Origin of the sequence: Pseudomonas shirazensis, from assembly GCF_050496565.1 — a bacterium.
Lineage (GTDB): Bacteria > Pseudomonadota > Gammaproteobacteria > Pseudomonadales > Pseudomonadaceae > Aquipseudomonas > Aquipseudomonas shirazensis_A.
The window spans coordinates 224,241-305,891 of sequence record NZ_JBNWAE010000007.1 but is presented as its reverse complement, the minus strand read 5'-3'; the positions used below and the strand labels follow the sequence as shown (position 1 = coordinate 305,891).

52 protein-coding genes and 1 tRNA gene (1 of these 53 cut by a window edge) are annotated in these 81,651 nt (G+C 61.8%); 27 read left to right on the top strand and 26 right to left on the bottom strand.

The genetic code is table 11. The features are described from left to right. Positions 1-140 precede the first annotated feature (140 nt). The 9 genes from ACQZ2L_RS13115 (at position 141) to ACQZ2L_RS13075 (ending at position 15,858) form a co-directional block, all read left to right on the top strand. Positions 141-2,462, top strand: a complete 2,322-nt coding sequence (locus tag ACQZ2L_RS13115; protein WP_430326445.1) for a TonB-dependent siderophore receptor — start codon at positions 141-143, stop codon at positions 2,460-2,462. Between the two features lie 12 nt (positions 2,463-2,474). Next, positions 2,475-3,308, top strand: a complete 834-nt coding sequence (locus ACQZ2L_RS13110; RefSeq protein ID WP_430326443.1) for an alpha/beta hydrolase — start codon at positions 2,475-2,477, stop codon at positions 3,306-3,308. 500 nt (positions 3,309-3,808) lie between these two features. After that, positions 3,809-5,368 carry a glycogen synthase GlgA gene (gene glgA / locus ACQZ2L_RS13105; protein WP_430326441.1) on the top strand — a complete coding sequence of 520 codons (1,560 nt, stop codon included), beginning with the start codon at positions 3,809-3,811 and terminating at the stop codon, positions 5,366-5,368. Between the two features lie 14 nt (positions 5,369-5,382). Continuing rightward, positions 5,383-7,125 (top strand): malto-oligosyltrehalose trehalohydrolase, encoded by a 1,743-nt coding sequence (treZ, locus tag ACQZ2L_RS13100; protein WP_430326439.1) that lies wholly within the window; start codon positions 5,383-5,385, stop codon positions 7,123-7,125. Then, the gene (gene malQ / locus ACQZ2L_RS13095) at positions 7,122-9,191 is read left to right on the top strand and encodes a 4-alpha-glucanotransferase (protein ID WP_430326437.1); all 2,070 of its coding nucleotides are present in this window, start codon (positions 7,122-7,124) and stop codon (positions 9,189-9,191) included. The genes treZ and malQ overlap by 4 nt, the downstream gene beginning before the upstream one ends. Continuing rightward, positions 9,188-11,956, top strand: coding sequence for a malto-oligosyltrehalose synthase (locus ACQZ2L_RS13090; protein ID WP_430326435.1), 2,769 nt, complete (start codon positions 9,188-9,190; stop codon positions 11,954-11,956). Before malQ ends, ACQZ2L_RS13090 begins: the two co-directional genes overlap by 4 nt. Before the next feature lie 14 nt (positions 11,957-11,970). Further along, positions 11,971-12,291, top strand: a complete 321-nt coding sequence (locus ACQZ2L_RS13085; RefSeq protein WP_430326433.1) for a DUF2934 domain-containing protein — start codon at positions 11,971-11,973, stop codon at positions 12,289-12,291. Between the two features lie 151 nt (positions 12,292-12,442). Next, the gene (glgX, locus tag ACQZ2L_RS13080) at positions 12,443-14,596 is read left to right on the top strand and encodes a glycogen debranching protein GlgX (RefSeq protein ID WP_430326431.1); all 2,154 of its coding nucleotides are present in this window, start codon (positions 12,443-12,445) and stop codon (positions 14,594-14,596) included. A 404-nt stretch (positions 14,597-15,000) separates the two neighbouring features. Continuing rightward, entirely contained in the window at positions 15,001-15,858 is an 858-nt protein-coding gene (locus ACQZ2L_RS13075; protein WP_430326429.1) for an autotransporter domain-containing protein, read from the top strand. A 48-nt stretch (positions 15,859-15,906) separates the two neighbouring features. On the opposite strand, the gene glgB is transcribed toward ACQZ2L_RS13075, so the two are convergent. From glgB to ACQZ2L_RS13060, 3 genes are read right to left on the bottom strand one after another with little or no spacing between them, the layout of a single operon-like run. Continuing rightward, positions 15,907-18,120: a 1,4-alpha-glucan branching protein GlgB gene (gene glgB, locus ACQZ2L_RS13070; RefSeq protein WP_430326427.1), complete on the bottom strand. Its 2,214-nt coding sequence runs from the start codon at positions 18,118-18,120 to the stop codon at positions 15,907-15,909. Then, on the bottom strand, positions 18,121-21,432 hold the full coding sequence (gene treS / locus ACQZ2L_RS13065; RefSeq protein ID WP_430326425.1) for a maltose alpha-D-glucosyltransferase: 3,312 nt from the start codon (positions 21,430-21,432) through the stop codon (positions 18,121-18,123). Positions 21,433-21,457: 25 nt separating this feature from the next. After that, positions 21,458-23,476, bottom strand: a complete 2,019-nt coding sequence (locus ACQZ2L_RS13060; RefSeq protein ID WP_430326423.1) for an alpha-1,4-glucan--maltose-1-phosphate maltosyltransferase — start codon at positions 23,474-23,476, stop codon at positions 21,458-21,460. Between the two features lie 139 nt (positions 23,477-23,615). Between ACQZ2L_RS13060 and ACQZ2L_RS13055 the strand changes: the two genes are divergently transcribed. Next, positions 23,616-23,777, top strand: a complete 162-nt coding sequence (locus ACQZ2L_RS13055; protein ID WP_181003808.1) for a hypothetical protein — start codon at positions 23,616-23,618, stop codon at positions 23,775-23,777. Positions 23,778-24,072: 295 nt separating this feature from the next. Here the strand turns inward: ACQZ2L_RS13055 and ACQZ2L_RS13050 are convergent, their stop codons facing one another. From ACQZ2L_RS13050 to ACQZ2L_RS13040, 3 genes are all read right to left on the bottom strand, one after another. Then, on the bottom strand, positions 24,073-24,291 hold the full coding sequence (locus ACQZ2L_RS13050; RefSeq protein WP_430326421.1) for a hypothetical protein: 219 nt from the start codon (positions 24,289-24,291) through the stop codon (positions 24,073-24,075). A gap of 131 nt (positions 24,292-24,422) precedes the next feature. Further along, on the bottom strand, positions 24,423-28,619 hold the full coding sequence (locus tag ACQZ2L_RS13045; protein ID WP_430326417.1) for an RHS repeat domain-containing protein: 4,197 nt from the start codon (positions 28,617-28,619) through the stop codon (positions 24,423-24,425). Continuing rightward, a complete protein-coding gene (locus ACQZ2L_RS13040) occupies positions 28,510-33,081 on the bottom strand; it encodes a hypothetical protein (protein ID WP_430326415.1) in 4,572 nt (1,523 codons plus the stop codon). Before ACQZ2L_RS13040 ends, ACQZ2L_RS13045 begins: the two co-directional genes overlap by 110 nt. Positions 33,082-33,477: 396 nt before the next feature. Between ACQZ2L_RS13040 and ACQZ2L_RS13035 the strand changes: the two genes are divergently transcribed. Both ACQZ2L_RS13035 and ACQZ2L_RS13030 read left to right on the top strand, forming a co-directional pair. Further along, positions 33,478-41,784: a neuraminidase-like domain-containing protein gene (locus tag ACQZ2L_RS13035; protein WP_430326413.1), complete on the top strand. Its 8,307-nt coding sequence runs from the start codon at positions 33,478-33,480 to the stop codon at positions 41,782-41,784. Positions 41,785-41,884: 100 nt separating this feature from the next. Further along, positions 41,885-42,088, top strand: coding sequence for a hypothetical protein (locus ACQZ2L_RS13030; protein WP_430326411.1), 204 nt, complete (start codon positions 41,885-41,887; stop codon positions 42,086-42,088). A 296-nt stretch (positions 42,089-42,384) separates the two neighbouring features. Here the strand turns inward: ACQZ2L_RS13030 and ACQZ2L_RS13025 are convergent, their stop codons facing one another. Next, the gene (locus ACQZ2L_RS13025; RefSeq protein ID WP_430326409.1) at positions 42,385-42,618 is read right to left on the bottom strand and encodes a hypothetical protein; all 234 of its coding nucleotides are present in this window, start codon (positions 42,616-42,618) and stop codon (positions 42,385-42,387) included. Between the two features lie 390 nt (positions 42,619-43,008). On the opposite strand from ACQZ2L_RS13025, the gene ACQZ2L_RS13020 reads away from it, so the two are divergent. Genes ACQZ2L_RS13020 through ACQZ2L_RS13005 form a run of 4 tightly spaced genes read left to right on the top strand, consistent with a single transcriptional unit; the run spans position 43,009 to position 48,561 of the window. Beyond that, positions 43,009-44,172, top strand: a complete 1,164-nt coding sequence (locus ACQZ2L_RS13020) for an isovaleryl-CoA dehydrogenase (protein ID WP_430326407.1) — start codon at positions 43,009-43,011, stop codon at positions 44,170-44,172. A gap of 18 nt (positions 44,173-44,190) precedes the next feature. Further along, positions 44,191-45,798, top strand: coding sequence for a carboxyl transferase domain-containing protein (locus tag ACQZ2L_RS13015; RefSeq protein WP_430326405.1), 1,608 nt, complete (start codon positions 44,191-44,193; stop codon positions 45,796-45,798). Between the two features lie 4 nt (positions 45,799-45,802). Further along, on the top strand, positions 45,803-46,615 hold the full coding sequence (locus ACQZ2L_RS13010; RefSeq protein ID WP_430326403.1) for a gamma-carboxygeranoyl-CoA hydratase: 813 nt from the start codon (positions 45,803-45,805) through the stop codon (positions 46,613-46,615). Beyond that, the gene (locus tag ACQZ2L_RS13005; RefSeq protein ID WP_430326401.1) at positions 46,612-48,561 is read left to right on the top strand and encodes an acetyl-CoA carboxylase biotin carboxylase subunit; all 1,950 of its coding nucleotides are present in this window, start codon (positions 46,612-46,614) and stop codon (positions 48,559-48,561) included. Before ACQZ2L_RS13010 ends, ACQZ2L_RS13005 begins: the two co-directional genes overlap by 4 nt. 226 nt (positions 48,562-48,787) lie before the next feature. Here ACQZ2L_RS13005 and ACQZ2L_RS13000 read toward each other — a convergent pair whose 3' ends face one another. Beyond that, complete coding sequence (locus tag ACQZ2L_RS13000; protein ID WP_430326399.1) at positions 48,788-49,495, bottom strand: S24 family peptidase; 708 nt, start codon at positions 49,493-49,495, stop codon at positions 48,788-48,790. 97 nt (positions 49,496-49,592) lie between these two features. Between ACQZ2L_RS13000 and ACQZ2L_RS12995 the strand changes: the two genes are divergently transcribed. From ACQZ2L_RS12995 to ACQZ2L_RS12985, 3 genes are all read left to right on the top strand, one after another. Then, positions 49,593-49,898 carry a DUF6124 family protein gene (locus ACQZ2L_RS12995; protein ID WP_101320948.1) on the top strand — a complete coding sequence of 102 codons (306 nt, stop codon included), beginning with the start codon at positions 49,593-49,595 and terminating at the stop codon, positions 49,896-49,898. Positions 49,899-50,329: 431 nt separating this feature from the next. Then, positions 50,330-50,836, top strand: a complete 507-nt coding sequence (locus tag ACQZ2L_RS12990; RefSeq protein ID WP_430326397.1) for a sigma factor-like helix-turn-helix DNA-binding protein — start codon at positions 50,330-50,332, stop codon at positions 50,834-50,836. Between the two features lie 161 nt (positions 50,837-50,997). Further along, the gene (locus tag ACQZ2L_RS12985; protein WP_430326395.1) at positions 50,998-52,146 is read left to right on the top strand and encodes a M14 family metallopeptidase; all 1,149 of its coding nucleotides are present in this window, start codon (positions 50,998-51,000) and stop codon (positions 52,144-52,146) included. Here ACQZ2L_RS12985 and ACQZ2L_RS12980 read toward each other — a convergent pair whose 3' ends face one another. The 7 genes from ACQZ2L_RS12980 to ACQZ2L_RS12950 all read right to left on the bottom strand — a co-directional run bounded on the left by ACQZ2L_RS12980 (position 52,147) and on the right by ACQZ2L_RS12950 (position 58,449). Beyond that, positions 52,147-53,115 carry a Csu type fimbrial protein gene (locus ACQZ2L_RS12980; protein WP_430326393.1) on the bottom strand — a complete coding sequence of 323 codons (969 nt, stop codon included), beginning with the start codon at positions 53,113-53,115 and terminating at the stop codon, positions 52,147-52,149. It abuts the gene before it with no gap. Then, entirely contained in the window at positions 53,112-55,433 is a 2,322-nt protein-coding gene (locus ACQZ2L_RS12975; RefSeq protein ID WP_430326469.1) for a fimbria/pilus outer membrane usher protein, read from the bottom strand. The genes ACQZ2L_RS12980 and ACQZ2L_RS12975 overlap by 4 nt, the downstream gene beginning before the upstream one ends. 77 nt (positions 55,434-55,510) lie before the next feature. Continuing rightward, entirely contained in the window at positions 55,511-56,287 is a 777-nt protein-coding gene (locus ACQZ2L_RS12970; RefSeq protein WP_430326391.1) for a fimbrial biogenesis chaperone, read from the bottom strand. Between the two features lie 36 nt (positions 56,288-56,323). Further along, the gene (locus tag ACQZ2L_RS12965) at positions 56,324-56,827 is read right to left on the bottom strand and encodes a Csu type fimbrial protein (RefSeq protein ID WP_430326389.1); all 504 of its coding nucleotides are present in this window, start codon (positions 56,825-56,827) and stop codon (positions 56,324-56,326) included. A 3-nt stretch (positions 56,828-56,830) separates the two neighbouring features. Next, the gene (locus tag ACQZ2L_RS12960) at positions 56,831-57,364 is read right to left on the bottom strand and encodes a Csu type fimbrial protein (RefSeq protein ID WP_430326387.1); all 534 of its coding nucleotides are present in this window, start codon (positions 57,362-57,364) and stop codon (positions 56,831-56,833) included. Between the two features lie 17 nt (positions 57,365-57,381). After that, on the bottom strand, positions 57,382-57,912 hold the full coding sequence (locus ACQZ2L_RS12955) for a Csu type fimbrial protein (RefSeq protein WP_430326385.1): 531 nt from the start codon (positions 57,910-57,912) through the stop codon (positions 57,382-57,384). Positions 57,913-57,942: 30 nt separating this feature from the next. Next, the gene (locus tag ACQZ2L_RS12950; protein WP_430326467.1) at positions 57,943-58,449 is read right to left on the bottom strand and encodes a Csu type fimbrial protein; all 507 of its coding nucleotides are present in this window, start codon (positions 58,447-58,449) and stop codon (positions 57,943-57,945) included. Positions 58,450-59,014: 565 nt separating this feature from the next. On the opposite strand from ACQZ2L_RS12950, the gene ACQZ2L_RS12945 reads away from it, so the two are divergent. Genes ACQZ2L_RS12945 through ACQZ2L_RS12935 form a run of 3 tightly spaced genes read left to right on the top strand, consistent with a single transcriptional unit; the run spans position 59,015 to position 64,140 of the window. Next, positions 59,015-61,267, top strand: coding sequence for an ATP-binding protein (locus tag ACQZ2L_RS12945; protein WP_430326383.1), 2,253 nt, complete (start codon positions 59,015-59,017; stop codon positions 61,265-61,267). Between the two features lie 15 nt (positions 61,268-61,282). Continuing rightward, positions 61,283-61,744 carry a response regulator gene (locus ACQZ2L_RS12940; protein ID WP_430326381.1) on the top strand — a complete coding sequence of 154 codons (462 nt, stop codon included), beginning with the start codon at positions 61,283-61,285 and terminating at the stop codon, positions 61,742-61,744. Positions 61,745-61,755: 11 nt separating this feature from the next. Continuing rightward, positions 61,756-64,140: a response regulator gene (locus ACQZ2L_RS12935; protein ID WP_430326379.1), complete on the top strand. Its 2,385-nt coding sequence runs from the start codon at positions 61,756-61,758 to the stop codon at positions 64,138-64,140. A 96-nt stretch (positions 64,141-64,236) separates the two neighbouring features. Here the strand turns inward: ACQZ2L_RS12935 and ACQZ2L_RS12930 are convergent. Continuing rightward, positions 64,237-64,311, bottom strand: a tRNA-Gln gene (locus ACQZ2L_RS12930). 267 nt (positions 64,312-64,578) lie between these two features. Here ACQZ2L_RS12930 and ACQZ2L_RS12925 point away from each other — a divergent pair. Together ACQZ2L_RS12925 and zapE are read left to right on the top strand one after the other, a co-directional pair. After that, complete coding sequence (locus ACQZ2L_RS12925; RefSeq protein ID WP_430326377.1) at positions 64,579-64,821, top strand: hypothetical protein; 243 nt, start codon at positions 64,579-64,581, stop codon at positions 64,819-64,821. A gap of 177 nt (positions 64,822-64,998) precedes the next feature. Then, positions 64,999-66,078 (top strand): cell division protein ZapE, encoded by a 1,080-nt coding sequence (zapE, locus tag ACQZ2L_RS12920; RefSeq protein ID WP_430326375.1) that lies wholly within the window; start codon positions 64,999-65,001, stop codon positions 66,076-66,078. Here the strand turns inward: zapE and ACQZ2L_RS12915 are convergent. Further along, on the bottom strand, positions 66,075-67,964 hold the full coding sequence (locus ACQZ2L_RS12915) for a propionyl-CoA synthetase (protein ID WP_430326373.1): 1,890 nt from the start codon (positions 67,962-67,964) through the stop codon (positions 66,075-66,077). The genes zapE and ACQZ2L_RS12915 overlap by 4 nt on opposite strands. 200 nt (positions 67,965-68,164) lie before the next feature. Here ACQZ2L_RS12915 and ACQZ2L_RS12910 point away from each other — a divergent pair, with 200 nt between their 5' ends. Continuing rightward, positions 68,165-69,031 (top strand): LysR family transcriptional regulator, encoded by an 867-nt coding sequence (locus tag ACQZ2L_RS12910; protein ID WP_430326371.1) that lies wholly within the window; start codon positions 68,165-68,167, stop codon positions 69,029-69,031. Here the strand turns inward: ACQZ2L_RS12910 and ACQZ2L_RS12905 are convergent. The 5 genes from ACQZ2L_RS12905 to ACQZ2L_RS12885 form a co-directional block, all read right to left on the bottom strand. Beyond that, a complete protein-coding gene (locus ACQZ2L_RS12905; RefSeq protein WP_430326369.1) occupies positions 69,005-70,162 on the bottom strand; it encodes an HPP family protein in 1,158 nt (385 codons plus the stop codon). The genes ACQZ2L_RS12910 and ACQZ2L_RS12905 overlap by 27 nt on opposite strands. 127 nt (positions 70,163-70,289) lie before the next feature. Beyond that, the gene (locus ACQZ2L_RS12900; protein ID WP_430326367.1) at positions 70,290-71,609 is read right to left on the bottom strand and encodes a sensor histidine kinase; all 1,320 of its coding nucleotides are present in this window, start codon (positions 71,607-71,609) and stop codon (positions 70,290-70,292) included. After that, positions 71,606-72,274, bottom strand: coding sequence for a response regulator transcription factor (locus ACQZ2L_RS12895; RefSeq protein WP_430326365.1), 669 nt, complete (start codon positions 72,272-72,274; stop codon positions 71,606-71,608). Before ACQZ2L_RS12895 ends, ACQZ2L_RS12900 begins: the two co-directional genes overlap by 4 nt. After that, positions 72,275-72,589, bottom strand: a complete 315-nt coding sequence (locus ACQZ2L_RS12890; protein WP_430326363.1) for a PepSY domain-containing protein — start codon at positions 72,587-72,589, stop codon at positions 72,275-72,277. Then, the gene (locus ACQZ2L_RS12885) at positions 72,589-72,894 is read right to left on the bottom strand and encodes a PepSY domain-containing protein (protein ID WP_430326361.1); all 306 of its coding nucleotides are present in this window, start codon (positions 72,892-72,894) and stop codon (positions 72,589-72,591) included. The genes ACQZ2L_RS12890 and ACQZ2L_RS12885 overlap by 1 nt, the downstream gene beginning before the upstream one ends. Positions 72,895-73,119: 225 nt before the next feature. On the opposite strand from ACQZ2L_RS12885, the gene queD reads away from it, so the two are divergent. After that, the gene (gene queD, locus ACQZ2L_RS12880) at positions 73,120-73,476 is read left to right on the top strand and encodes a 6-carboxytetrahydropterin synthase QueD (RefSeq protein WP_430326359.1); all 357 of its coding nucleotides are present in this window, start codon (positions 73,120-73,122) and stop codon (positions 73,474-73,476) included. A 6-nt stretch (positions 73,477-73,482) separates the two neighbouring features. Here queD and ACQZ2L_RS12875 read toward each other — a convergent pair whose 3' ends face one another. Together ACQZ2L_RS12875 and ACQZ2L_RS12870 are read right to left on the bottom strand one after the other, a co-directional pair. Then, entirely contained in the window at positions 73,483-74,250 is a 768-nt protein-coding gene (locus ACQZ2L_RS12875) for a hypothetical protein (RefSeq protein ID WP_430326357.1), read from the bottom strand. 71 nt (positions 74,251-74,321) lie between these two features. Further along, complete coding sequence (locus ACQZ2L_RS12870) at positions 74,322-74,786, bottom strand: DUF1289 domain-containing protein (protein ID WP_430326355.1); 465 nt, start codon at positions 74,784-74,786, stop codon at positions 74,322-74,324. 408 nt (positions 74,787-75,194) lie between these two features. Here ACQZ2L_RS12870 and acnB point away from each other — a divergent pair, with 408 nt between their 5' ends. Beyond that, positions 75,195-77,804 carry a bifunctional aconitate hydratase 2/2-methylisocitrate dehydratase gene (gene acnB, locus ACQZ2L_RS12865; RefSeq protein WP_430326465.1) on the top strand — a complete coding sequence of 870 codons (2,610 nt, stop codon included), beginning with the start codon at positions 75,195-75,197 and terminating at the stop codon, positions 77,802-77,804. Between the two features lie 119 nt (positions 77,805-77,923). On the opposite strand, the gene prpF is transcribed toward acnB, so the two are convergent. Together prpF and acnD are read right to left on the bottom strand one after the other, a co-directional pair. After that, entirely contained in the window at positions 77,924-79,111 is a 1,188-nt protein-coding gene (gene prpF / locus ACQZ2L_RS12860; protein ID WP_430326353.1) for a 2-methylaconitate cis-trans isomerase PrpF, read from the bottom strand. A 136-nt stretch (positions 79,112-79,247) separates the two neighbouring features. Next, a protein-coding gene (gene acnD / locus ACQZ2L_RS12855) for a Fe/S-dependent 2-methylisocitrate dehydratase AcnD (RefSeq protein WP_430326351.1) crosses the window boundary here: on the bottom strand, positions 79,248-81,651 show its 3' portion. The gene runs 185 nt beyond the window's last position; 2,404 of the gene's 2,589 nt are visible here — the last part of the coding sequence; the start codon falls outside the window, past its right edge; its stop codon occupies positions 79,248-79,250.

Here is an 81,651-nt window from a genome sequence, read left to right as displayed (position 1 = left end):
AGAACAGCCACCACAGAAAACGGATAAGCCCACAGAAACAGAAGACAAACCACAAATATCCGAAACCACCAGAAAAAACCTGTCGGACTTCCCCACCTCATCCGGTTAGCAATGATATCCCCTTGAACGGACCCGCCCCAATGCCACCCCACAGCAGCAACCTCCCCACCGCCATAGCCCTGGCCCTGACCCTCCTCGCCAGCAGCGCCAGCGCCGCCGAAAAAACCGCGCCAGCCATCCCCCCAGGCCCGCTGGCCCAAGCCCTGAGCACCTTCGCCGAACGCTCGGGCATCACCCTCTCCTTCTCCCCACAAACCGTTCAAAACCTCACCACCCAAGGCACCCAGCCCGGCGGCACGCTCGACGCAGCCCTGGCCCGCCTGCTCCAGGGCACCAACCTGAGCCCGCACAAAACCCAGTCCGGCTACGTCATCCTGCCCACCGCAAGCGACACCAGCCTGCAACTCGACCCCACCAACATCGACGCCAACGCCAGCCAAAGCGCCTTCGCCCCGGTCAGCGGCTACTACGCCAGCAACGCCAGCAGCGCCACCAAGACCGACCGCCCGATCCTCGAAACCGCGCAAAGCGTCAGTGTCGTCACCGCCGCGCAAATCGCCGACCGCAAGGTCGACCGCGTCGAGGACGCCGTCGCCTACACTGCCGGCGTGCGCGTGGGCAGCTCAGGCCTGGACCCGCGCTTTGACATGATCAGCGTGCGCGGTTTCGAAACCACCATCGCCGCTGACTTTCTCGACGGCCTGCGCCAACCCGGCAGCGGCTGGCTGTCGCTGTACCAGACCGAAGCCTACAACCTCGAGCGCATCGAAGTGGTCAAAGGCCCTGCCTCGGTGCTCTACGGCCAGATAAGCCCCGGCGGCATGGTCAACCGGGTCAGCAAACGCCCGAGCCTGGACGCACGCAACGAAGTGCAGATCCAGTCCGGCAACTACAACCACCAACAAGGCCAGTTCGACCTCGGCGGGCGCCTGGACGAGCAAGGCGATGTGCTGTTTCGCGTGGTCGGCGTCTATCGCGATGCAGAAAACTACATCGAACAGCTGAACAACGACGTGCGCCTGATCGCGCCATCGCTGAGCTGGCAGATCGACCCCGACACCCGCCTCACCCTGCTTGCCCAATACCAGGAGCGTGAAACCGCCGGCTCACCCATGCTCTACCAGCAAGGCGAACACCTGAGCAACTTCTGGCAGGGCGATGAATACTTCGACAAACTCGAACAGCGCCAGTGGACACTGGGCTACGAGTTCGAGCATATCCTCAACGACACCTTCACCTTCCAGCAGAACCTGCGCTACGGCCAGGTCGACACCACCAACCAATACATGCAACCCTTCCAGGAGCGTGGCTCGGTGCTCGACCGCTCCGCCGTCGGCGTGTACGAAAACATGACCTCGCTGTCCACCGACACCCGCCTGGTCAGCCGCTTCGACACCGGCAACCTGCGTCACACTTTGGTCAGCGGCTGGGACTATGCGTTGCTTGAAACCGACCTGCTGTACGCCATGGGCCCAGGGCCCTCGATCGATCGCTACGCACCGGACTACCATCAGCCGGTTGCGCGCCCGAACACCGCCTGGGCCGACGAGGACGGCCTGGAGCACCGCAGCGGCCTGTACCTGCAAGACCAGATCGAGATCGATCGCTGGCGCCTGTCGGCCGGGCTGCGCCGGGACACCGTAGATGTACGCCGCAGCAATCACCTCGCCGGCAGCAAGCGCAAGGACGACGACGCGGCCACCACCGGTTCGATCGGTGCCTTGTACCTGTTCGACAACGGTGTCGCGCCCTACGTCAGCTACGCCACCTCGTTTTTGCCACAGAGCAGCAGCCAGCCCGATGGCAGCCCCTACAAGGCCACCGAGGGTGAGCAATATGAGCTGGGCGTGAAGTACCAACCGCCGGGCAGCTCGACCCTGCTCACCGCCTCGCTGTACCACCTGACCCAGCAAAACGTGCTGACCCGCGACCTGGCCGACCCGACCCGCAGCATCGCCACCGGTGAGCAGACCTCCAAGGGGCTGGAGCTGGAAGCGGTATCCGACCTGAGCGAGCGCCTCAAGCTGACCGCCAGCTACAGCTATAACGATGCCGAGGTAACCAAGAGCAACGACGGCAACCAGGGCAAGCAACCGCTCAACGTGCCGCGCCATCTGGCCTCGATGTGGCTCGACTACCGCTTGCCGTTCGGCCTCGGCCTGGGCGCGGGTGCGCGCTACACCGGGAGCAACTTCGGCGACGCCGCCAACACCCAGAAGAACGAGGGCTACACCCTGGTCGACGCTGGCGTGCACTACGACTTTGCCGGCGATCTGGACGGCGTGCGCCTGGGCTTCAACGCACGCAACCTGCTCGACAAGCGCTACATCAATTGCCAGCAGGGTTACTGCTATCGCGGCGAGGCGCGCAGCCTGGTCACCAGCCTCAGCTATCGCTGGTAAGGAGAGAAACTCATGATGCGCAGACTCTGCATCTACCTGAGCACCCTGTTGTTCGCAGGCCTGACACAAGCCGCGCCGGTGACACTCGACGGCACCGAACAATGGACGATGAAAAGCGCCGAAGGCCGCGAATACCGGATCATGGTCAGCCTGCCGGAAGGCGATGTGCCGTGGACCGGCGGCTACCCGGTGATCTACCTGCTCGACGGCAACGCCTACTTCCCGGCCTTCCATGCCGCCAAGCGCGCTCAGGAACGTTTGCGCGGCTCGATTCTGGTGGCGATCGGTTACCCCAGTGACACCCCGCTGGACTTTGAGCGCCGCGCCTTCGACCTGTCTCCGCCGCAACCGGCCGAACGCAATGTGCCGCCCCAGGGCGGCCAGGACCTGTTTCTGGATTTCATCGAAAAACGCCTGATGCCAGAGGTCAACAGCCGCTTCAAGGTCGATCAGGACCAGCGCAGCCTGGTCGGGCACTCGTTCGGTGGCATGTTCGCGGTGTATACCCTGTTCACCCGCCCGGCGTTGTTCCAGCATGCCGTGGCGATCAGCCCCAGCCTCTGGTGGCGAGACCGCTACCTGCTGGAGCACGAGCGCACGTTCACCCAGCGTGCCCATGCCGGGCAGATCGACCTCACCCACAGCAGCCTGAGCCTGCTGATTGGTGATCGCGAGATGCCCCAGGAGATCCAGGATGCCCGTTCGCTGCAGTTGCGTCTGGAGCAGCTGTCGCAGTATGGCCTGCGCAGTGATTACCAGATCGAGCCAGGCGAAGACCATATGTCGGCGCCCTTTCGTGTCGCCCCACGCGTACTCGACGAACTGATGAGCACACGTCGCTACTAACCGGCCGACACCACCCCAAAGTGGCGCACCAACACGGTGCGCCAGATCCAAGGCGCACCCCGCTGGCGCATTGCATCCATGACATAAAATTGTCGCAAATGGTCGACATCGTCGCACTTTACACCCTGTTACAGACGCCAACGTTTGCGTCTGGCCCGCCTCATAACGAAAGTGACCGGCGGGTCACCTTTTTATCACCTACTCTCCTACACTCAAATTCCGGCCCGCCATTTGCTCTGTCTTGAAGTGACGCAAATAAGTCGAACTTTTCAAAACGGCGGTGGGTCAGCAAGTAAGTAGGCCAGGCGAAGGTAAAAACCCAGCCCTGGCCAAGCCATCCCAGACCGATCGACCGCCTTTGGCAAGTATGCCGATTGCGCAGTGCCCGCGCGCACGTTCAGGAGCATGGATAGCACTACACCGTTTAGACAAGAGAGAACCCAACACGAAGCAATGCGACGGGTGCCAGCCACCCGACCAGATTAGGGACGGAGAGAAGAATGATCAGTGCCGCTGTCGAGCCACACGCAAGTAGTTTCAACCCCAACAACCGCGAATCGCTGCAGATGGAGCGCGGGACGGCAGGCAAGGCACCTGGCGCCGAGCGCCAGAACAACCCGAACAAGCGCAAGGTTCTCTTTGTTACCTCCGAGTTTGCCGACCTGGTCAAGACCGGCGGCCTGGGCGACGTTTCGGCCGCACTGCCGCGCGCCATGGCGCACCTGCACGATGTCCGGGTGCTGATCCCGGGCTACCCGCAGGTGGTCGACAGCGACTACCCGATCCATATCGTTGGCGAACTCGGCGGCCACGCTGCTCTGCCGCCGTGCAAGATCGGCCGTATGGACCTGCCCGATGGCCTGGTCATCTATGTGCTGATCTGCCCGGAGCTGTACGAGCGTGAAGGCTCGCCCTACGGCGCCAATAATGGGCGCGACTGGCCGGACAACCATATTCGTTTCGCCCGCCTGGGCCTGGCTGCAGCAGAAATCGCGGCCGGCGAGGGCTTGGCGCACTGGACCCCGGAACTGGTCCACGCTCACGACTGGCCTGCCGGCCTGGCACCAGCCTACATGCACTGGCGCGGCCTGAAGACACCGACTCTGTTCACCATCCATAACCTGGCCTATCAGGGCGTGTACAACCGCGGCTGCAGCCCGGAGCTGGCGATCCCTGATCACGCCATGCAGCAGGAAGGTATGGAGTTCTACGGCAAGCTGTCGTTCCTCAAAGCCGGCTTGGCCTACTCCAGTCACATCACCACGGTCAGCGCCACCTACGCCAAGGAAATCACCACCCCCGAGTTCGGCTGTGGTCTGGATGGCTTCCTCGCCAGCAAAGCGCAGCAAGGCTTGCTGGGTGGCATTCCCAATGGCATCGACGAAAGCTGGGACTCGGCGACCGACAAGCACTTGGTGCACAACTTCAGCATCAACGACTGGGACGGCAAGGCGCGCAACGCCGCGCAGGTCCGTGAGCTGTTTGAGCTGGAGCCATCCGAGGGCCCGCTGTTCGCGGTGGTCTCGCGCCTGGTGTTCCAGAAAGGTCTCGACCTGACCTTGGCCGTTGCCGACTTCATCGTCGAGCAAGGCGGCCAGATCGCAATCATTGGCCGCGGCGAGCCTGAAGAAGAACAGGCCATGCGCGAGCTGGCGCTGCGTCATCCGGGCCGGATCGGCGTGCGCATTGGCTTCAACGAAACCGACGCCCGGCGCATGTTCGCCGGCAGTGACTTCCTGCTGATGCCATCGCGGTACGAGCCATGCGGCCTGAGCCAGATGTATGCCCAGCGCTTCGGTTCGCTGCCGGTCGCGCGCAATACCGGCGGCCTGGCTGACACCATCGAAAATGGCGTCACCGGCTTCCTGTTCAACGAATCCACCGTCGACAGCTACCGCGAGGCGCTGAGCCGCGCCTTCTATATCTATGGCAAGAAAGACCTGCTGCATGCCATGCGCTGCCTGTCGATGACCCAACCGTTCAACTGGTGCCAAGCAGTCGAACCCTATGCACACCTCTATGAAGATCTGGTCAAACAGGTACAACTGAGCAATTACTGATCGGAGTGTCGAAGATGCACAGACATGGCGCACACATGTTGGACGCCACGTCCGCGCGCTTCGCCCTCTGGGCGCCAGATGCGCGTGGCGTGAGACTGCAACTGCAAGACCAACCTGAAGTCGAAATGCAGCGTGACAGCGAGGGCTGGTTCAGCATCGATGTCGCCTGCCCGCCCGGCAGCCGTTATCGCTATCGGGTCAACGCTGATCTGGAAGTGGCCGACCCGGCCTCGCGCTATCAGCCCGAGGGCGTCCATGGCCCAAGCCAACTGGTCGATCTTGCTGCCTACCCCTGGCTACACCCGTGGCAAGGCCGGCCCTGGCATGAAGCGGTGATTCAGGAGGTGCACGTCGGCCTGCTGGATGGCTATGCCGGCGTCGCCGGGCAACTGCCGCGGCTGGCCGAGCTGGGCGTAACTGCCATCGAATTGATGCCCTTGGGGCAATTCCCAGGCGAGCGTAACTGGGGCTACGACGGCGTGCTGCCATTCGCGCCCCAGCACACGTACGGCAGCCCGCAGCAGTTGTGTGCACTGGTTGATCAGGCACATGGCCACGGTTTGATGGTGATGGTCGATGTGGTCTACAACCACTTCGGCCCGGACGGCAATTACCTGCACGCCTACGCTGACCCGTTCTTCCGCGAAGACCGGCAGACGCCATGGGGCGCGGCGATTGATTTTCGCAAGCCCGAGGTGCGCGAGTACTTTATCCAGAATGCTCTGATGTGGCTGTGTGACTACCGCGTTGACGGCCTGCGGCTGGATGCGGTGCATGCTATCGACCAACCGGATTTCCTGGTCGAACTGGCCGCCCGGGTGCGGGCTGCCGTAGAACCGGGCCGAAAGGTCTGGCTGGTGCTGGAAAACGAGCACAATCAGGCCGACCTGCTCGAGCAGGGCTTCGACGCGCAGTGGAACGACGACGGCCACAACGCCTTGCACGTGCTGCTGACCGACGAAGTGGAAGGGTATTACGAAGACTACAAGGACCGTCCAGTTGAAAAGCTCGCTCGCTGCCTGAGTGAGGGTTTCGTGTTCCAGGGGCAGAACACTCGCCACGGCACACCGCGTGGTGAGCCCAGCGGGCATCTGCCGCCGACCTCGTTCGTGCTGTTTTTGCAGAACCACGACCAGATCGGCAACCGCGCTATGGGCGAGCGCCTGACCCGCCTCTGTCCGCCGCAGGCGCTGCGGGCCGCAACCGGGCTGTTGCTGCTGTCGCCGATGATCCCGTTGCTGTTCATGGGTGATGAAGAAGGCAGCTGTCAGCCATTCGTGTTCTTCACCGACTTCCATGACGAACTGGCCGATGCAGTGCGTGAGGGGCGCCGCGGCGAGTTTGCCCACTTCGCCGCATTTGCCAACCCCGATACCCGCGCCAAGATCCCCGACCCCAACGCTGCCGCGACCTTCAATGCCTCACGGCTCGATGGCCAGCAAGTACTCGCCGGCTGGCACGGCTTGTACCAGCAACTGCTGCAACTGCGCGCACGGCATATCGTCCCGCACTTGCCCGGCACCCGCGCGCTGGGCTGCGAAGTGCTTGGCGACAAGGCCGTCAGCGCACGCTGGCAGTTGGGTAACGGCAGCGAGCTGCGCATTGACCTGAACCTGGGCGGCACTGCCGTCAACGCCAACCTGCCCGCCGCCCGCTGGCGCCTGTTCGATACCGGCGCCGATGCCCACCCTGACACTGCCCTGACCGCGCACAGCTGCGTGGTCAGCCTCATCCCTTCTGGCCTGGAACCTTCATGAGCGACTCGCCCCTGCACCAATTGGCCGCTCGGGCCGGACTGGCCCGAGACTGGATAGACGCCAACAACCGCCCGCAACAGGTCAGTGACGAGGTCCTGCGCCAGGTCCTGGCCGGCCTCGGCCACCCTGCTGACAATGACGCCGCAATCACTGCCAGCCTGCGTGACCTGGAACAGGCCGAGGATGGCGAGCATTTGCCACCCCTGTTGACCTGCGAGGTCGACCAGGCCCTATCGCTGGTGCGTTACTTCCCGGCGGGCAGCGCTGTGCAGTGCGTGCTGGAAAACGGCGACCCACTCGAACTGCAACTGGACGAGCAGGCGCGCCTGCCGGGCACCCTGCCGCTTGGTTACCATCAACTGCTGATCGATCAGCGCGAGTTCACCGTGGCGGTCTGCCCGCCGCGCTGTTACAGCCTTGAACAAGCGGTTGAGGAACCGCCTGCGCGGCTGTGGGGCCTGGCTGCTCAGTTGTACAGCCTGCGCCGGGAGGGTGGCGGCGGTTACGGCGATTGCATGGCCTTGGAGCAACTCGCCCGCAGCGCTGCCGAGCGCGGTGCCGACGCCATCGCGATCAGCCCCATTCATGCCCTGAGCCTGGCCGATCAGCAGCACTTCAGCCCGTACTCGCCTTCCAGCCGTTTACAGCTCAACAGCCTCTACGCCAGCCCCGCCACCGTGCTCGGTGAGCGCGCGGTGCGTCTCGCTGTGGAAGCCTGCCTGTTGCAGCCTACCCTCGATGCACTGGAGCAGGAGCCGCTGGTCAACTGGCCCGTCGCCGCCGAAGCGCAACAGCGCGTGCTGGAGGCGCTATACAAGGATTTCAACCAAGGCAATCATCCGCTACGCGAGGACTTCGACAGCTTCTGCGCAGCGGGAGGCGAGCCGCTGACGCTGCACTGCCGCTTTGAGCTACTGCAGGCCGAAGCCGTCGCTCAGGGCCTGAGCAGCGACTGGCGCAACTGGCCGCCGGCCTGGCAAGACCCGCACCACCCTGAGGTCGAAGCGCTGGCCGCTGCGCATCCATCGCGGGTCGAGTTTCATGCCTTCTGCCAGTGGCTGACCGAGCGCAGCCTGCAACGCGCACAACAAGCGGCAGTCGCCGGCGGCATGGCCATCGGCCTGATCGCCGACCTCGCCGTCGGTGCCGACGGTGCCGGCAGCCAGGCCTGGAGCCGGCAGGATGAACTGCTGGCCAGCCTGACCGTCGGCGCGCCACCGGATATCCTCAATCGTTCCGGGCAAGACTGGGGCATCAGTGCGTTCTCCCCAGAGGGCCTCAAGCGCAACGGCTACCGCGCCTTCATCGAGATGCTGCGGGCCAACCTGGCGCATGCCGGCGGCCTGCGCATCGATCACGTCATGGGCCTGCGCCGGCTGTGGCTGATTCCCAAAGGCGCCAAACCCAGCGAGGGCGCCTACCTCAACTTCCCGCTCGACGACCTGCTGCGCCTGCTGGCGTTGGAGTCGGTCAAGCATGAGGCGGTGATCCTTGGTGAAGACCTTGGCACCGTGCCCGACGGCCTGCGCGAAACCCTGGCGAGCAAGGCCCTGCTGGGCATGCGCGTACTGCCTTTCGAGCAGCACTCCACCGGCCACTTCAAGGCGGTACTGGACTGGCCGGACGACGCCATGGCCACCACCGGCACCCATGACCTGGCGCCCCTGGCCGGCTGGCTGCAAAGCCGTGATATCGACTGGAGCCATCGCCTGCAACTGCTCGATGCCGCTGCCGAATTGCACTGGCGTCACGACCGGCAAAAAGAGTGCGACGGCCTGCGCCGCCTGCTTGGAAGCAACTATGGCCCGCTGCACAGTGATGATGAGTTGATTGACGCGGCTATCCGCTTTGTCGGCCATACCCGCGCGCCGCTGGTACTGATCCCGCTGGAAGACCTGCTTGGCAGCGATGAGCAGCCCAATCTGCCCGGCACTACTGAAGGCCACCCCAACTGGCGGCGGCGTTTTGCCAAGCCTGTGACTGAATTACTGGATGACGAAGACGCTGCACGGCGTTTGGAACTGCTGGCGCAAGCCCGCGAGCAAGCTTGGGAGCGTGACCGATGAAAGCCTTGACCGCCACTGTGCGCCTGCAATTGCACAGCGACTTCACCCTTGACGATGCAGTGCCGCTGATACCGTATTTTGCCCGCCTGGGCATCAGCCATGTGTACGCCTCGCCGATCCTCAAGGCCCGCGCCGGGTCTCGTCATGGTTATGACGTGGTCGACCCTACCCAGATCAACCCGGAGCTGGGTGGCGAGGCGGCGTTGCTGCGCCTGGTCGCCGCCCTGCGCCAGCACGGCATGGGCTTGATTCTCGACACCGTGTCCAACCACATGGCAGTCGGCGGCGCCGACAACCCCTGGTGGCAGAGCCTGCTGGCCTGGGGTCGACGCAGCCCCTACGCCGAATTCTTCGATATCCAGTGGCACTCCGCCGACCCGCTGCTGGCCGGTCAACTGCTGCTGCCGTTTCTCGGCAGCGATTATGGCCAGGCCCTGCAGAACGGTGAACTGCCGCTTACCTTCGATGCCGCGACCGGCGTGCTCGAAGTCGCCCATTACGATCACCGCTTCCCGATCTGCCCGGCCGACTATGGCCAGATCCTCAGCCACGCCCCGCAACTGCAAGACCTGGCCCAGCACTTCACCGCACTGCGCGGTTCGGCGCAGCCTCTGATCGACGCCCAGGCGCTGCATGCCGAGCTGGCCCGCCGGGTCAACGCCGGCACCTCGCTGGAGCAAGCCCTGGCCGCCTTCGACAGCAGCAGCGAGCAAGGCTTGCAGCGCCTGCACGAGCTGCTCGAACGGCAGAGCTACCGCCTGGCCAGCTGGCGCACCGCTGCCGACGACATCAACTGGCGGCGCTTCTTCGACATCAACGAGCTGGGCGGCCTGCGCGTCGAACGTGCCGTGGTGTTCGAGGCGACTCACGCCAAACTGTTCGAGCTGATCGAACGCGGCCTGGTCGATGGCCTGCGCATCGACCACATCGACGGCCTGGCCGACCCTCGCGGTTACTGCCGCAAACTGCGCCGCCGGGTCGACAGCCTGCTCGCCGCTCGGCCTGTGGAAGCCGCCGTGGAGCACTTCCCGATCTACGTCGAGAAAATCCTCGGCGTCGACGAGCACCTGCATCAGGACTGGATGACCGACGGCACCACCGGCTACGAGTTCATGAATCAAGTGTCGCTGGTGCAACACGACCCAGCCGGTGAAGCGCCGCTGACCGAGCTTTGGCGTGAAGTCAGCGAACGCCCCGAGTTCGAAGAAGAAGTCCGCCAGGCGCGGCGGCTGGTGCTCAACGCGAGCCTGGCCGGCGACTGCGAATCGGTGGCGCAGGCCTTACTGCAAGTGGCCCGCGACAATCTGATGACCCGCGATCTGACCCTGGGCGGCATTCGCCGCGCCTTGCAGGCGCTGGTCGAGCATTACTCGGTGTACCGCACCTACATCAACGCCCTGGGTCGCCCTGCCGAGGACGAAGCGTTCTTCCAGCAAGCCCTGCTTGCTGCACGAGACAGCCTGAGTGAAGCCGACTGGCCGCTGCTGGCCCAGCTTGAGCAGTGGCTGGGTGGCCAGCGCTGGCGCAGCCTGCCCCCGGGCCGCGCGCGCAAGCAATTGCGCCATGCCTGTGTGCGTTTCCAGCAGCTGACCGCACCCAGCGCCGCCAAAGCGGTTGAAGACACCGCCTTCTATCGTTCGGCTCGGTTGTTGTCGCGCAACGACGTTGGCTTTGAAGCCGAGCGCTTCAGCGCCCCGCCCGAGGCGTTCCATGACGAAGCGCAGCGGCGCCTGCGTGAGTTCCCCGACAACCTGCTGGCCACCGCCACCCACGACCACAAACGCGGTGAAGACTGCCGCGCCCGCCTTGCCGTGCTCAGCGAACGTGGGCCGTGGTTGGCAGGCCGTGTCCAGCATTGGCGCGAACTGGCCGAGCCGCTGCGCGAGGCGCTCAATGATGGACCGGCGCCAAGTCCGGGCGACGAGCTGATGCTGTATCAGACCCTGCTCGGCAGCTGGCCGCTGCACCTTGATCTGAACGATCAAAGCGCGTTGGAGCAATACGCCGAGCGCATCCGCCAGTGGCAGCAAAAAGCCCTGCGCGAAGCCAAACTGCGCAGCGCCTGGAGTGCACCGAACGAGGCCTACGAGGCCGCCTCGGCGGCGTTTGTCGATGGCGTGTTGCTGCAGCGTGATCACCAGCAGCTGCGCCATTCGCTGGCCGAAGCTGCACAGGCGTTGGCCTGCCCAGGTGCACTCAACGGCCTGGTCCAGACCCTGCTGCGGATGACCTCTCCGGGCGTGCCAGACCTGTACCAAGGCAACGAGTACTGGGACTTCAGCCTGGTCGACCCGGACAACCGGCGCCCAGTCGACTACGCTCTGAGACGGGCCACGCTGGATGCCAGCACACCGCTGGCCGAGCTGCTTGGGCAATGGCGTGATGGGCGCATCAAGCAAGCGCTGATCGCCGGGGTGCTGGACCTGCGCAGGGCGCACCCGCAGCTGTTCCGCCGTGGTGACTACCTGCCGCTGCAGGTGCAGGGCGAGCACGCCGACAAGGTCCTCGCGTTTGCCCGTGTTGCCGAGGGCGAGCGCGCCATCGTGGTGGTGCCGCGCCTGGCCAGCAGCTTGCTGGGCACTGCCAACACACCGTTGATCCCAGCGCAGAACTGGGGCAACACACAGCTGATTCTGCCGTTTGCCGAGTCCACTGCACATTGGACTGGACTTTTTGCCAGCCGCGCGGTCAGCCCTACTAGAGCGCTGAATTTGCGCGACGTATTGGCGGAATGCCCGGTCAATCTGTTGATACAACAATCTTGAGTATCAGGAGCGTCATGATGAGTGCCAACGAAAAGCGTATTCGCCAGTTTGCCTACGAAATCTGGGAGTCCGAAGGCAAGCCAGAGGGTCACGAGGAACGCCATTGGGAAATGGCCCGCAAGCTCGCCGAAGCCGAAGCCAGCTCGCCCCAGGCCGAACCCCGTAAAAAAGCTGCAGCCAAGCCCAAGGCCGCTGCCGAGCCTAAAGCTGCCGCGCAGCCAAAGCCCAGCGCCGCCCAGAGCAAGGCAGCACAGGCCAAACCTGCTGCCAGTGCAGCAGAAAAGCCAGCTGCCGCGAAGAAACCTCGTACTGCGAAGAAACCCGCTGGCAGCTGAAGCGCAACAATTCTGTAGCGGTTGAGCTCAACGCCTTCACAACTCTGGCGCCGTATTGCAAAGCAAGTTTGCAGCGGCGCCGGGGCTGGCTTGAGCTACCCGCCGTACGAACACCTTTGCCCACCCATTCCCCTTGCCATCGAGGTCTGCCATGAGCCCCCGTGCCCAAAAGAAAACCCGCTCCGTTGCTCCCTCGCGCATTCGCGAGGGCATGCCCTTCCCCCTCGGTGCTACCTGGGACGGCCTGGGCGTCAACTTCGCCTTGTTCTCGGCCAACGCCACCAAGGTCGAACTGTGCATCTTCGATTCCACCGGTGAGCAGGAACTCGAGCGTATCGAGCTGCCTGAGTACACCGATGAGATCTATCACGGTTACTTGCCAGACGCCCACCCGGGGCTGGTGTACGGCTACCGTGTGTACGGCCCGTACGAGCCGCAGAACGGTCATCGTTTCAACCCCAACAAGCTCTTGATCGACCCCTACGCCAAACAGCTGGTCGGCACCCTGAAGTGGTCCGAGGCACTGTTCGGCTACACCATCGGCCATCCCGATGGCGACCTGTCGTTCGACGAGCGCGACAGCGCCCCGTTCGTGCCCAAGTGCAAGGTCATCGACCCGGCCTTCACCTGGGGCCGCGACCACCGCGTGCAGGTGCCGTGGGACCAGACCATCATCTACGAAGCCCACACCCGTGGCATCAGCATGCGCCACCCTTCGGTGCCGGAAGAGCTGCGCGGCACCTTCGCCGGCCTTGCCAACGATGATCTGCTCAAGCACATCAAGGATCTGGGCGTTTCGTCGATCGAGCTGCTGCCAATCCACGCCTTCGTCAACGACCAGCACCTGCTGGAAAAAGACCTGAGCAACTACTGGGGCTACAACAGCATCGCCTTCTTCGCACCGCACCCGGCTTACCTGGCCAGCGGCAAGATCGCCGAGTTCAAGGAGATGGTCGCGCACCTGCACAATGCCGACCTCGAAGTGATCCTCGACGTGGTCTACAACCACACCGCCGAAGGCAACGAGCAAGGCCCGACGCTTTCAATGCGCGGTATCGACAACGCCTCGTACTACCGCCTGATGCCGGATGACAAGCGCTACTACATCAACGATTCCGGCACCGGCAACACCCTCGACCTGAGCCACCCGTGCGTGCTGCAACTGGTCACCGACTCGCTGCGCTACTGGGCCGGCGAGATGCGCGTGGACGGTTTCCGCTTCGACCTGGCGACCATCCTCGGCCGGTATCACGATGGCTACAACGAGCGTCACAGCTTCCTCGTCGCCTGCCGCCAGGATCCGCTGCTGAGCCAGGTCAAGCTGATCGCCGAACCATGGGACTGCGGCCCAGGTGGTTATCAGGTCGGCAATTTCGCACCGGGCTGGGCCGAGTGGAACGACCGCTTCCGCGACACCGTACGCAGCTTCTGGAAAGGCGACGAAGGCCAGCTGGCCGACTTTGCCGCGCGCATGACTGCCTCCGGCGACATGTTCAACAACCGCGGTCGGCGCCCGTATTCGTCGGTCAACTTCATCACCGCCCATGACGGCTTCACCCTGCGCGACCTGGTCTCGTACAACGACAAGCACAACGAAGACAACGACGAGAACAACCAGGACGGCACCAGCAACAACATGTCGTGGAACTGCGGCGTCGAAGGCCCGACCGAAGATCCCGAGATCGCTGCCCTGCGCATGCGCCAGATGCGCAATTTCTTCTCTACCCTGCTGCTTGCCCAGGGCACGCCGATGATCGTTGCCGGTGACGAGTTCAGCCGCACCCAGCACGGCAACAACAACGCCTATTGCCAGGACAGCGAAATCGGCTGGATTAATTGGGACCTGGACGAGGAAGGCAGCGAACTGCTGGCCTTCGTCAAACGCCTCACCCGCCTGCGCTTGAAGTACCCGGTGCTGCGTCGCTCGCGCTTTTTGGTCGGTGATTACAACGAGGCGATCGGCGTCAAGGACGTCACCTGGTTGGCGCCGGATGGCAACGAGATGAGCGTCGAGCAATGGGAAGATCCGCATGGGCGTTGCCTGGGCATGCTCATCGATGGCCGTGCGCAGGTCAGCGGTATCGCCCGCCCAGGTTCGGAAGCCACTGTGCTGCTGATCGTCAACTCGCACCACGACACAGTGCCGTTCCTGCTGCCTTCGGTGCCGCAGGGCGAGCACTGGAATTGCCTGATCGACACCGACCGACCTGAGCTGCGCAAGGCTGAGCGGCTGGAGTTCGACACCACCTTCGAGGTGACTGGCCGTTCGTTCCTGCTGATGGTGTTGGAGCGTGACGACGACTGAGTGCGGGTTGACGGCTGATGCACCTCTGCAGCGCTGTATCGCTGCAGCGGTGCAGGTCACACACCGAAAAGTCACACGCCGCTAGCAATGTTTCGGCATAGCCAATTCAGGGCAAATAGCGATCCTCGCTATGCGCCTTGAATTGTTCAACGATTCCAATCCTTTACCTCCATTCACAGTTCATCGACAGGCTCTTCACAGATTCTTGACGCAAGCGCTGCGGTCTCCTTAGCTGAACTAACCAACTGAAGTAAATATTTCGCGCCGAGCGCTCTGGCGCGCACCTTCGTGCGCGCTGAAGACGCCCTGCGTGCTGGTTTGGGTCGCCCTCTGATGTGTGCCGTACAGCCCGTGACAACAGGCCAGGTCCCTTGGCTGTATCAATGACACAGAGGAGAACCGCCATGAACAAGACAGCGCATCCATCGCCGATGGAGCATGTTTTCTACGCGGTTTCCACGTCGCTGCTTCTGGCAACCCCGGTGGAAACCTTTGCTTTCGATCAGCACGACGCACCCAACCAGCAACTGATTGTCGGTCCTGACCTACTGGTGCGCGAATCCGCAGCCGGCAAGCTGCAAAGAAGCGGCATCATTGTCGAGCAAAACACGCTGCTGAGCGCGTTCAACGGTATACGCCCACTGCTTGGCGACAAGCAGCGCAATGCAGTCAGCCTCAGCGGCGAAAGCCAGGGCGTGTACTGGAGCATGAGCAATGACAAGGGTTGGCACCTGGATGCCGTGGCCATGGGCACGCGCATCGACGTCAGCGGCCGCAGCGAAAGCGGCCAGCGCCTGGACGACAGCGGCCGCGCCATGACCTTCTCGATAGAGGGCGGTTTGCCTATTGGTCTGGGCGGTAGCTGGGTGATCGAGCCGCAGGCGCAGTTGATCAATCAGCAGTTCTTCCCCGGGAGCCAGGCGCAGGGGGCGACATTGCAGGCGTTCGACAGCCAACCGAACTGGAGCGGCCGCGTCGGGGCCAAACTGTCGGCCCGCTATGATGTGCGCGGGACGCCGGTAGAACCCTACCTGCGGACCAACGTCTGGTACGACTTCAGCAACGCCGACGGCGTACACCTGGATCAGGTCGACAAGATTTCCAGCTCGCGCAAGTCGACCACGGTCGAACTTGGCCTGGGGCTGGTAGCGAGGATGACGCCGGATGTGGCGCTGTTCGTCAGCGCCGACTACAGCAGCGACGTCGACGACAATGACCTGAATGGGCTGATTGGCAGCCTGGGTGTGAAGATGCGCTGGTGAACCGATCCGGGCAAGCTGCAGCGCGGCTGCAGCTTGCCCGGCCTGGATTCAGTTGGCTGGCTTAAGCACCAACACGCCCAGTGGCGGCAAGTTCAGCGACAGCGACAGCGGCTGCCCGTGGGCTGGCAGCGCCTCGGTGGCAACGGCACCAAAGTTACCGACGTTGGAGCCGGCATACTCCTGCGCATCGGTGTTGAGCAGTTCTTGCCAGTGCTCAGCAAACGGCACGCCAACCCGGTAGCCCTCACGCGGCACCGGGGTGAAGTTGGCCACCACCAGCAATGGCTCGCCGCTGCTGCTCCAGCGCAACCAGGCAAACACGCTGTTCTGCGCGTCGTCGCCGATAAGCCACTGGAAGCCCTGGGGCTGGCAGTCCTGCTCGTGCAGCGCCGGCAGCTCGCGGTACAGGCGGTTGAGGTCGCCAACCAGCTGCTTGACGCCCTGGTGCTCGGAGTACTGCAGCAGGTACCAGTCCAACTGCTGGTCGTGGTTCCACTCACGCCACTGACCAAACTCGCAGCCCATGAACAGCAGCTTCTTGCCGGGATGCATCCACATGAATGCCAGGTAGGCGCGCAGGTTGGCAAACTTCTGCCAGCGGTCACCGGGCATCTTGTCGATCAGCGAATGCTTGCCATGCACCACTTCATCGTGGGAAATCGGCAGGATGAAATGCTCGGAGTAGGCATAAATCAAGCCGAAGCTCATCTCGTTGTGGTGGTGATTGCGGTGGACCGGGTCGTTCTGGATGTAGTGCAGGGTGTCGTGCATCCAGCCCATGTTCCACTTGTAGTCAAAGCCCAGGCCGCCCTGCTGGGTCGGTTGGCTAACCCCGGGCCATGAAGTGGATTCCTCGGCAATGACCAAGGCCCCAGGCGCCTCATGGGCAACTACGCCGTTGAGGTGACGCAGGAAGTCGATGGCTTCCAGGTTCTCGCGGCCACCATGACGGTTGGGCACCCACTCGCCGGCCTTGCGCGAGTAGTCGCGGTAAAGCATCGAGGCAACTGCATCGACGCGCAGGCCGTCGATATGGAAGTGCTTCAGCCAATGCAGTGCCGAGGCCATCATGAACCCGCGCACCTCGTTGCGGCCGAGGTTGTAGATCAGCGTGTTCCAGTCCTGATGAAAGCCTTCCAGCGGGTTTTCGTACTCATACAACGCGGTGCCATCGAAGCGCGCCAGGCCGTGTTCATCGGTCGGGAAATGCGCCGGCACCCAATCCAGAATCACGCCGATGCCACCCTGGTGGCAGGCGTCGATGAAGGCGGCAAAATCTTCGGCAGTGCCGTAGCGCGACGTCGGTGCGAACATCGACAGCGGCTGGTAACCCCACGAGCCACCGAACGGGTGCTCCATGATCGGCAGCATTTCGATGTGGGTGAAGCCCAGCTCCTGCACATAGGGCACCAGGCGCTCGGCCAGCTCACGCCAGTTGTACAGTCGGGCAACTTCACCGCTGTCATTCAGCTCGCATTGCCATGAGCCGACATGCAGCTCGTAGATCGACAGCGGCGCGTTGTAGGCATGGCGCTGGGCACGTTGCTCCATCCAGTCCTGGTCGCGCCATTCGTGGCCCAGCGGGCCGGCCACCTTCGAGGCAGTGCTGGGCGGCAGTTCAGTGGCGCGCGCCAATGGGTCGGCCTTGAGCGGCAACACCCCATCCTGGCCAAGTACTTCGAACTTGTAGGTTTCGCCAGCGCCCAGGCGCGGCACAAATAACTCCCAGACTCCAGCACCATGGCGCAAGCGCATCGGATGACGGCGGCCGTCCCAGTTGTTGAAATGGCCGACGACCGATACCCGCCTGGCATTCGGCGCCCACACCGAGAACAGCACGCCATCGACGCCATCGACCTGCATTGGCTGGGCGCCAAAACGTCCGGCCAGGTCACGGTGATTGCCTTCGGCAAACAGATGCATGTCGATGTCGCCCAGTTGCGGGCCGAAGCTGTACGGATCTTCGGTGACCTGTTCACCACCGGCCCAGTTGATCGCCAGCTGATAGGCCTGCGGCTGCTCTAGGTGGGCGCTGAACAGGCCGGGCAGGCTCCCCTGCTGCATCTCGGCAAGCACGCTGCCGTCGCTGCGCGAAATGACTTTGGCGCTCAGCGCGGCCGGTAGAAAAGCACGCACGAACTGGCCGCCCGCACCGTCCGGGTGCGGGCCGAGCACGGCAAATGGATCGGCGTGCTCGGCGCGGGCCAGGGCGTCGATGTCCCGTTGCCGAAGGCCGCCGTTGTCACGCTTGGTTGCGTTCATTTATGACTCTCCCCAGGTACTGATCAGTCCATGCAGACCATGCAAAGGCACGGCCAGCCAGCTTGGCCGGTTTTCGGCTTCGTAAGTAATTTCGTAGGCAGCCTTTTCCAGGCAGAACAGCTCCAGCGCCGCGCGCTCGCCATCGGCCTGCTCCCAGGCGTGGGGCATGGCGGCAGTGGCCAGGCCATAGGCTTCGACAAAGGCGTGACGTGACTGGTGCAGGTACTGCCGAGCAACCCGCTGCCGGGCCTGCCGCGCGGCGTCGGACAGGTCTACTGCCGAGTCGCTGCGCAGAATCATCGCAGCAGCATAGTCGAACGAGCGCAGCACGCCGCTGACATCTTTGTACGGGCTGTGCTTGGCGCGGCGCTCCTGCAGCGGCCGGGCCGGCTCGCCCTCGAAGTCGATCAGGTAGGCGTCGCCCTGCACCACCAGCACCTGGCCCAGATGCAGGTCACCATGCACACGCATGAGCAGGCCGCCTTGGGCCTGCTGAGCAAGCTCCTCGACGCGCTTGGCCAGACCGTCGCGCTGCTGCTGCAGGTCATCGACCAAGGCCTGGCTTTCGCAGTCGAGGCTGTCGCGGTGCTGCGCCAGCAGATCAAGCGCGTGGGTCAGTTCAGCGCTGATCTGCTCGCCCCAGCGGGCGCTGTCGTCGGCACTGCTGGCGCGTGGCGCGAAGGCCTCGTCCTCGGTCGGCGTGGCCAGCAGCAGATGCATTTCACCCAGACGCTGACCGAACAGTGCGGCAAAGCCGTTGAGCTCGGTCAGGGCATCGGTGTGCGCTTCGGCGTCGATACGGGTGGGCTCCATTTCATCGCGAATGGCCCGCTCCAGGGTGTTCTGGGTCCAGGCCCAGGCATCGCCCTGGTTGCTCAGGTAACCCTGCGCGATCATCAACAGATTGGGCTCGTTCTGCGCATCCACTCGGCTGACCCACGCCAGCAGCGGTGAGATATTGGCAAAGCCACCAGCGGTCAGGTAGGCGCTCATTTCCAGCTCGGGATGAATGCCCGGATTGACCCGGCGCATCAGCTTGAGCACCACACAATCGCCGATCACCACGGAGCTGTTCGACTGCTCGGCACTCAAGTAACGCACCGGGCTGTCTTCATCCAGCACAAGCGGCGCCAGCAGCTCAGTCGCCTGGAAGCGCAACTCGCCATGCTCGTAAGGCAGCACAGTGCCGTCCTGGCAGTTGCGCAGCACCGCGCGGATGAACGGCTCGAGCACGAAGGCGTCAGTGATCAGGCCTACCTGACTGCCCCGGCGCACGCGCGACAAGGCCAATTGCTGCGGCAGCGCGCTGTGGATCTGGTCTTCGGGCAGCAGGCCAAACGGCAATTGATAATGGGTGGTCACGCCGTTGCTGAGCACTTCCAGCTCGGCCAGCAACACCGGTGTAGTGGCCGTAGCCAGGCGTACGCCGTAGCTCAGCCGAACCTGGTCAATCGGCGCTTCCTTGCCGGCAAACCAACGCCGCTTGGGCAGGTATTGCGGCAGCACCGAGGTTTCCAGGGCGTCTCGTGCGGGGGCATCAAGTAGCTCTTCCATACGTTTACGTAGCACCAAAGTGGTCAGTTCAGGGAGGCTTTCTGCAGGTTCGGCATGCCAGCTGGGCATGCGCTCGCGCGAGGCGAGGACGAACCAGTAGAAGCCGTAAGGCGCCAGGGTCAACAGGAACGGTAGCTGGCCAATCGGCGGGAAGGCACTGCCGCCGAGCATCTCCACCGGCACCCTATCGACGTACTGTGACAGGTCGAGCTCGGCCGCCTGCGCGGCGCGGGACACGTTGGCCACGCAGAGAATGGTTTCGCTGTTGCCGTTGGCGTCGGTGTACTCGCGGATGTAAGCCAGAATGCGCCGATTGCTCGGCGTCAGGGTCTTCATGCTGCCGCGACCAAAGGCCTTCTGTTGCTTGCGCACAGCGAGCATGCGCCGGTTCCAGTTGAGCAGCGAATGCGGGTCGTGGGCCTGGGCTTCGACGTTGACCGTCTGGTAGCCGTAGAGCGGGTCCATCACCGGTGGCAGTACCAGCCGCTGCGGGTCGGCGCGGGAGAAACCGCCGTTGCGGTCCGGTGACCATTGCATCGGCGTACGCACGCCATCGCGGTCGCCCAGGTAGATATTGTCACCCATGCCCAGCTCATCGCCGTAGTACAGGGTCGGCGTGCCGGGCATCGACAGCAACAGGCTGGTCAGCAGTTCGATGCGCCGACGGTCCCGCTGCAGCAGCGGCGCCAGGCGCCGGCGGATGCCTAGATTGATCCGAGCGCGACGGTCTTCGGCGTAGTAATTCCACAGGTAATCGCGCTCACGGTCGGTGACCATCTCCAGGGTCAGCTCATCGTGGTTGCGCAGGAAGATCGCCCATTGGCAGTCCGCCGGGATCTCAGGCGTCTGGCGCAGGATGTCGGTGATCGGGAAGCGGTCTTCCATGGCCAGAGCCATGTACATGCGCGGCATCAGCGGGAAGTGGAACGCCATATGGCATTCGTCACCGGTGCCCTCGCCGAAGTATGGGCGGGTGTCTTCCGGCCATTGATTGGCCTCGGCCAGAAGCATGCGGTCCGGGTAGTTGGCGTCGATCTCGGCGCGAATAGCCTTGAGCACCACGTGGGTTTCGGGCAGGTTCTCGTTATTGGTGCCGTCACGTTCGATCAGGTACGGGATCGCGTCCAGGCGCAGGCCGTCGACGCCGATGTCGAGCCAGTAGCGCATCACATCGATAACGGCCTTGAGCACCTGCGGGTTGTCGAAATTGAGGTCCGGCTGGTGCGAGTAGAAGCGGTGCCAGAAGTACTGCCCGGCAACCGGGTCCCAGGTCCAGTTGGACTTTTCGGTATCGAGGAAGATGATCCGCGTGCCGTCGTACTTCTGGTCGTCATCCGACCACACGTAGAAATCCCGCGCCTTGCTGCCACGCTTGGCATGGCGGGCGCGCTGAAACCACGGGTGCTGGTCGGAGGTGTGGTTGATCACCAGCTCGGTGATTACCCGCAGGCCGCGCTTGTGCGCCTCGGCGATGAAGCGCTTGGCCTCGGCCATGCTGCCGTAGTCCGGGTGCACCGCCTTGTACTCGGCAATGTCATAGCCGTCATCACGCCGTGGCGACGGGTAGAACGGCAGCAGCCAAAGCGTGTTGACGCCCAGCTCGGCGATGTAATCGAGCTTGCTGATCAGCCCGGCAAAATCACCGATGCCGTCATTGTTGGCGTCGAAAAACGACTTGATATGCAGCTGATAGATCACCGCATCCTTGTACCAGAGCGGGTCGTCGATAAACGCTGCCGGGCGGGAACGCTTGGCCATGTGCGACTCCTGTGCGAGATCAAGGCTACTGCGCGGCGCTGATACGCCAGATACCAAACGGCTGATAGCCCGGGTCGATGCGCATCCACTGGGTCTTGCCGTGCCAGGTCCAGCGGTGGCCGTTCATCAAGTCCTCGCCGTAGGTGTCGGCATTGTCATCCAGCCCCAGTTCCCATAGTGGCAGTTCGAAGTTGGCCTCCTGGACGTTGTCCGGGTCCAGGTTGATCGCGATCAGAATGTAGTTTTCGCGATCGGCAGTGCGCTTGGCGAAGTACAGGATGTTGTCGTTCCAGCAGTTGAAGAACGCCACGCCCAGATGGGTTTGCAGGGCCGGGTTCTGCCGGCGGATGCGATTGAGCTGGGCGATCTCGGCAATGATGTTGCCGGGTGCAGTGAAGTCACGTGGGCGGATCTCGTACTTTTCCGAATCGAGGTACTCCTCCTTGCCCGGAATCGCCGCCGCTTCACACAGTTCAAAGCCCGAGTACATGCCCCACAGGCCCGAGCCCATGGTCGCCAGTGCGGCGCGGATCAAGAAGCCGGCACGGCCCGAGCGCTGCAGGAAGAACGGGTTGATGTCCGGCGTATTGACGAAGAAGTTCGGCCGGTAGCACTGGCTCCACGGCGGCTGGTTCAGGGTCTCGAAGTACTCCTGCAGCTCCTGCTTGCTGTTGCGCCAGGTGAAGTAGGTGTAGCTCTGCGCATAGCCGACTTTGCCCAAGCGAGCCATCATTGCCGGCTTGGTGAAGGCCTCGGCAAGGAACAGCACGTCAGGGTACTGGCTGCGCACATTGGCAATCAGCCATTGCCAGAACGGCAGCGGTTTGGTGTGCGGGTTGTCGACGCGGAAGGTCTTGACCCCCTCCTCGACCCAGCCGATGACCACATCGCGCAGCGCCAGCCACAGTGAAGGCACGGCTTCGGCGGCGTAGAAGTCGACGTTGACGATGTCCTGGTATTTCTTCGGTGGGTTTTCCGCATAGCGGATGGTGCCGTCCGGGCGCCAGCTGAACCAGCCTGGGTGCTCCACCAGCCAAGGGTGATCCTGCGAGCACTGGATGGCGAAGTCGAGGGCGATTTCCAGGCCGTGTTCGGCGGCGGCGGCCACCAGCCGGCGGAAGTCTTCGCGGCTGCCCAACTGCGGATGAATGGCGTCATGACCACCGTCGGCACTGCCGATCGCATATGGGCTGCCCGGGTCATCAGGGCCGGCCTGCAACGAGTTGTTCGGGCCTTTGCGGTGGCTGCGGCCGATCGGGTGAATCGGCGGGAAGTACAGCACGTCAAAGCCCATGTCACGGATCATCGGCAGGCGCGCGTGAACGTCGTTGAAGGTGCCGTGGCGCGCCGGATCATCGGTGATCGAGCGCGGGAACAGTTCGTACCAGCTGGCGAACTGCGCCGCCGGGCGGTCGACGTCGAGCGGGAATTCGATACTGCGGGTCAGGTAGCTGCGGTGCTCGGCCTCTGCCATCAGGCGCGCAGCATCAGCGCTCAGCAGTAGTGCAACCTGGGCCTGCTCATCGAGCCCGGCCAGACGCGACTGCAGCGTCAGAATCTGCTCGCGCAAGGCGCCGTCGGTGCGCTCGGCGCCCTTGCCCAACAGCAGGCGGCCCTCCTCCAGCTCAAGCTTGATCTCGACCGCGGCGTTGAATTTCTTTTCCAGGTCGTAGCAGTAGGTGGCGTACGGGTCGATCCAGGCTTCGATGGTGAACAGGTGCAGCCCCAATCCGGTCGGGGTGAATTCCCCACGCCACAGATCATTGCCCGCGTCCTCCATCGCCACGCTGTGCCACTCGCGGCTGCGCGCTTCGCGCCAGTGCAGCACCACCATCAGCCGATCATGGCCGTCGCTGTAGACTTTGCTGCTGACCGACACCGGCTGGCCGCTGATGGCTTTGGCGGCAAAAGTACCGCCGTCGAGTACCGGTGCGGTGTCTTCAATGACCAGACGCGGCGCCAGCAACGCCTGGGCCAGGCTGATCGCCTGATCCGGGTGGTCATTGGCCATGGGCACGCTTTCGAAGGGCTCGTTGCGAGACATCGGACCTTGCTCCCTGTGGGCTTGAGGCGGTAAGGGTTCAGAGCCATCGAACGCATGGGGGGTTCAAAAAAAAATGAGCAAAAGGCGCAGGCACGGTTCAAAGCCTTTGCATCCCTCATTAACCCAGCGAGGTCAGGCCATGAACATTCCAATCCCGGCGGAAACTCCAGACCCGAACATCGACGATCCGAGCTTGCCGCCGCCCGTGCCGCAGGATGATCCGGATGAGTTGCCGATCAAGCCGACCATGCCGCCTACGGTGGGCGACCCGCCGAGTGAGGAACCGCCGGTGAAGGTTTGAGGATAGTCAAGACGTGGGCGAACAGCGCTCGGTGTATTGGCGTAGCTATGTCAGGTTGGTTGAGCGCCGGAATAGGCCCAAGGGAGGTTTCCAAAATTTTGTTACGCGCTGGGTGGTTACCCTGGTAACGAGTGAGGCGCTGCTACCTGATAGCAAAAGTTAAGTGCTCCGGCTGCCGTTATCAACGTATGCAGCACCGTCAAATTGTCAGGCTCCAACCCATACTGGGTTGGTAGACCTGACAGGGGTGACACCGATAATTAACAAACGCTCTTAATAAAACTTAAGTGCAGATTCATGCTTTTATCGGTTTGACGTTGATGGCGAAAAACTCTCCTTCGCGCTCTTCAATTTCAAAATGGATCTTAACGCCATTTTTAAGATCATAGCCCTTGGCACTCTCTAGGTCCAAGATAAGCGGATCGCCGCCTTCCGTCCCTCCCCTAACGAATCCACTCTTCTTACTGGTGTTGTACTGCATAACAGTGGAAGTTTTGACTCCGCTGGTGCTCATATCCATGACTCCTTTGTCACGTTGAGTATTACAGGCGCCTTTAATCTACTTCAGTGTCACGCTTGTCACTACTGGCAGTTTTACCGGGTATCGACCGCCGCCCGACAAGCGGCGGCCGATAATTACGTGGATCAGGCTGCCAGGTGCTTATTGTTGTGTTCAACCCAGCTCCGCACGTTCTGGGCAGCAACAGCGGAGCGTGACCAAAGCGAAACAGAAGACTCGGGATCATTTATTCTGTCGATGGTGGTCTGAATTGAGCCGTAGAGCACATAAAGGTCAATACTTTTCGCCGGAATACTTGCAGCTATTGTCAATGCCGCTGATGAAGCCGCCCCCGTCTGAATTCGGTGCCAGGTTTTCAATACGCCGCCGCTCCAGCCCATCCGGGCATAGCGGGCGCTGCTAAGGTCGCTGACGACGGGCCTACCCAAATAATCGGCGACTCCCCCGAGCCTTGGCGTGATCCATTTGGATGTCTGGGCGTAATTCGCTTTAATAGCGGCGAACATTCCACGCTTCATCGGAGCGACTATCCCCCCCGCCTTGGGCAGCTCACCCAGTACGTCCAGCGGGATGTTCCGCGCTGCCTTGGCGACGCCTCTGAAATTGGCCAACCGACGCCCCAGGCTGAATAAGCGCCTGCTTTTGCCTAGCAGTTTCAAGCCCCCCATGAGGGCGCCCTTTGCAGACTGACCCAGCGACAGTACTCCGTAAACAATTGACGCGACGCCTAAAATATAGGAAAGATTTTTATCAGAATCTTCGGTCAGTTTTGAGGCTACATCCAACGCAAATGACGCAACTGCAAAAGTGGTCATGAGGATGAACCATGGTGCCATCACCGGCCCCGTCAAGGCCGACAGTGCTATCCCCACTACCGTCAGCACCAACCCCACCCCGATATCTCGCCAACGACTACCAACCGGCATAGGCTCAGTATCCCGCAATGCATCTGCGTACAACTTCTCGTCCTGCTTCTGGTGCCAACGACTGAGCATGATTGCGCCGCTGGGATCATGCAGGTTGACCGGGTCCGGGCAATGCGCATAGTCATTGACGCCGCCGTCGCCAAATGGGCTCAGCCAGTCAGGCTGGGCATAACGCCGCAGCTCCGGGTCGTAACTGCGGTAGCCATTACCGGCGTGGTAGTGGCCGGTTACCGGGTCACAGCGCATGCCGTTGTAGCCGCTCACCAGCTTGTCCAGCGCCGCCCCTTCGCCAAAAGGCAGCAACGGTGCCAGCTGCAGTTGCCCTTCAAAGATCTGCCCGACAATCCCGCATTGAGGGTCATCGATAAGCCAGCGCACCTCATCATCGTCATACTGCGCCAGGCCTGGCGAGACGCTGGTGCGACGTATTGGAGTGCCTTTCTCGTCAAAACACACCTCGCCGATCAGCTCCTGGCCGTCGTAGCGTAATTCTCGCGTGGTCTGGTCGTGCGCTGAGTACTGCGCTGCCAAACGCTGCAAACCGTCATACTCATAGCGTGTCAGCAGCTTGCCTTGGGCATCCTTGACGTTGCTGAGCTGGCCGGTTTTGGTGTAGCTCAGCTTGCGCTTCCGACCATCTTCTTGCAGTTGGCCATTACTGTTCCAGTCCAGTGGAACGGGCTGCTCGCCGCTGCCTACAGCGGTCAAACGAGTAGGATCGGTGGAGCTGCCGAAAGTGAAGGTCTCATTTATCACTGGGCCTGAGAACGGCGTACTGATGCAGCCTGTAAGATTGTCCAGCGCATCCCACTCGAAGTGCTGCGCCTTGATCGCTGTGCCATCGGCATTTTTTGGACACATTGCCGCTTGTTTGGCATCACAGGTATAGCTCTGCAGACGATCAAGTTTGTCGTAAGTGAAGCGTTCGGTACGCAGCAACTTGCCATCCTGGTAACTGGCTTTGCTCTGCAGGCGGCCGTCGCCCTGCCAGGTCATTGCCTGGCTGAAGCAAGGCTCGCCGTTGCGCAGGAACGTGCGCGAGGTTTCGCGGTTGAAGCGATCATGCTCACTGAGCACTTGCCATTGCCCCGCGCCCGTCAGTGCGTGCACCTGACGCACTTGCAGATGGCCACGCTCATCATAGCGATAGAGCACATCCTCATGCGCCTGGCAGGTGCGCAACAGCTGCCCTTTGCTGTCGGCGAATATCCGCTGGGTATGACCATCAGCGCGTAGCGAGGCGATACTCTGGCCGCGCAGGGTCTGCCAGTCGAAACCGGGGGTCGCGCCACGCGGGCCTTTTTCACTGCGCTGCAGCCGGCCAGGCACACGCCCGCTGCCCAGGGTGTGCTGCCAGCCAACGGCGGCCATGTCGGCTGGGGTGGCGCTCAGCTGAATTGCGTTTTCTGCGCGGGTCTGGCTGACCTGCGAGATGCCATCAGACTGAAACGCCTCGCCCTGGGCGCTGTGCTGAGTTCTTAGCTGGGTTTTGTCCGGCAGGGTTAGACCGCCGTCCACGAAGCTGTATTCGCGGCTGCCGACCGTGCGGGTTTTAAGCTTGCCGGGCTCTGTGACAGTCTGAGAGGCCACCACCTTGCCGCCCACTTTCAACTGAGTGACATGGTTGCTGAAGCCGTGGTAGCTGCGTTCGACGGTGGTTGCATCGGGGCGGGTCACCTTGGTGACGCGCCCCAACTGATCGCGTTCGAAGCTGTAGACACTGGTCTGCTCGCCCACACCGCGGGTGTGACTGATGACATCCCCGTTGCGGTCGTAGTGTTGTTCGATTCGCAGGTGTTCTTGGTCGGTGTCGTCGGCCCAGCGTACGCTGCGCTGGGTAGTGCCGTCGGTTTTGCTAGTCTGAGTAGTGGTGCGGTTTGCGAGACACTGAGCACCCAGACCGGTTTGCTCTTTGAGCTGTGCATGCACATCGTGGCCGATGATTGACTGGGCTTTGCTGGCAGGAACTATATAGTCAACATGTAGCTGATAATGGGTGAGCGCCTTCTCCACGTGGGATCGATAAACCGTGGCGGCATTGCCTTTGGCCGACTCTCTCGACCAAAGAGCAATAGCGCGATCACGAGAATCCGCGAATTCACGAGCAGTAGCAGCAGCAACAGCGGCCTCGTTAATAACATGAACAGCTAAAGCATCAATAATTCCAACAGGAGTGCATTCAGCAGAAGCTTTAGCAGCTTCAGCAGCTTTAGCAGCAGCTTCAGCAGCAGCCTCAGCAGCTTTAGCAGTCGCAATAAAAACATCAACAATCGGATCTTGCGCACTGATGGCTATCAAATAAAAAACACTCCAGACGCTTACATTAGCCACATCCGGCAAAGGGGCGAGGTCTGTCGAGTGATCCGCAGTGATCTCCGGCACAGGCTCAATAGGCCAAAAGTCATTATCCCAGAGAATCGCATCTTTTATACCCTCTGAATCTTTCAGCCCCGCAAATGCCTGAAACACTTTAAGCAAAGGATACGTATTGCGCCACCCCTTTCCCGCTATACACATCTCAGACATTTCGAGACCGTTGACCAAACATAGATAGGCTTGGCCGATAGCGTTTGCCTGACCAGACCATACCGCCCCATCCCAAAGCACATAACTGAAAGGTGTGTAATTTGCAGCATTATCACCCTTCAGGTGTTCCAAGACATTGAACATTAGCGTAACCAAATGAGGTATGCGAACATCGCCCTCCACTTTGATTTTACGTTTGGCCACGATGGCCTTTACTTCACCAGGTTTATGCTCAGAATTGATTACATTAGACTCCTGCAGCAACCACTGGTGTCTCCCCGCCAGACCAAAACTCGGTGAATCCTTGCGCACCGCCTGCCCGCCTGGCAGGTAATCCCACGCCCAACTCCCGGCTACAGCGTCCTGATCGAGGGCGGCCATACAACGCTGCTCGATCGGCACATACTTGTCCCCAGCCGACCGGCGCCATGATTCGTGCCAGGCGCGTTGCAGCCCATCAAGCTGCGACAAGCTTTGGCTACCATCCTGATAGGTGCGCTCGACCAGCGTACCATCGGCGCTATAAACCGAAACGATGCACTCGTCTGGCGTTTGTTTGGCGGATCTGCCGGTAGCCCCAGCAGCCAGCGCATAGCGTGTCTCTTTTGTCACCCGGCCAAAGGCATCGCGTTCCCAGTGGGTTTCGCTGCCATTCTCGACATGCTGCAAGGTGCGGCGGTTGTAGCGCGAGTGCACGGTCTTGCTGACCTGGGCGTTGCCCGCTGTCGTAGTGGCCGTAAGCGTAACCTTGATGCCTGGTTCATTGGGGTTGGCAACGAATTCCTGCTTGGTGCTCGTGCTGAGAACGCTGCCGGCGTGGTGGGTGGTCTGTTTTCGAGTAATCGACCACTCTTGCACCTTTGCTTTCATTGGTGGCCGTTTTTTTGCTGGAGGGGACGGTAGTGGCAGTGCTGATCTGCTGCCACAGCACTTCCTCCCCCGTCTGTGCCCAGCCCGTGTGCTGGTTGAGTGTGTTCTTGACCAATGTGCCCTTCACCCCCTGCACCACCACAACATCGGCGAGTTCAAGATAGGCGCGTTTGCCGCGGGTGACCTTGCGATAGCCGTAAAGCTTCAGATCCTGGGGGTTGCCAAACTGATCACATCGGTACTCCGCCATCAACGGCGGCTGCGCATAGTCAGGAATGAACGGACATCCAAGGTTGGGCAGTTTGATGAGCTCGTCCGGGCTCGTGAAGGCGGTCTGGTTGGGTGTTGCCTCGGTGTAGTAAAGGTAGTGAATCGACTGCGAGCCCTCGGTAACAATGCGCAAAGGCTTGTCATCGCTATCACTGGTGAGGGTCGTGGCCTCCACTGCCATGCCCAGCTGGTCGCGCTGCGCCTCGGGCACCAGGCTGACAATGCGGTCAATGGCTTGCGCCAGGTGCTTCCTTAGATTGGGGGAATAAGCCCACAACGCCCGCACAAGAGCGTCTTGATGAGGTATGTCCATCGCCTCGGACTTTATCACCATCTCCCCGTCCTCGCCTTCGCCCTCGTCCTTGGGCTTTGGCGTGACCGTGATACGCTCAAATACCTTCGCCAGCTTATCGCCCCAGCCCGTGTAGCGCACACTTGTGCTGTCTACTGCCTTGTCGAGGTCGGCCTGCTCCTTTTTGAGTTCGGCCTGCGTCTTGTCGCGGCCTATAAGCTCCATGTCGGAGCCTACCAGTTCCATCGAGAAGGCGACCTGGTCCTTGACGAGGTCGACCTGAAACCAATGGCCCTGCGCAGAGCCAGAGCCGTGCAGCAGCCGGGCTCGGTTGCCGTCTTTGTCTAGCCCAAAGGCGTGCAGATCATGCCTGATCGAGGCATGTACGCCGGTATAGACTTCAGCAAAGAACAACTGAGAGTTAGTGTTCTGGAAACTGCCGGTATAGTTGTAACGCGCGATGTGGTTCTGTTGCCCAGCGCTCGGCAACAGCGCGTGCAGTACTACCCGCGGCAGGCGCGGCGAGCCCGCCACTGATGCATGTTCCTTGATGTATTGCACACACTCCACCGAGCCATCCAGTTCGGTGAGCCGGCACAGCACACGGTCTAGGGTGGGGTCGTCATCGTAAGCACACTCTACCTGCTGCAGCACTTTGGCCTTTTGCTCACGTTGCAAGGTACGCAGCAGGAAGTGCTCAAGCTTCAATTCGACCTGAAACGCCTCGCTGGTGCCTGGCCACAGCTGCATGCTGACCTGCCCAGCTGTTTTTTCTCTCAGATTCTTGTAGGTAGCGCTGAACAGCTCGGTCTTGCCGCTGTGGATGCTCATGAGCAGAAATTGCCCTTGCTCGCGCTTCCATTGCAAGTCCAGCACTTCGCCGTACTGCGAAATGATACGGGAGGGCAGCAGTTGCACGAATGGGCGCTCGAATGCTTCGATGCGCTTATCCAGGTCCTTGGTGTTGCCGTGCTCTTCCCAAGCGCTCACGGCCTCACCGTAGTCAAGGCGCGTAGTCGCGGCATACAGGGGGGGGAAGACCATCATGATGTAGTGCGTCCAGTTGTCGGACCAGGTCGGATACTGCGGTTTGCTCTTGTCCCTGATGGCCCGCAACGCTTTGAGCACGGTCTGCCGGTAGGTATCGTTGGGTTCGAAATCATCACTGCCAGGCGCAGCGGGTTCACTGAGTATTTCCTGACGACCATCGGCGAATTCGACGGTGAAAACGCTGTATTTCTTATCGCTGCTGACTCTGCAACCATGGCTCTTGACGGCTTCGCCTTTGCCCAGTGCTTCCCACTGCACGTCGTCGAACACTACGGTAATGCCGTTGGCCAGCGTCAGTGTATGGTGCTCGATGGCCTGCGCAGAGCTGCTGACCAATCTGGAAAAGCGCCAGGCCCAGCCATCGCCCAGGCCCGCTTCGTTGCCGCGTAGTGCCGAGTAATGCAGGGTCAGGTCGCAAATAGGGCCCAGGCCAAGCATGCCTTGCAGAGTAGCGATCGGGTAATGCACATGGAACAGCCCAGTGCGCTCGTCCACACCGGTGCGCTCCTTGTTGCCGGCGTCGAATACTTCAGATCGGACAGTGTTGCCGTAATCCTCGCATAGGTAGTTGATTTCCTCGTAGGCTCTCATCGCGGCGGGCGGCGTGAAGCTGACGGCTTGCACCCCGTGCCAGAACTGGGTTGGGTGCAGGGCGCCGATATGGCCTACGGTCAGTTTGTTGCCATCACGGGCGTGTTCCGGGTAGGTCAGGTACAGGTCATAGACCTCCTGCTTGATCGGGCCGCTCCAGACGATAGTGCGATCGCTGACCTCCACGGGCCATTGCGGTTGCTCGCTGGGGCGCGGCACACAGGCGACTACGCGGTACCCTTTGTCAAAGGCGGCCTTGGCCAGTTTGAATTCCAGCTCACCGTTGAGCGACTCCACCGTGATTTGAGTGCTGGCCTCACCCGCTTGCACGGAGAATCGGGCCTCATCTGCGGGCGCCTTGCCGGGCAACTCATCAGTGTCAAGCAGATACGTGGCGTAGTCGTCCTCGCTCCAGAGCTCACCGTCACCAACGTTCTCCAGGCTCAGTTGCAATTCGCTGAAGCGCGCTATGCCGATCGGATCGCCCGCTTTTGCGACCTGTAGCTCTGGCCAGCCCTGCTGCTTGAGCAGATCGGCAAGCGCCTGCAACCAGGTGCTCAGGTCTTTGACATTGGAGTAATCCTGCGGCCTGAACAAGGCCCGATGCACCAGCTTGCGGCTGAACGGGTGGCGCAGGGTCACCAGCACCGCATGTTCCGGATCGTCCTGCCAGGCTGAGCCCAGGCTTGGGCCAGGTACATAATTGCCGGTATCCGTCAGCGAGGTGTAAATACGCAGCGCATCGCCACGCTGCCAGAGCGACAGGTTATCGCTTTCATCGGCCTGCCCAGCATCTGGATTGTGGCTGGCCACCCGCAGATAAGGGGACATTTGCGAGGCATTGAGCTCGGCCGCCCATGCCCGCAGGCATTTACCGGCAGCGCGTTGTGCCTCGCTTGGGGTCCATTGGTGGCTCGCGACCAACCGGTGGGAAAACGCATCATAAGCCCAGGCTTGCAAGGTTTGCCCGTCGCCATGTGCATACTTGGCGTCGAGCGTCTGGCTCTGCCACCAACGTGTCTCTGTCAGGGTAACGGCAAGCTCGGCAGACTGCGGCGCCCAGAATGCATTGCCACGGGTGGCAGGCGTGACCGTGCAACCGTCCAGTGCGCCGGCCCGCAACAAGCGGCTGTCGCGGTTGATCTGTTCGGCCAGGGCCTTGGACCAGCTTTCACCGAGCTGCGCGTCGGTCGGCGTGAAGAAGTGCTGTTCGTAAAGTGCCTGAGAGGTCAGGTCGCGCACTTGCAGGCACAAGGCAGCGCCCGCCAATGGCGCAAATGATTCATCGCACGCCAATGCCTGCACGAGGTTGCCGGCAAATGGCGCAGTCGTGAAGACGCGATAGCGTGCTGGGGTCCATAACCGCAGTGTTTGGCCCTTGCGCGAGAAGCTGTGAACGTCATCCCAATCACCGACCGCCAATGATTTGTCTTGAGCCGCGAGGTGATCGGCAAACGCCTGTGGCCATTTTTCGCTGGTGAGCTTGTCCTTCTGCGCGGTGTAATCGATCTTGCGGATATCGCCATCCACTCGATCGATCATGAAGGCAGTCAGCTTCTCGCCCTGGTTCAGGGAGCGACCAGCCTTGATCATGCAGCTGCTGTTCCAGCCACCCTGGAGGCTGCCGACGCGTTGGAGCGAGAAGTCGGTCATGTCGGGGAGATGACCGTTGGCCTCTGTGGTGATCAGATAGGGCGCGGAAAGTGACTGTACCGGCGCGCTTCGCGCTTTTTTTTCGGTGACCTCCCAGATGGGATTGAGTCGGTAGATCTTGGCTACCGTATTGATGGGTAACTGACCGGTGTCGCGCATGTTCCACAAGCCATAAATGTCGTGATTGCGCCTTAATTTGTAGTGTTCATTCGGCGAGAGTTTATCGGCCATCTTCAAGAAGCCGTCGCTTGCTGTCACATAGGCGTTGACATAAAAGTCTTTTGAATAGCCGTAGCTGTGGGCTTTGCGAAGACAAATCAGCAGGAACCCCGACTCAGGGGTTAGTGTGGGCCATTGCGCCTCTGGTATGAGCGCAGCACCCAAACCTTCTAGTTCGAGCAGAATATCACCGATCCTGGCCTTTTCGGCATCCACTTCAGGGGCCGTTTTTATCTCTGATACCTTGAATGAGCAATCGGATTTGTTGAGAGTAACAATTTCTTTATTGAGGCCGGTATTACCCCCATACAAACCGCTCTTGCCATTCACGGTGAGGGGCTTACCTTGCTGAATGTACGCAATAAATTCATCTTTATCATAGGCCATGGTTGCTGCACCGTAACTTTCGGGTTGAGACTACCCATGCAACACCGCTGAACGGTGCACCACAACTGGCAGAACTGCTAGGCAGGCAAGTCCTGGGTGTTCGTTATGGGTTGACCCACATTCACGTCAGGCCCCTCTGTAGAGCACTACGGCAGGCTGTCTGCAGTGATCAGGACCCGGGATGACTACCCGATCAAACACTTTAGGGGGCAGTTCAGCGCGCCGACTCCCGCTACCCGTATTGCCATTCCTCTCGCCCCATTCAGGCAACCTTACCTAGCAATTCTGTCAGGTGCGGCCCTGCGCAGCCTCAAGTAGTGTCAGGCAAACCGGTGGTCACGGCTCTCGGCTCTGTTGAGGCCTGTCACCCATCAATAATTTGCCAGGGGCCTGACCATGACCAAGAAAACCACGACCACCGCCAACGCCTTGCCCGCCCAGCGCAAGGACGGCGCTACCTATATGAACCTGTTTCCCGATACCCAAGTGCGCTGCGCCAGTGGCGCGCTCGAAGCCAACACCAGCCGTGCCGCGTATCTGGTGTACCTCAAAAAAATGATTGAAGCGTTGGAAACCCGCGCCGATGTCACTGCCCCGATTACCCTGAAGCAACGTCGCCCTGATCTGTTGAAGCTCACGCTCGACACACAGAGCGCAAATAAGGCTCTGCCCAATTTGCACCTGGTGACGGGTCTGCTTGAAAAGCGGGCAAACGAAGCAGTACCGAAAGACCAAACGCTGAAAAACGCCGTTGCCAATACTATGCATAAGGGCAACGTGCCCTTCCAGTATGCCTGGGCATCGATCAAGACCGCGCTGGCACTCAAACAACTGCCGCTGTGGGACGTGCTACGTGCCGCTGACGTCGACCATCCCTCCTTCCTCTTCGACAACCTCACCTGCCCGGCCCAGCGCGCTGCGACGACCTTGAGCAGCGGCTTCACGCTACAACTGCAAGCACTGCTGGGTGGCAAAAAACCTGTCAATTCCGCGTTGCAAGGGCTCACCACCACGCAAGCGGTGAGCAAGGCGCTGGGCTTGACCCGCAAGGAATTGCGCCGGCTGCTGGCAGTGGACGCCGTCGGCGAGAAAGCAAGTACAGTGGTACTGAGCGATCATGTTTCGAAACTGGATTACTACGATGGCGCGAGCCATCTGTACGGCGCGGAGTACATCAACAACTGCGAGAAGCCGTTGTACCTCACTCATTCCGACCCGAGCAACAAAACCGTACAGATTACCGGTGTCACCGACGCCCACCTCGATCGGCTCCAGCGCATCCTGCTTATTCAGCGGGCATTGGAGGTGGGGCCAAGCGAGGCCGACGTGTTGCTCATGGCAGCGCTGTGGAGCGAAGACCTGGAGGGAGGCAAAATCATTACCCCCGCCACCCTGCGCGCCCTCGGCCTGTTCCGACATCTGCATGTCAAGTACGGGGTCAGCGCACACCAATACGCGGCTTTCATTTCCGAGATTTCGGTTTACGGCACTCGCCCGGACAAGTCGTTCTACGATCAGCTATTTGACCCTGCCAGCATTGGTGGGCAAATCGACCGGGATCCGGTGTTGCAGCTTGACGGCGAGGTGTTCGACCCGCAGGCCAGCAGCGGGCCCGACGCCCTAACGCTCAAGCAGCTGTGCCTGGCCTTCAAGGTCGACGAGACTGTGCTGCGTGCCGTATTGGAGTGGGTCGTCGAGGAGCAGGGCCTGACCCACCCCGAGCGATCGCTTGAAGTGGTCTCGGCCTGCTACAGGTTAACCGCTCTGCCGCGTCTGTTCGGCCTCAAGCCGAAAGACGGGATGCTGCTTCTGGCAATGCTGAACCAGTACGAGCCGGCCTACAAGGAGCAATTGGCCGGCAACCCAAGCCTTGGCGATGGTGAGGCTGAGGCGGACATTGTCGATGTGATCGTCGGCGTGATGGATGCCGCGCAGTGGCTCAAATCCCAGGAGTGCGGTGCTGATCAACTTTACTTGATCCTGCAGTCCGAAGTGACCATTACCCGACCTAGCTGGGCGAGCATCTGCCTGGGCGCACCGCTTGCACCGGACGCGGGCAAGGACCAACTGTACAGCGCGCTGCAAGTCGCGCTGCAACTCGACGACGTTGAAAAGGTGGAGCCGCTGCTGCGCTGGTCTGGGCTGGACAACCAGACGTTTGTTGGCAATGTGCGTGACGTGCAGCGTAGGTCTGCTGAAAAGAAGCTGGCGCCACTTGATAGTTTTTCGGAGCAGGACATCGAAGACTGGACACTGCTGGATCAATACACCTCGTTGATCAAACTGTTCGAGCTTAGCGCCAGTACACTGAAACATTTCATGGACACGCCTGAGTGGTTTGACTTGTTGGAAGACTCAGGTGATAAGCGCGACCTTGATCTGTCGACGGTTTACCTACTCAGTCGCTACAAAGCACTGGTTGCAAAACTGCCTACAGACCTGAACGAAAGCGACGTGATGCAGTACCTCGCTAGTGTCAACCCAGCCAAGCCCGGTGCCGAACCTGCGGCCGAGGCGGACAAGGCATGGGCCGCGCTGGAAAAACTGCTGGGCGAACCTCGAGACAGCCTGGCCCAGCTGAGTTCACTTGAGCCGCCTACCACCCTGGGTGAAATCGACCGACTGCTCAGGCTGCTGGACCTGTCACAGCAACATGCCATCTCGATGGAAGCGCTGGTCGACATCAGCAGGTTGCCGGCAGCCACTATCTCGGAGCCCTTCGAGCAGGTCTCTACCAGCCTGCGACAAAGCTGTACGGCCAAGCAACGTAAGGTAATGGACGAGCAGCTGAGGCTGGCCTGGCGCGATGCCCTGGTGGGCTTCCTGCTCGTTCATTGGGCACCTGTCGACCCCGCTCGCAGTGAGATCACCACCCCGCAGACGCTGGCCGACTACCTGTTGATCGACCTGCAGGTTTCCCATGAACCGCGCACCACCCGGGTGATGTCCGCCATTGCCAGTCTGCAGCGTTACCTGCATCAGATTTACTCACGCCAGGAGACCGGCTACCGCAATTCCCTGCTGAGCGAAGCAGAACGAAATGAATGGAGCGACTACGCCAGCCGTTACGAGCAGTGGAAGCTTCGCCAGCAGGTGCGCAACGAACCCCAGAACTTCATCGACCCCACCCGCCGTACGCGCAAGACCAGCGCATTCAAGGACCTTGAAAGCCTGCTCGCTCAGGGCAAATGCCAGCCGCAGGACATTCAAAGTGCCATGGTCGGTTACCTGAGCACGTTCGAAAAGCTCAGCAATATCCAACCAATCTCGGCCTACGCCGATGGCACCTCACCGCTGGAGGATACCTATCATTTCATCGGTAAGACCAATGTCGAACCGGTGGAATATTACTGGCGCACCCTGGATCTGCGTGAGCGTGACCAGGATGGCGCGCCGAGCATGCTGGCGTGGAGCGAGTGGGAGAAGATCACGATAGGGCTGAGCGGGACATTGGCGAAGACGCTATTACCGAAACCAGCGGCCTTGCAACAGGTCCCCAGCAATGGGGAGAGTGGTGCTGAAAAGGCCGCCGATAGCGGGCAAGAGTCGGAGGCTGAGGCAGCGAAAGCAAAAGAAGAAGCTCTGCTAAGGCAAGACGAACGTAAACATATCGAATTGATCCGGCCTGTGATCATCGCCGGCCGTCGTTACGTCGTCTGGGTGGAGTGGGAAGCGACCGCCATCGCCTTGGGCACCGACAACAAGGCCAGCGAGTATTACCCGTTGCGGGTGTGTTTCAGCTTTCAGCAGACTGATGGGGCCTGGAGCCCGGCCAATGAGTTGCTGCGGCTGGATGGGCACAACGACGAAGGTAAATTTGACAGCAAGGCGACGTTGGCCACTCCCGAAGCTGGGTCGACCAAAACCAATGCGTTTTTGAAAACCAAAGCCTATCAGCCAGGTTTGGCGGTGATGGTCAACAACATGGGCGATCGGATCAATGATCCCTGGTTGACAGTGCTGTTATTCGACAGCACTAAAAAGGGTTCGCATACAGCCGACTCAATTTCTAAGATGCAGAAAAAAAACGAGTATTTCATAGTCAGTAGAGACCTGCTGTTGCTGGAAAACAAAACGCTGGATGCCGTGTCCATAGATACAAGAGCTATCGAGAACAGGCTGGTGTTGAATTGGCTACGGTTTTTCCACGACCCGCGTGTTGTACAACACCCTTATGTAGGTGCTTTGACATCACTGGAACCCGTAGGGGAAACCAAAACTGAATGGATGGGACTCACTTCCAGCCAGGCAAACAATTATGAGGCAACCAAAACGCCTAACTTTCGTTTCGAGCAACAGCCTGGCATCACTTCAGAAGAGGCAGTGATCTCGATATCCACTGAACTCAATATACAACACACCAGCACCACTTATATCATAACTCATCCAACGTATGGCGCCCTTTTAAAATGCAGCGCGAGCACTCACACGAACAACACAACCGCAAACTTCGATACCAACAGCTACGACATCAAATTTAAGATAACCGCTCTCAACAAAAATATTCAAATTTTGAATGAAATTGGATATCCAGGAGAACCTAGAATAGCACGAGGAACCCTAGAAGTAGGCAGCATTAAGACTTATAACCTGCGCAGAGCTTTTTCCGTATATAAAGGCTTTGGTGAGCCCACCGACGAACAGGTAGCGCAGCAGCTTAGATCAACGATTGATGCAAAACCTTACTTTATCGAATACTCGAATAGCCCGCAGCAAAAACTCCACTTACCCATGCACCTACACTCCCATATGAGTGACCTACCCGTCTCACTAACCGTTGAAAGTAAAGACGTTGCCAATGCGACGTGGACGTTGTCCGCCTCCGAACAAAAATATTTGGTCGAATTTAAGCTACAATCATTACAATCCTTTGCTAAAGACGCCCCATCAGAATTCAGTGTATTCAAAAAGAATCTTCTCAAAAACCGCCATATATCCGAGTTCGAGCTCAACCCACTACTCAACCTCCCCGCACCCAAGCACTTCGGCGCCTCATGCACGCTCGAACATGCCATCAGCAAAGCCGGCACTCTGAATAATGCCGGTGCGATGAGCGCCCTCATCAAGCGAGAAGTTGAAACCTTGGAAGCAAGTGGTGTCACTCTCCCTGAAGGGCTATCGCTGGAATCGGCCGTTCGTCTACGCCACCTGCACCCCGCCGCCTGCAGAAAGATACTGTTGTATATAGACCCTGCACACACCATGCCGCTTGAAGACACTATATCTGCCAAAGGCGACGGACGTGTGGTGTTCCGTTGCCCATTACCCACAGACCTATCGCATTTCACCTTTAAAGCGAAGGTGCATGACGATCAAGACAACCTGCTCGCTACAGTCTCTCAGGACTTCAAATGGCAAGAGCACCCCGACGACGCAGTCCCCAGCGTGCAAATCAGGCGCAACCTGGACCAAGCCCTCTACCTCGACTTCAGCGAAGCCAATCAGAAGCTGGCAGACACCAGAGTACCGCCCCTGCGTCTTAATACCCTGTTCGGCAAGCAACTGGTCGCACTGGCCACCCAGTCGGTTGAGCGTGCGCTGTCGTGGGAAGCCCAGTGCCTACCCGAACCTGCGCTCGCCTCAGCGAACGAGCGCACCACGGTCGATTTTCGCAGTGCCAATGGACTGTATTTCTGGGAGCTGTTCTTCCACGTGCCCTTCCTTGTCGCGTGGCAATTGCGGCAGAACCGTGAATACCGAGCGGCCTGGCACTGGTGCACGCGCCATCTGTTCGATCCTTACCGCACCTGGGCGCCTGCGGGCAACTACCCGCCCCTGTACTGGATGAGCCAACCGATCAGTGCACCGGCTGCCTACGCCGCCAACGCCGAAGAAAACGACCCCGACCTGCTGGCCTACGCAGCACCCGAGCGCTACCGCAAGGCACTGCATCTGTTTGTAGCCGAAAGCTGGCAACGCCAGGGTGACGACCTATACCGCCAGTTGACCCGCGATACGTTGATAGAAGCCGCCATTTGCTACGACAACGCCCTGCGCCTGATCGGAACGCTGCCCGAACAATTTTCTTCCGCACCGCCCCAGGCGCTGACGCTTGCAAGTGCCCAGCCGACGAACTTTGTACCACCGCTCAACAACAAACTGGTGGAATTGCGCAACCTGTTGCGTAACCGGCTGTTCAACCTGCGCCACGGCCTCACTCTGGACGGCAAGCCCGCCGCCGTGCTGCTCGATCCGCAAAACTACAATTCAGCTGCCCTGGGTTTTGGCGGCCATGGGGCTGGGCCGGCCGATGGCATCAAAAAAGCTCGTCCGGTACCACCGTGCCATTATGCTGAGGTGCGCAAAAGCGCCGATGCAGCAGTACTGCAGCTGATTGAGCTGGGCCAGACGCAACTGCGTTTCTATGAAGCAGAGGGGGCGCAAAAGCTTGCGCTGTTGACCAAGACCAACATCATCAGCCTGCTGGACTTCCCGTGCCGTTTGCAGGAGCAGGCGCTGGAACTGGCCAAACGCGGTCGCGATACGCTGCTGGCGAGCAAGCGCATGATCGAGGGGCGGGTGGAGTACTACCAAGGCCTGCTGGATGAAGGTATTACCGACCTGGAACATACAGCGCAGGCAGCGGCTTACACGTCGCAAGTGCTTAAAGGCGCATCGATTGCGTTCATGTATAGCAGCAAGGCCGTACAGGCCGCTGTGCCAACGATTTATGGGTTGGCGTTCGGTGGCAACAGGCCAAGCGAAGGCATCGCTGCCGTCGGTATGGGGATGGAGTTCTTAGGCGAAATAGCAAACATGGCCAAGGACGAGCTGCGCTTGCAGGCCGAATACCAACTGCGCGGTCAGGAATGGCAGTTCGAGACAGACCAGGCAAACCTTGAGCTACAGATCATCGACAGGCAGTTGCTCGAGCAGGACATCCACGTGCGCGCGGCAAGAATCGCGGTGGATGAAGCCCGAGCCAAGCTGACCGCGCATCAGGCTGAATACCAGCTCATGACCACGGTATTCGCCAGCCACCCGACCTACTTGTGGTTGATCAGTCGAATGGCTGACATTTATAGCAGCACCTATGACGCCACCCTGTCGCTGTGCCTGATGGCCGAAGCCAGCCTGCAGTACGAACTGGGCGATTTCACCAGCACCTGGATCCGCACCGATGGCTGGCTTGATAACTGGCGCGGCATGCTTGCCGGGGAAGCTCTGGAGCGCGACCTGATCCAGATGGACCTGGCGGCGATCAACGACAACGAGCGTCCTTTGGATATCCGCCTGGACCTGTCACTTTGCAAATGCATGAATTGGGACACCATCAAGCTGCAGGAGCGGTTGAAGACCGGCAAGGTTATCTTCAGCCTGACTTCAAGGCACTTCGACCAACAGTACCCAGGGCATTACCTGCGCCGAATCGAGCGCATCACGCTGACGTTCAAGAATGGGGAAAAAAATATCTCAGGGCCCGTCGCGGCAATGCTTACCCAGTCCAGCAACACTCTACTGCTAAGCAACGACAGCGCCGGCGTGCAGTGCCTGTACCTCAACCGCGAAGACAAGGAAGGCGAAGTAGTCAGCCTGCTGCGCGATCTGCGCCGCGACCAGCGAATAGCGATCTGGTCAGCCAAAGAGGTGAATCGCAATTTCGACCTACAGCCGGGCCCCAAGGATGAGACCCGCTACCAACCGTTCGAAGGCACAGGCGCAATCTCCAGCTGGGTGTTGGAGTTCCCGGGCGGCATTGAGGCTCACCCAAACCTGTTCGAGAAGGACAAATGCCTGGTAACAGACATCGAGATTCACATCGCCTATAGCGCTATGGATGGTGGCCCGGAGTTTCGTGACGAGGTTAAAAAGTTGATGACCTCGAGCAGCACGCCAGCACAGACCGCTGAAGAAGGTAAATCGCAAGCCGACGCTGATGACACAACCAAGCGCAAGAAAGAAACTGAAGCCGCAGAGGCCGAGCGCAAGGCCGAGGTAGATGCTGCTGCCGCCGAGGCCAGGCGCAAAGCCGACGCAGATGCTGCTGCAGCCGAGGCCAAGCGCAAGGCCGACGCAGATGTTGCTGCAGCCGAGGCCAAGCGCAAAGCCGACGCAGATGCTGCTGCAGCCGAGGCCAAGCGCAAGGCCGATGCAGATGCTGCTGCCGCCGAGGCCAAGCGCAAGGCCGAGGCAAAGAAGAAAGCCGATGCTGCAAAGCGCAAGGCCGTGGCAACTTCCGCTGTCAACGCTGCCAAGCAAGCCGAGCAGCAAGCCCTTGATGCACTGAAAAGGGCTGAGAGCGACGCCAAAGAGCCTGCTCTGAAGGCCGAGCAGGCACCCAGTGAAGCCAAAAAAGCTGCGGAGGCGATCATTCTCGCTCGCACCGCCTGTACACAGGCGACCGCTGCGCGTAAGCGTGCTGAAAAGGCCGACGAAACCGGTAACGCCGAAGCCACGGTTGTTGCATCCAACGAAGCCAAGCAAGCCGCCGAAGAGGCCCTCGCAGCCGCAAAAACTGTTGCCGCTGCGCTCCAGACTGCCAAGACCGTTAAATCCCCTGCTGAACTCTTGGCCACGGCTAAAAAATTGAGGGGCTCGTGGGTTCGAGTCGACAAGAAAAACGGCTACTTTGAGATTGGCACGCTGAAGACCGTCGATGAAAAGTGCGTGGTGGTGGTAACGAAGGATGAACCCGGCATGTCCAGTGAGAGTTATGTTTATATGCATCAATTAGCCAATATCACCAAGGCCAAGAAGCCTTAACCGTGTTGTGCCCTCGCGATGGATAAGCCCTACAGGGGCCCATACCATGGGCACAGCTTTTTGCAACACACCCCGTAGCACAGAAGAGAGGAACGTACCCATGGCCACAAAAGCTCAACTCAAAGCGCTGCTTGCTGATAAATATGACTATAAGGAGACTGATATCGACGACACTACACGCATCACGGACATCGTGGGGAGTGATACAAAACTTGGCATTCACTTGCAAGATCTGAGCGTGGATTTGTCTCCCCGACAGTTGGAGGACGCAGTGACTGTCGGAGACTTGGTGAAACTATTGTAGCCTGTTAGACGGCCTGCTCCTGGCTCAACGCCGACGCTGAGCCAGGAGCAGATCCTGCCGAAAACCTAAAGGTTTCCTTACGCAACACACTGCTGGATCAGGCTACTGCGCAGTGATATACGGCCCGTCGAAGTTGATTGAGAAAGGGGTTTACAAAATGGCGCGGGCTGCGCGTGCGAGGCAGAGCAATCATTGATCAAAAAAGGGCCTGAAGCCATCCAGCCAGGCCAATAACGTGGACGATTCACCCCGTTATCAGACTCACCGTATGACCTGGCCCTGTAGTATCACCCGTATTACTTCATGGAGTCTTTCTTGTTGATGTTAATGGCATAACTTTTGCCATTTTCTTTCTTTACAGCGAACTCCACAGTGTCTCCTTCCTTGGGCTTTTCCGTCATCGTGGCGAATGCTTCACTGGAAACGACAATTTCGTTCCCTTCATCATCCATCCAGTCCATGCTTCCCAACTTCTTCTCTTTGGGGATCGATTTTAGTTTTGCAACTACCACCTTGCTGTCAGTGCTCATTTCAATGTCGCCTCTGTAATAATGGATACACGTGTGTGCCATTCAAATTTACCCCAGCGCCGTAGCGGCCAGTACTGACAGTTTTACTAGGCATGGGTGCTCGCGCGCGTCCGGTCAGGCGCCACGGAATGACCGTCTCAGCATGGTTACGTTTACGTAAAGGTGACGCCGAGATTGACACCTTGCGAGCCCAGGTTTACGTTAACGTCAACCAACCACCACACCGCTTCTGTGTGTAGGAGCGGCCTTGTGTCGCGATAGGGTCGCGTAGCGGCCCGGGGATGTCGAAGGCGAAGCTGCAATCTTGGGGCCGCTACGCGACCCATTCGCGACACAAGGCCGCTCCTACAGGGACGTGGTGATATCCAAGAACAATAAAGGTACCCACCCATGCATTACCCCAGCCTGAACTTCGCCCTCGGCGAAACCATCGACATGCTTCGCGACCAGGTCCGCGCCTTCGTCGCCGCCGAACTGGCCCCGCGCGCAGCGCAGATCGATCAGGACAACCTGTTCCCCGCCGACATGTGGCGCAAGTTCGGCGACATGGGGCTGCTCGGCATCACCGTGCCGGAGGAATATGGCGGCGCCGGCCTGGGCTATCTGGCCCACGTCGTGGCCATGGAAGAAATCAGCCGCGGCTCGGCCTCGGTGGCCCTCTCCTACGGCGCCCACTCCAACCTCTGCGTCAACCAGATCAACCGCAACGGCAGCCACGCGCAAAAACTCAAGTACCTGCCCAAGCTGCTCAGCGGCGAGCATGTCGGTGCATTGGCGATGAGCGAGCCGAATGCCGGCTCCGACGTGGTGTCGATGAAGCTGCGCGCCGAGGAGCGCGGCGACCATTACGTACTCAACGGCAGCAAGACCTGGATCACCAACGGTCCGGATGCCAACACCTACGTGATCTACGCCAAGACCGACCTGGACAAGGGCGCCCATGGCATCACTGCGTTCATCGTCGAGCGCGACTGGAAGGGCTTCTCGCGCAGCAGCAAGTTCGACAAGCTGGGCATGCGCGGCTCCAACACCTGCGAGCTGTTCTTCGACAACGTCGAAGTGCCAGCGGAGAACATTCTCGGCCAGCTCAATGGCGGCGTGCGCGTGCTGATGAGCGGCCTCGACTACGAGCGCGTAGTGCTCTCCGGCGGCCCGACCGGGATCATGCAGGCCTGCATGGACCTGGTGGTGCCGTACATCCATGACCGCAAGCAGTTCGGCCAGAGCATCGGCGAGTTCCAGCTGATCCAGGGCAAGATCGCCGACATGTACACCCAGCTCAATGCCAGCCGCGCGTATCTGTATGCCGTGGCGCAGGCCTGCGACCGTGGCGAGACCACGCGCAAGGACGCCGCCGGGGTGATCCTCTACAGCGCCGAGCGGGCCACGCAGATGGCGCTGGAGGCGATCCAGATCCTGGGCGGCAACGGCTATATCAACGAGTTTCCGGCGGGTCGCCTGCTGCGCGATGCCAAACTCTACGAAATCGGCGCCGGCACCAGCGAGATCCGTCGGATGCTGATCGGCCGCGAACTGTTCAACGAAACCCGCTGAGCACAAGGACCTGCGCCCATGGCTATTTTGTACACCCAGATCAACCCGCGCTCGGCCGAGTTTGCCGACAACAGCGCGGCCATGCTCGAACAGGTTCAGGCGCTGCGCAGCCTGCTCGCCCAGATCAGCCAGGGCGGCGGCGCCAAGGCCCAGGAGCGGCACACCGCACGAGGCAAGCTGTTACCCCGCGAGCGTATCGACCGCCTGCTCGATGCCGGCTCGGCGTTTCTCGAGATTGGCCAGCTGGCCGCTTACGAGGTGTATGGCGAAGACGTGCCCGCCGCTGGCGTGATCGCCGGCATCGGTCGGGTCGAAGGCGTCGAGTGCATGATCGTGGCCAACGACGCCACCGTTAAAGGCGGCTCGTATTACCCGCTGACGGTGAAAAAACACCTGCGCGCGCAAACCATCGCCCTGCAGAACCGCCTGCCGTGCATCTACCTGGTCGACTCCGGCGGCGCCAACCTGCCGCGTCAGGATGAGGTGTTCCCGGACCGTGAGCACTTCGGCCGGATCTTCTTCAACCAGGCCAACATGAGCGCCCTGGGCATCCCGCAGATCGCGGTGGTAATGGGCTCGTGCACCGCCGGCGGCGCCTACGTGCCGGCGATGGCTGACGAGGCGATCATGGTCCGCCAGCAGGCGACGATCTTTCTCGCCGGGCCACCGCTGGTCAAGGCCGCCACGGGTGAGGTGGTCAGCGCCGAGGAGCTGGGCGGCGCCGACGTGCATTGCCGCACCAGCGGCGTTGCCGACCATTACGCCGACAACGACGAACACGCCCTGGCCCTGGCTCGGCGCAGCGTGGCCAACCTCAACTGGTACAAGCTCGGTCGCCTGCAGTGCCGCACCCCGGTTGCGCCGTTGTACGGCGCAGACGAGCTGTATGGCGTGGTACCGGCCGATCCCAAGCAGCCGTTCGACGTGCGCGAGGTAATTGCGCGGCTGGTCGACGGCTCGGTCTTCGATGAGTTCAAGGCGCTGTTCGGCACCACCCTGGTGTGCGGTTTCGCCCATCTGCACGGCTATCCGGTGGCGATCCTGGCCAACAACGGCATCCTGTTTGCCGAAGCCGCGCAAAAAGGCGCGCACTTCATCGAACTGGCCTGTCAGCGCGGCATCCCGCTGCTGTTTTTGCAGAACATCACCGGCTTCATGGTCGGCAAAAAGTACGAAGAAGGCGGCATCGCCAAGCACGGCGCCAAGCTGGTGACGGCGGTGGCCTGCGCCCAGGTGCCGAAGTTCACGGTGATCATCGGTGGCAGCTTTGGTGCTGGCAACTACGGCATGTGCGGCCGCGCCTATGACCCACGCATGCTGTGGATGTGGCCCAACGCCCGGATCGGCGTGATGGGCGCCGAGCAGGCGGCCGGTGTGCTGGTGCAGGTCAAGCGCGAGCAGAGCGAACGCGCGGGGGCAGTATTCAGCAGTGCCGACGAAGCCGCGCTCAAGCAGCCGATCCTCGACCAGTACGAGCGCCAGAGCCATCCCTACTACTCCAGCGCGCGGCTGTGGGACGACGGCGTCATCGACCCGGCGCAGACCCGCGATGTACTGGGCCTGGCGTTGTCTGCCGCGCTCAATGCGCCGATCGAACAGAGCCGTTTCGGCATCTTCCGGATGTGACCCCATGAGCGACTACAGCACCCTTGAACTGATCAAGGACCCCCGCGGCTTCGCCACCCTGTGGCTGAACCGGGCCGACAAGAACAACGCCTTCAACGCGCAGATGATCCGCGAGCTGATCGTTGCCGTGGAACGGCTTGCTGCCGACGCCAGCTTGCGTTTTGTGCTGCTGCGCGGCCGTGGCCGGCACTTCAGCGCCGGCGCCGACCTGGCCTGGATGCAGCAATCGGCGCAGCTGGACTTCAACACCAACCTGGACGACGCCCACCAGCTGGGCGACCTGATGTACAACCTGTACAACCTCAAGCTGCCCACCCTGGCCGTGGTGCAAGGTGCCGCCTTTGGCGGCGCCCTGGGCCTGATCAGTTGCTGCGATATGGCCATCGGCAGTGAGGATGCGCAGTTCTGCCTGTCGGAAGTGCGCATTGGCCTGGCACCAGCGGTGATCAGCCCGTTCGTGGTCAAAGCCATCGGCGAGCGTGCCACACGCCGTTATGCGCTGACAGCCGAGCGTTTCAGCGGCCTGCGCGCGCAGCAGTTGGGCTTGCTCGCTGAAGCATACCCAGCCGAGCAACTCGAGCAGCAGGTCGAGGCCTGGGTCGACAACCTGCTGCTCAACAGCCCGCAGGCACTGCGCGCCAGCAAGGACCTGCTGCGCGAGGTCGGCCACGGCGAGCTGACCCCGGCCGTGCGCCGTTACTGCGAAAACAGCATTGCCCGCATCCGCGTCAGCGCCGAGGGCCAGGAGGGCCTGCGTGCCTTCCTCGACAAGCGCCGCCCCGCCTGGCAACCCACCGACAAGGAAGCACGCCCATGAGCCACCCCACCCTGACTACCTTGCTGGTTGCCAACCGCGGTGAGATCGCCTGCCGGGTAATGCGCACCGCCAAAGCCATGGGCCTGACCACGGTCGCCGTGCACAGCGCCATCGACCGCGACGCACTGCACGCTCGCGAGGCTGATATCCGTGTTGATCTGGGCGGCAGCAAGGCTGCCGAGAGCTATCTCGATATCACCAAGCTGCTGGCAGCAGCCAAAGCCAGCGGCGCCCAGGCGATCCACCCAGGCTATGGCTTCTTGTCGGAAAACGCCGGCTTTGCCCGAGCCATCGAGCAAGCCGGGCTGATCTTCCTCGGCCCTCCAGCCAGCGCCATCGACGCCATGGGCAGCAAGTCGGCAGCAAAAGCGTTGATGGAGGCTGCTGGCGTGCCCTTGGTACCCGGCTACCACGGCGCCGCACAAGATTTGCAGACCTTCCGCGAAGCCGCCGAGCGCATCGGCTACCCGGTGTTGCTCAAGGCCAGTGCCGGCGGCGGCGGCAAGGGCATGAAGATGGTGGAAAACGTCAGCCAGCTGGCCGACGCGCTGGCCTCGGCCCAGCGTGAAGCGCAGGCCTCATTCGGCAATGCGCAGATGCTGGTGGAGAAGTACCTGCTCAAGCCGCGCCACGTTGAAATCCAGGTGTTTGCCGACCAGCATGGCAACTGCCTGTACCTGAACGAGCGCGACTGCTCGATCCAGCGCCGCCATCAAAAGGTCGTCGAAGAAGCGCCAGCCCCCGGCTTGGCGCCGGAGCTACGCAAAGCCATGGGCGAAGCGGCCGTGCGCGCCGCGCAGGCGATTGGCTACGTCGGCGCCGGCACTGTCGAATTTCTGCTCGATGCCCGCGGCGAGTTCTTCTTCATGGAGATGAATACCCGGCTGCAGGTCGAGCACCCGGTCACCGAGGCGATTACCGGGCTTGATCTGGTCGCCTGGCAGATCCGCGTGGCCCGCGGCGAACCGCTGCCGATCACGCAGGCGCAGGTGCCGCTGCGTGGCCATGCGATTGAAGTGCGGCTGTATGCCGAGGACCCGGCCAACGAATTTCTGCCAGCCACCGGGCGCCTGGCGCTGTACCGCGAGTCGGCGCCGGGCGAAGGCCGCCGGGTCGACAGCGGCGTCAGCGAGGGTGACCAGGTGTCGCCGTTCTATGATCCGATGCTGGGCAAGCTGATTGCCTGGGGTGAAGACCGCGAGCAGGCGCGTCTACGTTTGTTGTCGATGCTCGATGAATTCGCCATTGGTGGGGTCAAGACCAACATCGCCTTCCTGCGGCGAATTCTGGCCCACCCGGCGTTCGCTGCGGCGGAACTGGATACTGGCTTCATTCCCCGCCATCAGGAGGCACTGCTGCCCGCCCCTGGTGAGCTGCCTGCGCAGTTCTGGGAAGCCGCAGCGCAAGCCTGGCTGCAGAGCGAAACCGCACGGGTTCGTGATGACGACGCCGACTCACCGTGGGCCGCCCCCTCTGGCCTGCGTCTGGGCCTGCCCAGCCAGAGCAGCGTCCACCTGCACAGCGGCGGGCAGGCTCAAGCGCTGACGCTGCAGGCCAGCGCGCCCTCGACCCTGCGCCTGGAAGGTGAAAAGCTGTGCCAGGATGTGGACGGCGTGCGCCGGCGTCATCTGGCGATTCGTCGGGGCGCCACCCTGTACCTGGGCTGGGACGGTGACATGCATGCCGTCAGCGCCTACGACCCGATTGCCGAAGCCGAGGCCAGCAACAGCCAGCACGGCGGCCTGAGCGCGCCCATGAACGGCAGTATCGTGCGGGTGCTGGTCGCGCCTGGCCAGGCGGTCGAAGCCGGCACTGCGCTGGTGGTGCTGGAGGCCATGAAGATGGAACACAGCATCCGCGCCGCCCAAGCCGGTACGGTCAAAGCGTTGCTGTGTGAAGAAGGCGACATGGTTGCTGAAGGCGTGGTCCTGGTCGAGTTGGAGTAACGCCTGTGCATGCTCCGTGGCCCGCGTTACACCCGCATGCCCGAAAAGCGCATTGGCCCCCTGTAGGAGCGGCCTTGCCGGGGCGCCGGACCGGTCGGAAAGGGTCGCGTAGCGGCCCCACATTTTCAGCTTCGCCGCCAACATCGCCGGGCCCGCTTTGCGGCCTTTCGCGACACAAGGCCGCTCCTACAGGCCGTGAGATGTCGCGGATCGTGGGGCCTGCGGATCAGAAGATGCCGTGCACGCGTACCACAACGCCAAGGAATTCACAGCCCTCTTCGCACACCAGCGTCGGGTAACTGCCATTGAGGGCCTTCAGGTAACGTTGGCCGCCCTCCTCCGTCAGTTGGCGGAAGATCGCCGACTTGCCGGGCTGGCGGGCCACCACCAAGCGCCCCGGCTCCACGGCGACGCCACTGTCGACCAGCACCAGCATGCCCTCGGCAACGCTCTTGCCACTGACCGCGCTCATCGCATCGTTTTCAACCGGTAGCCACCAGGCGTGGCCCTTGGCCAGGTAGTCGGTTTGCTCGAACACAGCAGGTTCGGCTGCTACCTCGCTGCCCAGCGCATCCCATGCCAGCAGCGGGTAACGAAAGCACACGATGTATTTGGTCCAGTCTTCATCTTCGACGCTGTCGTCGACGGCATAGCGCACGCGCTCTTCACCGATCTGCCCGGCCACCTGTAATTGCAGGCTGACGTGGTAGTGCGGCATGCCCAGTTCGACGAACACTTTGTTCATCGAATCGACCCGTGGTTGACGGCGTTTGCACAGCCAGTGGCCAATGCTGCCCTGGGACACGCCAACGCGTTCAGCGAGCAGTTCCTGCGAGATGTCGAGCTCCTCCATCCGGTCACGGATGAGGGCAATCCATTTATCCATATTCATCGCTGGCACGATACGGACTGCCTCTAGGCGCTCAATACACATAAGGTAGTATTTCCTTGAAAGCACACAAATACATTAGGTATTAGAATCAGGCAGAGTCCTTCCCACAGCGCCGTTCCCGGTATCAGGATGAAACCCCATGAAAAAAGACGAAACAGATCTGGACAGTGAAGCTGCGCGCCGCGCGCTCGACTACTACCTCAACCCCACCCCGCCGCGGCCCAACCTGGACAACAAGGTGTGGACCTTGCAGCCCGGGGTATCCATTGGCGAAGCCCATGACCATGCGCTGGCCCTGCTGCGCTGCGCGGCGGCAACGGCCCATGAAACCGCCACCCACCAGGACGGCATGACCCGTGAGGTGACACTGGCACTGATGCATATGGTGAACATGGCGAGGTCACTGCTCGAGCACAAAAAGGCAGTGATGACGGACGACAGATAAGAGCAGAACGTGAACGCCAGGTAACGGCAATGGCCCCGATTGCCGGGACAGGATGAGGAGTGCAGGTAATTTTTTTACCGATTTCAACAAATATCGTTTGACTGGCAAATGATAACGATTATTATTGCACTCAGCAGGTCGCAAGACCCGCTGGATAACCTGGAGACCTTAGGTCGGACTCTCAGATTATCTCCTCATCAGGCTAATCACGGTTTTTGACCCGGCTTTTTGCCGGGTCTTTTTTTTGGTCTTCAGGCTAATGAAGATGGGTACCGCTTGATGGCCGCGATCATAGCAAAAGTGTTTCTACAGGTGAATGGATGTAACAACCTTTTGCGCAAACAGCACTTGAGAATCAATCTCGTTAAGATTAAGCTGTTCGTGCATCAGGGAAGATGCCCCCACCCCTACATCTGAGCAAGGAGCCACCCATGACCCGCCTACTGCCCCTTGAACAGCACCTGCACAGCCAAACTGATGAAGACGCCTTGCAGCACCATCTGCGCCGTCTACCGCGGCGGGTGCAACAAGTGTTTCTGCTCAGCCGCCTCGAACAATTGCCGTTCGCCGCCATCGCCGAGCGCCTCAACCTCAGCCTAAACGCCGTCGAACGCCACATGCAGCAAGCGTTGCAGGGCACTCAGGCTCGGTGCGACAGCTTCGCCAGCGCCGCCGGCCATTGGTATGTGCGCCTGCAAAACCCACAAGTCAGTGCCAGCGAGCGGATCGACTTTCGCCGCTGGCTGGACGCCGCCGACGAGCACTTGCAGGCCTTCCACCAGACCGAACTGCACTGGCGCCGCCTGCTCGCCCCGGCACGTCAACTGGGGCAAGACGGTTGGTACCTGCAGGGTCAGGCAGCGCTGTCACTGGGCGGTTGCTCGATTGCGGCTGGCCTGAGTTTGGCCGCCCTGCTGGCGATGGCGTACTGGGTGTGAGTAAACCCAGCCCGTGAGCCAAGCGCGGCCTGGCTGCGTTGCCGAGCAATGCCGACACTCGATGAAACACGCCCTGCCAACCGGCAACACATTTGCAGTCCCAGCCAGCGCTGCGAGCGGTGTAGAGTAACCGTCACAAAAAAAGCCACAGGAGCCTGGCAATGACCGTGACGTCGCCCGCTGTAACCATCGACTGCGCTTTCGATTCCGGCAACATTCAGGTGCTCGACGCCAGCAATCCAGAGCAGGTGCATCTGGCCATTCGCTCCGACAGCCACAGTGGCCACTTCCAGTGGTTTCACTTCAAGGCAGATGGCCTGACGCCTGGCCACACTCACCGGTTCAGCCTCGACAACGCCAGCCAGTCTTCCTATCCCAATGCCTGGAGCGGTTATCAGGCCGTGGCCTCGTATGATCAGCAGGTGTGGTTCCGCGTCCCCAGCCGCTTCGACGGCGAGGCCCTGCATTTTGAGTTGCAGGCCACTCAGCCGCAGGCCTGGTTCGCCTACTTCGAGCCCTACTCGCGTGCCCGCCACAATCAATTGATCGACCGCGCCCAGCAGTTGCCTGGGGTCGAGCTGTTGGCCCACGGGCGCAGCGTGCAGGGCCGTGATATCCCTCTGTTGCGCGCCGGTGACGGTGCGCCCGGCAAGCGCAAGCTCTGGCTGATCGCCCAGCAGCACCCGGGCGAGCACATGGCCGAGTGGTTCATCGAGGGCGTGATCGATCGCCTCGAAGCCAACGATGCGCAGATTCAGGCATTGCTCGCTCAAGCCGACCTGTATCTGATCCCGAACATGAACCCGGACGGCGCCTTCCTCGGCCATCTGCGAACCAACTTCAAAGGGCAGGATTTGAACCGTGCCTGGCAGTCAGCCAGTGTCGACACCAGCCCCGAGGTGCTGTTTGCTCAGGCGCAAATGAAACAGTACGGCGTCGATGCATTCATCGACGTGCACGGTGACGAAGAAATCCCCCACGTGTTCACCGCCGCCTGCGAAGGCAACCCAGGCTACACCCCGCGCCTGGCGAAGCTCGAGGAGCAGTTCCGCAGTACCTTGTGCAGCATCACCGCAGACTTTCAGACCACCCACGGCTATACCCGCGACCAGCCTGGTCAGGCCAACCTGACCCTGGCCTGCAACGCTGTCGGGCAACAGTACGACTGCCTCTCGCTGACCCTGGAGATGCCCTTCAAGGACCATGACGACGCGCCCAACGTGCAGACGGGCTGGTCCGGCCAGCGCTCGAAGGATTTGGCCGGTGCGGTACTGGAGACGTTGGCGAGAATGGCCCGCGATCTACGCTAGCTAGAACTGCACATCCAGAATCACGCTGTCGCTGTAAGTCGCAGCCGGCGGAGTCGGTTGATCACTGTAGACCCGCGCGTTGTAGTTGAAGATCTGGCTACCGGTGCCAGTGCCTGCGCCCGGGTTGACATTGGCATCGGTACTGGCACGCCTGGCTGTATTCAGCGAGCCCCAGCGCTCGCTGCCGGCGCTCTTGAAAATGTCATAGGCCAGATAGTTATTGGCCGGTGACTTCATCCGCCGACGGCCGCCAGCCGGATTTACCCCATCATCCAGGCCAACCGTGTAGTTGCTACCCTTGGTGCAGGAAATATTGATGCTTTGATTGACCGTGGTAAACGCACTGACCACCGGCGCACTGTTGAAGACAATGTTCGGGGTGGTGATCTGGCAGTCATTGCTTACCGTCAGGTTGACGTTGAGGGTGCGGCTGCCACTGCCTTTATCGCGGCCCAGGCAAATCGCGCCGGCACTGACGCCGGAGCAGTAGTCCCAGGCCCAGGCAATGGTCAGGGTTTCCTGGTACAGGCCTGCAGCAACATTGGCACCCAGGTTGGTCTTCACATACAGCGGCACGGTCTTGGGTGTGGTGCCATTGAGCAGGCCAAGCAGGTCGAGGATACCGTTGCGGGCAAAGTCGAACGCCACGCCACGGGTGATCGGAAAGCTCGTGCTGTTGTTGGCATACAAGGTGTAAGGAATCACATCGCCGGTTGGCCCGACCAGGCCGCTGGTGGTGGAGGTAATCGTTGCATAGAAGTGATCGCCCGAACTCAGCAGACTGAGCAAGGAGCCTGTGCACTGCAAACCGGCATTGGTGGTCGAGGCGCTTTGCACGGTGCCGCGCACCAGCGTCGAATTGACCGTACCGAAGCTCGCCGGCAGGGTGTTGACCATATTGCAAAGGCCCCAGGCCGGCGCTGCGACCAGGGTTGCGAGCAGGGCCACAGCCCCTGCAAAGCGGTTCATTGACACACCAACGGGCCGATCAACGGCACCGGCCCCTGCCCTTCCGGCAGATCAAAGGCGACCTGGCACTGGCCGCCCTCGGCCAGCTCGACCTGCAGGGTGTTGTGCGCCGATAGATTTTCCAGATACACCAGGCCGTCCCAGCCCACCACCGCCAGGCTGCCGCTCTGCTGATGGGTGACCCGGCTGCCCAGCTTGAGGTTGCTTTGCTGGGCGTCGACCAGCACGATGCTCGCCGCCAGCACCCGCTTGAGCGGGAACTCCAGCAAGTAGCCGCTACCCCGGCGCACGGCGACCCGTTGCTCGACCTGCGGTGCCAGCACATCGGCCGACAGCTCCATCGGATCGATCTCGTACTTGCCGCGGTAGTAACCGCTGCTGTACGGCACCAGCAGGTGGCCGTTGCGGTCAGTGCGGCCAACCAGCTGATTCTCGTAGCGCACCGGCACATCGGCGTAACCGTCGGTACTGACAACTACAAAGGCATCGTCGATCCGGTTGGCGGCGAACAGGCCGGCGTCCATCCATACCAGCGAGCCGCTGGCGTCGGCCCAGCGGGTCATGGCGTCACTACTGCCATAGGTGCCCGCCTGCAACTGCACCGACTGCAGGCGCCAGGTGGCGTCAGCCTGGCGATAGGCTTCGCGGTCGCCGTCGGCGTAACCCAGGTTGAAGCCTACACCGCCACCCACCGGCACGGCGCGGCTGTAGTTGACCCGCTGCTGGCGGCTGCCATCCTGGCTGCGCTCCATGCTCAGGGCCAGGTTGCCATGCAGGTCGAACGGGATCACCAGCTGCGCCTGCATGGCCCACTGGCTGTCGCCGACCTCGCGGTTGGCTGACAGGTACAGGCTGCTGTTGCCCCACAACGAGCGGCTCCAGCTCAGGTTGAGCAGACGGGTACGCGAGCCGTCGCCGGCCTGCACATCGAAATAGCCGGCACCGAGGCTGCCATAGCGCTCAAGGTTCAGACTCAGGGTGACCTGTTCACTACGCTTGGACAGCTGCGTGTAGGGCGTGTCGACCCGCGACAGGTCGGCGTAGTCGCCATGGCGCTGCAGGCGCTGGTAACTGAAACCGAGGTGCTGGCTGTTGTATTGATAGCCCAGCGCAACCTGCTGGCCCTGTTCGCCCTCGAACCGGCTCTGCGCCAACGCCGCATTGAGCACGCCAAAATTGCCCAGCCGTAGATTGCCACCCAGGCCGCCGAGGGCGAGGGTCTCGGCGGTCTCCAGATGGCCCTCGAGGGTAAAGCTGTCGCTGACCCCGTGGCGCAGGCTGGCGCTGGCAACGCCTGTGCCGTAGCCAAAATCACGCACGCCGTAGTCGCGGCGCAGGCTGCCGGCCGCCAGGGAAAAGTCGCTCAGGCCTTTGCCCAGCAGGCTGCTGGTGACATAGAACGGCAATGTGGTCGACACCTGGCGGCCGAGGGCGTCGGTGGTCACCACCACCGCTTCGCCGGCACCGTTGATGAACGGCACGTTGGTCAGGGTGTATGGCCCAGGTTGCAGGTCGGTGGTGCTGGCCTTGTAGCCGTTTATGAACAGGTCCAGCGACGTCGGCACAGCCGCCTCACCGGCAAAGGCCGGCAGCGGATAGGTGACCAGGTCCGGGCGGGCAGCAAAATCGCGCGACAGCTGCAGGCCGCCGAGCCGCACTGAGCTGGTCCAGGGCAAGGCGCCGGTGACCAAGTCCCCGGCCTCGATGGTCAGCAGGCGTTGCTCGTCGGTATAGCGCCAGGTAGTGTCGTAGCGCAGAAAACCCTGGCGGGTATCGGCCTGCGGCGCGCTGTTGAAGGACTGACGCCACTGACCAGTGGTGCTGAACGTGCCCCAGCTGTCGAACAGGCGCAGCTCGTTCCAGGCAGCCAGGTAGGTGCCGCTCTCATCGGTGTCATTCAGGTAGACGTCGTAGTTGAGCAGCGCGCCAAAACTGCTGCGGGCGTCGCTGGCCGGGTACAGGCCGCGCTCGCCAACCCGCTGCAGCGGCAACCAGGCGGCGGGCACCTGCAACAGCAGGCGCTGGTTGGCGCTGTCGTAGTCGGCGTGCAGGTCGGCATAAGCATCCAGCGCCACCTCACCCTGGGCAACCCCCGGCAAGCTGATGCCTGCGGCCGTCAGCACCTCGCTGGCGATGAACAAGCGCCCGGCGCGTTGCTGCACGGGCACCAGCTCAGCCCTGGGCATCTGATTCACCAGCAGGTCGAGGTACAGCGTGGCATCGGTGACCGCGCTGCTCTCGCTCGGTGGCGGCGGCAGGCCGTTGGCCAGCGCCAGCTGTGGCCCCAGCAGCAAGCCCAGGCACACCTGATGGGCCATCCACGACAGCCATTTCACACACGGCTTCCAGCCATTGTCGGGTCCTCCGTGGCCCCTGACGTCGATTCATCGAACTTTCACTTGCCCGGGCTGATCGCCTGGGCCACGTCCTGACCGTTGACCCGGCCCTTGAGCACACTCGCTGCGGTGGGGACTGCGGGCACTGGCCAACGCATGCTGGCGCCGGGCAGCACATAGCCAAGCAGACCTTCGACCACCGGCTTGTCCTGGCCGGCCTGCTGCAGCACCACGTCAGTCAGGCGCGCGTGGACCGGGCCACTGTTGCGCAGCTCAACGAAGGGTTTGCCCTGCACATTGACCGCGCGCCAGCTCAGCTGCGGCTTGCCAACCCCATCGGCACTGCGCTTGCCTTCTGGGTCGGGTTTGCCCCACAGGCCTTCGCCATACACGAACAACGGCACCGAGTAACGCATCTGCAGGCGGATCGCCGCCGTCGGTGCCTGAGTATTGGCATCGACCGGCAAAGGTGAGGGAATTTCGTCGATGATGATGCGGTAGGCCTGCTCCTGACCGGCCGGCGAGCTACCGGTACGGGTCAGCCGGATTAGCTGCTTTTGCCCCGGAGCGATATTCGCCACCGGCGGGCTGCCGATAATCTCGCGCTGGGCCTGAAACTGCTCCTCAAATCCACCCTGGCGCCAGGCAAACACACGCACCTGCAGGTTGGCCGGCGTGCTACCGCGGTTTTCCAGCCACAGTGCGCCCGCTTTCTGATCGGCCTCCAGCACCGGGTCGATTGGCCAGATCAGCACCGAGGTTGCCGCCGCAGCCGGCTGACTGGCCAATAGCAAACCAGCGATCATTGCTTGCGCCCACTTCGCGCCTGCCCCCATGCCTTTCTCCTTGGTTTGTTGTATTGATCCCTGCATTCACCAGGTCACTGTGACCTGCACGACATCGGTATAGGTACCTGCCGGCAATGTCCCCGGCAGCTGCGTGCGACCGTAAACCGGCAGCTTGATCGCCGTCGGGTCGCTGTAGCTGACCGACGTCACCTGGCCGATCGCCAGGCTCTGACTGAAGCCGGCGTCGCGATACAGCTGATAGGCGAGCAGTTGTGTACCGCCGCTGCGCTTCAGGTTGCGGGTACCGCCGCTGTTGTTCTGGCCACCGTCCAAGGCCATGCTCAGTGCCACCCCCGGCGTGCACTGAAAGCTCACCGTGCTGCCACCCAGCGCTGCACTGACACTGGCCTTGGACAGGGCCGACTGGGTGCCGAAGTCGAGGCTGCCGTAAGCGCTGACCCCGCCCACCACCAGGCAGCCGGCCACGACCTGCGCGCTGACCTGAAAGGTACTGGTGGTTGCCGCGTCCAACGGCAACGCCAGCATCAGGCCCAGCCCCGCCGTGGTTGCGCGAACCCAGCCGTTCATGGCTCAGAACGTCAGCTCGACGGCAACCGTATCGGTGTAGGTGCCCGCCGGTAGGCCGGCTTTGCCCTTGGCCTGGCCGTACAGGTTGACGGTCTGGGCGGCGCCGGTACTGGTCGGCACGGCGATGCTGCCGTCGATGGCCAGCGGCACGGTGTGGCCGGCATCGGTATAGAAGTCATACGGCACGAAGTTGCCATTGCCGTCGGCCAGCGCCCGCGTGCCGCCGCTCGACGAGCCGTCGTGAGCGCCGGCCCGTACGCGGATGCTCGCCCCGGTGCCGTTCGAGCAGAGGATGCTCATGGCGCCGCCACCTGGGCCCATGACCTGGGCATTGGCGGTGCCGAACAAGGCGTCCTGGGTGCCGAAGTTGAGGTTACCGAAGTTGACTCCGGAGGTACCGGCACTGCCGTTGACCTGGCAGGCAGCGATCAGGGTCAGGGTCGAGTTGATGGTCCCGGTCACGGTGGCTGCCTGAGCCTGGGACGCCAGCGCCAGGGCGAGGCCGGCGAGTACTGAGCAGGTGAGGTGTGTGCGCATCGGATTCTCCTTGGGTGTTACCAGTCCAGGGTCACGCTGAGGGTGTCGCGGTAAAGCCCGGCGGGCAGCGCGCGCGGCTGCGCGATGACCACGCCGTAGATCGGAATCGGGATCTGCTGGCTGCTGTTGACGGTGAAGGTGCGCGCCTGGCCCACCGGGTAACGGCTGTTGCCGGTGGGATCGACCGCCAGTTGATAAGGGATCATCTCGCGACCGTTGCTCAGCCGGCGCACGCCATCGCCACCGTTCTGGCCAGCATTGATGCGCACGCTGAAGGCGCGCACCGACGGTGTGCAACTGATCTGCAGGCCGCCATCGCCGGCGATTTCGTCGACCTTGCCCTGCAACGGTTCCTGCCAGCTCGGGCCGCGCGAACCAAAGTCCATAACGCCGGGCGTACCTAGCGTGGCCGGTGGCAGGTCGCTGCTGATCTGGCACGCGGCGCGGATCACCAGGCGCGCTTCAATAACCCCGGTGGTGCTGCCATGCACGGCGCCTGGCAGCAGCAATGGGCCAAGGCTCAGGAGCAGAATGCTGGTGCGACTCATGACGTTGCCTCCTTGCTCATGGCGATGCCCCTACCAGGTGACCGTGACTTTCAACAAGTCGGCGTACAGGCCAGGGCGTGGCACCCAGGCCAGGCTGTCGATGCGCGCATACAGCGGCAACTCGACCGAGCCACTGTCTGGCACCCGCGCCGATTGTGCGCTGCCAACACTCAGCGGCTGGCGCCAGGCTGCGTCGCTGTAAAGTCGATACGGAATGGGTTTGGCTTGCACGTCGGTGCTGGCCAGAAAGCGCAGCTCGCCTACGCCGCCATGCTGGCCGCCGTCGACGCGGATTTGATAAGGCGTATCCGGATTGCATTCGAGCCGTGGGGGCCGCGGGCTGAGCAGCACGCCGGTCAACGGCGTGCCGGCGCCGTCAAGGCGCGCAGCGCTGCCCAGATCGATCTGGCCCAATGCTTGCGCCGCCGTATCGCGGGGCTGGTTGACCAGCATGCAACCACGCTCGACCTGCACCCGCACCTCGACCAGAAAATCCGCCGCCAGGCTGTTTACGCTCAACAACAGGCCCGAACACATGGCCACTCCGCGTACTGTCACTGCACTATCCCTGCTTTAGGCTATGACCTTGAGGGTAGCAGCGCCGCCTGATCCCGCTGGGTTTGCCCTACCCTTCATTGGCATTAACAACAAGGGCTTAGGTGGCTATTGGCCGCCTTGAAGGTCATTTCTTTTGAGGTGTTCTGGAATTGAGTTTGGCGGTGGATTGTCGGGGGCGCTGCGCGCCCCAATCGCGACACAAGGCCGCTCCTACAGGACCGCGTCTGGCAGGTCCATCGCGGTCCCTGTAGGAGCGGCCTTGTGTCGCGATTGGGCTGCGCAGCGGCCCCAGCAATCTCAACCCAGAGGAAAATTCAGAAAAATGCAGTGACCTTGAAAGGGACGGCCTCAAAGGCCACCCGTTCCACACCTTTCACGGCACTGCACGCTATTTTTGTACTCTAACCGGCGAACCCCTGAACTAATCAGGCCTCAAATGGCCATATGCCGGCAAAACAGCCGACAATCTGATACTTTTGCAACAGCAACATCCTGTGCCATGCGCTTTCCGCAGGGCGAGGACAGAATCACCAGGAGTACCTCTTTGACAACTGCCCCCACCGCATTCGACCAGGCTGTCGAGCGCTGCGCCCAGGAGCCTATCCAGGTTCCCGGCAGCATCCAGCCGCAGGGTTTCATGCTGGTACTCGACGAGCACGACCTGTGCGTGCTGCAAGCCAGCGAGAACGCCGAGCGCTGGCTTGGGGCTGCGGCGCCAGACTTGCTTGGGCGCACCTTCGCCGAGCTGATCAGCGGCAGTTTCGACCTGCGCGCGCAGATGCAGTATCTGCCGGTCGATGAGGTATTCCCGTTTCATATCGGCGACGTTGAACTGCGCCGGCCAAGCCCGGACTGCAGCCACATGCGCGTGCTGGTGCACCGCCACGACCAGGTCCTGATCACCGAATTCGAGCCGATCAGCACGGCCAGTGGCCCAGCCGGGCATGGCGATTACTACCCGCTGGTCCGCGCGTTCGTCGGCAGCGTGCACAAGCTCAGCTGCATCGTCGAGCTGTTGCAGCAGTCAGTTGTGCAGATCAAGCGGATTACCGGTTTTGGCAGGGTCAAGGCCTACCGCTTCGATGCCGAAGGCAACGGCGAGGTACTTGCCGAGGTCGCCGATCCCGGCTATCCAAGCTATCTGGGCCTGTGCTTCCCGGCTTCGGACATTCCACGCCAGGCCCGCGAGCTGTACCGAGTCAATCGGATTCGGGTTATCGAAGATGCCAACTACGTTGCCTCGCCCTTGCATCCGCACAGCAACCCGCGCACCGGCAAGCCGCTGGACATGAGTTTTGCAGCGCTGCGCGCGGTGTCGCCGGTGCACCTGCAGTACATGCGCAACATGGGCACGCTGGCGTCGACTTCTTTGTCGATCGTGGTCGACGGCAAGTTGTGGGGGCTGATCTCCTGCCATCACGACCAGCCACACGCCGTCGACCTGCCCACGCGCACGGCCTGCGAGCTGCTGGCCAGCGTGCTGTCGCTGCAGATCGAATCCCGTGAAGCGCACACCGGCACCCAGACCATGCTCGACATGCGCCAACGCATCGTGCGCATGCTGGCCTCGATGGCCGACCACGACAGCGTCAGTGCTGGTTTGAAGGCTCTGCCCCAGGTCCTGCTGGACTTCGCTGGCGCATCTGGCGCGGCAATAATCAGTGCCGAGCGCTGCGACCTGATCGGCCTGACGCCGCCCGCCGCGCAGGTCAATGCGCTGGTCCACTGGTTGTCGCAGCAAGACGCCGAATCGGTGTTCAGCTCCGACAACGTGCGCCGTGACATCCAGGACCTGCCAGAGCTGGCCAAGCACGTCGGCGGTGTCCTGGCGGTGGCGATTTCGCAAATCCATTCGCACTATCTGGTGTGGTTCCGCCCCGAGCAGGTGCGCACCGTGAACTGGGCCGGGCGCCCGGAAAAGGTCATCAGTGCCGAGGGCAACCTCAACCCGCGCCACAGCTTCGAGCGCTGGCAGGAAGATGTAGGCGGCTACTGTGCACCCTGGGACCCGCTGATCGTTGAAGGCGTGGCCGAACTTCGCATAGCGGTACTAGGGATCGTGCTGCGCAAAGCCGAAGAGCTGGCGCAACTGGCCGGTGAGCTGCGCCAGTCGAACAAGGAACTCGAAGCGTTTTCCTACAGCGTGTCGCATGATCTGCGCGCACCGCTGCGGCACATCGCCGGCTACACCGAACTGCTCACCGAAGTCGAGAGCGAGAACTTCAGCGAACGCGGCCAGCGCTTCCTCAAGCACATTGAAGAAGCCGCGCATTTTGCGGGCACGCTGGTCGACAACCTGCTCAACTTTTCCCAGATGGGCCGCTCTGCCCTGCGCATGTCGGATGTCGACCTGAACGCGCTGGTCGAAACCATTCGCAGCGAGCTGGCGCCGGACTATGCCGGCCGGACAATCATCTGGGACGTGGAAAAACTGCCCAAGGTGATCGCCGACCCGGCGTTCATCAACCTGGCGCTGCACAACCTTATCGCCAACGCGATCAAGTACACCCGTGGCCGTGATCCTGCGCGTATCGAGATCCGCGCCAGGCAGCACTCACACGAGACTGAAATCTATATTCGCGACAACGGCGTCGGCTTCGATATGGCCTATGCCAACAAGCTGTTCGGCGTGTTCCAGCGCTTGCACCGCATGGAAGACTTCGAAGGCACCGGCATTGGTCTGGCCAGCGTGCGCCGGATCATCGAACGTCACGACGGCCGTGTCTGGGCTGACGGCCAGATCAATCAGGGAGCGTCGTTCCACTTCGCCCTCCCGCGCCATTCATCGAACACCTGAGGTAACGTACACATCATGCTAAAACCGATCTTGTTGGTCGAAGACAACCCCAGGGACCTGGAGTTGACGCTTGTCGCGCTGGAGCGCAGCCAGCTGGCCAACGAAGTCATCGTACTGCGCGATGGCGCCGACGCCCTCGACTACCTGTTGCGCCGCAACGGTTATGCCGACCGCGACGATGGCAACCCGGCCGTGCTTCTGCTCGACCTGAAACTGCCCAAGGTGGATGGCCTGGAGGTGCTCAAGGCGGTGCGCGAAACCCCTGAGCTGCGCAGCATTCCAACGGTGATGCTGACCTCCTCGCGAGAAGAACCTGACCTGCTGCGTGCCTATGAGCTCGGGGTCAACGCCTACGTGGTGAAGCCGGTCGAGTTCAAGGAATTCGTCGCGGCCATCTCCGATCTGGGGATCTTCTGGGCCGTCCTCAATGAACCGCCGCCTGGCTCGCTGCGGCTGACTCGGCGTGGTAACAATTGAGTCCAACTAGCATGTTGTCAGGCCCGCTCAAGCTGCTGATGGTCGAAGACAGTTCGATGGATGCCGAGCTGACCTTGTTGCGCCTGGAGCGCAGCGGGCTGCACATCGAGTCGCAATTGGTGTTTGACCATATTGGCGTCGAGCATGCACTGCACCACGGCCGCTTTGACCTGATCCTGTGCGACTGCGTGTTGCCCGGCTCATCCGGCACCGAGGTGCTGGCGATTGCCCAACGGCTGGCGCCGGATGTGCCGTTCATCTTCCTCTCGGGCATTTACGGTGAAGAGCACGCGGTGGAGATGATCCGCCTCGGTGCTACCGATTATGTGCTGAAGAAAAACCTGCCGCTGCTGCCTAAAGCAGTGCGCCGGGCGTTGACCGAGGTGCAGGAACGGCATCGCCGCCGCCGCGCCGAAGAAGCGCTGGCCGAGCTTGAGGCGCGCGCCCGGTTTGCCATCGATGCTGCGGGGATGGGTACCTGGGACTATCGCCCGGAGGAAGATCTGCTGCTCTGGGATAACCGCTGCAAGACCTTGTTTGGCCTGCCTGTCGACACCCAGATGTCGTTGGATGTGTTCTACGCAGGCATCTATCCAGAAGACGTTGCGCTGGTTCGTGACGCCGTCGAGCAGGTCATGCAGCCCGAGGCCGGCGGCCATTACCGGGTCGAGTTTCGAATCAATCAGCCGGACGGCCTTGAGCCGCGCTGGTTGCTCTCCAGCGGCCAGACCCAATTCGTCGACGGCCGCTGCGTGCGTTTTTCCGGCGTACTGCAGGACATCCACGAACAGCGCCAGGCGACCACGGCGCTCAAGCAGCTCAACGAGATGCTTGGCGAACGGGTCGAACGCCGCACCCGCGAACGTGACCGCTCGTGGGAGTTGTCCCAGGATTTGCTGGCGGTACTGAACAGAGACCTGACCCCGGTCGCGCTTAACCCAGCCTGGGAAGTCAGCCTGGGTATCTCGCGTGAGCGACTGAGCCAGACCACCCTGCTGCAACTGCTGCCGGAGCCGGACCAGGAAGCCTTTCTGGCTGAGTTGGCAGCGCTCGGCCAGGGCCGCACCAGTGCCCGCTTTGTCGGGCGCATTCAACACGCCAGCGGCCAACAGCGTTGGTTATCGTGGGTGATCGTGCCCGAGGACACCCTGCTCTATGTGGTCGCCCGTGATATCACCAGCGAGCGCGAATCGTCGATGGGCCTGGCCGAGGCCAACGTGCGCCTGCGCGAACAGATCGACGAGCGCGAGCGGATCGAAGCGGCGCTGCAACAGATGCAGCGGCTGGAGGCTGTCGGCCAGCTGACTGCCGGGGTCGCGCACGACTTCAACAATTTGCTGACGGTGATTCTGACCGGCGCGAGTTTCCTTGAGCGCGACCTGCAGAAAGAGAATTACGACAAGGCCCGCAGCCGCCTCAAGCACATTCGCGAGGCCGGCGAGCGCGGTGCCAAGTTGACCTCGCAGCTGCTGGCCTTCTCCCGGCGCCAGCGGCTCGAGCCTGTGCCGCTGAACCTCAACCAGACCCTCACCGGCCTGGAAGAACTGCTGCGGCGCACCCTGGGCGGCAATGTCTCGGTACGCCTGGACCTGGATGCGAGCCTCTGGCAGGCACTGACCGACCCGACCCAGACCGAGATGATCATTCTCAACCTGGCGATCAACGCTCGCGACGCCATGGCCGATGGCGGCCAGTTGATCCTGTCGACCCGCAATACCCTGATCACCGAACGCGCCCAGCGACCGGAAGACCCGGAGCCTGGCGAGTACGTGATGCTGTCGATTCGCGATACCGGCTGCGGCATGAGTGAAGAAGTAGTCGGCAAAGTATTCGAGCCGTTCTTCACCACCAAGGACATCGGCAAAGGTTCGGGCCTCGGCCTGGCCCAGGTGTTCGGTTTCGCCAAGCAATCGGGTGGCGGCGTCGCCATCGATACCGCGCCGGGCCAAGGCACGCTGGTGTCGGTCTACCTGCCTGCGGTCAAGCAGCCTGTAGCCATCGAGGCACCCGTGGCGCCTGCCACGCCGCCGCTTGCAGCAGAGGGCCGAGACCGCACGGTGTTGTTGGTGGATGATGATCACCTTGTCCGCGACATGATCGGCGAGCTGCTGCGCTCGCACGGTTATCAGGTCCGCCAGGCGCACGGCGGCGAGCATGCCTTGAGCCTGCTCGATGAACACGTCGATGTGCTGCTGACTGACTTTGCCATGCCCGAATTCAACGGCGCGCAGCTTGCATTGGCGGCGCGTGAGCGCTTCCCGCAATTGCCGGTGGTGATTCTCACGGGCTATGCCGAGCTGCAAGGCTTCGAGCTGGGCGACAGTGTGGTCATTCAGAAACCGGTGCAGGATCAGGTACTGGCGAAGACCCTGGACGACTTGCTGGGCGCGGTCTGAGCACTGCGCTCGGCCGTTGCTCGGCAACTGCAATACGTATGGGTAGCGCTGGGTGTATTGCGCGGGAATAGAGAGAGAGTAAAGCGAGGAAGATAATGGCAGGGGCGGCTGGATTCGAACCAACGCATGGCAGGATCAAAACCTGCTGCCTTACCGCTTGGCGACGCCCCTGTATCTGATGCGACAAGTGCGATGCACTGTCGTTCTGACAACTCCCCTGGCTGACAACATGGGTTGTTGTCGGGGAATGCGCGGCACTTTAACAACAATCCTTGATCATGAAAACCCCTCTGTTAAAAAAAATCTCAAAAAAACAGCAAGTTAGTCAGGCGCCGGCCGCTGCATGACCGCCTGTCGGCAAAGCTCGTCCAGCTAAAAACCAAATCCCTGCAGCCCTGCCCAATAGTCAAGTAACCCAGCGCTTACAAGGAGGGCGCCATGCCAGTTTCCCATGACCTGTACCAAGACCTGCACTACCCCCGCGAAATCGTTCAGCAGCGCCGCCAGCAGGATCAGACCCTTGATCGCCTGCTCGACGAGTATGTCGATATCGACAACCAGGTGCTGGCTGCCGAAGCCATCTCGGCAGGCTATACCAGCGATGATGACCTGCACCGGCTCAAGGAGCGTCGCCTGTCGATCAAGTACATGATCGACCGTCAGCTCAAGCGCGAAGCCTGAGGCTGTTCATTAGGCAGTGGCGCACTACCGCTGCCAGTCAGCACCGATCGGTCGGTAGTCGCCCACAATCGCCTGGCCATGCCGCCACGATGATTGCCTGCCAGCGGTGCTTGCGGTGAAAATAGTCACTCATTGGGGGCGTTACCCGCCCTGCCCCGCCCTTTGAGGACCGCCTGTTTGTCTGCCTGGATTTCCACGCCGCTTCGCCACTTGCGCCGCCGCTCGCGTACCGATGTGCAAGGCGACTGCCAGCTGTTGAGCCACTTCGAGGACAAGGCCAGGGAGCGCGGCTACACGTTGAGCGAAGGTCAACGGCGGGTTATCGAGCGCATGGCGCAGCAGCTGGCCGCGCTGGCTGACGGCCAGGCGCGCAGCCTGTACCTGTATGGCTCGGTCGGCCGCGGCAAGAGCTGGCTGCTCGATGGCTTTTACCAGGCGCTGGAGGTGGGGGCCAAGCTGCGCCTGCACTTCCACGACTTTTTTGCCCGCCTCCATCAGGGCATGCACCGCCACCGCAGCGCCGATAATGCCATGGCGGCAACGCTGGATGAGCTGATTGGCGACTGCCAGGTGCTGTGCTTCGACGAATTCCATGTGCACGACATTGGCGATGCGATGCTGCTCACCCGGCTGTTCAGCGCGCTGTTCGAACGCAATGTGTTTGTCGTCCTGACCTCCAACTATGCCCCCGAAGGCCTGCTGCCCAACCCGCTTTACCATGAGCGGTTCCTGCCAGTTATCCGCCTGATCAACAGCCGCATGCTGGTGATGGAAGTGGGCGGCGACATCGACTTTCGCAGCCTGCCGGCCAACCGCGCGCACCAGCGTTTTACCCAAGGCCACTACGTATGGCCCGGCACCGCCGAGCAGCGCCTGGCCCTGGCCCTGCCTGAAATCCAGCCGCTGACCTTGCACATCAACCATCGCCCACTGCACGCTTTGGCCAGCCAGGATCGCCAGGTACATTTCGGCTTTGGTGATCTGTGCGAACAGGCCACGGCGGTGGTGGACTATCTCGAGCTGGCCCGACGTTACGATCGCTGGATCATCGACGGCCTGGAAGACCTGGCCGAGTGTTCGCTCGCAGCGCAGCAACGCTTCGTCAACCTGGTTGATGTGCTGTACGACCAGGACTGCGAGCTGGTGCTGATTGGCCGCCACCCGCTCGAGCAGAGCCTGGGCGGCGCAATCGCCGACCTGATGCGCAGCCGCAGCCGCCTCGGCCAGCTGCATCAGGTCGGCCTGGCTACGGTTTAACCGGCCCGGGGCAGATCGGCCAGCACCGCTTCGATTTCGCCAAGCACCGCCGGGTCATCCAGCGTTGACGGTGGTACATAGGCCTGGCCGTCGGCGATCTTGCGCAGCACAGCCCGCAGAATCTTGCCGGAGCGTGTCTTGGGCAAGCGCTTGACCAACCGCACCCGGTTGAAGCAGGCCAGCGCACCAATCTGCTCGCGCACACTGGCAACCAGTTCAGCCTGCAGTTTTTGTTCGGTCAGTTCCTCGCCGTCCTTGAGCACCACCAACGCCAGCGGCACCTGGCCCTTGATATCGTCGTGCACACCGATCACCGCGCACTCGGCAACCGCCGCATGGCGGGCGACCAGATCTTCCATTTCGCCGGTAGACAACCGATGCCCGGAGACGTTGATGACGTCATCCGTGCGGCCCATGATGTAGACGAATCCGTCATCGTCCAAGTAACCGCCATCACCGGTGTGGTAGTAGCCCGGATAGGTGTGCAGATAGGCCTGCAGATAGCGCTGATGATCACCCCACAGCGTCTGACTACAACCCGGCGGCAGCGGCAGGGCGATGACGATCGCGCCCTGTTGATTCGGCCCGAGCAAATGGCCGTCGTCGTCCAGCACCTGCACGTGATAGCCCGGCACTGCGCGGTTGCTCGACCCAGGGCGCGCCGCACTGCCCTCCAGGCCAACACAGGGCGCGGTCACCGGCCAGCCGGTTTCAGTCTGCCACCAGTGGTCATGCACCGGCTTGCCGGTGACCTGCTCCAGCCATTGATGGGTGCTGGAATCAAGCTTTTCCCCGGCCAGGAACAACTGGCGCAGTGAGCTCAGGTCGTACCCGGCGAGCAGTTCGCCATGGGGGTCTTCCTTGCGGATCGCGCGCATCGCCGTCGGCGCGCAGAACAAGGCATTCACCTGATACTGCTCGACCACCCGCCAGTACGCCGCTGCGTCCGGGGTGCGGATCGGCTTGCCTTCATAGAACACCGTGGTGCAACCGGTCATCAGCGGCCCGTAAACGATCAGCGAGTGGCCAACCACCCAGCCCACATCGGAAATCCCCCACCAGACATCGCCTGCCTGCATGCCATAGATATGACGCATGGTGTAGCTCAGGGCGACCGCGTTACCGCCGTTCTCGCGCACGATGCCTTTGGGTTTGCCGGTGGTGCCGGAGGTATACATGATATACAGCGGGTCGGTTGCGCTGAGCTCGACCGGTGCTACCGGCTGCGCCTTGGCCAGCGCCTGTTGCCAGTCCAGATCACGACCCGGCTGCAGCTCGGCCTTGGCCTGTGGCCGCTGCAGCACCAGCACGTGGCGTGGCTGATGGGTGGCCAGTTGCAGAGCGCGGTCGATCAGCGGCTTGTATTCGATGACCCGGTCGAACTCCAGCCCGCAGGAGGCAGTGAGCACCAGCGTCGGCCGGGCATCATCGATACGCAGGGCCAGCTCGTTGGCGGCAAAACCGCCGAACACCACTGAGTGCACCGCACCAATGCGCGCGCAGGCAAGCATGGCCATGGCCGCCTGCGGCACCATGGGCATGTAGATGACAACACCATCGCCCTTGCGCACGCCCAGCTCGCGCAGTAGCCCGGCCAGACGCGCAACTTCATCGCGCAGCTCACGGTAGCTGAATCGCTGCTGGGTAGCGGTCACCGGCGAGTCGTAGATCAACGCCGTCTGCTCGCCACGGCCTTGCTCGATCTGGTGATCGAGGGCCAGGTAACAGCTGTTCAGGCGCCCGTCGGCGAACCAGCAATGGCTGCCGTCGGTGTTGTTGATCAGGGTCTGGCGCGGCTTGTGGTACCAGGCCAGCTGGTCGGCCTGCTCGGCCCAGAAGGCCACAGGATCGGAAATGGAACGGGCGTAGCTGTGCTGGTAGGTCATGTCAGTCGCAACCCGATACTTGTTGTTATTGAAGGGCGAGCCTGCAGTATGGACCTGCCTGACGTCCCTGCCATGGGACGAAAGTCCATAACCAACCTGCAAATTCGCAGCAGCAGGCACAATCAAGGCGGCGCTATTGCTGCGCGCCAAGCAGCGAGCAAGGCTCTAGAATAGCCAGCACCTTCACCAATGAGCACAGCATGGATATCGAACAGGCACGCACCTTTCTGGAGATTGTGCGCTGCGGCAGCCTGGTTGCCGCCGCCGAGCGCCTGTGCGTGTCGCAGACGGCTATCACCGCGCGAGTGCAGCGCCTCGAGCAGCAGCTTGGTTGCCAGCTGTTTGTCCGCAGCCGCAGCGGCGCTAGCCTGACCGCGGACGGCGAAGCCTTCGTCACTTACGCCCACCAACTGGTGGAAACCTGGGAGGCCGCCCGGCGTGACCTGCCGCTGCCGCAGGGCTGTCAGCAACTGCTGCACCTGGGCGGCGAAACCAGCCTGGGCAACCCGCTGCTGCTCGACTGGGTCAGCGCGTTGTACCGTGAGATGCCCAGCCATGCCATCCGCAGCGAGGTCAGCGACGGCGAATCGTTGCTGCGCAAGGTCGAGCGCGGCTTGCTCGATGCTGCGCTGGTCTATCAGCCCATCTACGGGCCTGGCCTGCAGGTGGAGCAGTTGATGGAAGAAAAACTGGTGCGCATCCGTCACGTAGAACGGCCAGAGCCGTATGTGTACATCGACTGGGGCGAGACGTTTCGCCGCCAGCACGATGCCGCCCTGCCCGACTGCGCTCGCCCGGCGCTGAGCTTCAACCTCGGTCCGCTGGCCTTGCAGTTCATTCTCGAGCACGGTGGCAGCGGTTATTTCCGTACACGGGTGGTGCAGGATTATCTGGATAGCGGCGTGTTCGAGCGGGTGCCGCAAGCGCCGGAGTTCACCTACCCGACCTTTCTGGTGTACACCCGCAAGCACGACAGTGCCGCCTTGCAGCAGGCCTTCGGCGTGCTGCGCCGGCAAGTCGCAGCCGGCGTCAGTGACTGGTCACAACGCTGGGACCCGCTCATCTGAAGCAGGTGTGCTGTGGTTGAGCAACTGGCGCTTGAGGCCGGCAATCAGATCGGTCTGGGTGACCACCCCGACCAGCTTGCCGTGGTCGAGTACCGGCAGGCAGTGCAAGCCTTGCTCGCACAGCAATGGCAGCAGGCGCTCCAGCGGGTGCTGGCTGCTGACACTGATCACCCGCCGGCTCATCACCTGTTCCAGCACCACCGGCCTGCGCCGCCACAGCCCACGCCAGCTGAAACGCGCCCTCGCCATGGCCGCCGTCAGCACATCACTGAGGCTGACGATGCCGACCACGCGCCCCTCTGCCAGCACCGGCAGCGTCTTCAGGTGGTGGCTGGCGAGCATCTGCCAGGCTTGGTCCAGCGTGGTCTGCGGGCTGGCAAACTGCACATCGCGGGACATCACCGACGCCGCGGTGATGCCGCCCAGGCTGCGCTGCAAGGCATGCTGTTCGGTCGCCAGAAGAATTCGTTCAAGCTCGTCGCGGCTGACGTCGACGTACTCGCCGACGTCTTCCAGGGCCTGATCCAGGTCGGCGCTGCTGAAACCTACCCGGGCGCTGGGCACCGGGTCGTGGGTGTGGTGCAGATCCTTGCGCGGCAAGCCTGACTTGGGATAGCGCACGCCGGTCAGGCGGTTGTAGACCACCGCCACGGCGACCAGTACCAGCGCATTGAGCATGATTGGCTCGAGCAAGTGATCGCCCATGGCGACCAGCCCGGAATCGGCAAGCACGGCACTGACCGCTACTCCGCCGCCCGGCGGGTGCAGGCAGCGCAGCAGGCACATGACCAGCAAGGACAAGCCCAGTGCGGCGCCAGCCACCCACAGCTCGCTGCCCAGGTACTGGCGCATGACCAGGCCGATTACACCCGCCAGCGCGTAACTGCCCAGCACCGACCACGGCTGCGCCAGCGGCCCGGCGTGCACGGCGAACACCAGCACGGCTGTCGCTGCCAGAGGGCCAAGCAAATGCAGCGCAATCGTTGGACCATAGGCCAGGCTGCATAACCAGCCAGCCAGGCACAAGCCAAGCAAGGCACCGACGCCAGCGCGCAGCCATTCTTTGGGGGGAATATTGAGGGGCGCCGGCATAAGGCGCTGCAACAGGGGTTCGGGACGCGAGGCAGACATCGGGCTGATCGTGCTCTTCAAGTTGGCTGGGATGGGCCATTTAGGAGCAAGAGTGTGCCGCGCGCACTATTGTGAGGCAAATTCAAAATAGTGCGGTTTAGCCGCAATTATTTTGCAGGATCGCGGTTCACCTTCCTTTGCCAGGCAACTCGATGCTCACTCGTAAGCCGCCTTGAGGGCTTTGCTGCAGGGCGATAGTGCCGCCCCAGGCGTCGACGATATCGCGCACGATACCCAGCCCCAGGCCGTGGCCGTTGACCTGTTCGTCGAGCCGCGAGCCGCGTTCGAGCACGTGCACGCGTTTTTCCTCAGGTATGCCCGGGCCGTCGTCATCCACCCATAACAGATAACCGCTGGCGCTGGTGGCGATACCCAGGCGGACTTCGCTGTCAGCCCATTTACAGGCATTGTCGAGCAGGTTGCCGAGCAGCTCGAGCAGGTCCTCACGGTCCCACGGCAGCAGCAGCCCGGCGGGCGTGTCGCGTTCGAGCTGCAGCCCTTCGCCATGAATCATGCCCAAGGTTGCCAGCAGGCTTGGCAACTCCGCATCGCAATCAAACTGGGCGCCGGGCAGCGCATCGCCCGCTAACCGCGCACGGTTCAACTCGCGCTCCAGGCGCTGCTGGATCTGTTCGAGCTGCTCGCGCATCTGCGTGCGCACCTCAGGCAAATCGCGCAAGCGCTCGCTGGAGGCCAGGCTGAGCAGAACCGCCATCGGCGTTTTCAATGCATGGCCAAGATTACCCAGGGCATTACGCGAGCGGCGCAGACTGTCTTCGGTGTGGGCCAGCAGATGGTTGACCTGATCGACCAGCGGCTGCAGTTCGCTGGGCACTTCGGCATCCAGCTGCGAGCGCTGGCCTTGCTGCAGCTGCGCGATCTGCTGGCGGGCACGCTCCAATGGCCGTAGCGAGCGGGTAACAGTGATGCGCTGCAGTACCAGCACCAGCACCAGGGCAATCAGGCCCATGCCCAGGCCGATCTGCTGCATGCGCTGAAAGCCCTGGCGCACTGGCGAATAATCCTGGGCGACGCTGATCGAGATGTCCTGGCCCAGGCGCCGATAGTCAGCACGCAGGGCCAGCAGCTGCTGGCCTTCAGGACCTAATACATGGGTATCTTCGAGGCCCGGCTTGGCCGGCTTGGGCATATCCAGGTCCCACAATGAGCGCGATCGCCAGCTGCCCTGCTCGAAGTCGATGCGAAAGTAATACCCGGAAAACGGCCGTTGATAGGCCGCCGAGATACGCCGCTCATCCAACTGCAAGCCGTCCGGGCCGCGCCCCAGCGCTACCAGCAGGTTCTCGCTTTCCTTGCGCAAGCCGACTTCAAGGTAGCGCTGCAGGCCGGCCTCGAACAGCCACAGGGTCAACTGCGCAAAGGCCAGCCCGATCACTACCAATACGGCGATAAGGCCAACGCTCAAGCGTGCCTGGATCGACTTCACGAGGTGCTGCCGGCGTAGACGTACCCTTGCCCGCGACGTGTTTCGATGACGCTGCGCCCGAGTTTGCGGCGCAGGTGATTGACGTGCACTTCAAGCACGTTGGAATCGCGCTCGGTTTCGCCATCGTACAAGTGCTCGGCCAGATGCCCCTTGGACAGCACCTGGCCGGGATGCAGCATGAAGTAACGCAGCAGGCGAAACTCGGCAGCAGTCAGCTGCACATCTACGCCCTCGCGAGTGACGCACTGACGGCTTTCGTCCAGGTGAAGGCCGGCTGCCTCGAGCTTGGGCTGATTGGCCAGGCCGCGCGCGCGGCGTAGCAGCGCCTGAATGCGCAACTGCAGCTCTTCAGGGTGGAACGGCTTGCTCAGATAGTCATCAGCACCGGCCTTCAAACCCTCGATGCGCTCGGCCCAGGAGCCGCGCGCAGTAAGGATCAGCACTGGGGTAGCCAAGCCGCCGGCGCGCCACTGCGCCAACACGTCCAGCCCTGGCAGGCCGGGCAAGCCAAGGTCGAGGATGATCAGATCATACGGCTCGCTCTGGCCTTGATAGACCGCGTCGCGGCCGTCGGCCAGCCAGTCCACGGCATAGCCCTGACGCTGCAGGCCGGCAATCAACTCATCGGCCAGCGGTACGTTGTCCTCGACCAGCAACAGGCGCATTCAGTCGTCTTCCTCGTCTTTGAGCAGCACACCGCTGCGAGCATCCAGCTTGATCTCGCGCACCACCCCTTCCAGGGTCAGCAACTCGACCTCGTATTCATAGCGGCCATGTTTCTCTTCAAGCTCTGCCTCAAGCAAACGCGCCCCGGGGTAACGCCCCAGGGCGGAGTCGAGCAGTTGCTCAAGCGGCAGGATGACGCCCTTTTGTCGCAGCGCAAGGGCTTCATCCTGATCAAGATCACGCGCCTGCGCCAGCGAACACACGGCCATCAAAGCCAGGGCCAGGTAGCGCGGCGTGCGCGATAGCGGGCTCATTATTTATCTTGGGCGTTTTTCAGTACTTCACCGGTCTTGGCATCCAGGTCAACGTCCCATTCAACGTTCTGCGCATCGCGCAGCTCCACCTTGAGGATGTAGCGGCCGTATTCGTTTTCAAGCTCGGAGTCGGTGATGGTCGAACCTTTATGCTGGGCCTGAGCCTTTTCGGCCAGCTGCTTCAGTGGCTGCACGGTGCCGGCTTTTTCCAGAGCGCTGATTTCATGCGCTGGCACGTCAGCCAGGGCAGCGGTGGCAGCAACTGACAGAGCAGCGGCGGTGAACAGGGCAGTCAAAGTCTTCATGAGTATCTCTCCATCGGGATGTACAAGTTGTCTACGGGGTTAAGATTAACCACGGCTCCTTAAGCCAACCTGAAATTGCTCGCGGGCATCATAACGCATGCCTTATGCACTGTTGCAGTGCTTGCACAGGCGCCACCTGGCGGCTGCTCAAACAGGCGCAACCACTGATTGCGGCCATGCTGGTAGAATCGCCGCCATTCTCGCTTGCAACAGAGTTACTGCCCCGTGGAAATTTTCAAAGAGTTCACCTTCGAATCAGCCCATCGCCTGCCCAACGTCGCGCCGGGCCATAAATGCGGCCGCCTGCATGGCCACTCGTTCAAGGTTGCCCTGCACCTGACCGGCCCGCTTGACCCGCATACCGGCTGGATCCGCGACTTTTCCGAGATAAAGGCGATTTTCAAGCCGATCTACGAGCAGCTCGACCACAACTACCTGAACGACATTCCTGGCCTGGAAAACCCCACCAGCGAAGTCATCGCCGTGTGGATCTGGCAGCAGGTCAAACCGCTGCTGCCAGAGCTGTCCAAGGTGCGTATTCACGAAACCTGCACCAGCGGCTGCGAATACAGCGGCGAGTAACCCGGATCAATCACGTGATGGGTTTGGATGAGGGGGAACGCAAGGGTTGTCGATACACATCAACAACACCCCCTTACTGCCGCGGCCAGCGTTCAGATAGCCTCGCTGACTTTCTATCAGCCGACGCACTTTCGCCCCGTTGTGACCATACAGCGACAGATTCAAATACTGCTCGCCTTTGACCAGACGCTGCGGATCGAGGCCGCCGCCGATGTGCCAGAGCGGCGTCTGCCTGCGCTTGATCAACTGGTACAGCGGTAAATTGATATCGATTGGTGTGTCCACTGGCAGGGTCAACGTCGGCAACGCATCGAGCGGGTCCTGAAAGTCGAGCAGCGTGTCGCCCAGGGTAAGGCTGCCGGCCTGGACATCCGTGGGATAAAAGCCCAGGTAACCGTTCCTGCTGATGTCCAGCCAGTATTCAAGCTGTGGGTACTTGTCGCTGTTGCGGCCGGTGTAACCAGGCCGGATTTCGTAGGCATAGCCAAGGGCATGGCGGTAGGTGCCAAACCAGAAAGTATCGACAAACAGCGACTGACGCGCATCCACGCCCAGCCACTGGTCCACCAGGTACGACTGAATCATCGTCTCGGCAAAGTCATGGCTCGCCATAAGCCAGCCGTCATCACCGTTCCAGTCGTCGAATTCGGCCCACAGCGGCCGCGACAGATCATCCTTGTCGTCCCATACGGCGGGCCTTGAGACATAATCGGCCAGCTGCCAGCGGCAGCGCGCGGTAAAGCACAGTTCAGGGATAAATTTTAGACTGCTCATGGCATCGCTCCAGGGTCAACGGGAGCAGCTACGCTAGCGAGGCAGCGACCTGCCCGGCAGGCGGAAACCCGTCACAGCGCATCCTTGAGAAACGCCGGGGCGATGTAGCGCTGATAGTGCGCTTCGGACAACAGGAAGAACTCGCGATCGATCGCATCGCGCAGTTGTGGCAGGTCCCAGCCGCGAAACTCCGGCAGCAAGGCCATGCCGTAAGCCTCCAGATCGCGGATCATCCGCGCACCGCGGGCAATCAGCTGGTAGGCCCAGCAGTATTCGGACTGCTGCACCACAAAGCGGATCGAGCGCTGCTCCAGTTGCTGGCGCAGGCAGTCTTTGTCGAACACCTCGAGCTTGGCCATCATCACCTGCACCAGCAGTTGCTCAAGGCGCAGCCACACGGCCAGCTTGGCTTCTTCGCTGTAGCCGTTCCAGTGAATGACTTCGTGGTGAAAACGCTTGCAGCCGCGGCAGACAAGGTCGCCGTAGACCGTTGAGCAGAGCCCGACGCACGGGGTTTTGATGGACTGATTGGACATGAACAGACAACAGCTTGGCGGTGGCACACGGCCCCATGTTAGCCCTTTGTCTAACCAGGGTCACTTGTTAAAGTCGCATCCCGCGCCTTACTTTTGTTCAGTTTTTGCCGTAGAATCAATCCGCCTTTTCAAGGCAACAATGTCCGTTGGAAGCTGTTTTCAAAGCGTCACGAAGCACAGTTAATCCGGTAGAACGGTGTTGGCCGGCCCATGCAGCCCTCGCATGCTCCGCGCCAACCCCTCATCAGCGCTCCGTTCTACAGGCGTAAAACTTTGAAAACAGCTTCTGCAAGGATTTTCCGCACGCCTGGCTGGACGGCTCACGAAGCCGTAATTGCGCATGGCCGCGTTGAATTCTGGATGAGCGTCCCGGACTCCCTTTAGGGACCACTGATGAGGGTAATAACTGTGCTTGAAGCCTACCGCAAACATATCGAAGAGCGTAAAGCCCTGGGCATCGTGCCCCAGCCGCTGAACGCCGAACAGACTGCAGGCCTGGTCGAACTGTTGAAAAACCCGCCAGCCGGCGAAGAAGCCTTCCTCGTTGACCTGATCACCAACCGCGTACCACCAGGCGTTGACGAAGCTGCCTACGTCAAGGCCGGTTTCCTCTCGGCCATCGCCAAGGGCGAAGCCACTTCGCCACTGCTCGACCGCAAGCATGCCACCGAGCTGCTCGGCACCATGCAGGGCGGCTACAACATCGAGACGCTGGTCGCGCTGCTGGACGACGCCGAACTGGCTGCCGTCGCGGCCGAACAGCTCAAGCACACCCTGCTGATGTTCGATGCCTTCCATGACGTCGCCGAAAAAGCCAAGGCGGGCAATGCCCATGCCAAAGCCGTCCTCGAGTCCTGGGCCAATGGCGAGTGGTTCACCAAGCGTCCGGCGATTGCCGAGAAGTACACCCTGACCGTGTTCAAGGTGCCTGGCGAAACCAACACCGACGACCTCTCCCCTGCCCCGGATGCCTGGTCGCGCCCTGATATCCCGCTGCACGCCCTGGCCATGTTGAAAATGGCCCGCGACGGCATCGAGCCTGAGCAACCAGGTTCGGTCGGCCCGCTCAAGCAGATCGAAGCGATGCGCGCCAAGGGCTTCCCGGTCGCCTACGTCGGTGACGTGGTCGGTACCGGTTCGTCGCGTAAATCGGCAACCAACTCGGTCCTGTGGTTCTTCGGTGACGACATCCCCAACGTGCCGAACAAGCGCGCTGGCGGTTTCTGCTTCGGCACCAAGATCGCTCCGATCTTCTACAACACCATGGAAGACGCCGGCGCTCTGCCGATCGAATTCGATTGCTCCAACCTGGCCATGGGCGACGTCATCGACGTCTACCCGTTCAAAGGTGAAGTACGCCGTCACGAAAGCGACGAGCTGGTCACCACCTTTGAACTGAAGACGCCAGTCCTGCTCGACGAAGTCCGTGCTGGCGGCCGTATCCCGCTGATCGTTGGCCGCGGTCTGACCGACAAGGCGCGCACCGAGCTGGGCATGGGTCCAACCGACCTGTTCAAGCTGCCGGACGCACCGGTCGATACTGGCAAGGGCTTCACCCTGGCGCAGAAAATGGTTGGCCGTGCCTGCGGCATGCCAGAAGGCCAGGGCGTACGTCCAGGTGCCTACTGCGAACCGAAGATGACCACCGTGGGTTCGCAAGACACCACCGGCCCAATGACCCGCGACGAGCTCAAAGACCTCGCCTGCCTGGGCTTCTCGGCTGACCTGGTCATGCAGTCGTTCTGCCACACTGCGGCTTACCCGAAGCCGATCGACGTTACCACCCACCACACCCTGCCGGATTTCATCCGCACCCGTGGCGGCGTGTCGCTGCGTCCTGGCGACGGCATCATCCACAGCTGGCTGAACCGCATGCTGCTGCCTGACACCGTCGGCACCGGCGGCGACTCGCACACCCGCTTCCCGATCGGCATTTCGTTCCCGGCCGGTTCCGGCCTGGTCGCCTTCGCCGCTGCCACCGGCGTCATGCCGCTGGACATGCCAGAGTCGATCCTGGTTCGCTTCAAGGGCAAGCTGCAGCCTGGCATCACCCTGCGTGACCTGGTCCATGCGATCCCGTACTACGCCATTCAGCAAGGCCTGCTGACCGTCGAGAAGAAAGGCAAGATCAACGCCTTCTCGGGTCGCATCCTGGAAATCGAAGGCCTCGACGAGCTGACTGTCGAGCAAGCATTCGAGCTGTCCGACGCTTCCGCCGAGCGCTCTGCTGCTGGCTGCACCATCAAGCTGCCGGAAAAAGCCGTTGCCGAATACCTGCAGTCGAACATCACCCTGCTGCGCTGGATGATCAGCGAAGGTTACGGCGATGCGCGGACCATGGAGCGCCGTGCGCAAGCCATGGAAGCCTGGCTGGCCAACCCGCAGCTGCTGGCTGCCGACGCCGACGCCGAATACGCCGAGATCATCGAAATCGACCTGGCCGACGTCAAAGAGCCTGTGCTCTGCGCGCCGAACGACCCGGACGACGCCCGCCTGCTGTCTTCGGTACAGGGCGAGAAAATCGACGAAGTGTTCATCGGCTCGTGCATGACCAACATTGGTCACTTCCGCGCGGCTGGCAAGCTGCTGGAGAAGGTCAAGGGCGGTATTCCGACCCGTCTGTGGCTGGCTCCGCCAACCAAGATGGACGCTCACCAGCTGACCGAAGAAGGCTATTACGGCATCTACGGCAAAGCTGGCGCGCGCATGGAAATGCCAGGCTGCTCGCTGTGCATGGGTAACCAGGCACGTGTGCAGACCGGTTCGACCGTGGTGTCCACGTCGACCCGTAACTTCCCTAACCGTCTGGGCGATGCCACCAACGTCTACCTGGCTTCGGCCGAGCTGGCAGCAGTGGCTTCGATCATCGGCAAGCTGCCGACCATCGAAGAGTACATGCAGTACGCCAAAGACATCGACAGCATGGCTGCCGACGTCTACCGCTACCTGAGCTTCGACCAGATCGCCGAGTTCCGTGATGCTGCGGAAAGCGCCAAGATCCCGGCTGTTCAGGTCTGATGCCTGCAACAAACGCCTAGCGCGGTAATAAAAAAGCCCCGGCAGTGATGCCGGGGCTTTTTTTATGCGGTGCTTTTGTTGCAGTTCAGCTCGGGCGAAGACAGTGCACAGCGATGCAGCTAGAAGCTGTCCGCCGGCACCCGCACCCACCCTTCCATCAACACCCGCGCACTGCGGCTCATGATGGCCTTGGTCACGGTCCACTGGCCATCCACCTGGCGCGCCTCGGCGCCGACGCGCAATGTCCCGGACGGATGCCCGAAGCACACCGCAGTGCGCTCACCGCCGCCGGCAGCCATATTGACCAGCGTGCCAGGAATGGCAGCGGCGGTGCCGATGGCGACTGCTGCAGTACCCATCATGGCGTGGTGCAGTTTGCCCATCGACAACGCGCGCACCAGCAGGTCGATATCGGCCGCCGCGACCGCTTTGCCACTGGACGCAGCATAGGCAGCCGGTGCCGCGACGAAGGCCACCTTGGGCGTGTGCTGACGGTCACGGGCCTGCTCGAGATTGCTGATCAAGCCCATGCGCAGTGCGCCATAGGCGCGAATGGTCTCGAAGCGCGCCAGCGCTTGCGGGTCAGCATTGATCGCATCCTGCAATTCGGTGCCGCTGTAACCGAGGTCTTGCGCATTGAGGAAAATGGTCGGGATGCCGGCGTTGATCAGGGTCGCCTTGAATGTGCCAACCCCTGGCACTTCCAGGTCATCGACCAGGTTACCGGTGGGGAACATCGCTCCACCGCCCTCATCATCGGCAGCCGGCTCGACGAACTCCAGTTGCACTTCCGCAGCAGGGAACGTCACCCCGTCCAGCTCGAAGTCGCCGGTCTCTTGCACTTCGCCGTTGCTGATCGGCACATGGGCAATGATCGTCTTGCTGATGTTGGCCTGCCAGATACGCACCGTGGCAGTGCCGTTGTGCGGAATGCGCGCGGGGTCGACCAGGCCGCTGCTGATGGCAAACGAGCCGACTGCTGCGGAGAGGTTGCCGCAGTTGCCGCTCCAATCGACGAACGCCTTGTCGATGGCGACCTGGCCGAACAGATAGTCAACGTCGTGCCCAGGCTTGGTAGTGGTCGAGACGATCACCGCTTTGCTGGTGCTCGACGTGCCGCCACCCATGCCGTCGGTCTGCTTGCCGTATGGGTCGGGGCTGCCGATCACGCGCAGGATCAGCGCGTCCCGGGCAGGCCCGGGCTGACGGGCACGTTCGGGCAGGTCTTGCAGCGAGAAAAACACGCCCTTGCTGGTACCACCGCGCAAGTAGGTGGCCGGGATTTTGATCTGCGGTGCGTAGGTCATGATTGAGTCCTATGAATTCTGCGGTCTAGCCGGGGCCGCTGCGCGCCCCTTCGCGGGTGAACCCGCTCCCACAGGCATCGCGCCAACCCTGTGGGAGCGGGTTCACCCGCGAAGGGCCGCACAGCGGCCTCGGTACTCAGGCGGTAGCTTCGAGGAAGTCCTGGGCAAAGCGCTGCAGCACCCCGCCCGCTTCGTAGATCGAAACCTCTTCGGCAGTATCCAGCCGGCAGGTCACCGGCACCTCGAGGCGCTCGCCGTTACGGCGGGTGACCACCAGGGTGAGGGTCGCCCGCGGGGTGCGCCGGCCGAGCACGTCGTAGCTTTCGCTGCCATCGAGGCCGAGGGTGTTGCGATCGGTGCCGGCCTGGAACTCCAGCGGCAACACCCCCATACCGACCAGATTGGTGCGGTGAATGCGTTCGAAGCCCTCGGCAACGATCGCCTCGACCCCAGCCAGGCGCACGCCCTTGGCGGCCCAGTCGCGTGACGAGCCTTGGCCGTAATCGGCACCGGCAACGATGATCAGCGGCTGCTTGCGCTGCATGTAGGTTTCGATCGCTTCCCACATGCGCACCACCTGCCCTTCCGGCTCAAGCCGCGCCAGCGAACCCTGCTGCACGCTGCCATCGGCCTTGCGCACCATTTCGTTGAACAGCTTGGGGTTGGCAAAGGTGGCGCGCTGGGCAGTCAGGTGATCGCCGCGGTGGGTTGCGTAGGAGTTGAAGTCTTCCTCGGGCAGGCCCATCTTCGCCAGGTATTCGCCAGCGGCGCTGTCGAGCATGATCGCATTCGACGGCGACAGGTGATCGGTGGTGATGTTGTCCGGCAGCACCGCCAGCGGGCGCATGCCGCGCAAGGTGCGCTCACCGGCCAGGGCGCCTTCCCAATACGGCGGGCGACGGATGTAGGTGCTCATCGGGCGCCAGTCGTACAGCGGCGGGACCTTGGGCCCGGTGTCTTCTTCGATGGCGAACATCGGGATGTACACGCTGCGGAACTGCTCGGGCTTGACCGCGGCACCGACCACGGCGTCGATCTCGGCATCGCTGGGCCAGATGTCCTTGAGGCGGATTTCCTTGCCGTCGACCACGCCCAGCACATCCTTCTCGATATCGAAGCGGATGGTCCCGGCAATAGCGTAGGCTACCACCAGCGGCGGCGAAGCGAGGAACGCCTGCTTGGCGTACGGGTGGATGCGCCCGTCGAAATTGCGGTTGCCCGACAATACGGCGGTGGCGTACAGGTCGCGGTCGATTATCTCCTGCTGGATTGCCGGGTCGAGCGCGCCAGACATACCGTTGCAGGTGGTGCAGGCGAAGGCGACGATGCCAAAGCCCAGCTGCTCGAGCTCATGCTCGAGCCCGGCTTCCTGCAGGTACAGTTTGACCGCCTTGGAACCCGGCGCCAGCGACGACTTGACCCACGGTTTGCGGGTCAGGCCAAGGCGGTTGGCGTTGCGCGCGATCAAGCCGGCGGCAATCACGTTGCGCGGGTTGCTGGTGTTGGTGCAGCTGGTGATGGCGGCGATGATCACGGCGCCGTCCGGCATCTGCCCAGGCACATCCTGCCAGGCTCCGGCGATGCCCTTGGCCGCCAGCTCGCTGGTGGCCACGCGGGCGTGCGGGTTGGACGGCCCGGCCATGTTGCGCACCACACTCGACAGGTCGAAGCTGAGGACACGCTCGTAAACCGCGTCGACCAGGCTGTCGGCCCAAAGGCCGGCGACCTTGGCGTAGTTCTCGACCAACTGCACCTGCTGTTCTTCGCGGCCGGTCAGGCGCAGGTAGTCGATGGTCTGCTGGTCGATGGCGAACATCGCCGCAGTGGCGCCATATTCCGGGGCCATGTTGGAGATGGTGGCGCGGTCGCCCAGGGTCAGCGCGCGGGCGCCCTCGCCGTAGAACTCCAGGTAGGCGCCGACCACCTTCTGCTTGCGCAGAAACTCGGTCAGGGCCAGGACCAGGTCGGTGGCGGTGATGTTCGGTTGCAGGCGGCCAGTCAGCTCGACGCCGACGATTTCCGGCAGGCGCATCCACGAAGCGCGGCCGAGCATGACGTTCTCGGCTTCAAGGCCGCCCACACCAATCGCGATAACCCCAAGCGCATCGACATGCGGGGTGTGGCTGTCGGTACCGACGCAGGTGTCCGGGTAGGCTACGCCGCGCTCGCTGTGGATCACCGGCGACATCTTCTCCAGGTTGATCTGGTGCATGATGCCGTTGCCGGGCTGGATCACATCAACGTTCTTGAAGGCTTTCTTGGTCCAGTTGATGAAATGAAAGCGGTCTTCGTTGCGTCGGTCTTCGATGGCGCGGTTGCGCTCGAAAGCCTGCGGATCGTAGCCACCGCATTCGACGGCCAGGGAGTGATCGACGATCAACTGCACGGGTACTACCGGATTGACCTGGGCCGGGTCGCCGCCCTTGTCGGCGATGGCGTCGCGCAAGCCGGCCAGGTCGACCAGGGCGGTCTGGCCAAGAATGTCGTGGCACACCACCCGCGCCGGGAACCAGGGGAAGTCGAGATCGCGCTTGCGTTCG

Excerpts from the sequence above, each read along its gene's own strand:
- ACQZ2L_RS13115 (WP_430326445.1), top strand. The coding sequence starts at position 141 with ATGCCACCCCACAGCAGCAACCTCCCCACCGCCATAGCCCTGGCCCTG.
- ACQZ2L_RS13110 (WP_430326443.1), top strand. The coding sequence starts at position 2,475 with ATGATGCGCAGACTCTGCATCTACCTGAGCACCCTGTTGTTCGCAGGC.
- glgA (WP_430326441.1), top strand. The coding sequence starts at position 3,809 with ATGATCAGTGCCGCTGTCGAGCCACACGCAAGTAGTTTCAACCCCAAC.
- treZ (WP_430326439.1), top strand. The coding sequence starts at position 5,383 with ATGCACAGACATGGCGCACACATGTTGGACGCCACGTCCGCGCGCTTC.
- malQ (WP_430326437.1), top strand. The coding sequence starts at position 7,122 with ATGAGCGACTCGCCCCTGCACCAATTGGCCGCTCGGGCCGGACTGGCC.
- ACQZ2L_RS13090 (WP_430326435.1), top strand. The coding sequence starts at position 9,188 with ATGAAAGCCTTGACCGCCACTGTGCGCCTGCAATTGCACAGCGACTTC.
- ACQZ2L_RS13085 (WP_430326433.1), top strand. The coding sequence starts at position 11,971 with ATGATGAGTGCCAACGAAAAGCGTATTCGCCAGTTTGCCTACGAAATC.
- glgX (WP_430326431.1), top strand. The coding sequence starts at position 12,443 with ATGAGCCCCCGTGCCCAAAAGAAAACCCGCTCCGTTGCTCCCTCGCGC.
- ACQZ2L_RS13075 (WP_430326429.1), top strand. The coding sequence starts at position 15,001 with ATGAACAAGACAGCGCATCCATCGCCGATGGAGCATGTTTTCTACGCG.
- glgB (WP_430326427.1), bottom strand. The coding sequence starts at position 18,120 with ATGAACGCAACCAAGCGTGACAACGGCGGCCTTCGGCAACGGGACATC.
- treS (WP_430326425.1), bottom strand. The coding sequence starts at position 21,432 with ATGGCCAAGCGTTCCCGCCCGGCAGCGTTTATCGACGACCCGCTCTGG.
- ACQZ2L_RS13060 (WP_430326423.1), bottom strand. The coding sequence starts at position 23,476 with ATGTCTCGCAACGAGCCCTTCGAAAGCGTGCCCATGGCCAATGACCAC.
- ACQZ2L_RS13055 (WP_181003808.1), top strand. The coding sequence starts at position 23,616 with ATGAACATTCCAATCCCGGCGGAAACTCCAGACCCGAACATCGACGAT.
- ACQZ2L_RS13050 (WP_430326421.1), bottom strand. The coding sequence starts at position 24,291 with ATGAGCACCAGCGGAGTCAAAACTTCCACTGTTATGCAGTACAACACC.
- ACQZ2L_RS13045 (WP_430326417.1), bottom strand. The coding sequence starts at position 28,619 with ATGAAAGCAAAGGTGCAAGAGTGGTCGATTACTCGAAAACAGACCACC.
- ACQZ2L_RS13040 (WP_430326415.1), bottom strand. The coding sequence starts at position 33,081 with ATGGCCTATGATAAAGATGAATTTATTGCGTACATTCAGCAAGGTAAG.
- ACQZ2L_RS13035 (WP_430326413.1), top strand. The coding sequence starts at position 33,478 with ATGACCAAGAAAACCACGACCACCGCCAACGCCTTGCCCGCCCAGCGC.
- ACQZ2L_RS13030 (WP_430326411.1), top strand. The coding sequence starts at position 41,885 with ATGGCCACAAAAGCTCAACTCAAAGCGCTGCTTGCTGATAAATATGAC.
- ACQZ2L_RS13025 (WP_430326409.1), bottom strand. The coding sequence starts at position 42,618 with ATGAGCACTGACAGCAAGGTGGTAGTTGCAAAACTAAAATCGATCCCC.
- ACQZ2L_RS13020 (WP_430326407.1), top strand. The coding sequence starts at position 43,009 with ATGCATTACCCCAGCCTGAACTTCGCCCTCGGCGAAACCATCGACATG.
- ACQZ2L_RS13015 (WP_430326405.1), top strand. The coding sequence starts at position 44,191 with ATGGCTATTTTGTACACCCAGATCAACCCGCGCTCGGCCGAGTTTGCC.
- ACQZ2L_RS13010 (WP_430326403.1), top strand. The coding sequence starts at position 45,803 with ATGAGCGACTACAGCACCCTTGAACTGATCAAGGACCCCCGCGGCTTC.
- ACQZ2L_RS13005 (WP_430326401.1), top strand. The coding sequence starts at position 46,612 with ATGAGCCACCCCACCCTGACTACCTTGCTGGTTGCCAACCGCGGTGAG.
- ACQZ2L_RS13000 (WP_430326399.1), bottom strand. The coding sequence starts at position 49,495 with ATGTGTATTGAGCGCCTAGAGGCAGTCCGTATCGTGCCAGCGATGAAT.
- ACQZ2L_RS12995 (WP_101320948.1), top strand. The coding sequence starts at position 49,593 with ATGAAAAAAGACGAAACAGATCTGGACAGTGAAGCTGCGCGCCGCGCG.
- ACQZ2L_RS12990 (WP_430326397.1), top strand. The coding sequence starts at position 50,330 with ATGACCCGCCTACTGCCCCTTGAACAGCACCTGCACAGCCAAACTGAT.
- ACQZ2L_RS12985 (WP_430326395.1), top strand. The coding sequence starts at position 50,998 with ATGACCGTGACGTCGCCCGCTGTAACCATCGACTGCGCTTTCGATTCC.
- ACQZ2L_RS12980 (WP_430326393.1), bottom strand. The coding sequence starts at position 53,115 with ATGAACCGCTTTGCAGGGGCTGTGGCCCTGCTCGCAACCCTGGTCGCA.
- ACQZ2L_RS12975 (WP_430326469.1), bottom strand. The coding sequence starts at position 55,433 with ATGGCCCATCAGGTGTGCCTGGGCTTGCTGCTGGGGCCACAGCTGGCG.
- ACQZ2L_RS12970 (WP_430326391.1), bottom strand. The coding sequence starts at position 56,287 with ATGGGGGCAGGCGCGAAGTGGGCGCAAGCAATGATCGCTGGTTTGCTA.
- ACQZ2L_RS12965 (WP_430326389.1), bottom strand. The coding sequence starts at position 56,827 with ATGAACGGCTGGGTTCGCGCAACCACGGCGGGGCTGGGCCTGATGCTG.
- ACQZ2L_RS12960 (WP_430326387.1), bottom strand. The coding sequence starts at position 57,364 with ATGCGCACACACCTCACCTGCTCAGTACTCGCCGGCCTCGCCCTGGCG.
- ACQZ2L_RS12955 (WP_430326385.1), bottom strand. The coding sequence starts at position 57,912 with ATGAGTCGCACCAGCATTCTGCTCCTGAGCCTTGGCCCATTGCTGCTG.
- ACQZ2L_RS12950 (WP_430326467.1), bottom strand. The coding sequence starts at position 58,449 with ATGTGTTCGGGCCTGTTGTTGAGCGTAAACAGCCTGGCGGCGGATTTT.
- ACQZ2L_RS12940 (WP_430326381.1), top strand. The coding sequence starts at position 61,283 with ATGCTAAAACCGATCTTGTTGGTCGAAGACAACCCCAGGGACCTGGAG.
- ACQZ2L_RS12935 (WP_430326379.1), top strand. The coding sequence starts at position 61,756 with ATGTTGTCAGGCCCGCTCAAGCTGCTGATGGTCGAAGACAGTTCGATG.
- ACQZ2L_RS12925 (WP_430326377.1), top strand. The coding sequence starts at position 64,579 with ATGCCAGTTTCCCATGACCTGTACCAAGACCTGCACTACCCCCGCGAA.
- ACQZ2L_RS12915 (WP_430326373.1), bottom strand. The coding sequence starts at position 67,964 with ATGACCTACCAGCACAGCTACGCCCGTTCCATTTCCGATCCTGTGGCC.
- ACQZ2L_RS12910 (WP_430326371.1), top strand. The coding sequence starts at position 68,165 with ATGGATATCGAACAGGCACGCACCTTTCTGGAGATTGTGCGCTGCGGC.
- ACQZ2L_RS12905 (WP_430326369.1), bottom strand. The coding sequence starts at position 70,162 with ATGTCTGCCTCGCGTCCCGAACCCCTGTTGCAGCGCCTTATGCCGGCG.
- ACQZ2L_RS12895 (WP_430326365.1), bottom strand. The coding sequence starts at position 72,274 with ATGCGCCTGTTGCTGGTCGAGGACAACGTACCGCTGGCCGATGAGTTG.
- ACQZ2L_RS12890 (WP_430326363.1), bottom strand. The coding sequence starts at position 72,589 with ATGAGCCCGCTATCGCGCACGCCGCGCTACCTGGCCCTGGCTTTGATG.
- ACQZ2L_RS12885 (WP_430326361.1), bottom strand. The coding sequence starts at position 72,894 with ATGAAGACTTTGACTGCCCTGTTCACCGCCGCTGCTCTGTCAGTTGCT.
- ACQZ2L_RS12875 (WP_430326357.1), bottom strand. The coding sequence starts at position 74,250 with ATGAGCAGTCTAAAATTTATCCCTGAACTGTGCTTTACCGCGCGCTGC.
- ACQZ2L_RS12870 (WP_430326355.1), bottom strand. The coding sequence starts at position 74,786 with ATGTCCAATCAGTCCATCAAAACCCCGTGCGTCGGGCTCTGCTCAACG.
- prpF (WP_430326353.1), bottom strand. The coding sequence starts at position 79,111 with ATGACCTACGCACCGCAGATCAAAATCCCGGCCACCTACTTGCGCGGT.